98 protein-coding genes and 2 pseudogenes (2 of these 100 cut by a window edge) are annotated in these 114823 nt (G+C 65.3%); 77 read left to right on the forward strand and 23 right to left on the reverse strand.

From position 1 onward, the window contains the following. On the forward strand, window positions 1-1427 hold the 3' portion of the coding sequence (locus tag RIdsm_RS03745; RefSeq protein ID WP_057818997.1) for a sensor histidine kinase. 478 nt of this gene lie to the left of the window's left edge; the window shows 1427 of its 1905 coding nt (coding positions 479-1905); the start codon falls outside the window, past its left edge; its stop codon occupies window positions 1425-1427. 46 nt (window positions 1428-1473) lie between these two features. Here the strand turns inward: RIdsm_RS03745 and gabT are convergent, their stop codons facing one another. Next, window positions 1474-2898 carry a 4-aminobutyrate--2-oxoglutarate transaminase gene (gabT, locus tag RIdsm_RS03750; protein WP_082647471.1) on the reverse strand — a complete coding sequence of 475 codons (1425 nt, stop codon included), beginning with the start codon at window positions 2896-2898 and terminating at the stop codon, window positions 1474-1476. Window positions 2899-3076: 178 nt separating this feature from the next. Between gabT and RIdsm_RS03755 the strand changes: the two genes are divergently transcribed. The 8 genes from RIdsm_RS03755 to RIdsm_RS03790 all read left to right on the forward strand — a co-directional run bounded on the left by RIdsm_RS03755 (window position 3077) and on the right by RIdsm_RS03790 (window position 14392). Then, complete coding sequence (locus RIdsm_RS03755; protein ID WP_057818914.1) at window positions 3077-3646, forward strand: cupin domain-containing protein; 570 nt, start codon at window positions 3077-3079, stop codon at window positions 3644-3646. 149 nt (window positions 3647-3795) lie between these two features. Continuing rightward, window positions 3796-4758, forward strand: coding sequence for a TAXI family TRAP transporter solute-binding subunit (locus RIdsm_RS03760; RefSeq protein ID WP_057818916.1), 963 nt, complete (start codon window positions 3796-3798; stop codon window positions 4756-4758). Between the two features lie 109 nt (window positions 4759-4867). Continuing rightward, the gene (locus tag RIdsm_RS03765) at window positions 4868-7627 is read left to right on the forward strand and encodes a TRAP transporter permease (RefSeq protein WP_057818918.1); all 2760 of its coding nucleotides are present in this window, start codon (window positions 4868-4870) and stop codon (window positions 7625-7627) included. A 15-nt stretch (window positions 7628-7642) separates the two neighbouring features. Continuing rightward, window positions 7643-8068 (forward strand): universal stress protein, encoded by a 426-nt coding sequence (locus RIdsm_RS03770; protein WP_057818920.1) that lies wholly within the window; start codon window positions 7643-7645, stop codon window positions 8066-8068. 86 nt (window positions 8069-8154) lie between these two features. Next, a complete protein-coding gene (locus RIdsm_RS03775; protein ID WP_057818923.1) occupies window positions 8155-9123 on the forward strand; it encodes a carbon-nitrogen hydrolase family protein in 969 nt (322 codons plus the stop codon). 39 nt (window positions 9124-9162) lie between these two features. Next, on the forward strand, window positions 9163-11916 hold the full coding sequence (locus RIdsm_RS03780) for an aminotransferase class I/II-fold pyridoxal phosphate-dependent enzyme (RefSeq protein ID WP_057818925.1): 2754 nt from the start codon (window positions 9163-9165) through the stop codon (window positions 11914-11916). 16 nt (window positions 11917-11932) lie between these two features. Then, window positions 11933-13384: a biotin carboxylase gene (locus RIdsm_RS03785; protein ID WP_057818927.1), complete on the forward strand. Its 1452-nt coding sequence runs from the start codon at window positions 11933-11935 to the stop codon at window positions 13382-13384. Window positions 13385-13390: 6 nt separating this feature from the next. Continuing rightward, the gene (locus RIdsm_RS03790) at window positions 13391-14392 is read left to right on the forward strand and encodes a C45 family autoproteolytic acyltransferase/hydrolase (RefSeq protein ID WP_177228437.1); all 1002 of its coding nucleotides are present in this window, start codon (window positions 13391-13393) and stop codon (window positions 14390-14392) included. Between the two features lie 3 nt (window positions 14393-14395). Here RIdsm_RS03790 and RIdsm_RS03795 read toward each other — a convergent pair whose 3' ends face one another. Both RIdsm_RS03795 and RIdsm_RS03800 read right to left on the reverse strand, forming a co-directional pair. Beyond that, the gene (locus RIdsm_RS03795) at window positions 14396-17470 is read right to left on the reverse strand and encodes an efflux RND transporter permease subunit (RefSeq protein ID WP_057818929.1); all 3075 of its coding nucleotides are present in this window, start codon (window positions 17468-17470) and stop codon (window positions 14396-14398) included. After that, window positions 17467-18576: an efflux RND transporter periplasmic adaptor subunit gene (locus tag RIdsm_RS03800; RefSeq protein ID WP_057818931.1), complete on the reverse strand. Its 1110-nt coding sequence runs from the start codon at window positions 18574-18576 to the stop codon at window positions 17467-17469. The genes RIdsm_RS03795 and RIdsm_RS03800 overlap by 4 nt, the downstream gene beginning before the upstream one ends. Window positions 18577-18820: 244 nt before the next feature. Between RIdsm_RS03800 and RIdsm_RS03805 the strand changes: the two genes are divergently transcribed. Beyond that, window positions 18821-20218 carry a hypothetical protein gene (locus RIdsm_RS03805; protein WP_057818933.1) on the forward strand — a complete coding sequence of 466 codons (1398 nt, stop codon included), beginning with the start codon at window positions 18821-18823 and terminating at the stop codon, window positions 20216-20218. A 3-nt stretch (window positions 20219-20221) separates the two neighbouring features. On the opposite strand, the gene RIdsm_RS03810 is transcribed toward RIdsm_RS03805, so the two are convergent. Together RIdsm_RS03810 and RIdsm_RS03815 are read right to left on the reverse strand one after the other, a co-directional pair. Then, entirely contained in the window at window positions 20222-21898 is a 1677-nt protein-coding gene (locus RIdsm_RS03810; protein WP_057818934.1) for an acyl-CoA dehydrogenase family protein, read from the reverse strand. Window positions 21899-21903: 5 nt separating this feature from the next. Then, complete coding sequence (locus RIdsm_RS03815) at window positions 21904-23436, reverse strand: 4-hydroxyphenylacetate 3-hydroxylase family protein (RefSeq protein WP_057818937.1); 1533 nt, start codon at window positions 23434-23436, stop codon at window positions 21904-21906. Window positions 23437-23537: 101 nt separating this feature from the next. Between RIdsm_RS03815 and RIdsm_RS03820 the strand changes: the two genes are divergently transcribed. The 14 genes from RIdsm_RS03820 (at window position 23538) to RIdsm_RS03885 (ending at window position 36786) form a co-directional block, all read left to right on the forward strand. Further along, window positions 23538-24161, forward strand: a complete 624-nt coding sequence (locus tag RIdsm_RS03820) for a TetR/AcrR family transcriptional regulator (protein WP_057818938.1) — start codon at window positions 23538-23540, stop codon at window positions 24159-24161. 193 nt (window positions 24162-24354) lie between these two features. Continuing rightward, a complete protein-coding gene (locus RIdsm_RS03825) occupies window positions 24355-25665 on the forward strand; it encodes an NAD(P)/FAD-dependent oxidoreductase (protein WP_160325873.1) in 1311 nt (436 codons plus the stop codon). Between the two features lie 47 nt (window positions 25666-25712). Next, complete coding sequence (gene argE, locus RIdsm_RS03830; protein ID WP_057818942.1) at window positions 25713-26873, forward strand: acetylornithine deacetylase; 1161 nt, start codon at window positions 25713-25715, stop codon at window positions 26871-26873. Window positions 26874-27153: 280 nt separating this feature from the next. After that, a complete protein-coding gene (locus RIdsm_RS03835) occupies window positions 27154-28056 on the forward strand; it encodes an SDR family NAD(P)-dependent oxidoreductase (RefSeq protein ID WP_057818944.1) in 903 nt (300 codons plus the stop codon). Next, the gene (locus RIdsm_RS03840) at window positions 28053-28844 is read left to right on the forward strand and encodes a MaoC/PaaZ C-terminal domain-containing protein (protein WP_057818946.1); all 792 of its coding nucleotides are present in this window, start codon (window positions 28053-28055) and stop codon (window positions 28842-28844) included. Before RIdsm_RS03835 ends, RIdsm_RS03840 begins: the two co-directional genes overlap by 4 nt. After that, entirely contained in the window at window positions 28841-30436 is a 1596-nt protein-coding gene (locus RIdsm_RS03845; RefSeq protein ID WP_057818948.1) for a class I adenylate-forming enzyme family protein, read from the forward strand. The genes RIdsm_RS03840 and RIdsm_RS03845 overlap by 4 nt, the downstream gene beginning before the upstream one ends. After that, window positions 30433-31794, forward strand: a complete 1362-nt coding sequence (locus RIdsm_RS03850) for an amidohydrolase family protein (RefSeq protein ID WP_057818950.1) — start codon at window positions 30433-30435, stop codon at window positions 31792-31794. Before RIdsm_RS03845 ends, RIdsm_RS03850 begins: the two co-directional genes overlap by 4 nt. Further along, on the forward strand, window positions 31791-32924 hold the full coding sequence (locus RIdsm_RS03855) for an ABC transporter ATP-binding protein (RefSeq protein ID WP_057818952.1): 1134 nt from the start codon (window positions 31791-31793) through the stop codon (window positions 32922-32924). The genes RIdsm_RS03850 and RIdsm_RS03855 overlap by 4 nt, the downstream gene beginning before the upstream one ends. Then, window positions 32921-33940: an ABC transporter substrate-binding protein gene (locus RIdsm_RS03860; RefSeq protein WP_082647473.1), complete on the forward strand. Its 1020-nt coding sequence runs from the start codon at window positions 32921-32923 to the stop codon at window positions 33938-33940. Before RIdsm_RS03855 ends, RIdsm_RS03860 begins: the two co-directional genes overlap by 4 nt. Continuing rightward, window positions 33918-34820: an ABC transporter permease gene (locus RIdsm_RS03865; RefSeq protein WP_074940477.1), complete on the forward strand. Its 903-nt coding sequence runs from the start codon at window positions 33918-33920 to the stop codon at window positions 34818-34820. The genes RIdsm_RS03860 and RIdsm_RS03865 overlap by 23 nt, the downstream gene beginning before the upstream one ends. Next, window positions 34817-35590: an ABC transporter permease gene (locus RIdsm_RS03870; RefSeq protein ID WP_057818958.1), complete on the forward strand. Its 774-nt coding sequence runs from the start codon at window positions 34817-34819 to the stop codon at window positions 35588-35590. The genes RIdsm_RS03865 and RIdsm_RS03870 overlap by 4 nt, the downstream gene beginning before the upstream one ends. Continuing rightward, window positions 35587-35979, forward strand: coding sequence for an FAS1-like dehydratase domain-containing protein (locus RIdsm_RS03875; protein ID WP_057818959.1), 393 nt, complete (start codon window positions 35587-35589; stop codon window positions 35977-35979). The genes RIdsm_RS03870 and RIdsm_RS03875 overlap by 4 nt, the downstream gene beginning before the upstream one ends. Continuing rightward, window positions 35976-36341, forward strand: coding sequence for a MaoC/PaaZ C-terminal domain-containing protein (locus RIdsm_RS03880; protein ID WP_057818960.1), 366 nt, complete (start codon window positions 35976-35978; stop codon window positions 36339-36341). Before RIdsm_RS03875 ends, RIdsm_RS03880 begins: the two co-directional genes overlap by 4 nt. Next, window positions 36334-36786: a GNAT family N-acetyltransferase gene (locus RIdsm_RS03885; RefSeq protein WP_057818961.1), complete on the forward strand. Its 453-nt coding sequence runs from the start codon at window positions 36334-36336 to the stop codon at window positions 36784-36786. Before RIdsm_RS03880 ends, RIdsm_RS03885 begins: the two co-directional genes overlap by 8 nt. A 7-nt stretch (window positions 36787-36793) precedes the next feature. On the opposite strand, the gene RIdsm_RS03890 is transcribed toward RIdsm_RS03885, so the two are convergent. Next, window positions 36794-37516, reverse strand: coding sequence for a TetR/AcrR family transcriptional regulator (locus RIdsm_RS03890; RefSeq protein WP_057818963.1), 723 nt, complete (start codon window positions 37514-37516; stop codon window positions 36794-36796). Between the two features lie 106 nt (window positions 37517-37622). Here RIdsm_RS03890 and RIdsm_RS03895 point away from each other — a divergent pair, with 106 nt between their 5' ends. From RIdsm_RS03895 to RIdsm_RS03905, 3 genes are read left to right on the forward strand one after another with little or no spacing between them, the layout of a single operon-like run. Next, a complete protein-coding gene (locus RIdsm_RS03895; protein ID WP_057818964.1) occupies window positions 37623-38786 on the forward strand; it encodes an acetyl-CoA acetyltransferase in 1164 nt (387 codons plus the stop codon). Beyond that, window positions 38779-39183, forward strand: coding sequence for a Zn-ribbon domain-containing OB-fold protein (locus tag RIdsm_RS03900; RefSeq protein WP_057818966.1), 405 nt, complete (start codon window positions 38779-38781; stop codon window positions 39181-39183). Before RIdsm_RS03895 ends, RIdsm_RS03900 begins: the two co-directional genes overlap by 8 nt. 51 nt (window positions 39184-39234) lie before the next feature. After that, a complete protein-coding gene (locus RIdsm_RS03905) occupies window positions 39235-40269 on the forward strand; it encodes a Glu/Leu/Phe/Val family dehydrogenase (protein WP_057818968.1) in 1035 nt (344 codons plus the stop codon). On the opposite strand, the gene RIdsm_RS03910 is transcribed toward RIdsm_RS03905, so the two are convergent. The 4 genes from RIdsm_RS03910 to RIdsm_RS03925 form a co-directional block, all read right to left on the reverse strand. Then, window positions 40266-41888, reverse strand: coding sequence for an ABC transporter ATP-binding protein (locus RIdsm_RS03910; RefSeq protein WP_057818970.1), 1623 nt, complete (start codon window positions 41886-41888; stop codon window positions 40266-40268). The genes RIdsm_RS03905 and RIdsm_RS03910 overlap by 4 nt on opposite strands. Window positions 41889-41891: 3 nt before the next feature. Then, window positions 41892-42731 carry an ABC transporter permease gene (locus RIdsm_RS03915; protein ID WP_177228436.1) on the reverse strand — a complete coding sequence of 280 codons (840 nt, stop codon included), beginning with the start codon at window positions 42729-42731 and terminating at the stop codon, window positions 41892-41894. Window positions 42732-42741: 10 nt separating this feature from the next. Continuing rightward, a complete protein-coding gene (locus RIdsm_RS03920) occupies window positions 42742-43707 on the reverse strand; it encodes an ABC transporter permease (protein ID WP_057818972.1) in 966 nt (321 codons plus the stop codon). A gap of 81 nt (window positions 43708-43788) precedes the next feature. After that, window positions 43789-45333 (reverse strand): ABC transporter substrate-binding protein, encoded by a 1545-nt coding sequence (locus tag RIdsm_RS03925; protein WP_057818974.1) that lies wholly within the window; start codon window positions 45331-45333, stop codon window positions 43789-43791. A gap of 246 nt (window positions 45334-45579) precedes the next feature. Here RIdsm_RS03925 and RIdsm_RS03930 point away from each other — a divergent pair, with 246 nt between their 5' ends. The 7 genes and pseudogenes from RIdsm_RS03930 to RIdsm_RS03965 all read left to right on the forward strand — a co-directional run bounded on the left by RIdsm_RS03930 (window position 45580) and on the right by RIdsm_RS03965 (window position 56931). Beyond that, window positions 45580-46296 carry a GntR family transcriptional regulator gene (locus RIdsm_RS03930; RefSeq protein ID WP_057818976.1) on the forward strand — a complete coding sequence of 239 codons (717 nt, stop codon included), beginning with the start codon at window positions 45580-45582 and terminating at the stop codon, window positions 46294-46296. 527 nt (window positions 46297-46823) lie between these two features. Next, complete coding sequence (locus RIdsm_RS03935) at window positions 46824-48515, forward strand: glycine/sarcosine N-methyltransferase (RefSeq protein WP_057818978.1); 1692 nt, start codon at window positions 46824-46826, stop codon at window positions 48513-48515. Between the two features lie 78 nt (window positions 48516-48593). Then, window positions 48594-49466 (forward strand): methylenetetrahydrofolate reductase [NAD(P)H], encoded by an 873-nt coding sequence (gene metF / locus RIdsm_RS03940; protein WP_057818980.1) that lies wholly within the window; start codon window positions 48594-48596, stop codon window positions 49464-49466. A 15-nt stretch (window positions 49467-49481) separates the two neighbouring features. Beyond that, a pseudogene (gene metH / locus RIdsm_RS03950) lies at window positions 49482-53218 on the forward strand (methionine synthase). A 67-nt stretch (window positions 53219-53285) separates the two neighbouring features. Continuing rightward, complete coding sequence (gene metK, locus RIdsm_RS03955) at window positions 53286-54476, forward strand: methionine adenosyltransferase (protein WP_057818985.1); 1191 nt, start codon at window positions 53286-53288, stop codon at window positions 54474-54476. Between the two features lie 34 nt (window positions 54477-54510). Continuing rightward, a complete protein-coding gene (ahcY, locus tag RIdsm_RS03960; RefSeq protein WP_151175214.1) occupies window positions 54511-55926 on the forward strand; it encodes an adenosylhomocysteinase in 1416 nt (471 codons plus the stop codon). Window positions 55927-55938: 12 nt separating this feature from the next. Next, the gene (locus RIdsm_RS03965; RefSeq protein ID WP_057820677.1) at window positions 55939-56931 is read left to right on the forward strand and encodes an adenosine kinase; all 993 of its coding nucleotides are present in this window, start codon (window positions 55939-55941) and stop codon (window positions 56929-56931) included. 142 nt (window positions 56932-57073) lie between these two features. Here the strand turns inward: RIdsm_RS03965 and RIdsm_RS03970 are convergent, their stop codons facing one another. The 4 genes from RIdsm_RS03970 to dctP (RIdsm_RS03985) all read right to left on the reverse strand — a co-directional run bounded on the left by RIdsm_RS03970 (window position 57074) and on the right by dctP (RIdsm_RS03985) (window position 62161). Then, the gene (locus RIdsm_RS03970; RefSeq protein ID WP_057820675.1) at window positions 57074-58960 is read right to left on the reverse strand and encodes a patatin-like phospholipase family protein; all 1887 of its coding nucleotides are present in this window, start codon (window positions 58958-58960) and stop codon (window positions 57074-57076) included. Window positions 58961-59092: 132 nt separating this feature from the next. After that, window positions 59093-60436, reverse strand: a complete 1344-nt coding sequence (locus RIdsm_RS03975; protein ID WP_057820673.1) for a TRAP transporter large permease — start codon at window positions 60434-60436, stop codon at window positions 59093-59095. A 4-nt stretch (window positions 60437-60440) separates the two neighbouring features. Next, a complete protein-coding gene (locus RIdsm_RS03980) occupies window positions 60441-60983 on the reverse strand; it encodes a TRAP transporter small permease (RefSeq protein WP_082647531.1) in 543 nt (180 codons plus the stop codon). A gap of 101 nt (window positions 60984-61084) precedes the next feature. Then, the gene (gene dctP, locus RIdsm_RS03985; protein WP_057820669.1) at window positions 61085-62161 is read right to left on the reverse strand and encodes a TRAP transporter substrate-binding protein DctP; all 1077 of its coding nucleotides are present in this window, start codon (window positions 62159-62161) and stop codon (window positions 61085-61087) included. A 112-nt stretch (window positions 62162-62273) separates the two neighbouring features. Here dctP (RIdsm_RS03985) and RIdsm_RS03990 point away from each other — a divergent pair, with 112 nt between their 5' ends. From RIdsm_RS03990 to RIdsm_RS04040, 11 genes are all read left to right on the forward strand, one after another. Then, window positions 62274-63068: an IclR family transcriptional regulator gene (locus RIdsm_RS03990; protein ID WP_057820667.1), complete on the forward strand. Its 795-nt coding sequence runs from the start codon at window positions 62274-62276 to the stop codon at window positions 63066-63068. 91 nt (window positions 63069-63159) lie between these two features. Then, window positions 63160-64443: a 3-isopropylmalate dehydratase large subunit gene (locus RIdsm_RS03995; protein WP_057820665.1), complete on the forward strand. Its 1284-nt coding sequence runs from the start codon at window positions 63160-63162 to the stop codon at window positions 64441-64443. Then, a complete protein-coding gene (locus tag RIdsm_RS04000; protein WP_057820663.1) occupies window positions 64440-64955 on the forward strand; it encodes a 3-isopropylmalate dehydratase small subunit in 516 nt (171 codons plus the stop codon). The genes RIdsm_RS03995 and RIdsm_RS04000 overlap by 4 nt, the downstream gene beginning before the upstream one ends. Window positions 64956-64957: 2 nt before the next feature. Further along, window positions 64958-65854 (forward strand): isocitrate lyase/PEP mutase family protein, encoded by an 897-nt coding sequence (locus RIdsm_RS04005; RefSeq protein ID WP_057820661.1) that lies wholly within the window; start codon window positions 64958-64960, stop codon window positions 65852-65854. Window positions 65855-66174: 320 nt separating this feature from the next. After that, window positions 66175-67482, forward strand: a complete 1308-nt coding sequence (locus RIdsm_RS04010) for an NtaA/DmoA family FMN-dependent monooxygenase (RefSeq protein ID WP_057820659.1) — start codon at window positions 66175-66177, stop codon at window positions 67480-67482. A gap of 63 nt (window positions 67483-67545) precedes the next feature. After that, window positions 67546-68562 carry a TRAP transporter substrate-binding protein gene (locus RIdsm_RS04015; RefSeq protein ID WP_082647530.1) on the forward strand — a complete coding sequence of 339 codons (1017 nt, stop codon included), beginning with the start codon at window positions 67546-67548 and terminating at the stop codon, window positions 68560-68562. A 19-nt stretch (window positions 68563-68581) separates the two neighbouring features. Beyond that, on the forward strand, window positions 68582-69079 hold the full coding sequence (locus tag RIdsm_RS04020) for a TRAP transporter small permease (protein ID WP_082647529.1): 498 nt from the start codon (window positions 68582-68584) through the stop codon (window positions 69077-69079). After that, complete coding sequence (locus tag RIdsm_RS04025) at window positions 69076-70362, forward strand: TRAP transporter large permease (RefSeq protein WP_057820654.1); 1287 nt, start codon at window positions 69076-69078, stop codon at window positions 70360-70362. The genes RIdsm_RS04020 and RIdsm_RS04025 overlap by 4 nt, the downstream gene beginning before the upstream one ends. A gap of 39 nt (window positions 70363-70401) precedes the next feature. Then, window positions 70402-71355 carry a flavin reductase gene (locus RIdsm_RS04030; RefSeq protein WP_057820650.1) on the forward strand — a complete coding sequence of 318 codons (954 nt, stop codon included), beginning with the start codon at window positions 70402-70404 and terminating at the stop codon, window positions 71353-71355. A gap of 3 nt (window positions 71356-71358) precedes the next feature. Continuing rightward, entirely contained in the window at window positions 71359-72993 is a 1635-nt protein-coding gene (locus RIdsm_RS04035) for a GMC family oxidoreductase (protein ID WP_057820648.1), read from the forward strand. Further along, entirely contained in the window at window positions 72990-73997 is a 1008-nt protein-coding gene (locus tag RIdsm_RS04040) for an amidohydrolase family protein (RefSeq protein ID WP_057820645.1), read from the forward strand. The genes RIdsm_RS04035 and RIdsm_RS04040 overlap by 4 nt, the downstream gene beginning before the upstream one ends. 5 nt (window positions 73998-74002) lie before the next feature. Here RIdsm_RS04040 and RIdsm_RS04045 read toward each other — a convergent pair whose 3' ends face one another. Next, window positions 74003-74497 (reverse strand): flavin reductase family protein, encoded by a 495-nt coding sequence (locus RIdsm_RS04045; RefSeq protein ID WP_057820643.1) that lies wholly within the window; start codon window positions 74495-74497, stop codon window positions 74003-74005. A 169-nt stretch (window positions 74498-74666) separates the two neighbouring features. Between RIdsm_RS04045 and RIdsm_RS04050 the strand changes: the two genes are divergently transcribed. Beyond that, entirely contained in the window at window positions 74667-75338 is a 672-nt protein-coding gene (locus tag RIdsm_RS04050; protein WP_057820641.1) for a GntR family transcriptional regulator, read from the forward strand. A 137-nt stretch (window positions 75339-75475) separates the two neighbouring features. Further along, a pseudogene (gene ribB, locus RIdsm_RS04055) lies at window positions 75476-76123 on the forward strand (3,4-dihydroxy-2-butanone-4-phosphate synthase); the annotation flags it as partial. Between the two features lie 35 nt (window positions 76124-76158). On the opposite strand, the gene RIdsm_RS04060 reads toward ribB, so the two are convergent. Then, complete coding sequence (locus RIdsm_RS04060; RefSeq protein ID WP_057820637.1) at window positions 76159-76638, reverse strand: Lrp/AsnC family transcriptional regulator; 480 nt, start codon at window positions 76636-76638, stop codon at window positions 76159-76161. A 127-nt stretch (window positions 76639-76765) separates the two neighbouring features. Between RIdsm_RS04060 and RIdsm_RS04065 the strand changes: the two genes are divergently transcribed. The 14 genes from RIdsm_RS04065 (at window position 76766) to RIdsm_RS04130 (ending at window position 91508) form a co-directional block, all read left to right on the forward strand. Then, window positions 76766-76990, forward strand: a complete 225-nt coding sequence (locus tag RIdsm_RS04065; RefSeq protein ID WP_057820635.1) for a hypothetical protein — start codon at window positions 76766-76768, stop codon at window positions 76988-76990. Beyond that, a complete protein-coding gene (locus RIdsm_RS04070) occupies window positions 76987-78219 on the forward strand; it encodes a 3-methyl-2-oxobutanoate dehydrogenase (2-methylpropanoyl-transferring) subunit alpha (protein WP_057820633.1) in 1233 nt (410 codons plus the stop codon). The genes RIdsm_RS04065 and RIdsm_RS04070 overlap by 4 nt, the downstream gene beginning before the upstream one ends. A gap of 2 nt (window positions 78220-78221) precedes the next feature. Beyond that, window positions 78222-79235 (forward strand): alpha-ketoacid dehydrogenase subunit beta, encoded by a 1014-nt coding sequence (locus RIdsm_RS04075; protein WP_057820631.1) that lies wholly within the window; start codon window positions 78222-78224, stop codon window positions 79233-79235. Window positions 79236-79238: 3 nt separating this feature from the next. Beyond that, on the forward strand, window positions 79239-80534 hold the full coding sequence (locus RIdsm_RS04080; RefSeq protein WP_057820629.1) for a dihydrolipoamide acetyltransferase family protein: 1296 nt from the start codon (window positions 79239-79241) through the stop codon (window positions 80532-80534). Then, the gene (gene lpdA / locus RIdsm_RS04085) at window positions 80527-81906 is read left to right on the forward strand and encodes a dihydrolipoyl dehydrogenase (RefSeq protein ID WP_057820627.1); all 1380 of its coding nucleotides are present in this window, start codon (window positions 80527-80529) and stop codon (window positions 81904-81906) included. The genes RIdsm_RS04080 and lpdA overlap by 8 nt, the downstream gene beginning before the upstream one ends. A 92-nt stretch (window positions 81907-81998) precedes the next feature. Then, window positions 81999-82667 (forward strand): GntR family transcriptional regulator, encoded by a 669-nt coding sequence (locus RIdsm_RS04090; protein WP_057820624.1) that lies wholly within the window; start codon window positions 81999-82001, stop codon window positions 82665-82667. A 164-nt stretch (window positions 82668-82831) separates the two neighbouring features. Then, window positions 82832-83563, forward strand: a complete 732-nt coding sequence (locus RIdsm_RS04095) for a 4-carboxy-4-hydroxy-2-oxoadipate aldolase/oxaloacetate decarboxylase (RefSeq protein ID WP_074940471.1) — start codon at window positions 82832-82834, stop codon at window positions 83561-83563. A gap of 330 nt (window positions 83564-83893) precedes the next feature. Next, complete coding sequence (locus tag RIdsm_RS04100) at window positions 83894-84502, forward strand: TRAP transporter small permease subunit (RefSeq protein WP_143100506.1); 609 nt, start codon at window positions 83894-83896, stop codon at window positions 84500-84502. After that, window positions 84499-85809, forward strand: a complete 1311-nt coding sequence (locus RIdsm_RS04105; RefSeq protein ID WP_057820620.1) for a TRAP transporter large permease — start codon at window positions 84499-84501, stop codon at window positions 85807-85809. Before RIdsm_RS04100 ends, RIdsm_RS04105 begins: the two co-directional genes overlap by 4 nt. Before the next feature lie 50 nt (window positions 85810-85859). Then, entirely contained in the window at window positions 85860-86879 is a 1020-nt protein-coding gene (locus RIdsm_RS04110) for a TRAP transporter substrate-binding protein (RefSeq protein WP_082647528.1), read from the forward strand. A gap of 152 nt (window positions 86880-87031) precedes the next feature. Beyond that, the gene (locus tag RIdsm_RS04115; protein WP_236553389.1) at window positions 87032-88246 is read left to right on the forward strand and encodes an alpha-hydroxy acid oxidase; all 1215 of its coding nucleotides are present in this window, start codon (window positions 87032-87034) and stop codon (window positions 88244-88246) included. A gap of 30 nt (window positions 88247-88276) precedes the next feature. Next, on the forward strand, window positions 88277-89584 hold the full coding sequence (locus RIdsm_RS04120; protein WP_057820613.1) for an NtaA/DmoA family FMN-dependent monooxygenase: 1308 nt from the start codon (window positions 88277-88279) through the stop codon (window positions 89582-89584). 6 nt (window positions 89585-89590) lie between these two features. Beyond that, on the forward strand, window positions 89591-90433 hold the full coding sequence (locus RIdsm_RS04125) for an amidohydrolase family protein (RefSeq protein ID WP_057820611.1): 843 nt from the start codon (window positions 89591-89593) through the stop codon (window positions 90431-90433). 118 nt (window positions 90434-90551) lie between these two features. After that, a complete protein-coding gene (locus tag RIdsm_RS04130; protein WP_057820609.1) occupies window positions 90552-91508 on the forward strand; it encodes a LysR family transcriptional regulator in 957 nt (318 codons plus the stop codon). A gap of 14 nt (window positions 91509-91522) precedes the next feature. Here RIdsm_RS04130 and RIdsm_RS04135 read toward each other — a convergent pair whose 3' ends face one another. Continuing rightward, the gene (locus RIdsm_RS04135) at window positions 91523-92242 is read right to left on the reverse strand and encodes a GntR family transcriptional regulator (protein WP_082647527.1); all 720 of its coding nucleotides are present in this window, start codon (window positions 92240-92242) and stop codon (window positions 91523-91525) included. Between the two features lie 129 nt (window positions 92243-92371). Between RIdsm_RS04135 and dctP (RIdsm_RS04140) the strand changes: the two genes are divergently transcribed. The 8 genes from dctP (RIdsm_RS04140) (at window position 92372) to RIdsm_RS04170 (ending at window position 100342) form a co-directional block, all read left to right on the forward strand. Further along, window positions 92372-93397, forward strand: a complete 1026-nt coding sequence (dctP, locus tag RIdsm_RS04140) for a TRAP transporter substrate-binding protein DctP (RefSeq protein ID WP_057820607.1) — start codon at window positions 92372-92374, stop codon at window positions 93395-93397. Between the two features lie 67 nt (window positions 93398-93464). Next, window positions 93465-93986 (forward strand): TRAP transporter small permease subunit, encoded by a 522-nt coding sequence (locus tag RIdsm_RS04145; RefSeq protein WP_057820604.1) that lies wholly within the window; start codon window positions 93465-93467, stop codon window positions 93984-93986. Then, window positions 93976-95292: a TRAP transporter large permease gene (locus RIdsm_RS04150; protein WP_057820602.1), complete on the forward strand. Its 1317-nt coding sequence runs from the start codon at window positions 93976-93978 to the stop codon at window positions 95290-95292. The genes RIdsm_RS04145 and RIdsm_RS04150 overlap by 11 nt, the downstream gene beginning before the upstream one ends. A gap of 13 nt (window positions 95293-95305) precedes the next feature. Then, complete coding sequence (locus RIdsm_RS30020) at window positions 95306-95476, forward strand: hypothetical protein (protein ID WP_177228435.1); 171 nt, start codon at window positions 95306-95308, stop codon at window positions 95474-95476. Between the two features lie 4 nt (window positions 95477-95480). After that, window positions 95481-97214, forward strand: a complete 1734-nt coding sequence (gene araD, locus RIdsm_RS04155; protein ID WP_057820601.1) for an L-arabinonate dehydratase — start codon at window positions 95481-95483, stop codon at window positions 97212-97214. Window positions 97215-97226: 12 nt separating this feature from the next. Continuing rightward, window positions 97227-97952, forward strand: coding sequence for a ribonuclease activity regulator RraA (locus tag RIdsm_RS04160; protein WP_057820599.1), 726 nt, complete (start codon window positions 97227-97229; stop codon window positions 97950-97952). Window positions 97953-98003: 51 nt separating this feature from the next. Then, window positions 98004-99518, forward strand: coding sequence for an aldehyde dehydrogenase (NADP(+)) (locus tag RIdsm_RS04165; protein WP_057820597.1), 1515 nt, complete (start codon window positions 98004-98006; stop codon window positions 99516-99518). 137 nt (window positions 99519-99655) lie between these two features. Next, window positions 99656-100342 carry a GntR family transcriptional regulator gene (locus RIdsm_RS04170; RefSeq protein WP_057820683.1) on the forward strand — a complete coding sequence of 229 codons (687 nt, stop codon included), beginning with the start codon at window positions 99656-99658 and terminating at the stop codon, window positions 100340-100342. A 4-nt stretch (window positions 100343-100346) separates the two neighbouring features. On the opposite strand, the gene RIdsm_RS04175 is transcribed toward RIdsm_RS04170, so the two are convergent. The 6 genes from RIdsm_RS04175 to RIdsm_RS04200 all read right to left on the reverse strand — a co-directional run bounded on the left by RIdsm_RS04175 (window position 100347) and on the right by RIdsm_RS04200 (window position 106538). Next, on the reverse strand, window positions 100347-100787 hold the full coding sequence (locus RIdsm_RS04175; protein ID WP_057820595.1) for a type II 3-dehydroquinate dehydratase: 441 nt from the start codon (window positions 100785-100787) through the stop codon (window positions 100347-100349). A 15-nt stretch (window positions 100788-100802) separates the two neighbouring features. Beyond that, window positions 100803-102098, reverse strand: a complete 1296-nt coding sequence (locus RIdsm_RS04180) for a TRAP transporter large permease (RefSeq protein ID WP_057820593.1) — start codon at window positions 102096-102098, stop codon at window positions 100803-100805. Next, window positions 102095-102619 carry a TRAP transporter small permease gene (locus RIdsm_RS04185; RefSeq protein WP_057820591.1) on the reverse strand — a complete coding sequence of 175 codons (525 nt, stop codon included), beginning with the start codon at window positions 102617-102619 and terminating at the stop codon, window positions 102095-102097. The genes RIdsm_RS04180 and RIdsm_RS04185 overlap by 4 nt, the downstream gene beginning before the upstream one ends. 72 nt (window positions 102620-102691) lie before the next feature. Continuing rightward, a complete protein-coding gene (gene dctP, locus RIdsm_RS04190; RefSeq protein ID WP_057820589.1) occupies window positions 102692-103684 on the reverse strand; it encodes a TRAP transporter substrate-binding protein DctP in 993 nt (330 codons plus the stop codon). 77 nt (window positions 103685-103761) lie between these two features. After that, entirely contained in the window at window positions 103762-105657 is a 1896-nt protein-coding gene (locus RIdsm_RS04195) for a bifunctional sugar phosphate isomerase/epimerase/4-hydroxyphenylpyruvate dioxygenase family protein (protein ID WP_057820587.1), read from the reverse strand. Continuing rightward, window positions 105654-106538 (reverse strand): shikimate dehydrogenase, encoded by an 885-nt coding sequence (locus tag RIdsm_RS04200; RefSeq protein WP_057820584.1) that lies wholly within the window; start codon window positions 106536-106538, stop codon window positions 105654-105656. Before RIdsm_RS04200 ends, RIdsm_RS04195 begins: the two co-directional genes overlap by 4 nt. A gap of 126 nt (window positions 106539-106664) precedes the next feature. Between RIdsm_RS04200 and RIdsm_RS04205 the strand changes: the two genes are divergently transcribed. From RIdsm_RS04205 to RIdsm_RS04240, 8 genes are all read left to right on the forward strand, one after another. Then, window positions 106665-107375, forward strand: a complete 711-nt coding sequence (locus RIdsm_RS04205; RefSeq protein WP_057820582.1) for a TetR/AcrR family transcriptional regulator — start codon at window positions 106665-106667, stop codon at window positions 107373-107375. 215 nt (window positions 107376-107590) lie between these two features. Further along, window positions 107591-108574 (forward strand): SMP-30/gluconolactonase/LRE family protein, encoded by a 984-nt coding sequence (locus RIdsm_RS04210; RefSeq protein ID WP_057820580.1) that lies wholly within the window; start codon window positions 107591-107593, stop codon window positions 108572-108574. Beyond that, window positions 108574-109101 carry a TRAP transporter small permease subunit gene (locus tag RIdsm_RS04215; protein ID WP_160325896.1) on the forward strand — a complete coding sequence of 176 codons (528 nt, stop codon included), beginning with the start codon at window positions 108574-108576 and terminating at the stop codon, window positions 109099-109101. Before RIdsm_RS04210 ends, RIdsm_RS04215 begins: the two co-directional genes overlap by 1 nt. Next, window positions 109102-110412, forward strand: a complete 1311-nt coding sequence (locus RIdsm_RS04220; RefSeq protein ID WP_057820575.1) for a TRAP transporter large permease — start codon at window positions 109102-109104, stop codon at window positions 110410-110412. It begins immediately after the preceding gene. A 42-nt stretch (window positions 110413-110454) separates the two neighbouring features. Next, window positions 110455-111498, forward strand: coding sequence for a TRAP transporter substrate-binding protein (locus tag RIdsm_RS04225; protein WP_057820573.1), 1044 nt, complete (start codon window positions 110455-110457; stop codon window positions 111496-111498). A gap of 263 nt (window positions 111499-111761) precedes the next feature. Beyond that, complete coding sequence (locus tag RIdsm_RS04230; protein WP_057820571.1) at window positions 111762-112664, forward strand: HpcH/HpaI aldolase/citrate lyase family protein; 903 nt, start codon at window positions 111762-111764, stop codon at window positions 112662-112664. A 130-nt stretch (window positions 112665-112794) separates the two neighbouring features. Continuing rightward, a complete protein-coding gene (locus RIdsm_RS04235) occupies window positions 112795-113631 on the forward strand; it encodes an alpha/beta fold hydrolase (protein ID WP_057820569.1) in 837 nt (278 codons plus the stop codon). 19 nt (window positions 113632-113650) lie between these two features. Continuing rightward, on the forward strand, window positions 113651-114823 hold the 5' portion of the coding sequence (locus RIdsm_RS04240; protein ID WP_057820567.1) for a flavin-containing monooxygenase. The gene runs 324 nt beyond the window's last position; 1173 of the gene's 1497 nt are visible here — the first part of the coding sequence; it begins with the start codon at window positions 113651-113653; its stop codon lies off the right edge, out of view.

Raw genomic sequence — 114823 nt, forward strand, 5'->3', positions numbered from 1 at the left:
CGATCCGGCGGGACGGGCATGGGGGTGTTCTGGTCGGGGGGATCCTTCTGAACCGGAACTTGCAGTTCATCGATACGATCAATGCGCTGGTTTACCTGAACGCCGTCACCGGGGGCGAGCGGCAGGGGACGGCGACGCTGTTCCTCGACGATGTGCGGGTATCGACGAATGTGCGCCTGTTCGAGGATGTGCGGGCGCTGGGCACGAGGGTGTCGGCGGTGGTGCGGGAGGCGGTGCTGGACGAGGGGCGGACCTGGCTGAACCGGGCCTTCGTGGTGAATGACTGGTATATTTCCGGCTACCTGCCGCTGCGCGACAGTTTCGGGGAGGCGGTGGGGATGTTGTATGTGGGTTTCCTCGAGGCGCCGTTCACGGCGGCCAAGCGGGAAGCGGTGATGGTGATCTTTGCGGCCTTTGCCGGGGTTCTGTTGATGTCGGTGCCGTTGTTCCTGTGGATGGCGAAGGGGATCTTTGCGCCGCTGGAGAAGATGAACCAGACGATGCGGCGCGTGGGCGAGGGGGATCTGAACGCAAGGAACGGGGTGACCGGGTCGAAGGACGAGATCGGGCAGGTGGCGGGGCATCTGGATGACCTGCTGGACGAGTTGCAGGACAGGGACGCGAAGCTGCGGGCCTGGGCCGATGAGCTGGAGCAGAGGGTCGAGGAGCGGACGGCGGAGCTTCGGGATGCGAATGCCAAGCTGGAGGATACCTGGCAGCAGCTGGTGATGAGCGAGAAGCTGGCCTCGATCGGGGAGATTACCGCAGGCGTCGCGCATGAGATCAACAACCCGGTGGCGGTGATCCAGGGCAATCTCGACGTGATGCGGGAGAGTTTGGGTGACGAGGCGGCCTCGGTCGAGGTGGAGCTGGACCTGATCGACCGGCAGGTGGCGCGGATCAATTCGATCGTCGGCAAGCTGTTGCAGTTCGCCCGGCCGCACGAGTTTTCCGGGGCGGAGGAGGCGGTGGATTTGCGGCCGCTGGTGAAGGATTGCCTGGTGCTGGTGGAGCATGTGCTGTCGAAGGCGGAGATTGCGGTCGAGAGCGACTTGCAGGATGTGCCGGTGGTCAGGATCGAGGCGGGGGAGATGCAGCAGGTTGTGGTGAACCTGCTGGTCAATGCCTCGCAGGCGATGAAGGCGGCGGGGACGATCCGGCTTTTGTTGCGGGCGGAGGTGCGTGACGGGGTCGAGGGGGCGTTGCTGTCGGTGCGCGATACCGGGCCGGGGGTGCCGGATGACCTGATCGACAAGATGTTCGACCCGTTCTTCACGACGAAACAGGCGGAGGGGACGGGGCTTGGCCTGTCGATTTCGCAGACGCTGATTCAGCGGGCCGGGGGGCGGATCACCTATCGGAACCTTGACGAGGGCGGCGCGGAGTTCTGTGTCTGGCTGCCCTCGGCGGAGGCGCGGAACGGATAACGGCGGGGCTTTTGGCCCCGCCGTTTCGATTGGTTCTAGCGGTGGCTTACTCTGCCGCGACGGCGGTGGATTCGGCGGCGATGGCGTCGGCGACGGCGGCCTCGAAGATGGCCATGCCTTCCTCGATGATGGCATCCGAGGCGGTGAGCGGCACCATGATGCGGACCGCGTTGCCATGCATGCCGCAGCCCAGAAGGATCAGGCCGCGGGCGAGCGCATGGCTGATGACCGACTTGGTGAAGGCGGCATCGGGCGTGGCGGTGTCGAAATCTGTGACGAACTCGACGGCCAGCATCGCGCCGAGGCCGCGGATATCCCACATCCGGTAGGGCGCGACGCGGGCGCCGATATCGGCGAAGCGGGCGCGGAGGGTCTCGCCAAGCGCGGTGGAGCGGGCGAGGAGGCCTTCGGATTCGATGGCTTCGATGGCGGCGAGGGCCGCGGCGCAGGCCACGGGGTTGCCGCCATAGGTGCCGCCCAGGCCGCCGGGGGCGAGCGCATCCATCACCTCGGCCCGGCCGACGACGCCGGCGATCGGGTAGCCGCCGGCCATGCTTTTGGCGACGGTGATGAGGTCGGGGGCGACGCCGGAATGTTCGACCGCGAACCATGTGCCGGTGCGGCCGAAGCCCGCCTGGATCTCATCGGAGATGAGCAGGATGCCGTGCTTGTCGCAGATGGCGCGGAGGGCCTGCCAGAGCTCGGTCGGCACCGGGTGGTAGCCGCCCTCGCCGAGCACCGGCTCGAGGATGATGGCGGCGACGCGGTCGGGCTGGGCGTCGGTGAGGAAGAGCATTTCCAGCGCGCGGATCGAATCCTGCACGGTGATGTCGTCACGGACCGACGGGAAAGGCACGCGGAAGATGTCGGTGGGGAAGGGGCCCACGTCTTTCTTGTAGGGGTTCACCTTGCCGGTGAGGCCGAGGGTGAGGAGCGTGCGGCCGTGGTAGCCCGCCGAGAAGGCGATGACGCCGGGGCGGCCGGTGGCGGCGCGGGCGATCTTGACGGCGTTCTCGACCGCCTCGGCGCCGGTGGTGACCAGCAGGGATTTCTTGGCGAAATCACCGGGGGCCAGCTCGTTCAGCTTTTCCGAGAGGGCGATATAGGGCTCGTAGGGGACGACCTGGAAGGAGGTGTGGGTGAACCGGTCTTCCTGGGCCTTGGCGGCCTCGACCACTTTCGGGTGGCGGTGGCCGGTGTTCAGCACGGCGATGCCGCCGGCGAAGTCGATGTAGCGGTTGCCCTCGATATCCCAGAGCTCGGCATTCTCGGCGCGGTCGGCGAAGATCGGGGCGGCGGAGGCGACGCCGCGGGCGACAGCGGCTTCGCGGCGGGCCCAGAGGGCGGCGTTGGTTTGCGCGGGCGCCGATTCGGTGACGGGCTCGGGCGCGGCGGCCTGTTTTCTCCGCGTGCCGGTGGCGACGCCGGTGATGGTCTTCGATCGTGCGGGGGATTTCTTTCTGGGGGGCATGGGTCTCTCCTGCCGTGTGCAAAGTGCTTAAAATAGTTATTGGCTGTTTAATATTTTTGTCAACTCTGTTTGTGATGGCTGATTTTATTGGTGTTTAAGTGCCTGTTTTTCTTGCTTGACCGGTCGGCGGCTTTCTGCGTCAAATATTCTTATCAAGGTTCAAGTGGGGTTTCCGGGCATGGATATCGGCGGCAGGTTGCGGGCGGTGAGAGAGTCGCAGGGCATGTCGCAGCGCGATCTTGCGGGCCGGGCCGGGCTGACCAGCGCGGCGGTGTCGCTGATCGAGCAGAACAAGTCGAGCCCCTCGGTGGCGTCGCTCAAGCGGCTGCTGGATGCGGTGCCGATGACCATGTCGGAGTTCTTCACCGAGGTCGAGGACGCGGGCGAGCCGAAGTATTTCTATTCGGAGGACGAGTTCATCGAGCTGTCGCCGCAGGAGCTGGGCCTTGGCGGGGCGGCGGCGCGGGTGTCGCTGCGCCAGCTGGGCGATGCGTCGCGGCATTCGCTGCAGGTTCTGCACGAGACCTATCCGCCCGGGTCGGACACCGGGCCGGACATGCTGGCCCATAACGGGGAAGAGGCGGGAGTCGTCATTTCCGGGATCATCGAGGTGACCGTCGCGGACCAGGTGAGAGTGCTGAATCCGGGGGATGGCTACCTGTTCGACAGCCGTCTTCCGCACCGATTTCGCAATATCGGGCAGGGGCCCTGTATTGTCGTAAGTGCTTGTACGCCCCCGAGTTTCTGACGCCCGGCGGTTGTGCGCGAACAAGCCGACCGTAAGGTCAGGCAGAAATAAAGTTGAACGTTAACAAAGGAGTGTTAACGTAAATTAAAAAAAGAGGTTTTCGCCAGGCAAGAACAATCGGCGAACTGAAGTGCAACCAGGGAGTAAGCATGAATATGTTCATCAAAACAGCCACAGCCGCGATTCTGGCGCTGTCGGCAACGGCCGTCACGGCGCAGGAGAAATTCATAACCATCGGCACGGGCGGTCAGACCGGCGTGTATTACGTGGTCGGCCAGTCGATCTGCCGGCTCGTCAACCGTGGCACGGGCGATCATGGCCTGAAGTGCACCGCGCCCTCGACGGGCGGATCGATTGCCAACATCAACGCCATCAAGGCCGGTGACATGGACATGGGCGTGGCCCAGTCGGACTGGCAGTTCCACGCCTATAACGGCTCGTCGCAGTTCGAGGGCGACCAGTTCGAGGACCTGCGCGCCGTCTTCTCGGTGCATGGTGAGCCGTTCAACGTGGTGGCACGGGCCGACAGCGGCATCGAGACCTTCACCGACCTGAAGGGCAAGCGCGTCAACATCGGCAACCCCGGCTCGGGCCAGCGCGCGACGATGGACGTGGTGATGGACGCGATGGGCTGGACCGTGGATGACTTCGCGCTGACCTCGGAGCTGAAATCGGCGGAACAGTCGGCCGCCCTGGGCGACAACAACGTCGACGCGATCATCTTCACCGTCGGTCACCCGGCGGGCTCGATCCAGGAAGCGACGACCACGGTCGACGCCAAGGTCATCCCGGTCGACACGCCGGAGATTGCCACGCTGGTGGAGGAAAACCCCTATTACGCATGGGCGACCGTTCCGGGCGGCATGTACAAGGGCAATGACGAGGACGTCAAAACCTTCGGCGTGAAGGCGACCTTCGTGACGTCGGCCTCGGTGGGTGAAGATGTCGTCTACGAGGTGGTGAAAGCCGTCTTCGAGAACTTCGACCGTTTCAAGGGGCTGCACCCGGCCTTCGAGAACCTGACCGAGGAAGAGATGATCTCGGGCGGTCTTTCGGCGCCGCTGCATGCCGGTGCGGAGAAGTACTACAAGGAACGCGGCTGGATCGAATGATCCCGGTATCGTGACGAGATTTCCGTGGCCCCCGGCTTGAGCGGGGGGCCACGGCCCGGCGGCCCGAACAACAAAAAACACGGGGCCGAAGCGCGAACAGGGGGTCGAAATGAGTGACGATAAGCAATTCGAGTCGGCAGCGGTTGAGAACGCCGCGTCCGGCAAAGGGGGCCTGAGCCAGCAGGAGCTGGACGAGCTGGTCGCCTCGACGGACACGGGCGGGCGCAGCCCGGCGGGCCCTGTCGGAACCTTCCTTCTGCTCGTGGCGCTGGCGTGGTCGCTGTTTCAGCTCTGGGTCGCCTCGCCCCTGCCGTTCATCTTCAATTTCGGCGTGTTCAACCAGGCCGACACGCGGGCCTTCCACCTGGGCTTCGCGCTGTTCCTGGCGTATCTCGCCTATCCCTCGCAGCGCACGCCGGCGCAGCTGGGGCTTGCGTTGGCGGTGCCGGCGCTGTTGACGGTTTTCTTCATGGTGGGGGCCAAGGACGGCACGGCTGTCTGGTGGATCCCGCTGATCGGGCTGGGTTTGATCGCGGCGATCTTGCTGGGCTCGCCCAAGGACCGGATCCCGCCCTGGGAATGGGCGCTGGCGATCCTGGGGGCCGGGGCCGCGCTTTATGTCTTCGTCTACAGTGACGAGATCGCCACGCGCGTGGGCGCGCCGATCACGCAGGATTACGTGGTGGCCGTTCTGGGCCTGCTGGTCTTGCTGGAAGCGACGCGGCGGGCGCTGGGGCCGGCGCTGATGATCGTGGCGACGGTGTTCCTGGCCTATACGTTCCTCGGGCCGTACATGCCGGGGATCATCGCGCACAAGGGCAACTCGCTGTCGGAGGTGGTGAACCACCAGTGGATCACGACCGAGGGCGTTTTCGGCATCGCGCTGGGGGTGTCGGCGTCGTTCGTGTTCCTCTTCGTGCTGTTCGGTTCGCTGCTGGATAAGGCCGGCGCGGGCAATTATTTCATCCAGGTGGCGTTCAGCCTGATGGGTCACATGCGGGGCGGGCCGGCCAAGGCGGCGGTGGTGTCCTCGGCGATGACGGGACTGATTTCGGGGTCGTCGATCGCGAACGTGGTGACCACGGGCACGTTTACCATTCCGCTGATGAAGAAGGTGGGCTTTTCGTCCGAGAAGGCGGGGGCGGTCGAGGTGGCCAGTTCCGTCAATGGGCAGATCATGCCGCCGGTGATGGGGGCCGCCGCGTTCCTGATGGTGGAATACGTGGGCATCCCGTATTTCGACGTGGTCAAGCACGCGTTTCTGCCGGCTGTGATCAGCTATATCGCGCTGGTCTACATCGTGCACCTGGAGGCGATGAAGGCGAACATGCAGGGGCTGCCGCGGGCGGTCGAGCCCAAGCCGCTGGTGGCGTGGCTGATTTCGCTGGCCTTCACCATCGCGGCGATCTGCGCGATTTCCTTCGCGGTCTATTACCTGATGGGCTGGATCCGGCCGGCGTTTCCGAATGCTGCCGGGTATATCGTTTTCGCGATGCTGACGGTGGCCTATGTCGGGCTGCTTTACGTGGCCTCGAAACAGCCGCCGCTGAAGCTGGAAGACCCCAATGAGCCGGTGACGCAGTTGCCGAAGCCGGGGCCGACGGTGAAGGCCGGGCTGCATTACATCCTGCCGGTCGTGGTGCTGGTCTGGGCGCTGATGGTGGACCGCAAGTCGCCGGGCCTGTCGGCCTTCTGGGCGGCGAGTTTCATGATCTTCATCCTGGTGACGCAACGGCCGATCATGGCGATGATGCGCAGTGCCGGGGACATCGCGACGGAGTTCCGGGCCGGGTTTGTCGACCTGCTGGAAGGGCTGGTGGCCGGGGCGCGCAACATGATCGGCATCGGCATCGCGACGGCGACGGCCGGTATCATCGTGGGCGCGGTCAGCCAGACGGGCGTCGGCTCGGCGCTGGCGGACGTGGTCGAGGTGCTGTCGGGCGGGAATATCCTGGCGATCCTGGTGCTGACGGCGATCCTGTCGCTGATCCTCGGGATGGGGCTGCCGACGACGGCGAACTATATCGTGGTGTCGGCGCTGCTGGCGCCGGTGATCGTGACGCTGGGCCAGCAGAACGGGCTGATCGTGCCGCTGATCGCGGTGCACCTGTTCGTGTTCTACTTCGGCATCATGGCGGACGTGACGCCGCCCGTGGGGCTTGCCTCGTTCGCGGCGGCGGCCGTTTCCGGCGGTGACCCGATCCGGACCGGGGTTGTGGCGTTCTTCTACAGCCTCAGGACCGCGGCGCTGCCGTTCCTGTTCATCTTCAACACCGAGTTGTTGCTGATCGAGGTGAACTGGGCGCAGGGGATCTTCGTCTTCGTGGTCTCTACGGTGGCGATGCTGCTGTTCGCGGCGGCGACGCAGGGCTGGTTCCTGGCGCGCAACCGGATCTACGAGACGGTGATGCTGTTGCTGGTGGCCTTCACGCTGTTCCGGCCCGGTTTCTGGATGGACATGGTGGCGCCGCCCTTCGAGGATGTGCCGCCGGCCGAGATCGAACAGGCCTTTGCCGATGCGCAGGTGGGGCAGGATATCCGGATGACGGTCAACGGCATGAATGCCGTGGGCGACCCGGTGACCTTTACCGCGCTGGTGCCGGTGCTGGAGGGCGAGACAGGGGCCGACCGGGTTCTGGCGGCAGGGATCGAGTACCTGAACAACGACGGCACGATCATCATCGACAACGTGACCTTCGACAGCCCCGCGCAGCAAGCCGGGCTCGACTGGGATCAGGAGATCGTCGAGGTGAAATCGCCGGCGCCGCAGCCGTCGAAATACCTGATGTTCATTCCGGCGGCGCTTCTGCTGGCGCTGGTGGTGTTCCTGCAGCGCCGGCGGCGGACGCCGGAAGCTGCAACAGCCTGAAGAAAGGTCTGTCCCATGTTCGACAACATCCTGCTGCCCATCGACCTGACGCATCCCGAATCGTGGGAGAAGGCCCTGCCGCTTGCCGCCAAGATGTGCGGCGAGGGCGGGACGCTGCATATCCTGGGGATCGTCCACGAGCTTGGCTCGCCTTTGGTGGCGTCGTACCTGCCGCGCGACTTCGAGGAGAAGATGCTGCAGGACATGAAGGCCGAGCTCGATGCCTTCGTGTCGGAAAAGGTGCCGGCGGGCACCAAGGCGGTGGCCCATGTGGGCCACGGCCACGTGCCGGAGAAGATCCTTGCGGCCGCCAATGACGTGTCGGCCGACATGATCGTGATGGCCTCGCACCCGCCGGATGAACTTCGGACCTTCCTTGTCGGATCGAACGCAGATAAAGTGGTGCGCCACGCCAGCCGCCCGGTGCTGGTGGTGCGTTGATGCGTTTTGGCCCGAACACAGGATTGCCGGCTTCCGGCCCGGTGGGGGGCACCGGGCCCGATATACGAACAGGAGCAAATCCGTAGATGACCCCCTTTGCGATTGCCGGCGTCCAGATGCATGTCGCCGCGCTTCATTCCAACGTCGATGCGATGCGGCACAGGCTCGAGATCCTGATGGCGCAGTTCCCGTGGACCCAGATGGTGCTGTTTTCCGAGCTGGCGCCGTTCGGACCGCTCGACAAATACGCCCAGCCTTTCCCGAACGAGGCGCTGGAGACCTTCCAGGAGGATGCCCGGCGGCACGGCATCTGGCTTATACCCGGGTCGATGTTCGAGCGCACCGAGGACGGGCGCATTCTGAACACCTCGGTCGTGATCAACCCCGAGGGGGAGATCGTGGCGCGCTATTCGAAGATGTTCCCGTTCCGGCCCTATGAGCAGGGGATTTCCGCCGGAACCGAGTTCTGCGTGTTCGACGTGCCCGAGGTTGGGCGGTTCGGGTTGTCGATCTGCTATGACATCTGGTTCCCCGAGACGACGCGGCAGCTGACAAGCCAGGGGGTCGAGGTGCTGTTGCATCCGGTTCTGACCGGCACGGCGGACCGCGATGCGGAGCTTTCCATCGCGCGGGCCACGGCGGCGCAGTTCCAGTGCTATGTCTTCGACGTCAACGGCCTTGCCGCGGGCGGCGTGGGCCGGTCGCTGGTGGTGGACCCCTCGGCGCTGGTGCTGCACCAGTCGGCGGGGCAGGAGGACATGTTCCCCATCGAGGTCGATCTCGACCTGGTGCGGCGTCAGCGCGAGACCGGGCTGAAGGGCCTGGGCCAGGTGCTCAAGAGTTTCCGGGACCGCGAGGTCGATTTCAGCGTTTACGACCGCGAGAGTGGGACCGATGCGTTCCTGAAGACGCTCGGACCGCTGGAGACACCGAAGCAGGGGTCGTCGCGCGGTCTGAGCGCCGCCGATCCGCGGACGGCGTTGGGGTATGTCGAACAGCCCGAGCTACCCCCGAAGAACTTTTCGGTTTTTCACGGCAAGACGGGGTCTGACTGAGGCGCCGGCCGGCGCCAGCCCCATTGAAAGGAGGCCGCCATGAATGTGCACTCAGGTGAAGGTGACCTGCCCTCGATTCGCGAATACTACAGCGCCACCCAGTTACGGGCAGACCGCTGGAGCGCGCTGCGAGAGGCGGCGGAGGGGTTGCACAGGCATGGCGCCGAGGGGCGGCAGGGCAAGAAGCTGCTGAAACAGGCCGAGGCGCTGTTCGATGCGCTGGAGCCGATCGAGAAATACTGGGCGTTTCCCGGCGCCCACGCGTTCGACCACCTGCGCAAGATGCTGGATCATGGCAATGCCGAAGACCTGTCGGTGTCGGTGCGGCGGATTGCGCGGGCGCTGACCTCGGGGGCGTATCGGCGGCGGTCGATCCCGCTGTCGTCGGACGAGATCGACAACGAGGATTACGAGGACGAAGCCTCGCTCGGCCCCGAGGCGCGGGCGCTGGGGCGGCCGTATTTCGAGATCCTGATCGTCGATGACGTGAACGAGCACCAGGAGCGGTTCCTGCGCCACAGCCTTCAGCGGATGCGGCGGCCGGAAGACCCGTTCATCTACGAGCCCGTGGTGGTGCCGTCGCTGGAAGACGCGCTGATGGGGATTCTGTTCAACCACAACGTTCAGGCGGTGGTGGTGCGGCCGGGGCTTTCGCTCAAGTCGAAGAACGATCTGCCGGTGCTGAACCAGTATCTGACGCGGGTGGCGGCGGATGAGGATGTGGATGATCTGGAGCCGCATGCCTATGGGCCCGAGACCTGTCGGCTGATCGCGAAGATCCGGCCGGAGCTGGATGCCTACCTGGTGACCGATCGGTCGGCCGAGGATATCGCGGGGATGGACCTGGGGCTGTGCCGGCGGGTGTTCTATAACCAGGAGGATTTCCTGGAGCTGCACCTGAATATCCTGCGGGGCGTGAACCGGCGCTACAAGACGCCGTTCTTCACCGCGCTGAAGGAGTATTCGCGCCAGCCCACGGGCGTGTTCCACGCCATGCCGATCAGCCGGGGCAAGTCGATCAGCCGGTCGCACTGGATCCAGGACATGGGGGCGTTTTACGGCTCGAACATCTTCCTGGCGGAGACGTCAGCCACCAGCGGCGGGCTCGACAGCCTGCTGGAGCCGCGCGGGCCGATCAAGGAAGCGCAGGACATGGCGGCAAGGGCCTTTGGCGCGAAGCACACGTTCTTTGCGACGAACGGCACGTCGACCTGCAACAAGATCGTCGTGCAGTCGGTCGTGAGGCCGGGCGATATCGTTCTGGTCGACCGCGACTGTCACAAGTCGCACCATTACGGCATGGTGCTGGCCGGCGCCAACGTGGTCTACATGGACAGCTACCCGCTGCATGAATACTCGATGTACGGGGCGGTGCCGCTGAAGGAGATCAAGCATCACCTGCTGACGTTGAAGGCCGCCGGGAAGCTGGACCGGGTGCGGATGGTTCTGCTGACCAACTGTACGTTTGACGGGGTGGTCTACAACGTGCGGCGGGTGATGGAGGAATGCCTTGCCATCAAGAAGGACCTGATCTTCCTTTGGGACGAGGCGTGGTTCGGGTTCGCGCGGTTCGGGCCGACCTATCGGCAGCGCACGGCGATGGATGTGGCCAACACGCTGCGGGAAACCCTGCGGGCGCCCGAGACGGCGGAAGCCTGGGAGGCGCAGCAGGAGGAGCTGAAGGGCAAGGGCGACGACGCGTGGCTCGAGACGCGGCTGGTGCCGCCGCCCGATGCAAGGGTCAGGGCCTATGCGACGCAATCGACGCACAAGACGCTGACGTCACTCAGGCAGGGGTCGATGATTCACGTCAACGACCAGGACTTCAAGGGCGAGGTGGAGCAGGCGTTTCACGAAGCCTACATGACGCATACCTCGACCTCGCCCAACTACCAGATCATCGCCTCGCTCGATGTGGGCCGGCGGCAGGTGGAGCTGGAAGGGTTCGAGTTCGTGCAGCGGCAGGTGGAAAGCGCCATGGCGATCCGCCGGGCGGTGCGCACGCACCCGGTTCTGAAGAAGTATTTCAAGGTCTTGTCGCTGAGTGACATCGTGCCCGCCGAGTTCCGGCAGAGCGGGCAGGAATCCTATTACGACCCCGAGCAGGGCTGGATCGACAAGTGGGCGATGTGGGGGCAGGACGAGTTCGTGCTGGACCCGACACGGATCACGCTGGCGGTGGGCGGCACCGGCTGGGACGGGGATACGTTCAAGACCGAGATCCTGATGAACAAGTTCGGGATCCAGATCAACAAGACCTCGCGCAACACCGTGCTGTTCATGACAAATATCGGCACGACGCGGTCGTCGGTGGCCTACCTCATCGAGGTGCTGGTGGAGATCGCCAACGATCTCGACGAGCTGCTCGACGATGCCTCGAAGATGGAGAGGCGGTCGTTCGAGAACCGGGTGGCGGCGCTGGTGGAGCATGTGCCGCCGCTGCCGGATTTCAGCCGGTTCCACGATTCGTTTCGGTCGAGCAAGGACACGCCCGAGGGGGATATCCGCACGGCGTTCTTCCTCGCCTATGACGAGGACAATTGCGACTATCTCGACCTTGACGACAAACTGATGGACCGGCTGGAGAAGGGCGAGGAGCTGGTGTCGGCCAGTTTCATCATTCCCTATCCGCCGGGCTTTCCGATCCTGGTGCCGGGGCAGGTGATCAGCCCCGAGATCATGTCGTTCATGCGCGCGCTCGATGTCAGTGAAATTCATGGGTTCCGGGCCGATCTTGGCCTGCGGGTGTTTACCAAGGACGCGCTGAAGAATTTGAAAAAGAAGAAATCCTAAGGGAGGATAACGTCAGATGCCCAAGAAGACGCTGAAGAACATCTCGGAGATCCGCCGGTATTTCCACACCAACACCGACCCGATCTATTTCGTCTCGGCCACCAACTTCAACCTGCTGGGGCTGGATGAATGGGTGAAGAATTTCAAGTACATATGTTACATGGACTGTTTCGACGGGCGGCATCCGAACGTGCTTTGCCCTTCCGAGATTCCGCATGAAGAGTTCCAGTCGATCGAGGACATCAACAACTACCTGCTGCAGCACAAGGAGGTGGTCGACTACGTCAAGGCGCGGGGCGGCAAGCCGAAATTCGTGTTCCTGATGTTCGACGAGCGGACCGAGGCGCTGGCCAAGCAGCTGGGCGGTGAGGTCTGGTTCCCGAAGGCGAAGCTTCGGTCGAACATGGACAACAAGATCGAGACGGTGCGCGTGGGCAACAAGGCGGGCGTGCCGTCGGTGCCCAACACGCTGTCGAAGGTGGAAAGCTACGACCAGCTGAAGGAGCTTTGCAAGAAGGCCGACCTTGGCAACGACCTGGTGCTGCAATCGGCCTTTGGCGATTCCGGGCACACGACGTTCTTCATCAAGTCCGAGGCCGATTTCCGCAAGCACGAGCACGAGATCGTGGGCCAGGGCGAGATCAAGGTGATGAAGCGGATCGATTGCCGGGGCTCGGCGATCGAGGCCTGCGCGACGTCGGAGGGCACGATCGTGGGCCCGTTGATGACCGAGCTGGTGGGCTTCAAGGAGCTGACGCCCTATCGTGGCGGCTGGTGCGGGAACGAGATCTTCTCGACCGCGTTTTCGCCGAAGCAGCGCCAGCAGGCGCGGGAGCTGACCTTCAAGTTCGGCGAGCAGCTTCGGAAGGAAGGCTATCGCGGGTATTTCGAGCTGGATTTCCTGATCGACAAGAAGAGCAACGATATCTGGCTGGGCGAGCTGAACCCGCGGATCACCGGTGCGTCGTCGATGACCAACCACGCGGCCTTTGCCCATGCGGATGCGCCATTGTTCCTGTTCCACCTGCTGGAGTTCTCGAAGAAGCCCTTCAAGCTGGACGTGGACGAGCTGAACGCGCGCTGGGCCGATCCGGACATGATCGACAGCTGGTCGCAGATGGTGATCAAGCATACCGAGGATTCGGTGGATATCATCACCGAGGCGCCGCAATCGGGCATCTACCGGATGCAGTCGGACGGCACGGTGGTGTTCGACCGGTTCGACTATCACCGCCGGGCGGTCGAGAGCGAGGACGAGGCGTTCTTCCTGCGGATCTCGAACGCGGGGGATTACCGCTACGAGGGGGCCGACCTTGGCATTCTCGTGACGCGCGGGCGGTCGATGACGAAGAGCTTCCAGCTGACGCAGAAGTCGAAGAACTGGATCGACGGGATCAAGAAGGCGTTCCGGGCAAGGCCGCTTCCCTCGGCGCAGGCCTTTGAGGACCCGGCGTTCAAGATTATGTAGCATGTCATGTCCCTGACCTTCCGCGCGATTGCCGAAAACGAGCCTGGGCCGAAATGGTCCGGGCTTTTCGCCGAGTATGGCCCGGCCTACCTGAAATGGTGGGCGCGGGAGGGGCTTTCGGGGCGGCCGACCTACCTGGAATGCCGCAGCGCGCTGGAAACGCATATGCCGGAACTGGTGCCGGTGTATGACAAGCTGGTCGATCTGGCGGGCGGCGGCGACATGGCGGCGCGGTTCCTGAGCTTCTATTGCCCGCCGCGGTATTTGTCGGGGTGCAGCCAGGCGATCTGGTCGGGGGGCGAGCCGCTTCTGGTCAGGAATTACGATTACAGTCAGCTGGCGTTCGACGCGGTGGTCATGAAGACGCGGTGGCTGGGGCGCGACGTGATCGGCATGTCGGACGGGATGTTCGGTGTTGTCGACGGGATGAATGATGCCGGTCTTGCCGTGTCGCTGACATTCGGTGGGCGGCGGGCGGCGGGCGTGGGGTTCGGTGTGCCGCTGATCCTGCGGTACATCCTCGAGACCTGCACGACGGCGAAGGAGGCCGGCAAGGTGCTGGAGCGCGTACCGTGCCATATGAGCTACAACGTGACGGTGCTTGACCGGAGCCATGATTTCCTGACCGCGTACCTTGCGCCGGACCGGGCGCCGGTGCTGTCTCATGCGGCGGTGGCGACGAACCACCAGGAGCAGGTGGAGTGGAAGAGCCACGCCCGGCTGACCGCGACGGTGGAGCGGGAAAGGTTCCTGTTGCAGCGGCTGACGCTGCACCCCGAGACGCAGGAGAAGTTCATCAAGGCGTTTCTGAAACCGCCGCTTTATTCGACGGCGTTCGATCACGGGTTCGGAACGCTTTACACGGCCTCCTACCTGCCAAGGCTGGGGGAGATGAGCGTGCGGTGGCCGGGGACGTGCTGGAAGAAGTCGTTCGCGGTGTTCGAGGAAGACAGCATGACGATCAGCTACCCGGCGCAGCTGGCCTATTCGGCGCGGCCGCAGGGGTAGGGTTCATTCGGCGGCGCGGAGTTCCTCGTCCAGCGCCTGTGCGGAGGAGGCGCGCGAGCGGGTGGTGCTGCTGACCAGCGCGTAGGCCGCGGGGGTCAGGAAGAGCGTGAAGACCGCCGCCATGCCGAGCCCGCCCACGATGACCCAGCCGATGGAGGCGCGCGCCTCGGCCCCCGGGCCGGTGCCGAGGATGAGGGGCAGGCCGGACATCACGGTACAGATCAGCGTCATGGCGATGGGCCGCAGGCGGGCCAGGGCGGCCTCGTAGGCGGCGTCGGGGACGGAGCGGCCCTGGTCGCGGAGCTGGTTGGCGAATTCCACGAGAAGGATGCCGTTCTTGGCCATCACGCCGATCAGCATGAGCACGCCGATCTGGCTGTAGATGTTGATGGTCGTGCCGGTCAGCAGCATGGCGTAGATCGCGGCGCAGACGCCGAAGGGGACGGTTGTCATGACGACCAGCGCGCTGGTGAGGCTTTCGAACTGCGCAAGCAGCACGAGGAAGACCACGAGAAGCGCGATGATGTAGGTGGCGGTGAGAGCCGAGGAGGTTTCGTCGAGCGAGGCGGCTTCACCGAGGAAGATGAGGCCGATGCCGTCGGGCAGGCGCTCTTGCGAGAGGGCGCGGACGTCGTCGATGACCTCGCGCAGGGTGACCTCGGGGGCGACGGAGGCGTCGATCTCGATGGCGCGGCGCTGGGCGTGGCGGTCGAGCTCGGCGGCGACGCCTTCCTCGGTGAGCGTCACGATCTGGTTGAGGGGGACGAGATCGCCCGTGTCGGCGCGGACATAGAGGTTCATGAGATCGGCCGGGTCGCGCACCGCGCCGGCGGCGGATTGCAGGAGGATCGGCACGGCCTCGTCGTCGATGGTGAGCTCGGAAATCTCGTCTTCGTCGATCAGGGCGCGGAGGGTGCCGGAGAGGGTGGAGATGGGCACGCGCAGATCGGAGGCGCGGTCTCGGTCGACGCTGATGCTGAGTTGCGGCTGGGTGGCCTGGTACTGGACGCGGATGCCGGAGACGCCGGTGACCTCTTCGAGGTCGCGGGCGAAGCTGTCGGCGGCGGCGGCGATGTCGGGGTAGTTGGGGCCGGTGAGCGCGATGCTGAGCCCGCCGCCCGAGCCGCCGCGCAGGCCGAGGCTGTTGCCGCTGCGGATGCGGGGTTCGGCGCCGGGGAGGTTTTCGAGGTCTTCGCGGAGGGCGGCCTCGATATCGGCCTGGCTGGTGGTGCGTTCAGACCACGGGACGAGGCGGACGCCGATGCTGCCGCGGTTGAGGTCGTAGCGGCCGGTGATCGAATAGAGGCCCTCGGCGACGCCGCTTTCCACATAGGGGCGCAGCATGTCTTCGACCTTCACGACCTGGCGGTCGGTGTAGTCGAGCCCGGCGCCGTCGGGGCCCTGGACCCAGACCGAGACCATGCCGCGATCTTCGGGGGGTACGAGTTCCTCGCCCAGCTCGCCGTAGAAGAGGGCCGCGCCGCCTGCGAGCATGCCGGCGCCGACGATGGTGACGAGGGGCGCGCGGATCATCGGGCCGATGAGGGCGGCGTAGAGCGAGGAGAGGCGTTTGCCGAGGCCGGTGAAGAGCCCGCCGGTGCGGCCGAGGCTGTCGGAGAGGGAGGCCAGCATCGGGCACATGGTGAGTGCCACGAAGGTGGAGATGATGACGGTGATGGCGAGGGCAAAGCCGAATTCGGTGAAGAGGCGGCCGGCGTCGCTGGGCAGGAAGGAGATCGGGACGAAGACGGCGACCAGCGTCAGGGTGGTGGCGATGACGGCGAAGAAGACCTGCCCCGCGCCGAGTACGGCGGCGGCCTTCGGCCCCATGCCTTCCTGTCTTCGGCGCTGGATGTTTTCGGTGACGACGATGGCGTCGTCGACGACGAGGCCGGTGGCGAGGACGAGGGCGAGGAGGGTGATGAGGTTGATCGAAAAGCCCATCAGCCAGATGCCCGCGACGGAGCCGACGAGGGCGATGGGGATGGCGATGGCGGGGATGAGCGTGGCGCTGAAGCGGCCGAAGAAGACCCAGATCACCGCGATGACGATGCAGAAGGCGGCGGCGAGGGTTTTCAGCACCTCGGCGATGGCGCCGCGGATGAAGACGGCGTCGTCGCTGGTGACCTGGAAGCCGAGGTCGGGGAAGCGGGTTTCGAGCCTGTCGATGGCGCGGTTGACCTCGTCGGAGATGCGGACGGTGTTGGATTGCGCCTGCCGGACAATGCCGAGGCTGATGACGAGGCGGCCGTCGAGGCGGGCGACGCTGGAGGGGGTGGCGAGTCCGAAATAGACATCGGCCACGTCGCCGAGGCGGACCTGGTCGCGCAGCATCAGGTCTTCGATCCGGTGCGGGTCGGCGACGGTGGCGTCGGCGCGCACCAGCACCTCGAGCGGGCCGGAGGCGAAGCTGCCCACCGGCACGTCGAACTGGGCCGAGCGGAGGGTGTCGGCCACCTCGCCGATGGAGAGGCCGAAGGCGGCGAGGCGGTCGGGCTTCACCTCGACGCGGAGGACGCGCTGGCGATCGCCGAAAAGCACCACCTCGGCCACGCCGTCGACGGCGGTGAACTCGGTCGCGATGGCGTCTTCGACCAACTGCGTGAGCTCGTCGATGGAGCGTTCGTTGCTCCAGACGGTGACGTCGAGCACGGGGTCGGCGTCTTCCTCGGACTTGACGACGAAGAGATCCTCGACCCCGTCGGGGAGGCGGTTTTCGACCCGGCTGACGGCTTCGCGCACGTCGTTGGAGGCGTTGGCGAGGTCGCGGGAGGGGCTGAATTCCACGCGCATCCGGAAATTGCCCTCTTCCGAGGAGGTGCGGACGGATTCGACCCCGGCGACGCGGGCCACCGCGCCCTCGACCAGCGAGGCGACTTCGGCATCCATGGTGGTGGGGGAGGCGCCGGGATAGTTGGCGCGGACCGAGACGATGGGGCGGTCGACATCCGGAAGCTCGCGTACCTCGATGCCCCAGAGCGCGCCGATGCCGGCGATCATGATGAGAAGGCTCATGACCGCCGCGAGGTAGGGGCGGCGGACGCTGATGTCGGAGAGGCCCCGGCCGCCGGGGCTCATGAGCTGCCATCCGTGGCGGTGTTGAGGACGTTGACGGCGACGCCAGCGCGCAGGCGCTGGGAGCCTTCGACGACGATATGGTCGCCTTCGGAGATCGGGCCGTCGACGATGACCAGCCCCTCGCGGCGGCGGACGAGGCGGACGGTGACCTGTTCGGCCTGCCCATCGGAGACGCGCCAGACGTTGAGCTCGCCGCGGGAGAACTGCAGGGCGAGCTCGGGCACGGCCGGGTAGGTCTTGCCGGGCAGTTCGAGGCGCAGGGCGAAGGAGGCGCCGGGGCGAAGGGTGTCGGCGGCATTGTCGATGGCGGCGCGGATGCGGGCTGTGCGGGTCGAGACGTCGACGCGGCTGTCGATGGCGGTGATTTCGGCGTCGAAGGTCTGGCCCTCGGCGGCCGGTGTGGTGGCGGTGGCGCTCTGGCCGATCTCGATGCGGCCGAGCAGGGCCTCGGGCAGGTCGAACTCGACGAGGATGCGGCTGCGGTCGTCGAAGCTGGAGACGGTTTCATCGGCCACGATGCGGTCGCCGGTTTCCACCGAGGCAAGGCCGGTGACGCCATCGAAGGGGGCGCGGAGCGTGCGGTCGGCGAGGTCGGCGCGGGCCTGGTCGAGCGCGATGCGGGCGACCTTGAAATCGGTCTGGGCCTGTTCGAAACGGGCGGTGGCGGCGGCGCCGGTGTCTTGCAGGGCCTGGTAGCGGTCACGTTCGGAGGTGGCGCGTTCGAGGCGGGCCTCGGCGAGGTCGACCGCGAGGTGCTCGTCGGTGTCGTCGAGCTGCATCAGCGTGTCGCCGGCGGTGAACTTGGCGCCGGGGGCGATGTCGAGCGCGGTGACCTCGCCCGCCGAGGGGGCGCGCAGGGTGACGGAGCGCAGGGCGAAGCCGGTGCCGATGGCGGAGAAGGCGAGATCGTCCTGCACCTGCCGGACATCGGCGACGATGACGGGGGTGCCTTCGCCTTGTGCGCTGGCGTCGGCCTGGCGTTGCCCGGTGGCGGAGGTGCTGGCCCAGAGTTCCTGCAGGTCGGTCCGGTAGTGCCACGCGAGCGCCGCCCCGCCGACCAGGACGGCGGAGACGAGAGCTTGCTTCCAGAAGGCGGTTTTCTCCAAGGCTGTTTCCCGTGCGCGAGACGTTTCGATGGGACCTAGCCCAAAATGCCGCCCGGTCACGTATTCGGCTGGCCGGGCCTGTCCAGCCTAGCACAGGCGGCGCGATTGCCCGAATGACAGCGGCGTGATGTGCTGCAAATGCCCATAAAACCGGCAGTTTCCGCCTGTGGCGCGTCAGGCCCTTGGCGGCACCGGGCGGGAGGATTAAAGCGGGGGTGCCTATGTTGCGACCCTCCGGAGCCCGATGACCCCATCCCAGTTCATAGACCGTGCTGCCGCCGTCCTGCTGATCGTTCTGACGGCGCTGTTCGCGTTGCGGGAGTGGGGTGCCGGAGAGCCCGGGCCGGTGATCGAGGGGCTCGTGATTGTCATCCTGGTGCTGCTGGCGGTGAATGTCCGGCTGACGCGCAAGGCGTTCGTCGTGGTGGGGCTGGTGCTGACGGCCTGGGTGGCGCTGTCGGCGGATGACTGGCTGTCGCTGGCGCGGCAGGGGCTGGAGAAGGCGGCCTTCGTGGCGGCGTTCTTCGTGGCACTCTCGACATTGCGGAACGCGGCGGAAAGCTCTCCGGCGCTGCGCAAGGGCGGGGCGTTCCTGGCGGCGCAGCCGCCGGGGCGGCGCTATGCGGCGCTGACGGTGGGCGGGCATCTTTTTGCGCTGCTGATCAATTACGGGTCGATCTCGCTTCTGGGCAGCCTGGCGTCGAACGCGGCCCGGTCGGAAGGCGACCCGGTGATCCGGGGGCACCGGACCCGACGGATGCTTCTGGCGATCCAGCGGGGGTTCATCGCGTCGCTGACCTGGTCGCCGCTGGCCTTCGCGATGGCGATCACCATTGCGCTGGTGCCGGGGGCGACCTGGGCGAGCGCGGTTCTGCCCGGGCTTGGCTCGGCGGTGATCATCACGATGACGGGCTGGGCGATGGACACGATTTTCAAGCCGCGGTTGCGCGGCAACCGGCCGCCGCCGCGCAAGCCGGAGGGCTCGTGGAGCCTGATGATGCCGCTGCTTTTCCTGCTGGTGCTGCTGGCGGTGGCGGTGTCGGCGGCACATTTCCTGACCGGTATTCGGGTGGTCGGGGTGGTGATGGTGATCGTGCCGGTGATTGCCGTGGCCTGGGCCGTGATCCAGCGGATCGGGCTGGGCCGGGAGGGCACGCTGCGCGGGCGGGTGCGGGGGTATGTCACCGGGGAGTTGCCGGGCTATCGGGGCGAGATCGTGCTGCTGATGATGGCGGGGTATATCGGCACGGTGGGCGCGCCGGTGCTGCAGCCGCTTCTGGCGTCGCTGGGCTTCGCGCCGGAGAGCCTGCCGACATGGGTGGTGCTGACGATCCTTGTCTGGATCGTGCCCATCCTCGGGCAGTTCGGGATGAACCCGATCCTGGCGGTGACGCTGATTTCGCCGATGTTCCCGAGCCCCGAGGCGCTGGGCATTCCGCCCGGCGCGATGGTCGCCGCCATCACCGCCGGCTGGGCGATGAGCGGGGCGACCTCGCCCTTTACCGCGACGACGCTGCTGATCGGGTCGTTCGGCGGGGTCAGCGCAACCCATGTGGGGCTGCGCTGGAACGGCGGGTATTTCCTTGTGGCGACGTCGATTTTGACGCTTTGGGTGCTGGCTTACGCGTTTGTCCTGAGCTGAGGGTCAGGCCGAGATCATGGCGCGATCCATGATGGTTTTCGCCGTGGCCTGCGTGACGGGCTGCGCGAGCGTGCCGAAATGGGAGCCCCATGCGCCGGGCATGCCGGGGGTTCGGGTGGCGAGGAAGGTCTCGGCCACCTCCGGCGTGCTGGCGCGGAGGAGTTCGGCGCCTTGCAGGAGGCGGGCGACGGCTTCGGTCATCGGGCGGGCGTAGAATTCTTCTTCCATCGCGGCGCCGATCAGCGCGTCGGTGTGGCGGATCATGGCGTCGAAGCGGTCGTCGTCACCTTTCAGCGGGGATACCTCGTCATGCAGGGCGTCGATGGTGGCGGGGTCTTTCAGCATGGCGCGGCGGACGTCCATGCACATCATGTTGGCGGTGCCTTCCCAGATCGAGTTGAGCGGCGCCTCGCGGTAGAGGCGGGCCATCGGGTTTTCCTCGATGAAGCCGTTGCCGCCGTGGCATTGCAGGGCCTCGTTGGCGATGGCGGGCACGCGGGAGCAGTTGAAATACTTGGCCGCCGGGGTGGCGACGCGGGCGAGGAGGCGGTCGTGCTCGTCCTCGGCCAGCCGGTCGGTCGCCTTGGCGACGCGGAGCGCCATGAGGGTGCAGGCCTCGGTCTCGACCGCCATGTCGGCCAGCACGCTGGTCATCATCGGGCGGTCGGCGATGGAGGTGCCGAAGGCGGTGCGGGTGGAGGTGTGGGTCATGGCGAGCGTCAGCATCTGGCGCATGAGCCCGGCGGAGCCGATGGCGAAGTCGAGCCGGGTGAGGTGGGAGTGGGAGAGGATCTCGCGGATGCCCTTGCCTTCCTCGCCCACGCGGATGGCGAGGGTGCCGTTGTATTCCACCTCGGAGGAGGCGTTGGAGCGGTTGCCGGCCTTGTCCTTGAGACGCTGGATGTTGAAGCGGTTGTAGCTGCCGTCGGGCAGGGTGCGGGGCAGGAAGAAGCAGGTGACGCCGCCATCGACCTTGGCCAGCGTGAAGAAGCCGTCGGATTGGGGGACGGAGCAGAACCATTTATGCCCGGTCAGTTCGTACCAGTGGGCGGGTTTGCCGTGGTAATCCTCGGTATGGAGGAAGCGGGCCGTGGTCTGGGTTTCCCGCAGGTCGGAGCCGCCCTGTTTTTCCGTCATGCCGTAGCCGATGACGACGGAGGGTTTGTCGGCGACTTCGCGGCGGCTGAACTCGTATTCGGTGCCCTTGACCTTTTCGGCCCAGATGCCCAGGGCCGGCTCGGCCTCGAACCCGGCATAGGAGGCGTAGGCCATGCCGGTGGGGCAGCCGGTGCCCTGTTCGACCTGGTTCCAGACATAGGACAGGACGGCGCGGGCGTAATGGCCGTTCTTCTGGTTGGTGCGCCATGTGAGGTTGGGCACCTCGTGCTTCCACGCCAGCGACATGAGGTCGTGCCAGCTTTGGTGAAACTCGACCCAGTCGATGCGGTTGCCGAAGCGGTCGTGGGTCTTCAGCTCGGGCGAATGGCGGTTGGCGAGGTGGGCCAGCTCCTGCACGTGTTCGTCGCCGGCCATGGCGCCGAGGGCGGCGCATTTGTCGGCGGCCCAGGGGGCTTCGCGGGCGATGGCCTCGCGCAGGACGGTGTCGCCGGTGAAGGCGTTGAAGCCGGTGGCCGGGCGGGCCTGGTTGCGGACTTCGTGGGTGGTGAAGGTGTCGGGCATGGGGGTTATTCCGCGGCTTCGGTGTTGGAGATTTTCTCGGGCGGCTGGCAGCCGGTGGCGCAGCAACGGCCGGGCTGGCGGGAGACCTTGCGGCCTTCGGCCAGAACGCCGCGGTCCATCAGGTCGGAGACGAGCTCCTGCCGTTCGGCGACGGGGTAATTGCGCCAGATCTCGCGCTTCATGGCTTCGGGCGAGCCGCCGCCGTGGAGCGAGATGACCGAGTACCAGTTGCCCTGGTTGGAGACGGTGAGGTCTTCGATCATGCGGGAGATTTCCATCCGGCGCTCGGCGGGGATGTCGGGGCGGCCGCCGAGCACGGCGGTGAGGTCGGCGCGGGTTTCGGGGTTGTGATCCTCGTCCGGCCCCGGCAGCGCCACGATCAGGCCGCCGGAGACGTAGTGGGCGACGCGGTGCATGTCGTAGATCTTGGTGGCGAGCAGCAGCTTGCCGATGTTGGAAAAGACGGCGTCGGGCATGACCGAGCCGGCCGGGTCGGCCTCGCAATAGACGGAGGCGGCGACGCCGCAGGCGTAGAAGCTTTCGGTGATGGTGATCAGGTCGACCATGGCGTCGCGGATATGGGCGTGGCGGTCGACGTCGAGGCCGTTGGCGTCGACCATCATGGCGCCGGCGCCGATCAGGAGGTCGCCGAAGCCCGCGCGGGCGCCGATGCAGGAATGGCGGTGGTGGGTGGCGTAGGAGGTGGTGAGGAAGCCGCCCTCGGTCGTCTCACCGGCGAGGAAGACTCGGTCATGCGGCACGAAGACGTCGTCGAAGATCACCACGCCGGTGGACTGGCCGTAGCGGGCGGAGAATTTCGCCGCCGCTTCACCGGGGCGGCCTGCGGGTTTGGCGACGATGGTCACGCCCTCTGCATCGACGGGGACGGCGCAGCAGACGGCATAATCGGCGTCTTCCGCCGTGTGGGTGCGGCAGGGCATGACGAGGAATTCGTGCATGTAGGGCGCGCCGGTGACGATGGCCTTGGTGCCGCGGATGACGATGCCGTCGGCGCGGCGTTCCTTGATGTGGACATAGACATCGGGGTTGGCTTGTTGGCCGGGTCGCTTGGAGCGGTCGCCCTTGGCGTCGGTCATGGCGACGCCGAGGGTGAGGTCGCGGTCCTGCACGTCATGGAGGTAGGCCATGAAGCGTTGCGCATAGTCGGTGCCGTGGGTGGCATCGGTGCGGTGGGTGGCCTGGTAGATGCCGTTGAGGGCGTCGTGGCTGAGGTAGCGCTGGGCGCAGCCGGAGACCTTGCAGACGAGGCGGACGGCTTCGAGCTTTTGCAGGAGGTCGTCGCTGCTCTCGTTGATGTGGAGCATGCGGTTGACGGTTTTGCCGCTGCTCGACTGGGTGGCGGTCAGCAGGCGTTCGGATTCGGGCCGGTGGGCGAAATCGTAGGTGACGCCGACGCCGTTGATGCCGGGGTCTAGGCGGGGCTCGTCGGCGACGCTGTCGATGCGGTCGCCGTCGATGAAGACGCGGGGGGAATAGGCGCGAAGGGATTCGCGGTAGTCTTGCGCGGTCATCAGCATTGGTTTTCCTCCCTTGGGTGCCGGGGCGTGAGAGCCTGGGTTGCGGCGAAAATTAAACACTGTTAGATTTTACGTCAAGTGTTCGAATTGGAGGATGCCCGGTGGACGATCGGAAGGTGGCGCGGCAGAGACGGCTGGCGGAGAGCAAGCGGCAGCATATTCTCGATGCCGCGCGGGAGGCATTTGCCGAGGACGGGCTGGAGAAGGCGAGCCTGCGGGCGATTGCCACGAAGGCGGGGTATACGCCGGCGGCGCTGTACTTTCACTTTCCGTCGAAGGAGGCGATTTACGCAGAGTTGCTGCGCAGTTCGCTTTTGTCGCTCGGGGAGAGTGTCGCGGCGGAGGTGACAGGGGCCGAGACCGCCGAGGCGCGGTTTCGCGCGGCCGGGATGGGGTTTTTTCGGTATTACGCGAAGAACCCCAGCGAGCTGGATTTGGGGTTCTACCTGTTCCGGGGCGGCATGAAGCCCGCGGGGCTGGACCGGGAGACCGACAAGGAGCTGAACGCGGCGCTGGAGGCGGCGTTGAGGCCGCTGGCCAAGGCGGCAAGGGATATGGGGGCCGGTGCGGAGGAGGCGGAGCTGTCGATGGTGAATATCTTCGCCCATGCGACGGGCCTGCTTTTGCTGCTGCACACGGGCCGAATCAGGATGTTCGGCGCGTCGGCGGAGGCGCTGATGCAGCAATATGTCGACCAGCAGGTCGAGGTGCTGCGGGGCGGCTAGGTCTGGTCATGCATTAGGCATTCGGGCGCTTTCAAGGGGAGCGGACGGGATGCGTTCGTCTTTTATATTGGATATGACGTCAGTTTCATTTAATCTGCGGTGAAGCTTACCCCCGCTGGCGGGGAAGGGATTCGCGCGGTCGGCCCTTCGCATGCCGGCGCGGGCAGGCGGGAAGGTTGGAGCGCTGTCGCAGATGTCATTCAAGGCCGAACCGTATTGGTGGGAAGATCGGGGCTGGAACCGGGAGGCTCTGGTGGCCCGAGAGGTTCCGGAGAGCTGCGATGCGGTGGTTGTCGGCGCGGGGATCACCGGGGTGATGGCGGCGTGGCGCATGGCGCAGGCAGGTCTGTCTGTGGTCGTGCTGGAACAGGGCATGCTGGGGCAGGGGGCCAGCAGCCGGAACAACGGGATGGTGGTGCCCTACCTGAAGCCATCGCCGCATGAGCTGGAGAAGAGGTTCGGGCCAGAGGGGGCGGTGCCGTATCTGAACGGGGGCGAGACGGCCTTTCATTTCGTGCGCGACCTGATCCGGGACAGGGGGCTGGATTGCGATCTCGAGGATAACGAGCGTTTCGTCATCGCGAACCGGCCGGGGGATATGGCGCATCTGGTCGAGCTGGCCGAGGCGTATAATGCGCGGAGCGACGAGGTGACGTGGACGGCGCTGTCGTCGGACGAGGTTTTGGAGCAGACGGAGGTTGCGGGGTCGGAGGGCGGTGTTCTGGTGCGCGGGACCTATTGCCTTCATCCGGGGAAATACCATGCGCGGCTGGTCGAGTTGGCGCATGCGGCGGGTGTGCGGTTCGTGGAGAAAGCGGAGGTCACGGAGATCGGGGCGGAAGGCAAATCCGTGTCGGTCAGGGGCCGGGCAGCGCCGATCCGGGCGGGGCGGGTCGTGGTGGCGACGAACGGCTATACCGGCGGGTTTGCCGGGTGGCTGCGGCGGCGGATCATTCCGGTGCGGGCCTACATGGCCTGTTCCGAGCCGGTGGCGCCCGAGGTCATGGCACGGCTTTTCCCGCCGGCGCGGTCGGTGACGGTTGCCAAACGGAACCTGTTCTGGATGCGAACCTCGCCCGACGGCACGCGGGTGATGTTCGGCGGCCGGGCCGGGGCATGCCGGGGCGGGTTGATGCGGAAGGCGGAAGACCTGAAGGCGGACGTGGTCGCGGCCTATCCGGAGCTGAAGGACATGGGCGTGTCGCATTGCTGGGAGGGGGTGCTGGGCTTCAGCTTTGGCCAGTTGCCGCATGTGGGCACGATGAACGGGGTGCATTACGCTGCCGGGTTCAGCGGGGTCGGGCTGACCTTCGGGTCGTGGCTGGGCGATCAGCTTGGGCGGCTGGCGGCGGGCGAAGAGGTGACGGCGGGGCCGTTCCTGAGTTCGGCGTTCGAGACGCGGCCCTATTATTTCGGGCAGCCGTGGTTCCTGCCGCTGGTGATCGCGAAGATGAACGCGGCCGACAGGCTTGATGCCTGGCGGCAGGGGCGGGGCAAGGGATAGGGCCCTGCCGGGCCGTGACGTTCAGGAAAGCCGGGGCATTGGGGACCATGCACAAGACAGATACGCTGAACCTGCTGCGCGACCTCGTCGCCTTTGACACGGTGTCGGAGCGCTCGAACATGGCGCTGATCGGGTACGTGCGCGACTACCTTTCCGCGCATTCGGTCGAGAGCCACGTGATTGCCAACGAGGCGGGCACCAAGGCCAATCTCTTTGCGACGATCGGGCCGAAGCAGGACGGGGGCGTCGCGCTGAGCGGGCATACCGACGTGGTGCCGGTCGAGGGGCAGGACTGGTCGAGCGACCCGTTCGGGGCGGTCGAGCGGGATGGCCGGATCTATGGGCGCGGAACCTGTGACATGAAGGGGTTCATCGCGGCCGCGCTGGCATTGGTGGCGAAGGTCGATGCCGGCCGGCTGAAGCGCCCGCTTCATCTTGCGTTCAGCTATGACGAGGAGGTCGGCTGCACCGGGGTGGTGCCGATGGTCGAGGCGATCGGGCGGGACCTGCCGATGCCGGAGATCGTGATCGTGGGGGAGCCGACGATGATGTCGGTGGTGCATGCGCACAAGGGGTTCGGCGCCTACGAGACGACGATTCACGGGAAGGCGGCGCATTCGTCGCTGCCCGATGCCGGGGTCAGCGCGACGCTGATCGCCGGGAAGCTGATGCAGGCGCTTCAGGCGATCCTGGCCGAGCGGGCCGCCCTGACGCCGCATCATTCGCCGTTCATTCCGCCGCATTCGACCTTCAATGTCGGCAGGTTGTCGGGGGGCGAGGCGGTCAACATCATTCCCGGCAAATGCCGGATGGAATGGGAGTACCGCGCGATCAGCAACGAGGATGCCGCGGCGATTCCGGCGGCGTTCGCGAAGGCGGCAGAGGCGATCGAGGCGCGGGAGCGGGAACGGTTTCCGGGGGTGAGGATCGAGACGGTGAGGTTGGCGGGGGTGCCGCCCTTCGTGCCGCAAGCGGACTCGGATGCGGAGGCGCTGCTCAAGCGGTTGCTGGGCACGAACGAGGCCGGTGCGGTGTCGTTCGGAACCGAGGCGGGCGTGTTTCAGCAGGGGGGCATGTCGGTCGTGATCTGCGGGCCTGGGGACATTGCGCAGGCTCACCAGGCCGACGAATTCGTGGAAGTTTCGCAGCTCAAGGCCTGCGAGGCGTTGCTGGACCGGCTGGCGGAGTGGCTGTGCCAGGACGCCTGACCATGACGGGCCGGCGATGCGGGTGTCGGCGTTCGGAGCGCTGTTCCGGGCTGTCGCGGGCGGGGTGTGCCGGGCGGGGGATTTCGTCTCATTTCAGCCAGTTTTTTAACCGATCAAGGGCCTTGACTTTTTTATGACGTCAGTTTCATAATTTGAGTCATGACGGGTGTTCGATACGAGATTTGCCAGGGCCCGCGGACGGAGCATGGCGATACGGTGTCCGGCAGCGGAAGGGGGAAGCGCCCCTTGGCGGATGCAGGGCAAAACGGGGAGACAAGACATGAGCAATGAACAGACCCCCTCGCGTGTCGCGATCGTTACGGGCGCGGGTCGAGGGCTGGGCCGGGCCTATGCAATGGCGCTTGCACAGGATGGCGTGGCCGTCGTGGTGAACGACCTTGGCGGGGCGCTGGACGGCAGCGGCAAGGATTCGGGCCCCGCCGCCGAGGTGGTGGCCGAGATCGAGGCGGCCGGCGGGCAGGCCGTGGCCAGCCATCACGACGTGGCCGACTGGGACGAGGCGGGTGGGATGGTGGCGCTGGCGGTCGAGACGTTCGGGCGGCTCGACGTGCTGGTCAACAATGCCGGTATCCTGCGCGACAAGATGTTCGCCAACATGAGCCAGGAGGATTGGGACGCCGTGGTGCGCGTGCACCTCAAGGGTCACGCGGCGCCGGCGCACCATGCCATGGCACATTGGCGGGCGGAAGTGAAGGCGGGCCGCGAGGTTGCGGCCTCGGTCGTCAGCACGACGTCGCTGGCGGGGATGCTGGGGAATTTCGGGCAGGCGAACTATGCCTCGGCCAAGATGGCCGTGGTGGGGCTGTCGCATACGCTGGCGCGGGAAGGGGAGCGCTATGGCATCCGCTCGAACGCGGTATCGCCGTCGGCGCGGACGCGGATCGAGGAGAATCTCGGCAATGGCGAGGGCGCGACCTATGACGTGTTCAACCCGGCGAACGTGGCGCCGCTGATCTGCTGGCTGGCAAGGGCGGATTGCCCGGCGACGGGGCAGGTGTTTCATGCCTACGGCCGGCGCATCGAGGTGCTGAACCCGACGGCGATTGCCGTTGACCTGCAATCCGACGAGGATTGGACGGTCGACAGCGTCGGAGAGGCGCTGGCCGACCGGCTGCCGCGGCGGGCGGAGATCACCGATTTCGTGCCGGAGTTCAACAGATGACCCATTTGGCGGTGCCGCGCATATCGGAGCCCTTTCGCGTGTCGACGGCGCGGATGCAGGGGTTTGCGGGCGTGTTCGCAGGCGGGGCGGAATACAACCCGGTCTTCGCCCATGTGCCGGCGATGCAGTCGATGGTCGAGGCGACGCAGGCGGCGTCGGACCGGCCGGGCATTCATGCCGAACATGATTTCGTCTTTCACCGGCCGATGGCGGCCGGGCAGACGCTGGTGACCGAGACGCGGGTGACCGGGGCGGTGTGCATCAGGCCGGGGCTGTTGTGCCGGGTGGTGTCGGTGACGCGGGCGGGCGGAGAGGTGGTGACGACGCAGGTGACGAGCGTGCTTAAGCGGGGCGTCGCGACGTTGCCCGAGGGGTTGAACGCCGACGATGTGCCGGAGCGGCCGGAGATGGAGGATTTCGCGCCCGCTTCAGAGGCGACATTCCGGATTGGGCCTGCCGACGTGGCGGCCTATGCCGAGGCCGCGCGGGATTATGCGCCCTATACGCTGGATGCCGAGGCGGCGCAGGCGATGGGGTTTCCGGGGCCGGTGCTGCACGGGATGGGCACGCTGGGCTATGCCGCGCAGGCGGTGATCGCCGCGTTTGCCGGGGGCGACGGCACGCGGATCAGCAAGCTTGGCGTGCGGTTTGCGCGGCCCCTGGTGGTGGCCGGGGATGTGGACCTGACGGTCGTGATGGAGCGGCGGGGCGATGTCGTGCTGTTCGAGGCGCGGACGGCGGGCGGCGACGTGGTGGCCAACCGGGGTTACGCGGAGGTGGCGGCATGACGGGGCTGATCTCTCATGGCGAGGTGCCGCCGGCGAAATCGGCGGTACCGGAGGACTCGATCATCGCGCTGATGCTGCGCGGGTGTCGCGAGGATCCGTTCCGGCCGCTGGTGATCGTCGAGGACGGGCCGCGCTTTACGCGGAAGGCATTCGAGGACCGGGTCGCGGCATTCGCCGGGCACCTGGCGGACAAGGTGAAGCCGCATGACCGGGTGGTGGTGATGCTGGACAACCGGCTGGAATACCTTGTCGCCTTTTTCGCCATTCTTGCCTGTCGCGGGACGCTGGTGTCGATTTCACCCGATGCCAAGGCGCATGATGCGGGGCATATCCTGCGGGATGCCGAGCCGGTGCTGGTGATTGCGGGGGCGGCGCAGGCGGAGGTTCTGAAAGGTGTCGATGGGCCCGTGCCGGAGGTGCTGGTGGTCGGCGAGCCGGAGCCGGACGGGCTGGTGCCATATGACGCGGCGCCGCTGGATCTGGGCAAGGTCGCGGGTGAGCGCGAGGATATCGCGGCGATCTACTACACCTCGGGCAGCACCGGGGCGCCGAAAGGGTGCATGTTGCACAATGGCTGGTGGCTGAACGTGGTCGATACCGACCTGCGGCTGTTCCCGCGCGGCTGGCAGGACCGGCAGCTGTGCTGTCTGCCGTTCTACTATGCCGATCCAACGATTCAGCTTCTGACCTCGCTGGCGTCGCGGGGCACGATGATCGCGATGCGGCGGTTTTCGGTGTCGCGGTTCTGGGACGTGGTGCGGACGCATGATGCGACCGAGATCCTGTCGATCGCGTCGATCCCGGCGTTGCTGTTGACGGGAGAGCGGAGTGAGGCGGAGCGGGATCACCGCATCCGGTTGGCGATTCACGCAGGGCTGCCGCCGGATATTCACGCCGAGCTGCTGGAGCGTTACGGGTTCGACTGGCTGAACCAGTACGGGCAGACCGAGGGTGGGCTGATTTCCCGTGTGCCGATGGAGGGGTCGGAGCGGTTTACCGGGACCGGCACGATGGGGGTGGAGCCGCCGGGGGTGCAGGTGAAGGTGCTGAACGAGGCGGGCGAAGAGGTGCCCGTTGGCGAGGCGGGCGAGGCCGCGGTGTTTTCCGAGGATGTGTTCCGGGGCTATCTTGGCCGGCCGGAGGCCACCGCCGAGACCATCCGCGACGGCTGGGTGCATACCGGTGACCTGGTGCGGCGGGATGCGAAGGGGCTTTTGTATTTCGTCGGTCGCAAGAAGGAGATCGTGCGCCGGTCGGGCGAGAATATCTCGGGGGCCGAGGTGGAAGCGGTTTTGTCGTCGCATCCGAGGATTGTCGAGGCGGCCGTGATCCCGGTGCCGGACAAGCTGCGGGGGGAAGAAGTGAAGGCCATCCTGTCGGTCAAGGGTGGCGGCGGGCGCGAGGCATTGCCGCCGGACGAGGTGCTGGCGTGGTGCCGCGAGCGGCTGGCCGGGTTCAAGGTGCCAAGGTACCTGGCCTGGCAGGAGGGGGAGTTTCCCCGCCTGCCGTCGATGAAGATCGACCGGCAGGCGCTGCGGCGGGCGCATGATTTCGACGATCCCGGTTTGTGGGACAGGGAGGCAGGCAAATGACGGCTCCCGAGGGATGTGACCTGTTGATCCGGAATGCGACGGTGGTGACGGGCGAGACGGTCTTGCATGACGGTTGGGTTGCGGTGCGCGGTGACCGGATCGTTGGCGTGGGCTCTGGCGAGGCCGCGGCATGGCAGGCCGAGCGGGTGATCGATGGCGAGGGGGGCTTGCTGCACCCCGGCTACGTCGACGGGCATTATCATCTGGGGCTGCATCTGTTGCGGGGGATCCTGCCGGATGTGCCCGATGACCAGCCGATCGGCCCGTTCGGGCGGTGGCTGAGTGCGCTGACGCCGGAGGATGAACTGGTTTCGGCAAGGACGGCGGCGGCCGAGGCGGCGCTGGCCGGGTTCACCGGCATCGTCGAGGCGGGAAGCGCGTTCGATACGGATGCCATGGCCGAGGGCGTGACGGGCGTTGGGCTTCGGGTGACGCTGGCCGCGCCGATGATCTGGGACAGGCCGGGGCCGGAGCCGCTGACGGGCAAGATCGACCGGGCGCCTTGTGACAGCGATCATGCCTTGCGCCACCTGGGCGACGAGCTGCACCGCAATGCCGAAGACGGGCTGGCGCGGGGGCATGTGGCGTATTACGGCACCGGGAGTTCCAGCGAAGAGGTCATGGCCGAGGCTGCACGGCTGGCGCGCGAGGCGGGCGTGCCGATGCATGCGCATCAGAATTTCACGCCAGCGGATGCGGCGGCGGAGAAGGAGCGCTATGGGCGCGATGCTATCGTGCACATGGCCGAGGCCGGGCTGATCGGGCCGGAGACGGTGTTCACACACATGAACGTGCTGAGCGATGCCGAGGTCGAGGCGGTTGTCGAGACCGGCATGGCGCTTGTCTGGCATCCGGCGAACGCGGCCTATTACGGGATATTGGCGCAGGCGCGGTCGCGGTTTCCGGAGCTGGCGCGGCGGGGCGTGGATATCGGGTTCGGCACGGATGTGGCGAAGACATGGGGCTTTGGCGACCTCGGCTTTGCGGCCTTTTTGACCATGCGGGCGGCGGGCGAGGACGTGTCGCCCGAAACGCTTCTGAAGATCTTCACCACGGGCGGGGCGCGGGCGATGGGCCTGTCCGATACCGGTCGGATCGCGGTGGGCCAGCGGGCGGATATCGTGCTGCGCCGGGCCGACCTGCCCGAAGCGATGCCGGAAGGTGACCCCCTGAAACACCTGACCTTGACCCTGAGGACCAAGGGTGTGCGGCATTCCTTCTGTGCGGGGCGCCAGATTGTCGAGGATGGCGCGCTTGTGCGGGCCGACGTGAAAGAGATCGGCGCGGCGGCGCGGGCCACGGCCCGGGGACTGGCCGAGCGGGCCGACCTGAAGCTGCCCGAAAGGGCCGCGCCATGACGGAGGTTGTCTTCGAGAACGTCACCAAGACCTATGGCGCGGTCAGGGCGGTCGACGGGCTGTCGATCCGGCTGGAGGACGGGTCGTTTACCACGATCCTCGGGCCGTCGGGGTCGGGCAAGACGACGATGCTGTCGCTGATTTCGGGGATCGCGTCGCTGAGCGCGGGGCGGATCATTCTGGGCGGGCGCGACATCACCAATGTGCGCGCCGCCGACCGGCGGATCGGGCTGGTGTTCCAGAGCTATGCGCTGTTTCCGCATATGACGGTGTTCGACAACGTGGCCTATCCGCTCAAGCTGCGGCGGATGGCGAAGGCCGAGATCAGGCGGCGCGTCGACGAGGCGCTGGCGCTGGTGCGGTTGGAGGCCTATGCGGGCCGCAAACCGAAGGCCCTGTCGGGCGGCCAGCAGCAGCGGGTCGCGATTGCACGGGCCGTGGTGTTCGAGCCGGCGCTGCTGTTGCTGGACGAGCCTTTGTCGGCGCTCGATCGGAACCTGCGCGAGGAGGTGCGGGTCGAGCTGCGGGAGATCCAGCGGAAACTGGGGATCACCACGATCATGGTGACCCATGACCAGGAAGAGGCGATGTCGCTGTCGGACCGGGTGGTTCTTTTGCGGGAGGGCCGGGTCGAGCAGGTGGGGACACCGGCCGAGCTTTATCATCAGCCGATGTCGCGTTTCACGGCGGAGTTCCTTGGCACGGCCGGGTTTCTCGAGGGGCACTGGCGCGACGGCGCCATCGAGACGGATGGCGGCTGCCGGTTTCCCGCCCCGGAGCCCCCAATCCGGCCGGACGGCAAGGTCACCGCGCTGTTGCGCGCCGATGCCGTGCGGCTGGTGCCGGAGGGCGAGGGGCATCCGGCGGTTGTCACCGACGTGGAATTCCTGGGCGAGATCGTGCGGTATTCGGTCGAGCTCGTGAACGGGCCCCGGCTGTTCGCGAACGGCCCGGGGACCGAGACGGCCCATGCCATCGGCGACCGGATCGGCGCCGCGTGGGACCCGGCGAGATTGCATTACCTCGACATGCCGGTCGAAAGCCGGCCCCGAGAAGAAAGGCCCGAGGCAGGGCGGGCGCATAATGAACCCATATCCCTGCCGCTTACCACAGAGAGGACCGCAAAATGAGAAAACTGCATGCAATCGCAACCGCGACGGCCATGTTGGCGCTGTGCACGTCCGGCGCGGCCACGGCCCAGGAAAAGGTGCTCAGGGTGATGAACTCTGGCGGCTCGTATGGTGACAGTATCGAGGAATGTGTGAACAAGCCCCTGATGGAGCAGGCGGGCATCAAGGTGGTGCAGGAAAGCCCGGGCGGCTTTGCCAAGCTTCAGGCGCAGGGCCGGTCCGGCGTGATCGCCAACACCACGACAGATGCCTCGACCGGAGAGTTGCTGCGCATGGTGGCGGCCGACCTGGTCGAGCCGATCGACTGGGAGAAGCTTGACCCGCTGCCGATGTTCGACGAGGCGAAGGCCGAGTATGGCTTTGGCGCGTCGTTCTATTCCACCATCATGGCCTGGGATGCCGAGAAGGAGGAGCCGGCGGACTGGGTCGCTTTCTTCGACACCGAGGCGAACCCGGGGATGCGGGCGCTGCCCGACTATCCGGATTTCGTTCTGCCCTTTGCCGCGCTGGGCGGTGGCCAGTCGATCGAGAGCATTTCCGAGGGTGTCGACCTCGACCTGGCTTTCGAGACGCTGAACCGGGTGAAGGACGATGTCGTCTGGTGGCAGTCAGGGGCGCAACCGCCGCAGCTTCTGCAGGATGGCGAGGCGGATTACGCGATCGCGTGGTCGGGCCGCGTGATGGGCCAGGAGGGCGTTGACCACAGCTTCAAGGACGGGATGCTTGATATCTCGTGGTGGGTGATCGCCAAGGGTATCACCGACGAGGAGCGGGAGATGCTGTACGCGTGGCTCAAGCTGCAGACCGATGCGAATGTGCAGAAATGCCTGATCGAGTTCCTGCCCTATCCGGGGCCGAGCCCGGACCTTGCCGACCTGGTGAGCGAGGAGCAGGCGAAGACCTTCCCGACCTATTCCGCCAACAAGGATGTGCAGTGGCTGGTTCCGGGTCAGTGGTGGTTCGACAATGCCGATGAAGTTGAGCGTCGCTGGAATGAATTCAAGCTCAGCCTCTGAGACCACCCGGGGCGGATCGGTGGGCCCGGGCGGGGCAACCCGCCCGGCCAGGGCCGGCGGCCGGCGCCTGCCGCAGATCCTGTGGCTGGCGCTGCCGGGGCTTTTGCTGGTCGTCGTGGTGTTCGACCTGCCGCTTCTGAACACGATGCGGTGGAGCCTTGGCGACCCCAACGACCCGCCGACCCTGAGGTTCTATAGCGAGTTCGCGCAGTCATCGGTTTACGGTGCGGTCATCCTGCGGACGCTGGTGCTGTCGGCGAAGGTGGCCGCGCTGACCGCGCTGATCGGCTATCCGCTGGCCTATTGGGCGTCGGGCCTGTCGAAGCGCCGACAGATCGCGGTGATCGGCCTTGTGGTCATGACTTTCTGGGTGTCGATCCTGGTGCGGACCTATGCGTGGATCGTGGTGCTGGGGACGAACGGGATCGTCAACAACGCCTTTGCCGATCTTGGGCTTACGTCGGAGCCCATTTCCTTTCTTTACAACGAGATAAGCATCATCATCGGGATGGTGAACGTCCTGATGCCGTTTTTCATCCTGCCGGTGTTTTCGGCCATGGTCGGGATCGACAAGCAACTCGTGGAGGTGGCCGAGACGCTGGGCGCCTCGCGGTTGCGGGCGTTCTGGACGGTGTTCTTTCCGCTGTCGCTGCCGGCTGTCATCGCGTCTAGCATATTGATCTTCATCCTGTCGCTGGGGTTCTACATCACGCCCGCGATCCTGGGGGGCGGGCGCGTCGTGCTGGTGGCGAACATGATGGACCTGCTGATCAACCGGTTTGCCAACTGGGAGATTGCGGCGGTGATCGCGGTGGTGCTGATGATCACGACGCTGGCGCTGTACGCGGTCTACCAGGTGATGCGGGAGCGGGCGCAATGAGGGTGTTCGTCGTCACCGCCGCGCTGGGCGCGCTGATCTTCCTGGGGCTGCCGGTACTGATCGTGGTGCCGATGTCGTTCTCGGGAGCCGAAACGCTGGCCTTTCCGCCGCCAAGCTGGTCGCTGCAATGGTATGAAAGCCTGTTTGCCAGCCCGATCTGGATCGAGGCCGGGCGCAATTCGCTCATGCTGGCGGGGGCGTCGTCTTCCATCGCCCTGATCATCGGCACGCTGGGAGCCTATGCCATCGTGCGGGGCCGGTTTCGGGGAACGCGGCTGTTCGAGGCGAACCTGATCGCGCCGATGGTGGTGCCGCAGATCATCACCGCCGTGGCGCTTTACATCGCCTTTGCGCGGGCCGGGATTCTTGGCACGTTCGGCGGGCTGATCCTTGGGCACGTGGTGCTGGTGACGCCTTATATCGTGCTGGTGATGATGATGGCGATCCGGTCCTTCGACGAGCGGGTGGAGCAGGTGGCGGTGACGCTTGGGGCCTCGCGGCGGCAGGTGCTGACCGGGATCGTGCTGCCGAACGTGGTGCCGTCGGCGTTGGCCGCGTGGATATTCGCCTTCGTGCTGAGTTTCGACGAGGTGGTCGTGACGCTTTTCATTTCCGGCACGCATCTTACGATCCCGAAGCGCATGTTTAACGAGTTGCTTATCCAGGTGAACCCGACGATCACGGCGGTGGCGACGCTGCTGATCCTGTTCAACATCCTTGCGCTGCTGCTTCTGGTGGCTGTGACGGGTGGGAAGAAGTTCACGCCATGAAGGTCGGTGACGTGCTGGACCGCTGGGAGGGCGTGGCCGAGCCCGGCAAGGTGGCCGAGTTCGAACGGGCCGTGCACCGGCCGGAGAAAAGCGATGTGCTGCCGCCGACCTTCCTGGTGGTGCTGGGGGCGTCGTTCGTCGAGCGGCTGGTGACCGAGATCCTGCCGGTGGACCGGACCCGCGTCGTGCATGGCGAGCAATCCTATCAGTGGCTGGCCGAGGTGCGGGCGGGCGCGCGGCTTCAGGCCGAGGCGGTGCTGGCGGACATGTCGGAGAAGGCGGGGCGCAACGGGACGCTGCGGTTTTTCACGGTCGAGATCACGTGGAGCAGCGAGGGCCGGCCGGTTTGCCGCGACCGTTCCGTTGTCATTGAACGGGTGCCGGAATGAGCCATGAACCGATCACCTGGGGGCCCCTGCGGCTTGAGGATTTCGTGCGGTATGCGGGGGCGTCGGGCGATTTCAACCCGCTGCATTACGACCGCGATCATGCGCAGGGCGCGGGCATGCCGGACGTCATTGCGCAGGGGATGTTCTCGATGGGGCTTTTGGCCAGCAGTCTTGAGACGTGGTTCGGCACGGGCCGGGTTTCGGAGCTGTCGGTGCGGTTCAGGGCGCCGGCCTTCGTGGGCGACAGCCTTGTCGCGCGGGTCGAAGAGGCGGGGGATGGCCGCGTGTCGGTGACGCTCAAGCGGGATGATACAGAGATCGTGAGTGGACGAGCCGTGATAGGGGCGAAACGGGATGGATGATGTGACCGTACGGCCGGCCGAGGCCGGGGATGAGGGCGCTTTCCTCGAAATGTGGGAAGAATTCACCGCGACCGACAGTGACGAGCCGGGTGACCGCACGATGGGCGCCGCCAACTGGCAGCGGGCGGGGGAGGGGGTGCTTTCGCTTCTGGTTGCAGAGGTGGAGGGCCGTGTCGTGGGGTTCACGCTTTACAACGAACTGCCCTTCACGTGGAGCAAGAAGCCGATCTGCTACCTGCAGGACCTGGGCGTAAGGGAAGAGATGCGCGGGCGCAGGATCGGGCAGGCGATGATCGAGGCGCTGGCGGAGATCGGCAGGGAAAAGGGCTGGTACCGGATCTTCTGGATGACGCAGGGCCACAACAGCTCGGCCCAGAGACTGTATGACCGGATCGCCGAGCGGAAGGATTACATCCGCTACGACATGATCGTGTCGGACGCGTGACGGGCGTTCAGGTGCCGGCCATTTCCGACGGGGTAGGGTCGCGGGCGTGAATGGCGCGGAACCAGAGTTGGGTCAGCATTTTCGCCAGCTTCTCGGGGTCGCTTTCATCGGTCTTCACGGGGAAGGCCTGAGTGACCACCGCGTTGTAGATGTAGCTGAAGACCATCTGTTCGAGCGCCAGCGCCATGCGCAGCGCATCTTCGGGCGAGAGATCCTCGGGCGAGCGGCGGCGGATCGAGCGGGCGAGGCGGTTCAGCCATTCCTGATGCAGGGGTTCCCAGACCGCGCGGAAGGCCGGTTCGAGCGATTGCAGCTGGACGTGGCTGCGCATGAGGCCGGGGTTGGCGCCGTAGGCTTTGACGAAGAACAGGTTGGTCTCATAGACCGCCTGCCAGTCGCCCAGCCCGTTCGAGGCGCGGCGGGCCTCGTCGTAGAGATGGGTGACGAAATCCATGGCGATGCCGACGGAGATGTCTTCCTTGTCGGTGAAGTAGATGTAGAACGTGCCGAGCGAGACCCCGGCCAGCTTGCAGATATCGGCGACCTTGAGATCCTGATACCCGGATTTTTCCAGCGCCTCGGCGGCCGCGATCCGGAGGCGCAGGCGTGTACGCTCTCCTTTGCGCATCGAGGGGCTCGATTTGAGCTCGCTGCGCAGGGTGTCGGCATAGGCCCTGACCTTTACGCCGCGCTGCGGGTTCGGGGGGGATGCCGGGGACTGATCCGTCATTGTCATGGATTTACATTAGCAGAGGCTTTCGGCGGCAACAAACCTCTCTTGCACAAAATTGATAATGACGTCATGTTTGTTTTGACTCGTTTTTGTGAGGTCCTGAATGGAACGTTTTGATCCTCATCGCACGCCTGTCTATGTCGCGGGCGTCGCGGAAACACCGCTTGGCAAGGTGCCTGACCAGTCGGAGTTCTCGATGGCGGCGCTTGCCTCTGTCGAGGCGCTGGCGGAGGCGGGCCTGACGCTGAAGGACGTGGATGCCCTGTTTACCAATTACATGGGCGAGGAAGGTGCTGTTCAGGTGGGGGAGTACCTCGGGATCCGGCCGCGGATCGCCGAGAGTTCGGACATGGGCGGCGCGTCGTTCGAGTTCTTCGTGCATCACGCGATGCTGGCGCTGGCGGCCGGGCGGTGCGACGTGGCGCTGATCACCTATGCCTCGCGCCAGCGCAGCCGCCGCAACCGGCCCAAGGCGGTGACGGCGGGCGACGGCTCTCTCTCGGGGCAGTTCGAGGCGCCCTATGGCATCCATTTCCCGCTGGGGCATTACGCGCTGTCGGCGGCGCGGTTCCTGCACGAGACGGGCAACACGCCCGAGCATATGGCCGAGGTCGCGGTGACGGCGCGGACATGGGCGGCGATGAATCCCAAGGCGTGGGCGCGAGACCCGCTGAGCCTTGACGAGGCGATGGCCTCGGCCCCGATCGCCGACCCGTTGCGCAAGGCGGATTGCTGTCTGGTGACCGATGGCGGGGGCGCGATCGTTCTGACAAGGGGAGACCGGGCGAAGGATGCGGCGAAGACGCCGATCCGGGTGATCGGGGCGGGGGAAAGCACGGCGCAGTGGCGGGTGGCGGAATGTGCCGACCTGTCGGTGACGCCGGGCCGGGCCTCGGGGCGGGATGCGTTTGGCATGGCGGGGATCGGGCCCGGCGATGTCGACGTGTTTCAGCCTTACGACAACTTCACCCATGCGGTGTTGATGTATCTCGAGGATCTTGGCTTTTGCGGGCGGGGGGAGGCCGGTGAGATGGTCGCCTCGGGCGCGTTGAAGCCGGGCGGGTCGTTGCCCTCGATGACCTCGGGCGGAGGGTTGTCCTATTGCCACCCCGGCGCGCTGGGCATTCTGCTGATCGTCGAGGCCGTGCGGCAGTTGCGCGGCGAGGCCGGCGAGCGGCAGGTGCCGGACGCAAAGATCGGTGTCGCCCATGGAACGGGGGGCCTCGCGTTCTCCACAGCTTCGACGGTGGTGCTTGCACATGACTGATTATCCGCTTTCCGACCGGGGCCTGGCCGACCCGACGACCGAGGCGTTCTGGGCTGCTTGCGAAGAGCGCCGCCTGACGGTTCAGGCCTGCGGGGCCTGCGGGCATCGGCAGATGTATCCGCGGGCGATGTGCCTTGACTGCGGGGCGACAGATGCGCTGTCGATGGAAGAGGTTTCGGGGCGCGGGGTGATCTATTCCGTGACCACCATTCGCATTCCGGTGACCGAGGAGCTTGCGCCGCCCTACCTTCTGGCGCTTGTCGATCTGGAGGAGGGGCCGCGGCTGTTGACCAATGTGCTGGGCGAGAGCGCCGGAATTGGTGATGCCGTCACGCTGGACTGGCGCGAGCGGGCCGAGGCGCCGCCTGTGCCGGTGTTTCGCCGCGTCGACGACTGAGGGGCGCCGGGCGTCGATAATATCCTGACCTAGACCAGAGGAGCCGTTCCCATGCTCACCGATCTGCCCGATTTCGATGACCACGAGGCCGTGGTTTTCCTGAGCGACAAGGCGTCGGGCCTGCGGGCCATTATCGCGATGCACGACACCACCCTTGGCCCGGCGCATGGCGGCACGCGCGCCTGGGCCTACGAGAGCGAGGCGGATGCGGTGACGGACGTTCTCCGGCTGAGCCAGGGGATGACGTTCAAGAATGCCGTGGCTGGCCTGCCGCTGGGCGGGGGCAAGTCGGTGATCCTGTTGAAGCCGGGAGAGCGGCCGTCGGTGGAGATGCTGCATGCCTTCGGGCGGGCGGTAGACCGGTTGAACGGGCGATACCTGCCGGCCGAGGATGTGGGGATTGGCCCGGCGATGGTGCGTGAGATCGCCTCGGTCACCCCGCATGTTCTTGGCGTGGGGGCCGGCGAGGACGACGCGGCTGACCCGTCGCCGGTGACGTCGCTCGGGATATTCTGCGCGATCGAGGAGATGCTGGCGCGGGAGACGGGGAGCCGCGATTTCGCCGGCAAGCGGGTGGCGGTGCAGGGGTTGGGCGGTGTCGGCGGCAACCTTGCACGGCTGCTGCATGAGGCGGGGGCGTCGCTGGTCGTGGCGGATATGTCGGACGAGCGGTGCCGTGAGTTTCAACAGGCCTGTGGCGCCGAGGTGGTGGCGCCGGAGCGCATCCATGGCGTCGAGGCCGATGTGTTTGCGCCCTGTGCTCTCGGGGCGGTGCTGAACGCCCGGACCATTCCGGAGCTTGGCGCCGGGATCATCTGCGGCGGGGCCAACAACCAGTTGGCCGATCTGGCGGCGGGGCGGGCTGTGGCCGAGGCCGGGATCGCCTATGCGCCGGATTTCGTTGCGAATTCTGGCGGGGTGATGTGGACGAGCGCACCGATCACCGGGCTCGACCGGGAAGAGGTCGAGAAGAAGGTGCGGGGCATCGGCGCGACGCTGAGCCGGATATTGGACGACGTTCAACCCGGCGAAACCCCGCAGGAGGCGGCGATCCGCTATGCCCGCGCCGTTATCGACGCGGCTTAGCCTGCCTTGGCGCTGCCGATCTGCCAGTCGGTGCCGGGCACGGCGGCGAGCAGGCTGCGGGTGTAGTCTTTCTGCGGCTTGAGGAAGACCTCGGACACAGGGCCGATCTCGACAAGCTGGCCCTTCTGCATCACCGCCACGCGGTCGCAGAGCTGGGCCGCGACGCGCATGTCGTGGGTGATGAACATGAGCGACAGGTGCAGGCGGGTCTGCAGGTCGCGCAGCAGTTCGAGAACCTGCGCCTGGATCGAGACGTCGAGAGCGGAGACGGCCTCGTCGGCTATGATCAGGTCGGGGTCCATCGCGAGCGCGCGGGCGATGCCGATGCGCTGGCGCTGGCCGCCGGAAAACTCGTGCGGGTAGCGGTCGGCGGCGCCGGCGTCGAGTTCGACGATTTCCAGCAGTTCGCGGGCGCGGGCGTGGGCCTTTTCCTTCGCCACGCCCTGCACGATGGGCCCTTCGGAGAGGGCGTGCAGGATCTTCTTGCGCGGGTTGAGCGAGGCGTAGGGATCCTGGAAGATCATCTGGACGCGGCGGCGGGCCGAGCGGAGTTCCTCGGTCGTGAGCGAATTCATGTCCTTGCCGTCGAGGATGATCTCGCCGCTGTCGGCCTCGACCAGCCGGACGATGGCGCGGCCGACGGTGGATTTGCCCGAGCCGGATTCGCCGACGATTCCCAGCACCTCGCCCTTGGCGATGGTGAAGGAGATATTGTCGATCGCCGTCACGCTGCGCTTGGGTTTGAAGAGGCCGCCGGAGGTGACGAAGGTCTTGCAAAGATTGCGCACCTCGAGCACGGGCTGCTCGGTGATGGGCGTGGGTTCGGGGACGTGGTCGGAGGGGATCGCCTCGAGCAGGGCCTTTGTGTAGCTGTGCTGCGGGTTTTCGAGCACCTCTTTCGCGGGCCCCTGTTCGACAATCTCGCCGTAGCGCATGACGATCACCCGGTCGGCGATTTCCGCGACGACGCCGAAATCGTGGGTGATGAACATCACAGCCATGCCGTGTTTCGACTGGATCGACTTGATGAGGTCGAGGATCTGGGCCTGCGTGGTGACGTCGAGCGCGGTTGTGGGCTCGTCGGCGATGAGGATCGCGGGGTCGAGGGCGAGGGCCATGGCGATCATCGCGCGTTGGCGCTGGCCGCCGGAAAGCTGGAAGGGATAGGCGCGGATGATCTTTTCGGGGTCGGGGAGGCCGACCTCGCGGATGAGGGCCAGTGCCTTTTCGCGGCGTTCGGAAGTGCTGTGAAGGTTGTGGGCCTCGAACACCTCGGCGATCTGGTCGCCGATCCGCATCAGCGGGTTGAGCGCCGTCATCGGCTCCTGGAAGATCATGCCGATGCGGGCGCCGCGCAGCTTGCGGCGTTCGTTGTCGGGCAGGGCGAGCAGGTCACGGCCCTCGAATTCGGCGGAGCCTTTGGCGACCTCGACCTGGTCGGGCAGGAGGCCCATGAGTGCGTTGGCGGTCATCGACTTGCCGGAGCCGGATTCGCCCACGACGCAGAGGATTTCGCCGGAGTTCAGGTCGAAGTCGATATTCTGGACGGCATAGTCGCGGTCGGCGCCCCGGGGGAGCGAGATCGCAAGGTCGCGGATGGCGAGAACGGGGGTGGTCATGTCTTAGCGCCCCTTCCGTGCCAGCCGGGGGTTCAGGGCGTCGTTGAGCCCCTCGCCGATGAGGTTGAGCGACAGCACCGTCAGGAGGATTGCGACGCCGGGAATGAAGCTGAGCCACCATGCGGTGCGGATCACGGTGCGGGCGGCGCCGATCATGTAGCCCCAGCTCATGATGTTGGGGTCGCCGAGGCCGAGGAAGGAGAGCGAGCTTTCCAGCAGGATGGCGGTGGCGACCATGAGCGAGGCCATGACGATGATCGGCGACATAGCGTTGGGCAGCACGTGGCCGAAGAGGATGCGGATGTTCGACAGGCCGGCCAGTCGCGCGGCATCGACGAATTCGCGTTTTCGCAAGGAGAGCACCTCGGCCCGGACAAGGCGGGCGACGGGGGGCCAGCTGACGATGGCGATGGCCAGCGTGATGGTGGGGAGCGTCGGTTCCATGATCGCGACGAGGACGATGGCGAGCGCGAAGTTGGGGATGGTCTGGAAGAACTCGGTAAAGCGCATGGCGCCGTCATCCACCAGCCCGCCGTAGAAACCCGCGAAGGCGCCGAGCGGCACGCCGATCAGAAGCGCGACGAGGGTCGAGACCAGCCCGACGATGAGCGAGACGCGCGCGCCGTGCACCAGCCCCGCCGCCACGTCGCGGCCGAGCGTGTCGGTGCCGAGTATCACGCCATCGGTGGAGAAGGGCGGCAGGAAGGGCCGCTGCACCATTTTCCACGGGCTGTCAGGGTAGATGAGCGGCGCGAAGACCGCGAGCAGGATCACGATGGTCAGGATGATCATCCCGAAGAGCGCGCCGCGATTGCGGGAAAACCGTTTGAGGAAGTCGATCATGGCTGGCTCCTCATATCCGCGGGTCGATCAGCCGATAGACAATATCGGTGATGATGTTGAAGGCGATGACCATGGCCGCCGAGACGAGGAACACGCCGAGAAGGGTGTTGTAGTCGCGGGCGGTGAGGCTTTCGAACATGAGCCGGCCGATGCCGGGCCATGCGAAGACCGTTTCGGTCAGGACCGCGCCGCCGACGAGCTGGCCCGCCTGAAGGCCGGCGAGCGTGACGACTGGCAGCAGCGCGTTGCGCAGGATGTGGCGGCGGCGGATCGTGCCTTCGCCCAGGCCCTTGGCGCGGGCGGTCTTGACGAAATCCATCTGGCTGACTTCTAGCACGGAAGAACGGGTCATGCGCAGGTAGACGGCCATGAAGAAGAGGCCCAGCGTGAGGGCGGGCAGGAACAGGTGCTTGAGCCGGTCGAGCACCATGTCAAGGCCGGTGTAGCCGGCGCCGACGGTCTCATACCCGAAGGCGGGGAACCAGCCCAGCTTGACCGAAAAGAGAACCACGGCCATCAGCGCCACCCAGAAGAGCGGCGTGGCGTAGAAGAGAAGCGCCATCGAGGTAATCGCGGTGTCGCCCATCTTGCCCTGACGCGCGGCGGCGGCGAGGCCGAAGGCGATGCCGAGCAGCAGCGACATGCAGAAGGCGGTGAGGGTCAGCAGCAGGGTCGCGGGCAGGCGGTCGAGGATCAGGTCGAGGACCGGCATCTGCTGGCGGTAGGAATAGCCGAGGTCGAGCTGGAGGACGCCCGAGACGTAGTTCCAGAACTGCACGTAGAGGGGCTGATCGAGGCCGAACTGTTCACGCAGTTGCTGGATGAACTGTTCGTCGGCGGCGCCCGCTTCGCCCGCCATCACCATGGCCGGGTCGCCGGGGGCGGCGTGGATCAGGAAGAAATTGAGGATGACGATCAGCAGGAGCGTGATCGCCGCCTTGGCAAGGCGCCCGAATATGGCGGCGGCAAGTGTCATGAGATCAGGCTACCCGGTTTGAGATGGTGGCCGAAAGCGGCCGGCCCACGAGATATGGGGCCGGCCGCGATCTTGTCGGAGTTATTGCTCGATCCACGCGTCGCGCAGGCCGTCATTGACGCCGATCGCGGTGGTCACGAGGTCCTTGACGTTGCAGCGGTAGATCGTCGGGAACTCGATTTCGAGAAGCCATGCCACGGGCACGTCGTCGACGAGCTGCTTCTGGATCTCGGTGTAGATTTCCTGACGCTCTTCGGCGCTGGCCGCGACGGCGGCCTCGGCGAACATCTCGTCGACTTCCGGGTTCTCGTAGCCGGCGACGTTGTTCCACGGGCTGCCCTTGGCGATGTTCGAGGATAGGTAGCTGCGGGCCACGCCAAGCGCCGGGTCACCGTATTGGTAGAGGTAGGTGAAGGCGATGTCGAAGTCCCATTCGGCCTGTTTCTGGTTCCAGCCGGCCACGTCCGTTGCGACCATCTCGACGCTGATGCCCACCTCTTCGAGGTTCTGCTTCATCGCCTCGGCCCAGCGTTGCCAGGTTTCGCCGTAGGGCAGGGGCAGGATGCGGACGGTTTCGCCGTCATAGCCCATTTCCTCGAGCAGTTCCTTGGCCTTGTCGGGGTTGTGGTCGTACATGATCGTGTCGTCGGTGTAGAAGTTGGTCTTGGACGACACGGGGCTGGTGGCGACGGTGCCGAAGCCGTTCCAGATCACGTCTTTCACGAAGTTGCGGTCCATCGCGTACATGACGGCCTTGCGGAACAGCTTGTCGGAGGTCGGGCCCTCGCGGTTGTTCATCCACGCCATCGCGTGCGGGGCGAAGTATTCCCAGCCGTTGCCGGTCGAGCAGACGCCTTCCATCTCGGTCAGGCGCTTCACGTCCCAGTTCTCGATCGAGCCGCCGGGGAGGACGTCGACCTCGCCGTTTTCGAAGGCCACGGCGCGCGAAGCGGCGTCGGGGATGACGCGGTAGTAGACCTCATCCAGGTAGGGCTTGCCGTCGAGGTAGTAGTCCTCGTTCTTCACGAGGTGGATGTAGCTGCCCTTTTCCCACTCCTCGAACTTGAACGGGCCGGTGCCGATGGGCGTGTTGTTCGCCGGGTTGTTGGCGAAATCGGTGCCTTCGTAGATGTGCTTGGGCACGATCGGCATGGTGCCGACCTCGAAGACGCCCATGAATGGCCCGAACGGGTTCTTCAGCTTGAAGACCACGGTGGTGTCGTCGGGCGCGGTGACCGACTCGACATGTTCGAGGCTGACGCGCAGGCGGGCATGGGTTTCACGCAGGAAGGTATCGACGGAGAAGACCACGTCTTCGGCGGTGAAGGGTTCGCCGTCGTGCCATGTCACGCCGTCGTGCAGCGTGAATGTGTAGGTCAGGCCGTCTTCCGAGGCTTCCCACGACTTGGCCAGCGAGGGCTGCGGGTTGAGATCGGTGTCGTAGCGCAGAAGGCTTTCGTAGATGTCGCCGGCCACAAGCTGCGTGGGGCCGTTCTGTACGAGCCCGAGCATCAGGCTGGGCGGTTCGGGCTGTACGACGATGTCGAGACGTCCCCCCGCGTCCTGCGCGGCGGCTGGCATGGCCAGCCCGAGGCTCAGGATCGACGCTGTGAGTAATTTCTTCATCTGTGGCTCCCTGATTGGTTTTCGCAGGTGCCGGTCCTCCGGCCAATGCAATGCATTTCAGGCTTGCGCCGGCCCCCGCCTTGTTTGTCCTAGCGCGCCATGCCGGTTGGCCCGGTCTGCGGCGCAGGTGTCATGTTGTCGGGCGGCGTGAGATCACCGCCCGATACCTCTTTAATTCACCGGCTGGGTTGCGCCGAGTCAACCCAAATTGTCGACAACCGACAATCGCGCCGTTATTCAGGGGCCATGTCGTCGAAGTCCGAACCCCTGTTTCAGCCCCTTGCGCGCGACGCGCTGTCGCAGCGGATTGCCCGGATGCTGACAGATGCGATCGTGTCGGGAAAGCTCAAGCCGGGGGAGCGGGTGGCGGAATCCGTCATAGCCCGTGAATTCGGCGTCAGCCGCGCGCCGGTGCGCGAGGCCGCGCGGCTGCTGGAAAGCGCGGGGCTGCTGGTGTCGCATGCCAACCGGGGGTTCTTTGTCAGGACGATCGATGCCGAGGATCTCGATTCGCTTTACGAACTGCGTTTGTGCATCGAACGAGAGGCCGCCGGTCGGGTGGTGCGGGAGGGCAAGGTCGAGGCGATCATCGACCGGCTGCGCGACCAGATCGAGGACATGGTCGGCATGTCCGAGGAAAACCAGCTGATCCTGCAGATCGGGGTCGATCTGCAGTTTCACCGGCTGATCGTGGAAAGCAGCGGCAACAAGCGGTTCCTGGCGGTGTTCGACAAGCTGGCCTGGGAAATCCAGGCCTGCACGGCAATGATCGAGACCGTGTTCGACGAGCCGGGCCTTGTGGCACGCAATCATTACCTCATCATCGATGCGCTGCTGTCGGGGGACGAGGCCGAGGCGCGGGCGGCGATGGAGTATCATATCGGTGTGGCGCGCGAGACGGTGGTCGGCCGGTTTCGCACGCTCGAGGCCGAGGAGGCCCAGACGGGCGGGCCGAAGGCGTAGCCCGGCGCGACATGGCCCGGGTGGTTCGGTGCGATACGAGGCGAACCTTGCGGAAAGTCACATTGCCTGACCTGCTTTTCGATACGACACAAAGCAAATCAGTTTGGAAATTATACAACTAAAAGTAGATTGATTTAAGTTTATAGTTCGGAAAAAGTGTAGTCCGGATGCGGTTGCACAAATTTTCGCCCGATGGATTATTGGGCAAAGAGAATGGTTTGTGCGCCAAAGTACCAATCTTCATCAAAAAGTCGCATACAAACCTTGAACCGTCGCAGCTTGCCAACGATAACCATAGGCACAGTGAGTCGGGATAGAAAAAGCTTCGACGGTAAAAGCATCCCGACCCCGTGGCATGGAGCACTGAAGCGTGCCGCGACGATCCGATATGCTTCGCAATCTATGAGAGGTGCGAGGCGAAAACAATGACCATGACGGCGACGCTTCCGTACTCCGCACCGCGGACGGCGGGAGGGTGAACAGTGCCCGCATGCGGGCCGCCGTCATCACACAGCGGAGAGAAAGACATGACCAGCGACCTCGCCGGCAATGCCGAACTTACCATGACCCAGCAAGCCTATAGCAGGGATCCGCTGGAGGACCGTGAGACGGGGCATTACCGCAAGGAATACGTCACGCCCTTCGTGGACAAATGGGATGAGCTGATCGACTGGGACGGCCGTGCCGAGAGCGAAGGCCAGTTCTTCATCGATATCCTCAAGGCCCGTGGCAAGGAGCGTGTGCTCGACGTCGCCTGTGGCACCGGGTTTCACTCGGTCCGGCTGACCGAGGCGGGCTTCGACGTGACCGCGTCGGACGGCAACGCCGCGATGGTTGCCAAGGCGTTCGAGAACGGGCAGGCGCGTGGTCTGATCCTGAAGACCTCGCAGGCCGACTGGCGCTGGCTCAACCGTGACATTCACGGCAAGTACGACGCGATCATCTGTCTCGGCAATTCGTTCACCCACCTGCACGAGGAACAGGACCGCCGCCGCGCGCTGGCAGAGTTCTATGCCGCGCTGAAACATGACGGCGTGCTGATCCTCGATCAGCGGAACTATGACGAGATGCTCGACCACGGCTTTTCGAGCAAGCACAAGTATTACTATTGTGGCGATGACGTCAGCGCCGAGCCCGAGCATATCGACGAAGGCCTGTGCCGGATGCGCTATGACTTTCCCGACGGGGCGTCCTACACGCTGAACCTGTGCCCGATCCGCAAGGATTACATGCGCCGGCTGTTCCGCGAAGCCGGGTTCGAGCGGGTGCGCACCTATGGCGACTTTCAGGATACCTATGCCGAGGATGAGCCCGACTTCTTTATCCATGTCGTCGAGAAGTCGGCCGAACATGTGGCCCGCTGGGGCGGCAATGGTGCCGATGGGCAGGCCGATATCCGGGATGTCGCGGAAACCTACTATGACAGCGATGATGCCGATACCTTCTACTCGACCATCTGGGGCGGCGAGGACCTGCATATCGGGCGTTACTCGACCACCAAGAACATCCGCGAAGCCAGCGACCTGACCATCGAGGGCATGATCGACGCGCTGCCCGACCTGAAATCGGGGTCGCGGGTTCTGGATCTTGGTGCCGGCTATGGCGGGGCGATGCGCACCGTCGTGAAGAAGACCGGCTGCGAGGCCGTCTGCCTGAACATTTCCGAGACGCAGAACGAGTATAACCTCGGCAAGGTCCGCGCCGCGCGGCTGGCCGACAAGATCGGTATCCGGCATGGCGTGTTCGAGGATGTGCCCGAGGCCGACGAGAGTGTCGACGTGGTGTGGAGCCAGGATGCCTTCCTGCATTCCGACCAGCGCGACCAGGTTTTGGCCGAGGCGTTCCGGGTGCTCAAGCCGGGCGGTCACCTGATCTTTACCGACCCGATGCAGGCCGATGACGTGCCGGATGGCGTGCTTCAGCCCGTCTATGACCGGCTGCAACTGAACAGCCTGGGCTCGCCCGCCTTCTATCGCAAGACCGCCGAGGCGCTTGGTTTCGAGACGGTCCAGCAGGAGGATGCGGTTGCCGACCTGCGGGCGCATTACGCCCGGGTCCGCGAGGAGCTTCTGGCGCATTACAACGAGCTGCGCGAGAAAGGCTGCTCGGCCGAGTATCTCGACAAGATGGCCGTGGGCCTCGAGAACTGGGTCAAGGCGGCGGATGACGGCCACCTGGCCTGGGGCATCCAGCAATTCCGCAAACCCGTGCGGCACTGAACCGACCGTGGCGGGGGTGCTTCGGCATCCCCGCCATATTCCTCTGATCCCGACCACCGAGATGGAGATAACCCGCGCATGACAGGTATGTCCGACGATCTGTCGATTTCCTTTGAACTTTTCCCGCCCAAGACCGACGCCGGCATCACCCGCCTGGGTGACACCGTGAGCCAGCTGAGCGCCGCCGACCCGACCTATTTCTCGGTCACCTACGGCGCCGGTGGCACGACCCGTGACACGACGGCACGCGTGGTCGAGATGGTCGCCGGGCAGACCGGCCGGCCCGTGGCGCATCATTTCACCTGTGTCGGCGCCAGCCGGGCCGAGATCGACCGCCAGGCCGAGGGGTTCTGGGAGAACGGCATTCGGAAGATCGTCGCCCTGCGCGGCGACCTGCCAGAGGGCGAGACGGTGCCGGACGATGGCTATCATGACGCCGCCGAACTGGTTGCGGCCCTGCGGAAGGTTGGCGATTTCGACATTTCCGTTGCGGCTTATCCCGAGGTGCATCCCGAAGCGAAGGATGCCGGGGCCGATCTCGACCATCTCAAGCGCAAGATCGACAACGGGGCCGCGCGGGCGATCACGCAGTATGCCTTCGACACCGACACCGTGCTGCGTTTCATCGACCGGGCCCGGGCGGCCGGCATTGACGCGCCAATTGTACCGGGCATTATGCCTGTGGCGAATTTCGGCGGCCTCAAGCGATTTTCAGAGGGCTGCGGCGCAACGATTCCCGATTGGCTCGGCCAGATGTTCGACGGGCTGGACGATGCGCCCGACACCCGCGCGATGGTGGCAACCGGCGTTGCTGCCGAGCAATGCCGCCGACTGATCGAAGAGGGCGTGACGGAGTTCCACTTCTACACGCTCAACCAGCCCAAGGTGACCCTGGCCGTTTGCCGGACATTGGGGCTGACACCAGATATACCGGCGGAAGATGCCGCTTGAAGGATTGAAACACGCATGACCAACACCAATGACATAACCGCCGCCGCCGAGGACAGGATCCTTGTCCTCGACGGGGCGATGGGCACGATGATCCAGCAGGAAAAGCCCGACGAGGCGACGTATCGCGGTGAGCGGTTCAAGGATCATCCCAGCGATGTGGGCGGCAACAACGAGCTTCTGTCGCTGACGCAGCCCGACATGATCCGGAAGATCCACGAGGATTTCCTGAACGCGGGCGCCGATATCCTTTGTACGAACACCTTTGGCGCCAACGCGATCAGCCAGGCCGATTACGGGATGACCGACCTGGTGAAGGAGATGAATGTCGAATCCGTGCGACTGGCGCGCGAGGCCGCCGACGCGGTCGCCACGCCCGAGCGGCCCCGCTTCGTGGCGGGCGGTATCGGGCCGACGAACCAGACCGCCAGCATCAGCCCCGACGTGAACGACCCCGGCTACCGGGGGGTGACCTTCGACGATCTTGCCGAGGCCTATGGCGAGGCGGCGCGGGCGCTGATCGAGGCGGGCGCAGACGTGCTGCTGATCGAGACGATCTTCGACACGCTCAACGCCAAGGCCGCACTCTTTGCCATCGACAGCCTGTCTGACGAGGGGCTGACCATTCCGCCGCTGATGATTTCCGGCACCATCACCGACCGATCGGGGCGCACGCTGACCGGCCAAACGCCCGAGGCGTTCTGGGTGTCGATGAGCCACGCGCGGCCGTTTTCCATCGGCCTCAACTGTGCGCTGGGGGCGGGCGAGATGCGCCAGCACGTGCGCACCCTGTCGGAGGTCGCGGATACGCGCATCAGCGCCTACCCCAATGCCGGCCTGCCCAACGAGATGGGCGGCTATGACGAAACGCCCGAGGAAACCGCCGAGCACCTGGGCGAATGGGCCGATTCCGGCCTCGTCAACATCGTCGGCGGCTGCTGTGGCACCACGCCCGACCATATTCGCGCCATTGCGCAGGCGGTCGAGGGCAAGAGCCCGCGCAAGATACCGCAGAAGGTGCGCAGGATGCGCCTGAGCGGGCTGGAGATGTTCGAAACCCAGGGCGCGGACACCAAGGAGGGCGCGGCATGAGCACAGGCGTTTCCAGCTTCATCAATATCGGCGAGCGGACCAATGTGACGGGCTCTGCCAAGTTCAAGAACCTGATCATGGATGGCGACTACGCCGCCGGGCTCGACGTGGCCCGCCAGCAGGTCGAGAACGGCGCGCAGATCATCGACGTGAACATGGACGAGGGTCTGCTCGACTCGGAAGAGGCGATGAAGACCTTCCTCAACCTCATCGCGTCCGAGCCGGATATCAGCCGCGTGCCGGTGATGATCGACAGCTCGAAATTCGAGGTGATCGAGGCCGGGTTGAAATGCGTGCAGGGCCGGGCCGTGGTCAACTCCATCTCGCTCAAGGAAGGCGAGGAGGCGTTCCTGGAACAGGCCCGCACGGTGCGCCGCTATGGCGCTGCCGTGGTGGTCATGGCCTTCGACGAGAACGGCCAGGCCGAGACCGCGCAGCATAAGTTCGAGATCTGCAAACGCTCCTACGACCTGCTTGTCGAGAACGCCGGGTTCGAGCCGTGGGACATCATTTTCGACCCGAACATCTTTGCCGTGGCGACGGGGATCGAAGAGCATAACGATTATGCCAAGGCGTTCTTCGAAGCGACCCGCCTGATCAAGGAGGCGATGCCGGATGTGCATGTCTCGGGGGGGCTCTCGAACGTGTCGTTCAGCTTCCGTGGCAACAATGCCGTGCGCGAGGCGATGCACTCGGCTTTCCTGTATCACGCCATTCCGCTGGGTCTCGACATGGCGATCGTCAATGCCGGTCAGATCACGGTTTACGACGACATCCCCGAGGAGTTGCGCGAGCGGGTCGAGGACGTGCTTCTCAACCGCCGCGACGACGCGACCGAGCGGCTGCTGGAGATTGCCGACAAGTACAAGGGCTCGGGCGAGGCGTCGAAGAAGGAAGACCCGAAATGGCGCGAGCAGGCCGTCGAGAAGCGGCTCGAGCACGCGCTGGTGCACGGCATCACCGATTACGTGATCGACGACACCGAGGAATGCCGCCAGCGGGCGGAAAAGCCGCTCGACGTGATCGAGGGCCCGCTGATGGACGGCATGAACGTGGTCGGCGACCTGTTCGGCGCGGGCAAGATGTTCCTGCCGCAGGTGGTGAAGTCGGCCCGGGTGATGAAGGCCGCCGTGGCCCACTTGTTGCCGTTCATGGAAGAGGAAAAGCGCCTGTCGGGCGATACCTCGGCCAAGGGCAAGGTGGTGATGGCGACCGTGAAGGGCGATGTTCACGATATCGGCAAGAATATCGTCGGCGTCGTGTTGCAGTGCAACAATTACGACGTGGTCGACCTTGGCGTGATGGTGCCGACCGAGGATATCCTTGCCGCCGCGAAGAAGGAGAAGGCCGATATCATCGGGCTGTCCGGGCTGATCACGCCGTCACTTGACCGGATGGTCGACGTGGCCGCCGAGATGAAGCGTCAGGGGCTCGACCTGCCGCTGCTGATCGGCGGGGCGACCACATCGAAGAAGCACACGGCGTTGAAGATCGCGCCGGAGTATGAACATGGCGTGATCCATGTCGATGACGCCTCGAAGGCCGTTGGTGTGGTGTCGCGGCTTCTGTCGAAGACGGCGCGGCCGGAGTACCTGGCGGGGATTTCCGAAGAGCAGGAGACCCTGCGCGAGGGCATGAGCGGGCAGGGCGACCGGCCCACTGCCCCGCTGGCCGAGGCGCGGCAGGCGAAGTTCGATGGCGGGTGGGAGGATTACACCCCGCCCGCGCCACAGACGCCGGGGCTGACGGTGATCGACGACATGGGCATCGCCAAGCTGCGCGAGTTCATCGACTGGACGCCGTTCTTCAACACGTGGGAGATGAAGGGCAAGTTCCCGAAGATCTTCGAGGATCCGGACAAGGGGCCCGCGGCGCGCGAGCTTTACGACAACGCGCAGAAGATGCTGGATCGGATCGAGAAGGAAGACTGGTTCAGCCCGCGTGGGGTTGTCGGGCTCTGGCCGGCCAATGCGCAGGGCGACGATATCGTGGTCTGGTCTGATGAAAGCCGCAAGACCGTGGCGTCGCGCATGCCGCAACTGCGCCAGCAGCGCAGCAAGTCGAACGGCAAGCCGCAGATGTGCCTTGCCGATTTCGTGGCGCCCGAGGGCACCGAGGACTGGGTGGGCGGGTTCACCGTCACTGCCGGGCCGGAGGTGCACGAGATCGCCGAGCGGCTGAAGAAAGAGGGCAACGATTACGACGCCATCATGGTGCAGGCGCTGGGCGACCGGATCGCCGAGGCCTTTGCCGAGGCGCTGCATGCCCGCGTGCGCCGCAGCCTCTGGGGCTATGCCTCTGACGAGGCGCTCGACAACGAGGCGCTGATCCGGGAGCAGTATCGCGGCATCCGGCCGGCGCCGGGCTATCCGGCCTGCCCGGACCACACCGAGAAGCGCACGCTGTTCGACCTGCTCGACGCGCCGGAGCATACCGGCGTCACGCTGACCGAAAGCTGCGCGATGTGGCCGGCCTCGGCCGTGTCGGGGCTGTATTTCGCGCACCCCGAGGCTGCCTATTTCGGGATCGGCCGGATCGGCCCCGACCAGGTGGCGGATTATGCCGAGCGCAAGGGCATGAAGATTGCCGAGGTGGAGGCGTGGCTGCAACCCAGCCTGTCCTACACGCCCGACAAGTCGTCGGCGGATCGCAAGATCGCCTGACCCCCTGCAAAAATTCAGTTTTTGCCAAAAGCGACCCAACCCCACGAAAGTGGAGAAAGGACCAATTATGAGCGACAAGTCATGGCTATTCACCAGCGAGTCGGTGTCCGAGGGGCACCCCGACAAGGTCTGTGACCGGATCTCGGACGCGGTGCTGGATGCCTATCTCGCCGCTGACCCGCAATCGCGCGTTGCCTGCGAAACGCTGGCCACGACCGACCACGTGACCATCGCCGGCGAGGTGCGCGGCCCGGAGAACGTGCTCAAGGATGTCGAACAGATCGCCCGCGATGCGATCAAGGACATCGGCTACGAGCAGCACGGCTTTTCGTGGAAGGACGCCGAGATCGTCTGCCGCCTGCACGCCCAATCGGCCGATATCGCCATGGGCGTCGACGAAGGCGACAAGGGCGAGGAAGGTGCCGGCGACCAGGGCATCATGTTCGGTTACGCCTGCAACGAGACCGAAGAGCTGATGCCGGCACCGATCCAGTTCGCGCACAAGATCCTGCGCACGATGGCCGAGGACCGGAAATCCGGCAAGCAGCCGAATTTCGGGCCTGATGCCAAGAGCCAGGTGACGCTCAAGTACCAGAACGGCAAGCCCGTTGGTATCGACACCGTGGTGGTTTCCACCCAGCATGCGGAAGGCCTGAGCCAGGACGACGTGCGCAAGCTGGTGGAGCCTTACATCACCGACTGTTTCAAGGCCGAGGGCTGGAACCTGCCCTCGCAGGACAAGATCATCGTCAACCCGACGGGCAACTTCGTGATCGGCGGCCCGGATGGCGACGCGGGCCTGACCGGCCGCAAGATCATCGTCGACACCTATGGCGGGGCCGCACCGCATGGTGGCGGGGCGTTCTCGGGCAAGGACCCGACGAAGGTCGACCGTTCGGCGGCCTATATCTCGCGCTACATGGCGAAGAACGTCGTGGCCGCCGGGCTGGCCGAGAAATGCCAGATTCAGCTGGCCTATGCGATCGGCGTGCCGGAGCCGGTGGCGCTTTACGTCGATACGCTGGGCACTGGCCGAGTCGATGAGACCCGCCTCGCCGCGACACTGCGAGAGATGGTGCGCCTGACGCCGCGCGGCATTCGCGATCACCTCGATCTGCTCAAGCCGATTTACGCCCGCACCGCGGCCTATGGCCATTTCGGGCGCGTGCCGGCCGAGGATGGCGGGTTCAGCTGGGAACGCACAGACCTTGCCAACGAGCTGGCCCGCACCTTCGGCGCCTCTGCCGCGGCCGAGTGAGACGGAACAGGACAGAAAAGAAAGGATACGGGACATGAACAAGCCGGAAAGCTTTACACCCGAAGACAGCGCGATCCGCGACATCAACCTCGCCGGCTTTGGCCGGCGGGAGCTGGACATCGCCGAGACGGAAATGCCGGGGCTGATGGCCCTGCGCGAGGAGTACGGGACTGACAAGCCGCTCAAGGGGGCACGCATCGCGGGCTCGCTGCACATGACGATCCAGACCGCCTGCCTGATCGAGACGCTGGTGGCGCTCGGGGCTGACGTACGCTGGGCGAGCTGCAACATTTTTTCCACGCAGGACCACGCAGCCGCCGTGATCGCGGAAGGCGGGACGCCCGTCTTTGCTGTCAAAGGCGAGACGCTCGAGGAGTATTGGGAGTATTGCGACCAGATCTTCCAGTTCGAGGAAGGCGGCGCCAACTTGATCTTGGATGATGGCGGCGATGCGACGCTGTACATCCTGATGGGGGCGCGTGTCGAAGAGGGCGAGACCGACCTGATCGAGAACCCGCAGAGCGAGGAAGAGGAATTCCTGTTCGCGCAGATCAAGAAGCGGATGAAGGAAAGCCCCGGCTGGTTCGTCAAGCAGCGGCACATGATCAAGGGTGTCTCCGAGGAGACCACCACCGGCGTGCACCGTCTCTACAAGATGATGGAGAAGGGCCACCTGCCGTTCCCGGCGATCAACGTGAACGACTCTGTCACCAAGTCGAAATTCGACAACAAGTATGGCTGCAAGGAAAGCCTTGTCGACGGCATCCGCCGCGCGACCGACACGATGATGGCCGGCAAGGTCGCGGTCGTGTGCGGGTATGGCGACGTGGGCAAGGGCTCGGCCGCCTCGCTGTCGGGCGCCGGTGCGCGTGTGAAGGTGACGGAAGTCGACCCGATCTGTGCCCTGCAGGCGGCGATGGACGGCTACGAGGTTGTCACGCTGGAAGACGTGGTGAACTCGGCCGATATTTTCATCACCACGACCGGCAACAAGGACGTGATCCGCATCGAGCATATGCGCGAGATGAAGGACATGGCGATCGTCGGCAATATCGGCCACTTCGACAACGAGATCCAGGTGGCGAGCCTGAAGAACCACAAATGGACCAACATCAAGGACCAGGTGGACATGATCGAGATGCCTTCGGGCGCGCGGATCATCCTTCTGTCGGAAGGCCGCCTGCTGAACCTCGGCAACGCCACCGGTCACCCGAGCTTCGTGATGTCGGCCTCCTTCACCAACCAGGTTCTGGCGCAGATCGAGCTTTGGACGAAGGGCGACCAGTATGACAACAACGTCTACATCCTGCCCAAGCATCTCGACGAAAAGGTCGCGCGCCTGCATCTCGAGCGGATCGGCGTCAAGCTGAGCGAGCTTCGGGAGGATCAGGCCGATTACATCGGCGTGCCCAAGGACGGTCCCTACAAGCCGGAACATTACAGGTATTGAGGGATGGCTGACATGAGCAAGGAGACGCCCCATATCGTGGGGCTCGGCAATGCGATTGTCGACGTGGTCGCGGCGGTGGACACCGCCGTGATCGACCGCCACGACCTGAGCCCGGGCGGCATGCATCTTGTCGATGCCAGTGCCGCGCAGGCGCTTTTCGAAGAGGTCGGCCCTGGGGTGCGCCAATCGGGAGGGTCGGTTGCCAATTCCATCGCCCACTTGGCGGAAACCGGGGTGAAAGGCACCTATCTCGGCAAGGTCGCCAATGACGACCTGGGCCAGACCTTCCGGCAGGAAATGGAAGGTCTCGGCATCGCCGCACCGGTGACCGAGGCGGCGGATGGCGATACCGGCACCGGCCGCTGCGTCGTGCTGGTGACGCCCGATGGCGAGCGTACCATGAGCACCTATCTCGGTGCGGCGACGACGATGGCGCCGTCCGACCTGGCCGAGGCCATGCCCGATGGGGTCGATATCCTGTTTATCGAAGGCTACCTGTGGGATGCGCCGCAAGGGGCGGCCGTGATCGAGGATGCGGCCCAGAGGGCCAAGGCGGCCGGGGCGCGTATTGCGCTTACCCCGTCGGATGCCGGATGCGTCGAACGCAATCAGAACGTCATGTGGAATTTCATCACCCGGCATGTCGATATCCTTGTGGGGAACCTGTCGGAAATCGGCCAGCTGGCCGGAACCGATGACCCGGAAAGCGCAATCGGCTGGGCCATGGGCATTGTGCCGGTGGTTGCGGTCACCCTGCACGACTCGGGGTCGCTGGTGGCGGATGGAACCGGCGTTCACCGCATTCCCGCGGCACCGGTGGCAAAGGTCGTGGATACGACCGGCGCGGGCGATGCGTATGCCAGCGGGTTTCTCGGCGCTTTGGCGCGTGGCGAGGCGGTCGACGAGGCCGGGCGGCGCGGCGCCGAAATGGCGGCGACGGTACTGACCCATTACGGCGCCCGTAACGGTGCGGCGGCGCAGGCGATTTCACTGCCGGCTGCGTAAGGATTGTCAGGCCCTGCGGTACCGCGGGGCCTGACCTGTTACACGCTTTCTCTGAAAACCTGCGTGGCCATGCGGTGGCCGGACGCACCTTCCCCGCAAGTGCCGGGTCGTGCCCGCGTCCGAGACGGCTGCAACACGTCCGTCACCCCGTTTTGCGGGGTGCCCGGGCGGTGTTATGCGCCGCGCCGCTGCTGAGCTCTGCCGCTATGGCACGCAGGCGCGCGTCCGGTCCGGTTCCGCGCCGCGGCTCTTCGGAGGCGGGGTGGGATTCCAGCTTCTCGCTCATCACCTTGTAGCTTCGGTCGAACAGCGCGCGTCCCTTTGTCCAGTCGAGGAAACCCATCTTGGGCAGCGGCGGCATGGTGAGGATGACGTCATCGCGCGGCTCGACATGGGCCATCAGGCGTTCGGAATTGACGACCATCGTACGCGAGAGCACCGAGAATATTCCGGGGAAGCGCACGCGTTTTCCGCCGGGCAGAAGCATCCGCCGCAGCGCGCCGCCGCGTCCGGGGAGAGTTTCGTAAGGGGTCCGCACCCGCCAGTCGGGCGCGCGGGTTATGTTCATCACGAGGTTCGGCCCCGGCTTCAGATCGCGCATCGGCCCGAGCGGGGCGTTGTCGATCAACCCGCCGTCGATCATCACCTCGCCATCCGGCATCACCATCGGCGGGAACAGGGCCGGAATGGCGGTCGACGCCCGGATCGCCCGCCAGAGCGGCCCTTCGCGCAGAACCGTGATGTCGTTGCGGGTCAGGCTGGTTGCCACGGCGAAGAAGGGCAGGGGCAGGTCTTCGGCGTTGAGCGAGCGGGTCACCCGCCGGAGTTCCCGGTCGAAATGCTGGTGATCGATCACCGACCAGACCGGAGCCGTGTACCGTTTCATCGCGCCGCTTTTCAGAAAGAGCTCGTCGACGATATCCATGACTTCAGCGGGGGCGAGCCCCATGGCATAGCCGCCCGCCATGGCCGAGCCCATGCTGGAGCCGCCCACCATGTCGAACGCGTAGCCATGCTCGTTGAGCGCCTTGAGCATGCCGAGATGCGCGGTGCCGAAGGCGGCGCCGCCGCAGAAGACCAGCCCGGTCGCCGTGCCGGTCAGGAACCGCGCCAGCCGCTCGAAATCCGCGGTCGCGTCAAGCGCCACGTGGTGATGCTGGCCGATTGGCCGTTCGGCCAGCCAGGCGGCCGTTCCCAAGATCGGCGTCGACGCCTGGTCTCGCAGCAGGACAAGATGGATGTTCTGGCGGATCAGGCCACGCAACAGGCGGGTCTGAAGTGGCGCCGGCGGTTGTGGCTCGGCCGAGAGAGGCGCGACGAGAGCGATCGAATCAGCGCTCTGGCTGGCGATCTCGGCCCAGTCCGGCTGCGCCTCGGTGTCGGGGATGAGCAGGACCACGGTGCTTGCCGTGGCCTCGGCTTCGGAGATGCGCGACCGCATCTGGCTGGCGTCCTCGTTCGCCTCGGGGCTGAGAACGCGGACCGGTCCCCCCGAAAGGGCCGCGGTGCGGATGAGTTTGGCTACGAAGTCTTCGGGCAGGCGGGCGCCTGTCACGGGCAGCACGGCAAGGATGCGGGGGGCACGAAGCTCGACATGCGGGCGTGCGGGGTTGCCTGCGACGACCCGTGCCGCCAATGCCCGGATGATCGCTTCTCCCAACGCCGGCTTGTCTGCTGCAACCGCGTCATAATCCGACCGGGTCAGCGCAAGCACCGTTGACGCGCGGGCGGCGGTGACGGTTGCGGTGCGGGCGCCCCCGGCGAAAAAGGCGATCTCGCCGACGGGCTCACCCGCGTCGAGTTCCGCGATCGGGGTGTCGCCCAGCGTGACGGTGAACCGCCCCTGCAGCACGAAAAAGAGCGTGTCCGCCGCCTCGCCCTCGGCCACGAGGACATCGCCGCGGGTAACCTCCTGCGTGGTGCCGACGCTGGCCAGCCGGTCGAGGACGTCGTCCTGCAATCCGGCCAGGAATGGAACGGAAGACAGCCGCTTGCGCAGCGCGTCGGGGGTGTAATGGGGCTTATTCATGCAACTCGCCATCCTCACGGTATTTGAAAAAACTGTTTGCGCCCGCCGAAGCGGGCGCAGAATCTGTATCTGTCTCGAATGTCCCCGATCATGGCCGTCAAATCAACACGGCCTGATCGGGTGGGCGTTCCATTACATCAGTATGCCGGGCAGCCAGAGCGAAATGGCCGGTATGCCCGCGATCAGCGCCAGCACCACCACTTCGGCGATGAGGAACAGCGAGATACCTGCGAAGATCGATTCAAGCCGCACCGAATTGCCCAGGATCGACTTGATGACGAAGACGTTGAGCCCGATTGGTGGCGTCACCAGCCCGATCTCGAGCAGCTTGATGACAAGCACCCCGAACCAGATCAGCGACAGGTCGTAGCCGCCGACGATCGGGATGGTCAGCGGCAGGGTCAGAAGGATGATGCCGATCGGGTCGAGGAACATGCCGAGGATCAGGTAGAACAGAACGATCAGCAGCAGCACCGTGATCATCGAGACGTCCGATGCGGAGATCCAGTCGCCAATGGCGCCCGAGAGGCCGGTGAGCGCGATGAAGCTCACATAGATTTTCCCGGCCACGGCGATGGCGAAGATCATCGACGACTGGAAGACACTCTCCCGCAGGGCGGCGACGATGCGTTTGAAATCGAGCCGTCCCAGGACAAGCCCCAGCACCATGGCCGAGATGGCGCCGACACCTGCGGCCTCGGACGGGGTGAAGAAGCCGGCGTAGATGCCGCCGATCACCACGACGAACAGGGCCACGATCGACCAGCAGTTCGCAAGGCTCTGCCAACGGTCGCGGGCGGTGATGGTTTCCTCGGGGCGGGGCGCCGCGGAGGGTTTGATCTTCGCCCAGAGGAAGATCACCAGCATGTAGGCCAGGAGCGACAGGATGCCGGGCACGATGGCGGCCATGAACAGCCGCGCGATGGATTGCTCGGCGAAGACGCCATAGAGGATGAACAGGATCGACGGTGGAATGAGCGAGCCCAGCGTGCCCCCGATCGCGACCGAGCCGGTGGCGAGGGGCTTGGAGTAGCCGAATTTCAGCATCTCGGGAATCGCGATCCGCCCCATCGCCGCCGCGCAGGCAACCGAGGAGCCGGTGATGGCCGAAAAGCCGCCACAGCCGACGACCGAGGCCATCGCCACGCCGCCCGGCAGTTTTGCCAGCCAGAGCCGTGCCGCGCGGTAGACATCGGTGGTGAAACCCGCCTCGTAGGCGAGGTGGCCCATCAGCACGAAGAGCGGCACCGTGGCGAGGCTGTAGCTTTTGAGAAAGTCATAGGGCCCGTTGGCGATCAGCGACAGGGTCGGCCGCCATGCGTATTGCGGCATGAACTCGGCCCCGGGGCGCCATGAGAAGATGATGAACACGCCAACCGAGGCGGAAATGCCAAGCGCTGCGGCGATGGGCACGCGGATGGCCAGAAGAAGGATGGTGATGCCGAGCGCAACCAGCCCGACCATAAGGGGATCCATGGGGTCAGACCTCTTCGTTCGGGTGGGAAGGGGGAATGTCGTCCTCGCCGGTCAGCATGGTGCGAACCCCGTCGACCATGCTCAGGATGAGGCGGGCGACGAACAGCAGGATTGCGGCGCCGAACACGGCCTTCATCGGCCAGGTCGGGATCTGGAGCACCCCGTCGTAATAGGCGTCCTTGGTGATCTCGCCGGGCATCCGCCCCACGACCATGACACCGATGCCGCCGAAGAAGACGGCCATTGCCACCGCACCCAGAACCCGCAGCGCACCCAGGACGCGAGGGCCCAGCCAGTCGGTCGTCACGGTCACGGTGATATGCCCGCGCATCCGTTCGACATAAGCCAGCGGCAGGACGATCACGGCCACGTTCAGCAGGCCGACCATCAGAAGGTCATCCGGAATGGGCCGGAGAAAGAGATGCTTGCCGAGGATGGAGGTGACGATGATCAGGCCCATCGTCAACAAAACGATCCCGGCAAGGATCATGGCGAGGTTCTCGAGTAGGGTCTGCGCCTTGCGGACACCCGAGCCTAGGGAAGTCATGGATGCGACACCTTGAGTTGGGCAGTTGGGTTAGAGTTGGAAAAACGCCGGGCACCCGCATGATCGCGTGCCCGGCGCTATGTGCCGTTAGCGAGTGCGGATCACTCCCAGGGATAGCCGTTGTCTTCGACTTCCTGACGGTACTTCTCGGTAAGCGCAAGCCACTCCTGCGAGATGGTCTCGCCGTCGAGGCCCTTGTTGTTCGCCTTCTCGACCCAGTTGACGTTGTCCTTCAGGGCTTCTTCGATCAGCGCCTGGCGCATCTCTTCGGGCGCGTCGATCATTTCGACCTTCTTGCCGTCGATACCTTCGGCCAGCTTGGCCTTGGTGTTGATGCGCGAGTTGGCCATGATTTCGGCCATGTTAAGCGTGAAGTCACGGCCCAGTTCCTCGACGATTTCCTGATGCTCGGGCGACAGGCTTTCGAAGGTCTGCTTGTTCATGATGATCCCGAAGCCCAGGGTCTGGCCGAGCGCGGTTTCGGTCATGTAGTCGGCGACTTCGTACTGCTTGTAGCCGTTGACCACGTAATAATAGGTGGTCGAGCCGTCGACGGACCCGTTCGACAGGGCCTCGTACACCTTCGGCTGCGACATCGACACCGTCGCGGCGCCATAGGCTTCCAGCGCGGGCACGTGCGCGCCCGTGGTCCGGATTGTCAGGCCCTCGAGATCGTCGAGGCTGCGCACCGGCGTGTCGCGGGTCAGAAGCTGGGTCGGCCCGGTGGTGTAGTTGCCGAAATACTTGACGTTGAAGTCTTCCGCCTCTTTCAGGGCGTCGGGATGCGTGGTCATCAGCTCGTAGGCCGCCATCATCCCGGCGTATTCGTCGGCGATCTCGCCGGTGTCGACGACTTCGTAGACGACCAGCTCGCCCGGGGCATAGACCGGCACGATCGAGCCCATGTCGGCCACACCGTCGGAAATCGCCTGCGCCGCGCCGGCCGCGCCGACAAGGGCGCCGCCCCAGATGATGTCGAGGCCAAGCTCGCCATCCGTGCGCTTGCGCAGTTCTTCGTCGAGCCAGACAATGCCGCCTGCGCGGGCGCCGGCGTTCGGGCCGAACTCTGCGAAGCGCAGCTCGCGGGTCTGGGCCTCGGCGGCCGTCGACAGGGCCGCGGTCACCAGACCTGCCGTTACGATTGCGGGGACGACGAGCCCCCTGAACATATGTTTCATAGATATTCCTCCCTATTCAGGCCGATGCCGGCCAGTCGTGCCGAATATCGCACGAGACGATTGCGTTATGTCAACAGTCAATTTATATTTCATCAGGTGAAAGGGGGATATTATGGCAGATGACGCGGTAAAGTTGCGAGGCCAGCAGGGGGCGACCCTTCCGCGGGTGCGCTCGATCTCCCGTGCGGTTGCGATTCTCCGGGCGTTCTCGCAGGCGCACCCCCATAGGGCGTTGAATGAAATCGTGCGCGAAACAGGGCTTGATGCCGGCACGACCCGGCGCATTCTCGTGACCCTGAGGGATGAAGGGCTGGTGTTCCAGGATCCCTCGACCGGCCTTTACAGCGCGTCCGCCGGCTTGCTGGAACTCGCCCGGGCCGTTCCCGAATCACTTACGCTGATCAACCTCGTCGACGATCGCCTTCACCAGCTTGCGAAGGACACGCAGACGACCATCTACCTTTCCACTGTCGATCGTGACGTTGCGCTTTGCCAAGCTTGCCACAATGGCGGACAGGCCATCGAGGTGCGCTGGTGGGCGGTTGGCGAGATTCGCACTTTCGACCGAGGCACCGGGCCCCGGGTGCTGCTTGCCCACCTGCCCGAAGCGGAGCGGGAGCGCATTCTTTCGGGGCCTCTGAAGCTTGACCCGGGTGAGGAAAAAGCCCTGCGCGCGGAGATCGCGCGGGCGCGTGAAAAGGGCTTCATCGTCAAGCATGACGAAATCGTCGAGGGGATATCCGCGATGGCTGTGCCGTTGCTGGATGATCATGGTCGGTTGCTCGGGGCGATCTCTTCCGGCGGGCTGACGCCGAACTACGTGGGGGCCGCTCAGGTGGACCATCTCGAGAAAATGCAGACGGCCGTCGCGGATATGCGCAACGCCGTCCGTGGTCTGGCGATCTGACGTTTCACCTGATGAAATTAGCGTTGTTGGTTGACTTGTTCGCCAAGAAGGCTCACGATCGGGAAAACCCAATCCGAAGGGAGGTCGGAGCATGGGCTTCACCATAGCCGAAAAGATCCTCGCCCGCGTGTCGGGCAAAACCGAAGTGCGGGCCGGCGATGACCTGCTCGCAAAACCGGATTTCGTGATCGCTTACGATTTTCCGGGCTACACCGACGTGATCTTCCGCCAGATGGAGGAAGAGTTCGGCATCGAGAAGGTCGCCGAACCCGACCGGTACGCGCTGTTCATCGACCACATGGTCCCGACCGCCACGGCGGCCGAGGAAGACCTGCACGAGGGCACGCGCAGCTGGGGCAAGAAGAACAACGTGCCGGTCTACGAGCGCAAGGGCATCGGCCACCAGGTCGCGGCCGAGCTGGGCTACGCCACGCCCGGTGCCTTCGTGGTGCATTTCGACGGGCACATCTCGCAGCTTGGCACCTTCGGCACGCTGGCCATCGGCGTGCGGCGTCACCTGCTCGAGGCGTTCGTGAAGGAGCGAATCAAGTTCCAGGTGCCTGAAACCGTGCGGATCGACATCACGGGCGAGTTGCAGATGGGCGTGACCTCGCGCGACGTGTTCCACCATATCGTGCGTGTGCTGGGCCCGCGGGCCTGCCGCGGTATGGTGATGGAAATCGGCGGCCCGGCAATCGAGGCCATGTCGCTCGAAGCGCGGCAGACGATCAACTGCCTTGCGATGTTCACCGGCGCCATCACCGCGATCAACAACCCGGACGAAAAGGCGCTGGCCTATATCCGGGAACGCCAGAGGCTCGATATCGAGCCGCTCTTCTCGGACCCTGACGCGACCTACCACGCGCGCCACGAGATCGACATCACCAATCTCGAACCGGTTGCCGTGATCCCGCCGAGCCCCGCCAATACCCACGACCTCAGCGAGGTCGCAGGCACCGAGGTGCAGGTCGGCTATCTCGGTTCCTGCGCGTCTGGCCGGGTCGAAGACCTTGCGCTGGCCGCCGACGTGCTGGAAGGCCGCCGGATCAAGGATGGGTTCCAGCTTTACGTCATCCCGACCAGCCAGGAGATCATGGAGGAGGCGGCCTCGAAGGGGATCCTCAATCGCCTGATCAACGCGGGCGCGTTTATCAGCTCGTCCTCCTGTGATTATTGCTTCGGCCGGATGGGCGCGATGCGAGAAGGGCAGAAGGCGGTTTCGACCGGTACGCTCAACGTGCGCGGCCGGATGGGTTCGCCCGATAGCGACATCTACATCGTCAACGCGGCCGCCGTTGCGGCCTCGGCCATCGAGGGCAAGATCGCCGATCCGCGCCCCTATCTGACCGCGGCCAAGGAAAAGGTGCCGTCATGACCCTGCCCAATCTCAAGGGCCGCGTGGCCTGGATCTTCGAAGACGAGGATTTCGACGTCGACCAGATCGTCGGCGTGAAGAACATCAAGATCAAGGACCCCGACGAGCTGGCCAAGCTGTGCATGGCTGCCGAAGAGCCCGACTTTGCCGAAAAGGTGCAGCCGGGCGACCTGCTCGTGGGCAACCACAATTTCGGCTACGGCCACCCGCACTACCCGCCGATGATCGGCATGCGGAAGCTGGGGATCGGCGGCGTGATCGGCGAAAGCTTCTCGCCCGGCTACTGGCGCGGCGAGATCGCGATGGGCTTTCCGCAGGTGATCTGCCCCGGCATCATCGGCGCCGTCAGCCGTTGGGACGAAATCGAGGTCGACTGGGCCGCAGGCGTTCTGCGCAACCTGACGGCCGGAACGGAACTGCCCATTGAACCGCTCAGCGAGGGCGACCGCGACATGCTCGCGGCCGGCGGCATCGTCGGCTACCTGCATGCACGTGAAGGCGAGGAGGCCTGACAATGATCGAAGATAATGTGAAACGTGATTTCGCGGCAAAGGCGCGGGCGGGCGAGACCCAGTTCGTGGCCGGCTGTTTCGACGCCATGTCGGCGATGCTGGCGGAGAAGGCCGGAGCGCCGGCAGTGATGACCTCGGGCTTCGCGCTCTCGGCCACCAATTTCGGCTTCCCGGATGTCGAGCTGTATACCATGACCGAGAACCTCGGCGTGGTCCGCAACGTGGCCAATGCCGTCTCGATCCCGGTCATTGCCGATGCCGACACCGGCTATGGCAACGCGATCAACGTCATGCGCACCGTGCGTGAGTTCGAACATGCGGGCGTTGCCGCGATGATCTTCGAAGATCAGCTGGCGCCCAAGCGTTGCCCTGCCGTGGCAAACCAGGTGGAAATTCTGCCGGCGCACGAGCAGGCGGGCAAGATCCGCGCCGCCGTATCGGCCCGCAGGAATCCAGACACGCTGATCATCGCCCGTACCGACGCGCCCACCGTGTCGGGCGCGATCGAGCGTGCGAAGCTTTACGTCGAGGCCGGCGCCGACCTCGTTCAGCCGATCAGCAAGACGTTCACCGATCTCGACAGCCTGAAACAGCTGCGCGAGGCGGCTGGCGTGCCGCTTTCCCTGCAGATCCTCGGCTGGCTGGAAAAGGACATCACCGCCGACCAGATCCGCGAGATCGCCGGGCTGGCGACCTATCCGCTGGTGGGCCTGATGTCCGCCGCGCAGGCGATGCAGGACAATTACGCCAAGCTGATGAAAGACCTCGATACCGGCGCGTTGCCGCATCCGGTCATGAGCATGGGCGATTTCAAGGATTTCATCGGGTTCGAAGAGATCGAGAACCAGCAGGAGAAATTCCTGTTGATGGATATCCGGGCGACCAGCGCCGCCGAATAGGCGAGGAAGCGGCCGGCCCGGGCCAAGGTTGAATGTATCAGCAGAAAGTCCTGCCCGATCGGGCAGGGCTTTTTCTTTTGTGGCTGTGACTGAAATCAATTTTTTGGAAAAACTAGTATACAAGCTGGAATACCAGTTGTAGCCTGCCCATGGAATCGCCGCAAAGCCGTGCCTTGACCAGGGCCGGAACAAGACGGCGAACGCGCGAAGACCGAACTGGGAGGAAAGACCTTTGCCCCATTGGCTGGCAAGAAATCGTCATGCGCCCGCGTGTCCTTCGATGCGCGGCGCGGGTCGCGGCAACTGCGAGGCGCGGGACCATGTCTGAGATGCATCTCGTCCACATGTTCTTTCACTCGCCCATCACCCACACGGCCCTGAGCTGGGCCAGCGAGGAAGACGGGCATCTCGCCGGAATGGGCGATTATGGCTACTGGCAGGATATCGCCCGCACGCTGGAGCGCGGTTGTTTTGACGCCGCGTTTTTTGCCGACACCCCCGCCGCCTCGGACCAGTACAAGGGCGGGCCGGAGACGCCGCTGAAATACGGTGTTGTCTGGCCGACGCATGACCCGATGCCGCTGGCCGCGGTCATGACCGCCGCCACCAAACACCTTGGTGTGGGCGTGACCCTGTCGATCACCGGCAACTCGCCCTATCTGGCGTACCGCAGGCTATCGACGCTCGACTATCTCAGCGGCGGGAGGATCGGTTGGAACGTGGTCACCGGGCACATGCAGGCCGAGCACAAGGCCGTGGGGCAGCAACTCGTGCCGCATGCCGAGCGCTACGATGCCGCCGACGAGTTCATGGAGGTCTGCTACAAGCTGTGGGACAGTTTCGGCGAGGGCGCGCTGCCGATGGACAAGGCGGCGGGCATCCTTGCCGATCCCGACAAGATCGAAAAGGTACGCCACGAGGGCAAGTATTTCCGCTGCGAGGCCGTCTCGCCGACCTTGCCATCGCCGCAGGGCCGGCCTGTCATCTTCCAGGCCGGGTCGTCCGGCCGCGGCATGGAATTCGCCGTCAAACATGCCGAGGCGATCTTTGCGATCCAGCCGCATCTCAAGGCGATGACGGCTTTCCGCGAGCGGTTCGACGCCGCGGCTACCAAGGCCGGCCGCGACCCGATCGGCATCCTTTTCGGCCTGCAATACGTTCTGGGCAGCACCGAGGAGGAAGCCCACCGCCGCCTCGAGGCGCTGCGCGAGCGCGTTCCGCTCGACGCCGGGCTGAGCCGGCTTTCCGCACCGCTTGGTATCGATTGCAGCACGCTCGACCCGGATCAGCCGTTGGAGGAGGTCCCGACACAGGCGTCGCAGGGGATGGCGCAGGCGCTGAGCCAGATCGGCAGTGACACCGGCAAGAAGATCACCGTGCGCGAGGCCGCGATCCAGATGGGCCTTTCGGTGGGCCTGCCGCAGGTCATCGGTTCGCCCGAGCAGGTTGCCGACGAGATCGAACGCCACTGGCGCGAAAGCGGCGCCTTCGGTTTCAATCTCAGCGCGCCGACCAAGCCGGGCATGATCGAGGAATTCGTCGATCACGTCGTGCCGATCCTGCAGGACAGGGGCCTCGTGCGCCGTGATTACTCGGGGAATACGCTGCGCGACAACCTCGGTTTCTGAAACGACCGGGCGCGCCGCCCGGAAAACTCTGATAGCAAACGGCGCAAGACTGGGAGGAATAAAATGAAAACTCTACACATGATGGCCGCCGGGGCCGCCCTGCTTGTGCAGGCCTCCGGGGCGTATGCCGCGGATTACAACTGGCGGTATGTCGGCGTGATCAATGCCGCGCATGACTATGCCAAGATCATGATCGAAGGCTTCGAGCGGGTCGAGGAACGCACCGACGGGGCGCTGCATATCGAATACGTCTCCTATGGCGAAACGCCTTACAAGGCGACGGATTCGCTGACCCTCATCCGCGATGGCCTTGTCGAGATGACCGAGTGGATTCCGGCCTACAACGCCTCGACCTATCCGCTTCTGGCAGGGCCGGAGCTGCCCTTCGTGATGGCCGAGCTCGAAGATGCCGCCGGCTTCCAGGAGGCGACGCTCAAGGCATGGAGCACGCCGACGATCAGCGAGTACAAGCAGAGCATCATCGACGAGCACGGCGCCGTCAGCCTGTCGACCCAGTTCTATGACCCGATCAACATCTGGTTCACCGACGAGGTGACCGGCATCGAGGGCATGAAGGGCAAGAAGGTGCGCGCGTTTTCACCGGTACAGGCCGATTTCCTGACCTCCGCCGGCGCGTCGCCGGTCAATATCGCAGCGGCCGAGGCCTATACCGGGCTGCAGCGCGGTGTGATCGACGGGGTGATTACAGGCGCCGGCGCGGTGGTCAGCTTCAAGTGGAACGAGGTGCTGACCTCGGGCTTCACCACCAACCTGACGCTTCTGTCCTTCGACATGGTCGCGGCCGAGGCCAAACTGAACGAGCTTCCCGATGAGGTGCGCGCGGTACTGGTCGAGGAGATGGGGAATGTCGAGGCCGAGATCCGCGAGCTCATGCCCAAGGCGTATGAACAGAAGATCGCCGAGCTGAAGGAAGAGGGCCTGACGATCACCAACCCGTCGCCCGAGCTTTACGGGGAATTCCACCGCATCGCGGTCGAGGACGTCTTCCCGGCCTGGGCCGAGCAGGCGGGCCCGCAGGCCGAGGAGATTCTCTCCGATTTCGGCATCGAGCTGAACTGAGCCGGGACCGGACGCGCCGATGGAGACCGGAAAGGCCAGATGGCACGAGCGTGCAGGGGTGTTCGCCTCTGCCGCTCTGCTGATCGTACTGTTCGGGCTGCTGTTGACCGACGTGATCCTGCGGTGGCTGCATGTCGAGTTCTACTGGGGCAGCGAGGGCGGTGGGCTGCTGATGGCGTGGATGATCTTCCTTGCCCTGCCGATGGTGATGCGCACGCGCGGGCATATCGCGACCGATTTCGTTGTGGCGCACTTGCCTGACGGGGTGAAAGCCATGCTCCGCATGGCGGGGCACGTGCTGATGATTGCCTATCTTGCGTGCCTGGTCTGGTACTGCGCCGATCTTGCCCATTCCAACTGGCAAGGCGGCGCACGCTTCCAGGGCATTCTGCGCCTGCCAATGTATCTTGTTCAAAGCGGGATCCTGGTAGGGCTGCTGCTGATGCTGCTCAGTGAGATCCTGATCCTTTACGAAGAAGCCCGCGCTTTTGGCCGGACAGGAGGCGACGCAACATGACAGTCATGGTGCTCATGGGGCTGACGGTTGTCGCGCTCCTCGCTTTCGGCTTTCCCGTGGCCCTCGTGCTTGGGGCGACCGGGGTGTTCTGGACGTGGGCGTATGACCCCAACTACATGTCGGGTATCGCCCACACCGTGTTCAACACGGCCAGCGGTGAGACCCTGATCGCCATCCCGCTCTTCGTGCTGATGGGCCAGATCGTCCAGCAATCTCGCGTGGCCGAGCGGTTCTACGAAACCGTCGCCCGCTGGCTGCGGTTTCTGCCCGGGGGACTGCTGCACGCCAACATATCCGTCAGCGCCGTCTTCTCGGCGGTCAGCGGGTCAAGCATGGCAACGGCCGCGACCGTGGCCTCGGCGGCGCTCAACAGCCTTGAACGCCTCAAGTACGACCGGCGGATGTCGACCGGCACGCTGGCCGCGGGCGGCACGCTCGGCATCCTGATCCCGCCCAGCATCCCGCTCATTGTCTACGGTTCGCTGGCCGAGGAATCGATCGGCAGCCTCTTCATCGCCGCGCTTCTGCCGGCCGTTCTGATGGTGTCGCTCTTTCACGCCTATATCTTCATCCGGGCGCTGCTGAACCCGTCGCTGGCGCCGCGGGTTCATGGATCGGAGATGACGAAGGTCAGCATGGCGGAGGGCCTCAACAGCGTTCTGCCTGTGCTGGCCATCATTCTCGTCGTCCTCGGCGGCATCTATGCCGGCTGGACCACCAGCACCGAGGCGGCCGCGCTGGGCTCGTTCATGTCGCTGCTGGCGGCGGCATGGCAGCGGGCGGTGTCGCTGCAGATGCTGCGCCGGGTACTGACCGAGACGGTGATGCTGAGCGGGATGATCCTGTTCATCGTGATCGGCGCGCAGGTGTTTTCCTTCGCGGTTTACACCTGGGGCATCAATATCGAGATCGGGCGTTTCGTGGCTGACCTCGCCTTTCCGCCGCTGGCGATTTTCGGGGTGATCGTGCTGGTCTATCTCGTGCTGGGCATGTTCGTCGATGCGCTGTCGCTCATGCTGATGACGCTGGCGGTGGTACATCCGATCGTCACCAACCTTGGCTATGACCCGATCTGGTTCGGCATCGTGCTGGTGCTCTTGCTCGAGGTCGGGCTGATTACGCCGCCGGTCGGCATCAACCTTTTCACCATCAAGGCCGTGCGAAATGACATCCCCTTAAGCGACGTCGCCTTCGGGGCGCTGCCCTTTGTCGTGATCGTCCTGCTGACCGTGGCGCTGCTGGTGGCCTTCCCGCAGATCGTGCTGTGGCTGCCCTTCCGCTGAGGGCGCTGACCCCAACCCACCCTTTTCAGGGAGACCCAGATGACCAAGCCTGTCGAAGAAGGACACCCAAGCGACGACCTGAGCGGGTTTCGCCGAAGCCTGGGGGAGTTTGCCACCGGCGTCACGGTGATCACCACCTGCGTCGATGGCGTGTGCTACGGCATGACCTCGAACTCCTTCGCGTCCGTCTCGCTTGAACCGCCGCTCGTGCTCTGGTCGGTGAAATACGAAAGCCAGAGCTTCCCGGCCTTCCGCGATTGCAGCCATTTCGCGGTCAACGTGCTGGCCGATGACCAGGTGGACCTGTCGCAGAATTTTGCCCGCTCCGGCCCGGACAAGTTCGATGGTCTGGCCTACCGTGACGGGGCGGGCAAATGCCCGGTGCTCGCCGGTATCGCCGCGAGCTTCGAATGCAGCCTTTCCGAGATACACCCCGGCGGCGATCACCTGATCCTAGTCGGTCAGGTGGAGCGATACGCGCGCTATGACCGGCAGCCGCTGCTGTTTGCCAAGGGGCGTTATGCCATCGCCGCCGATCACCCGGAAACCCGTGTCGCCACCGATGCGGCCCCCGCCGCGACGGAGGTGCCGGAAGCGCCCACGCTTGCGCAGCTTCTGGGGCGGGCCTATGGCACCGTCGCCCACCGTCTCGAACAAAGCCGGAAGACCGCGGGCCTCGGGCTGACGCTGATGCAGGCGAGGCTTCTCAAGACGGTTCAGACTTATCCCGACAGCACGCTGCAAGACCTGCTTCCCGAGATATTCCTCGATTTCAACGCCAGCCAGAACATCCTTGAATCGCTCGAGGCATTGGACCTGCTGGCGATCGACGAGGCCGGCCGGGTGCGCCTGACAGAGGCCGGCGAAGACCGGATCAACGCGGTGGTCGAGCATACCCGGACCAACGAGCAGGACCTCTTCAAGGGCGTGCCGAAGGAAGACCTGGCGGCGATGCAGCGGGTGCTCGAGCGGGTCGTCGGAAACAGGGGCTAGGTCATGAGTGGCGCGGCATACGACTATATCGTCGTGGGCGCCGGGGCCACCGGCAGCGTCGTCGCGGCGCGCCTTTCGGAAGGCGGCACGGCCAGCGTGCTGCTGATCGAGGCGGGCGGCCGCGATATCAACCCGGTACTGCGGGTGCCGGGGCTTGGCTTCGCGGCCGGCACACTTGCCCGCTACAACTGGAATTTCCTGACCGAGCCGGTGCCGGCGCTGAATGACCGCCGGCTCACCTTCCTTCAGGGCCGCGTGATGGGCGGGTCGGGCAGCATGAACGGCATGGTCTACAGCCGTGGCCATTCCGATGAATACGACGCCTGGGCCGCGATGGGCTGCGACGGCTGGTCTTTCGATGAGGTGAAACCGTTCTTCCTCAAGTCCGAAACCAATGCCCGGGGCGCGGGCGCGTGGCACGGTGCCGACGGGCCCATGAACCTGCGCCCCGCACGGCCGGATCTGCCGATCTGCGACGCCTTTCTCGAGGCGGCTGGCGCCGAGGGCTTGCCCGTGGTCGACGACCTCAACGCCAACCAGCCCGAAGGCCTCGGAATCTACGATCTCAATGTTCGCAACGGTCGGCGGCACAGCGCCGCGCGTGCCTTTCTCGGCCCGGCGCGCGGCCGGGCGAACCTGACCATCCTGCGCAACACGCAGGTGACCGGCGTCGTCATCGAAAAAGGCAGGGCCGCCGGCGTGCGCGCGAGACGGAAGGGCAGGGCGGTGACCTATTCGGCCTCGCGCGAGGTGGTGCTCTGTGGCGGCGCCATCATGAGCCCTGCGCTGCTCATGCACTCGGGCATCGGACCGGCAGACGACCTTCGCGCGCTTGGCATCGAGGTGAAAGTCGACGCGCCGGCTGTGGGGGAAAATCTGCAGAACCACCCGTGCTATCGCCCGCAATATGCCTGTTCACACCCGGTGACGGCCCGAAGCCATGCGACCGCGGGCGGCGCGATGCGCGCCGGGTGGCAGTACCTTACCCGGTCAACCGGCCCGCTGGCGGAAAGCTTCGCCTCGGTCGGGGGCTTCTTCAAGAGCGACCCGACGCTTGAAAAGGCCGATATGCAGGTCGTCTTCCTGTCGGCGCTGCCGCCCTCCGGCGGCAAGGGCGTTTTCGACCTGCTTCCGCGAGAACACGGCTTTGGCCTGACGATCTACCAGGGTACGCCCCACAGCCGCGGCCGGGTTTCGCTTCGCTCTGCCGACCCGTTGGTGCAGCCGCGCATCGACACCGGTTATTTCACCGATCCCCGCGATATCGAGGTGCTGGCCGCAGGCGTCCAACGCATGCGCGACGTCATGAAACAGCCCGCCATCGCCCGCTTTATCAGCCGCGAGATCGCGCCAGGCCCCGCGGTGCAGACCCGTGCCGAGCTGATCGAGGAGATCCGCCGCAACGCCGGGACCTCCTATCACCAGAGCGGCACCTGCGCGATGGGGGCCGACAACCGCGCAGTGCTCGACTCTGCGCTTCGGGTGCGCGGCGTCGACGGTCTTCGGGTCGCGGATACTTCGGTCATGCCCCGCATGCCCAACGCCGCGCTGCATGCCCCGGCCCTGATGATCGGCGAGAAGGCGGCCGCGATGATCCTGGAAGGCGCGACGCCCCGGGCAGAGAGGAAGACTGCATGACCGACACGACGACCACGGCCCGCGAGACGGCCATCGAGCCCGAGATGCCGATCATCGACGCCCACCATCACCTGATCGACCGTCCCGGGCGTCGCTACCTCTTCGACGAATACCTCGCCGACGTCTCGGCCGGGCACAACATTCGCGCAACCGTTTACATCGAAAGCCAGGCCATGTGCCGGGCCGATGGCCCCGAGGCTCTGAGGCCCGTGGGTGAAACCGAGTTCGTCGTCGGCATCGCGGCGATGAGCGAAAGTGGAAATTACGGCCCCTGCCGGGTCAACGCCGGTATCGTTGGCCACGCCGATCTGGCACTGGGCGACGCTGTCGCGGAAACACTAGACGCTCACATCGTTGCCGGCGGTGGGCGGTTTCGCGGGATCCGGCAGGTCGCCCTGTCGCATCCCAGCCCCGAACCTTTCCGTTACGTGCTCAACCCGCCGCCGAAGGACCTGCTCCACTCCGACAGGTTCCGGGAAGGGTTTGCCCAGCTCGGCCCGCGCGGCCTCAGCTTCGAGGCGACGGTGTTCCATACCCAGTTGAGTGACATCGCGGCCCTTGCCGATGCCTTTCCCGAAACGGTGATCGTCCTCGATCATCTCGGCTTCGCCATCGCGATGGGGCTGTCGCAAAGCGAGCGTCACGCCGTCTTCGCGGACTGGTCGCAGGCCCTGCGAGAACTCGCGCGCCGACCCAATGTGATGGCCAAGATCGGCGGCTTCGGCCTGCCGTTCTGGGGCTTCGGTTTCGACCAGAACGAGATCAAGCCGGACAGCGACACGCTCCTCCGCGCATGGAGCCCCTATATCGAAACCGGGATCGACGCGTTCGGGCTCGACCGCTGCATGATGGAAAGCAACTTCCCGGTCGATGCGATGAGCTGTGACTACGTCACGCTCTGGAACGCCCTCAAGAAGGCCACGCGCGCCCTTGGCGCCGAGGACCGCCACAAGCTCTTCTTCGAAAACGCGGCGCGGATCTACAGGCTGGACGTCGCCGGATGACCCGGTCAGAGATCCCGGTAGCCGCCCTGATGGGCGAGGGTCACGCCATCCCCGTTGGTCCGAACCCCTTCGACACGACCGATCAGAATAACCGCGCCTTCATCCTCGACGGTCTTCTCCAGTCGGCAATCGAATACCGCCGCTGCGGTCTCCAGCGCCGGGGCCCCGGTCGTGAAACTGCCCCACCTGCCTGCGGCAAACCGCTCCGCCATCTCGGCGCCGCCGCCGAACAGGCGTGCCATCTCGTCCGCTCCCGCGGGCAGAAGGTTGACCGCGAAATGCTCCGCTGCCCGGATTACAGGCAGGGCAGAAGTGTTCTTGCCCGCCGAGACCAACACCGTCGGCGGCTCGGCCGAAACATGTGCGAAGGAAAGCCCGAGAAACCCGACAGGGCCGGCGTCATGGATTGCCGTGATCACTGTGGCCCCAACCGGCCGCGCCCCGACGGTGCGCCAGAAAGCGCCTTGCGTAATGACCGCTCCGGTTGCTTCGAACCCCATGTCTCCCCCTCATCTGCGCGCCGTCACCCAGACGCGGTGACCGCCGAAAGCTTACATGTATTCCGCTGGAATACAAGATTTGCGCATGCGGCCCCCGGCCTTCGCTTGGCCCAAATCTCGGGGCGTGATATAGCCTCGGAAACCCGATCCCAACCAATTGGACACCCGAGTGGCGCAAAGCTTCGCTTCCCCTGCCGAGGACGGCAGCGACATGGATAAACAATCGCGAGACACCTACTCGATCATCCGCGAAAGGATCCTGACGCTCGACCTGCCGCCTGGCTCTCTTCTGTCGGAAAACTCGCTAGGTGCATCGCTCGGCCTGAGCCGAACGCCGATCCGCGAGGCGATCAAGCGGCTCGAGCGGGAAGACCTTGTCGCCATTCTCCCGCGTCGCGGCATCGTCGTGACCGAGGTTGATCTGAAAAGCCAGCTCGACCTATTGGAGTTCCGCCGTGGCATCGAGATCCGCCTGATCCGCCGCGGAGCAGAACGGGCCAGCCCCGCTCAACGCAGCCGGATCGGTGAAATCGCCGCGCTGGCCGAAGCCTGTGCCGCCTCGGGGGACCTGTCGCAGTACATCGCGCATGACACCGAGTTCGATGCCATCATTGAACAGGCCGCAGACAACCGCTTTCTCACGAATGCGATGAAGCCGGTCCACGCCCTTGTGCGCCGGTTCTGGCATACCCAGCGTGGCCGATCGGCGCTGCCGGAAGCACTTGACCAGCATGCCCGCGTTATCCGGGCCGCCGCAGATGGTGCGCCCGAGCGGGTCGAGGCGGAACTCTCGGCGCTCTACGATCAGAATGAACAGTATATTCTCGGTCTGATGACCTGAGCCGTGACGGAGAAGGGTGTACTGCACCGGGCCCCTTCTTGACTGGTGACCGATCAATCTAGTATACCAGTAGAATACATGATTTTGGGCGACACGTTTCCTCGCCCCGGAACGACAGGAAAGGCAGGCCCATGAACATGCTGCGGACGATCCCCACCGCATCCTACCCGAACGCCCGTGAGGCGGAAAACAACGTCATCGTTGGCCCCTCCGAGATCATCGCCGAAGCCGCCGCGGGCCGGATATTCATCCTCGTCGATGACGAAGACCGTGAAAACGAGGGGGACCTTGTCATTCCCGCCGACGCGGCCGACTCCGCGGCCATCACCTTCATGGCGCGCCAGGGCTGCGGCCTGATCTGTCTGGCCATGTCGGGCGAGATGGTCGACAGGCTCGACCTTCCGCCGATGCCCCGAAAGGGAAGTTCGCGCCACGACACCGCCTTCACCGTTTCGATCGAGGCGCGTGACGGCATCACAACCGGCATCTCCGCGAGCGACCGGGCGCGCACTGTCGCTGCCGCGATTGCGCCCGATGCCACCTCCGAAGACATCGTTTCACCCGGCCACGTCTTTCCCCTGCGTGCGCACGATGGTGGGGTGAGGGCGCGCGCCGGACATACCGAAGCTTCGGTCGAGGTGGCGCGCCTTGCGGGTCGCCGTCCGGCCAGCGTGATCTGCGAAATCATGAACCCCGACGGCACCATGGCGCGGCTTGATGACCTCGTGGCATTTGCCCGCACTCATGACTTGAAGATCGGTCGGATCTGCGACCTCATCACCTATCTCGACGCACCCGCCGTTCGGTCCGCCTGACCGCGTCATTCCTCGTCGGGCAGGTAGGCCTGAACGTTCTTCAGACTGCGCAGAACGAAGCTCGACCGCGAATGCCGGATCCCCGGCACCTTGTAGAGCTTCTTGCGTAGAAACTCTTCGTAGCCCCGCGTCCCGTTCACCGCGACCTTGATCAGGTAGTCGTATTCGCCCGTGGTCAGGTGAACCTCCAGCACCTCGTGGAGCTTTTCCATCTCCCGCCCGAAGACTTCGAGCGTCTGGTCGTCATGCCGGTCGAGCACCACTTCGATCAGCACGATCTCTGGTGCCCCGAGGCTCTCCTGGTTGAGCATCGCCCGGTAGCCGGAAATGATGCCATTGTCTTCCAGCCGCTTCACCCGCTGCCAGCAGGGGCTGGCCGAGAGGCCCACGATCTGCGCCAGCCGCGCGTTTGATACGCGCCCGTCAGCGGCCAGCGTCCGCAGGATTCGACGATCGATATCATCAATTTGAACGCTCTGGGGCACTGCAGAAACTCTTTTCTTTAAAGTCTCACAAATAGAAATAATCTTTCTGAATTCTTTTGTACACCAGTAGAGTTCAAAAGCACCTTTTTCCGCTCCCGCTCTAGCCTTCCCGCAGGAGGTGGCCGGAATGGAAGCCAGATTTTACTGCTGCGACCCGCTCAACACCGTCAGCCGTGTCATGGACACGGCGCGTCGCATGGGGCTCGGATTTTCCACCATGAGCTTCGACCGGACGGAGGACAGCCTCTACGTCTTCGACATCGTGCTCAGCGACCCGCCCGAACATCTGGCGCGGAACTTCATCGACAGGATTGCGAACTTTGTCGACCTCGAGCCGGGGCAGGGCGCATGACCGAGGAACGCACCCCCCGCCTGCATGTGCCGGAACCGGCCATCCGCCCCGGCGACCAGCCCGATTTCTCCCATGTCCGCGTGCCCCGCGCGGGCGAGGTACGGCGGCCCGAGCCGGATGAAAGCCCAGAGGAACTGCGCGATCTCGCCTTCACCATCATCCGCGTCCTGAACCGGGATGGCGAGGCGGTCGGCCCCTGGGCCGGTTCCCTTGACGACGACGCGATCCGCGATGGGCTGCGCCACATGATGATGCTGCGCGCCTACGACGCCCGGATGCTCAAGGCCCAGCGGCAGGGCAAATCCTCTTTCTACATGCAGCACCTGGGCGAAGAGGCGATTTCCTGCGCCTTCCAGAAGGCGCTGCGCCCCGGCGACATGAACTTTCCCACCTACCGGCAGGCCGGGTTGCTGATCGCGGCGGGCTATCCGCTGACCAAGATGATGTGCCAGGTCTACTCGAACGACGGCGACCCGGTGCGTGGCCGGCAGCTTCCGGTTTTTTACAGCTCGCGCGAGCACGGGTTCTTCTCGATCTCCGGCAACCTTGCCACGCAATACGTGCAGGCCGTCGGCTGGGCCATGGCCGCCGCGATCAAGGGCGAGAACAGCCTCGCCGCCGGCTGGATCGGCGACGGCTCGACCGCGGAAAGCGATTTCCACGGCGCGCTGGTCTTCGCCTCGACCTACAAGCCGCCGGTCATCCTCAACATCGTCAACAACCAGTGGGCCATTTCCACCTTCCAGGGAATCGCCCGCGGCGGCGCCGGCACCTTCGCCGCCCGCGGCCACGGCTTCGGCATCCCGGCGCTCCGGGTCGACGGCAACGATTACCTCGCCGTCCATGCCGCCGCCGCCTGGGCCGCCGAACGTGCCCGCCGCGACCTCGGGCCGACGATGATCGAATACGTCACCTACCGCGCCGGCGGGCATTCCACCTCCGATGATCCGGCGGCCTACCGGCCCAAGGAGGAGGGCAGCGCCTGGCCGCTGGGCGATCCGATCCTGCGGCTGAAGGCGCACCTGATCCAGAAAGGCCTCTGGTCCGAGGAACGCCATGCCCAGGCCGAGGCCGAGATCATGGACGAGGTTGTCGCCGCCCAGAAGGAGGCCGAGGCGATAGGTACGCTGCATTCCGGCCGCCGTCCCAGCCCGCGCGACATGTTCGAGGACGTCTTTGCCGAGATGCCCCCGCACCTCATCCGCCAGCGTCACGAAGTGGGGTACTGACCATGGCGCGCATGTCGATGATCGAGGCCATCCGCAACGCCCACGAGGTGGCGATGGAGGCCGACGAGAATGTCGTCGTGATGGGCGAGGACGTCGGCTATTTCGGCGGCGTCTTCCGCTGCACCGCCGGGCTGCAGAAGCGCTTCGGGGTCGAGCGCTGCTTCGACACCCCGATCAGCGAGCTCGGCATCGTCGGCACCGCCATCGGCATGGCGGCCTACGGGCTCAAGCCCGTGGTCGAGATTCAGTTCGCCGATTACATGTACCCCGCCTATGACCAGCTCGTCTCGGAAGCCGCCCGCCTGCGCTATCGCTCGGCCGGCGAGTTTACCTGCCCGATGGTGGTGCGCATGCCCACGGGCGGCGGCATCTTCGGTGCCCAGACCCACAGCCAGAGCCCCGAGGCCCTCTTCACCCATGTCGCCGGGCTGAAAACCGTCGTGCCGTCGACCCCGGCCGACGCCAAGGGCCTGCTGCTCGCCGCCATCAACGACCCCGACCCGGTGATCTTCCTCGAACCCAAGCGCCTGTACAACGGGCCGTTCGACGGCCATTTCGACCGCCCCTCGCGCTCGTGGAGCAAGGACGAGATGGGCGAGGTCGAGCCGGGCAATTACATCGTCCCGCTCGGGCAGGCGAAAACCGTCCGCGACGGCAGTGCCGCGACGCTGGTGACCTATGGCACGATGGTCCATGTCGCGCTGGCCGCGGTCGAGGAAAGCGGCGCCGATATCGAGGTGATCGACCTGCGCACCCTGCTGCCGCTCGACCTCGACACCGTCGCCGCCTCGGTGAACCGCACCGGCCGCTGCATTGTCTTGCACGAGGCGACACTCACCTCGGGCTACGGTGCCGAGCTTGCCGCGCTGATCCAGTCGGAATGCTTCTACGCGCTCGAGGCGCCGATCCTGCGCGTGGCCGGGTGGGACACGCCCTATCCGCATGCGCAGGAATGGGATTACTTCCCGGGCCCCGAACGGGTGAAACGTGCCATTGCCACGGTGCTGGAGGGGTAGGCCATGACCGAACAGAGCTTCAAACTCCCCGATATCGGCGAGGGCATCACCGAGGCCGAGCTGAGCGAATGGCTGGTCAAGGTCGGTGACGAGGTCCGAGAGGACGACCCGATCTGCGAGGTGACGACCGACAAGGCCACAGTGGAGATCCCTGCGGCGGCGACCGGACGGGTGACATGGGTCGGCGGCGAGGCGGGTGACGTTCTGGCCGTGGGCAGCGAACTGATCCGCATCGAAACGGATGGTGACGTCGCGCCGTCCGAGGAAAGCGAAGACCCCGCGCCGGAACCGGCCCCGAAGCCGGAATCGGAGCCGGAGCCCGAAACGCCCGCCAAGCCGGCGAAACAGCCCGAACCGCCCGCCAAGCCCGCCCGCCGCGCGCAGGCGCCCGCCTCGGCCACCATGGCCCGCAACGCTGCCGGCCGTCCGCTCGCCGCCCCCTCCGTCCGCGGCCGCGCGCTCGAGATGGGCATCGACCTGCGTCAGTTGCGCGGCACCGGCCCGGCCGGCCGTATCCTGCATGAAGACCTCGACGCCTACGCTGAAAGCGGCGGCGCGGCCGCGCCCGGCTCCGGCCTGCGCCGCCGCGACACCACCGAGGAGGTCCGGATCACCGGCGTCCGCCGCAAGATCTCGGAACGGATGTCGCTGGCCAAGGCACGCATCCCGCATTTCTCGATCATCGAGGAAGTCGAGGTCGATGCGCTGGAAGACCTGCGCGCCAGCCTCAACGCCCGTTTCGCCGACAAACGCGGCAAGCTCACCCTGCTGCCCTTCGTGATCCGCGCCCTGTCCGAGGCCGTGCTCGACCACCCTGAAATCAACGCCCATTTCGATGACGAGGCCAGCGTCGTCACCCGCCACGCCGCCCTGCATTGCGGCATCGCCACCCAGACCGACACCGGCCTGATGGTCCCCGTGCTGCAACACGCCGAGGCGATGGACCTGTGGGAGGCCGCCCGCGACGTCCGCCGCCTGTCCGACTCCGCGCGCGAGCGCCGGATCTCGCCGGAAAACCTTTCCGGGTCCACGATTACGATCACCTCGCTGGGCCCGCTCGGTGCGCTGGCGACGACACCGATCATCAACCACCCCGAGGTGGCCATCGTCGGCATCAACAAGATCGCCGTCCGCCCCGTCTGGGACGGCCACGCCTTCCAGCCCCGGCGCGTCATGAACCTCTCCTGCAGCTTCGATCACCGCGTGGTCGACGGGTGGGTGGCCGCGGAATTCGTGGCCAAGCTGAAGGCGCTTCTGGAAACCCCGGCAATGCTATGGATGGAGTGGCGCGATGACTGAGATGACCTGTGACCTGCTCGTCATCGGCGGCGGTCCCGGCGGCTATGTTTGTGCTTCGCGCGCGGCACGGCAGGGGCTCGATACCGTGCTGGTGGAAGGCCGCCGCGTCGGCGGCACCTGCCTCAACGTGGGCTGCATCCCGTCGAAGGCGCTGATCCACGCGGCCGACCTTTACCACACCGCCACGCTTCAGGCGGGCGAGGGGCTTTGTGGCGTCACCGTCGCGACGCCGCACCTCGACTACGGGCAGACGCTGGATTGGTCCGGCTCCGTCGTCGACAAGCTGTGCTCGGGCGTGACCGGCCTTCTTGGCAACAGCGGCGTGAAGACCCTGACCGGCTGGGCGCATTTCCGCGATGGCAAGACCGTCGAGGTCGACAGCGAGACCGGCCCCGTCACGATCCGCGCCGCAAAGGTGGTGATCGCCACCGGGTCGCAGCCGGTAGAGCTGCCGGGCCTGCCCTTCGGGCCGCATACGCTCGATTCCACCGCCGCGCTCGCCCTGGCCGACCTGCCCGCGCGGCTGGCGGTCGTCGGTGCCGGTTACATCGGGCTCGAACTGGGCACCGCCTTCGCCAAGCTGGGCTGCAAGGTGACCATCGTCGAGGCCGCCGACCGCATCCTGCCGCAATATGACGATAAGCTGACCCGCCCCGTCCGGCGCCGCCTCGAAGAGCTCGGGATTACTTTGAAGCTCGAAACCAGGGTGAAAGGCTGGGCGCAGGAGGGGCAGGAACTGACTCTTTCCGGCCCCGAGGGCGAAGAAACCCTTGCCGCCGACAAGGCCCTCGTCACCGTGGGCCGCGCGCCGAACCTCGACGGGCTGAGCATCGACGAACTCCGCCTGCGACACGACGGCCCCTTCCTCGAAATCGACGACCAGTGCCGCACCTCGATGCGCGGGGTCTACGCCATTGGCGACGTCACGCCGGGGCCGATGCTGGCGCACCGCGCGATGGCGCAGGGTGAGATGGTGGCCGACCTGCTTGCCGGGCACACGAAACGCTGGGACAAGACCTGTATTCCCGCGATCTGTTTCACCGACCCCGAAATCGTGACCGCCGGCCTGCTTCCGTCCGAGGCGCCGGAGGCCGAAACGGGCACCTTTCAGTTCCGCGCCAACGGCCGCGCCCTCACGCTTGGCGATACCGAGGGGTTCATCCGCATACTTGCCCGCCCGTCCGATCATGTCGTCCTTGGCATTCAGGCCACGGGGCCGGGCGTGTCGGAACTGGCCGCCGCCTTCGCCATCGCGATCGAATCCGGTCTGAGGGCGGAGGATATCGCGGCCACGATCCACGCCCATCCGACCCTTGGCGAAGCCCTGCAGGAGGCCGCGCTTGGGCTCACCTCCATGGCCAATCACGGCTGACGACATGCCGCAGCGGGTCGCCCCGGCCCTGCTTTCAATCTTCCGCACCAGTGGTATACAGGCAGCCGGAACAAGGCGAAGGCAGAAGGCCAATGGCGCGACAAATCCCAAAAACACAGGATGCCGGCGAGCTCGACCCGCTGGCGGCCACAGCCTATACGACGATCCTTGACCGTATCGTACGCCTCGACCTGCCGCCGGGAAGCCTGATCTCGGAAAATTCTCTCGGCCGGGAAATGGGCCTCAGTCGCACCCCCGTGCGAGAAGCGCTGAAGCGGCTCGAACGGGAATACCTCGTCTCGATCATGCCCCGCCGCGGGATCATCGTGACCGAGGTCGACCTGCGCAGCCAGATCCAGCTTCTGGAAATGCGCCGCGGCATCGAGATGCGCCTGCTCCTTCGGGGAACCGAGCGCGCAAGCGACGGCCAGCGGGCCGAGATGAAGCGGCTGGCCTCCGAGATGGAAGCGGCGGCAGAGGCAAACGACCTCAAAAGCTATGTCCGCCACGACGCCGAGTTCGATGCCATCGTCGAAGAGGCCTGTGGCAACCGCTTCCTGACCCAGGCGATGTGGCCGGTGCATGCGCTGATCCGGCGTTACTGGCATACGCAGGTCGGCACCGCCGGGCTGCGCGAGGCGCTTGACCTGCACGTGCGCGTGGTCCGTGCCGCCGCAGACGGGGATACCGATGCCGTGCGCCAGCGGCTCACCGAGCTCTGCGACCGCACGGAAACCTACATTCTCGACCAGATGCGATAACCTGCGCGCTCCGTGGCACCGGAAAGGCCCGCGCTTGCGTAACCGCTGCGTTGCACGCTTGACCTGCGTTTTCGCAAACATGTATTCTACTGAAATACAAGACGCGAAGCGCATTGGCGGCCACGCTGTTGACGACCCGGCTGCCGACACAGGGAGGAGTGAACATGAATGAGATGAAACCGGTCGCCTATACCCGGATTCCAAGGATCGATAAGTCGCTGATCGAACGGGCCAGCCAGAATTCGGTGGCTGACCTGCACGAAGGGCTTGGCGCCATCGCCGGGCGGCGTTGCCTGCTGTCCACCGCCATGCGCCCCGTCTGGCCCGGCGCCGGCACATGTGGCCAAGCCATCACCTGCTACAACTACCCCGGCGACAACCTGCTTCTGCACATCGCCGCCAAGCTGGCCGAGCCGGGCGATGTCATCGTCGCCACCAATGGCGGTAGTGCCCAAGGCGCGCTCTGGGGTGACATGATCACCTATTATGCACAACGGAAGGGCATCGCCGGCGCCGTTGTCGATGGCGCGGTTCGCGATACCGGCCGCGTGCGGGAGATGGGGTTTCCTGTCTTCTCGACGGCCATCTCCGTGTCGCACCCCGAAAAGCGTGGGCCGGGCTCGGCCAACGTGCCGGTCGTGGTCGCCGGCGTGACTGTGAACCCGGGCGATCTGATCGTCGCCGATGACGATGGCGTTCTCGCGATTCCGCCCGAACTGGTCGAAACCGCCGTGGCAAATGCCGAGGCTCGTGCGGCGAAGGAATCGGGTTTCCGCGACAAGCTCGACGAGGGTGCCACGATGTACGATCTGCTCGGTCTCGAGCGCGATGTCGCGGCCTGCGGGCTCACCGAAATCGAAGGGACCTGGAGAGGCGCTGTACCCCCCGACGCCTGATCCTCTATCCTGAGACGGCCGCAGGCCCGCGCTGGGCCTTGCGCCTCCGTGTTCCAAGGTCCAGAGCTTTGATTTAAAGCTGTTTTCCTGGAGGCGATGCCGTGCGGCCTGTGGTCTTTTCCATCAGAAAAACCGATCAAAATCATCACATCAATGATCATTAAAATGATCGGTTGGTATGCTAGAAAACCTTTCAGCCAAAGTCATCTTTGGCCGCGGCAGGGAGGAATGTCGCACGAATTTCTGCACCAGGCCGAAGACAGCCGGGCAGGGCAACGGAGGAGCGGATCGCGCCGAACGCGGCGGTCCGGTTGACCAAAGAGGAACGGCGTGACGGCAAAGACGGTTCCAGAGGATAGCCGGGGGGCAAAGACCTCCGGCCTGCAAAGGATACGCGAGGTCGCTGCCACGGCCGACAGGGGGCTTCGGCATCTGGAGACCGTGGCGATGGTGATCTCGGCCCTGTCGATTGTCGTCATCACGGTGATCGTCTGCGCCGAGGTCTTCCTGCGCACGGCAGTGGGGGTGTCGACGCTGATCTCGGCGGAATACGCGGGCTACCTGCTGGCCGCCAATGTCTATCTCGGCCTCGCATGGACCTTCCGGAACGGCGGTTTCATCCGGGTCGAGCTGATCCATAGCCAGTTCCGCGGCCGCGCCGCCGCGCTGATCAACCTGCTGATCACCGTGATCGCCACGGCCACGCTGCTTGTCTACACGTGGTACATCATCGGCTTCGTCGTGCAGAATTACCGCAGCGGCGCGACCTCGATCTTCATCACCCGCACCGTGCTCTGGGTGCCGCAACTGGTCATGCCGATCGGGTCGGTCCTGCTGACCTGCAGCATGATCTCGGCCCTCGTGCGCGCCGCGGCGGCGCTCTTCGCGCCGGGCCTTGTGGGGCAGGAAACCGAGGACCAAACGGAGGACTGGCTATGACCTGGGTTGCCTTTTCCGTCTTCATCATCACGCTTCTGTTCATCCTGCTGGCCTCCGGTGTCTGGATCGCCATCGCGCTGATGACGACGGGCATGTCGGGTCTCTACCTTGCCGGCGGGGCCAAGACCCTGCTGTCGTTGGGCTCGATCAGCTGGAACTCGATCAACTCCTTCACGCTCAGCCCGGTGCCACTTTTCATCGTGATGGGCGCAATCATCCTGCGCTGCGGCGTGGCGCAACGCTTCTACGCCGCGTTGGCCATCTGGCTTCGGTTCCTGCCGGGCGGGCTCTTGCAGTCGAACATCGTCTCCTGCTCGGTCTTCGCGGCCGCCTGCGGCTCCAGCGTGGCGACAGCCGGCACCATCGGCACGGTCACCATCCCGGAACTGAAGGCACGCGGCTATGACGACCGGCTGATCTTCGGCTCGCTCGCGGCCGGCGGCACGTTGGGCATCCTGATCCCGCCCAGCATCATCATGATCATCTACTGCTCGATCGTCGAGGTGTCGGTCGCCAAGCTGTTCATCGCCGGCGTCGTACCGGGGCTGGTGTTGGCGGTTGCCTTCATGGGCTATATTGGCCTGCGCTGCCTGCTCAATCCTTCCCTCGCCCCTGCGCATAGCGAAACGGTCACCCTGGGCGAAAAGCTCCGCTCGCTCGGGGATATCCTACCGCTCTTCGGGCTGATCTTTTTCGTCATGGGCTCGATCTACCTCGGCTGGGCCACGGCGACGGAGGCCGCCGCCATCGGGGTGCTGGCCTCGGTGATCATCGCCGCCCTTTATCGCGGCCTGAGCTGGGAGAACGTGAAGGAAGCCCACCTCTCGGCGGTCCGCACCACCTGCATGGTGCTGGTGATCGTCGTCGCCGCACAGGTGTTTTCCTACGCCCTGGTCTATTCCGGCGTCAGCCGCTCGTTGACCGGCTGGGTCATCGGCCTCGACCTGCCGGTTTTCGTGCTCTTCCTCGCTATCGTCGTGCTCTACATCTTCCTCGGCTGCCTGATCGACGGCGCCTCGATGATGCTGCTGACGCTGCCGGTGCTTTTCCCGATCATCAACGCCGCCGGGTTCGACCTGATCTGGTTCGGCGTCATGGTCGTGGTGCTGATCGAGATCGGCATGATCACCCCGCCGATCGGCCTCAACCTCTTCGTCCTGCACGGCATAGGGCAGGGCACGCCCTATACCGACGTGGCGCGCGGTGCGCTGCCTTACGTCTGCCTGATGCTCGGCTTCCTGCTTCTGATGTGGTTCGTGCCGGGCCTCGCGCTCTGGCTGCCGGACCAGATGACCGTGGCGCGATGACACCGCGCCGCACCGAATAACGAGAAACATGTCAACTAGGGAGGAAAGACATGAAGGATTTTGGACTTAGCAGGCGCTCGCTCCTGCGTGGAATGGGGGCCGCCGGGGTCGTGACGGCCGCGGCCGGCACCCGCGCCTTTGCAGCCCCGATGAAATGGGATTTCACCATATACTACGGTCCCGGCCACTCGCTCACCAACCTCTACATCGCGCTCACCGACGACATTCGCGAGCGCACCAATGGCGAGCTCGACATCACCGTGCGCACCGCCGGCGAGATGCCCTTCCGCGCGACCGAGGCCGTGCCGGTACTGGGCCAGGGGCAGGTCGAAATGGCGCTGGCCTACCAAGGCTTCATCGCCGGCACGACCAAGGTTGCCGCCATCCCCGGCCTGCCGTTCCTGATGCGCAACGCGGGCGAGGCGGAAACCGCCATGGAGGCGCTGATCCCCCATATCAACAAGAAGCTCAACTCGCAGGGCTGCCACATGCTGCTCTGGTCCGGCCAGAACTGGCCGCAGAACGCCTATGGCCGCGGCGAGCCGCTGACCAAGCTGGAAGACTTCAAGGGCATGAATGCCCGCGGCTCCAGCCCCGAACAGGGGGATATCATCCGCAAATACGGCGGCGCCGCGGTCACCCTGACTACCGCGGAGGTCCCCGAAGCCATGCATCGCGGCGTCGTCGATGCGGTCTTCACCGGCGCGGCCAACATCACCGGCTCGGGCTGGACCGAGTTCCTCGACTGGGGCTATTTCTGCGACCCCCATACCGGGATCGAGTACATCCTCATCAACCAGGACCTTTACACCGGCCTGCCCGACGACATGCGGGCAGCGGTCGATGCGGCCGTCTCGGAAAACCAGGCCGAATTCGCGGCCGCCCGCAAGAAGGCCAACGACGATGCCGAGGCGGAGATGCGCGAGGTCATGACCATCGTCGATGCCGACCCGGAAGACGTGAAGCGCTACGAAAGCGAATGGGCCGGCTACTGGGACGACTGGGCCAGCGACGGCGGGCCCGAGGTCGAGGCCGCGGTGGCTGACGTCCGCGAGGCGCTCGGGAAGTAACCTGCAATCCCGCTCCGGTGCGTTCTGCCGGGGCGGGCCACCTCCCGACCTGCCGGGAGAATCGATGAACAATATCAATTCTTTGCGCGATCCCGTCAGGCCCGTATCTGGCATGATGGACGCGCCGGCACTTCCCTATTGCCGCTGAAAGGATGGCGACACGACCGATGCGAATCGACAAGGCGATCAACATTCACGATGTCCGCGACTGCGCGCGCCGCTACCTGCCGCGCATCGCCTTTGACTTCATCGATGGCGGCGTCGACGGCGAGGCGGCACTCGCGCGGAACCGCGCGGCCTTCGACCGCTGGAAACTTCTGCCGCGCTACCTTGTCGATGTGTCGGACCGCAGCCAGACCGTCACCCTGTTCGGCCACGAGTATTCCAGCCCCTTCGGCGTCTCGCCCATGGGCATCGCCGGCTTCTTCCGGCCGGGTGCCGACCTGATGCTGGCCCGCGCCGCGGCGAAGTTCGACCTGCCCTACCTCATGTCCAGCGCAAGCTGCGACTCGATCGAGGCGGCGATGGATGCCGCGCCGAAAACCACCTGGTTCCAGATCTACGGCACCCGCAACCCCGAGATCACCGCCGATCTCATCCGCCGCGCCCGTGCGCTCGATGTCCGCGTGCTGATCCTGACGATCGACACGCCGGTCATGGCCAAGCGGGAACGCAACCTCCGCAATGGGTTCACCCGCCCGATGAAGATGACCCCGGGCGTGATCCTGCAGGGCCTCAGCCGCCCGGCCTGGACGATGCGCTACCTGCAAAGCAGCGGTATCCCGATGATGGAGAACTGGCGCCCCTACGCGGGCGAAAACGCCAATGCCGGCACGGTGGCCGATCTCTACGGCACCGAAACGCCCGCCCCCGAACAGACCTGGGAGGTGCTGAAGTCGGTCCGCAAGGCCTGGCCCGGCCCGCTGGTCGTGAAGGGCGTGATGCACCCCGACGATGCCCGCCGCTGCCGCGACCTCGGTGCCGACGGCCTGATCGTGTCGAACCACGGCGGCCGACAGCTCGATTCCGCACCCGGCTCCCTCGACATGCTGCCGCTCGTGGCCGACGCGGTGGGCGACGGGATGGAACTGCTGATCGACAGTGGCTTTCGCCGCGGCTCCGACATCGCCAAGGCGCTCTGCCTCGGCGCCAAGGCCACGCTCTTCGGCCGCCCGGCCATGTTCGGCGTGGCGGCAGGAGGGCAGGCGGGGGCCGAGAAGGTCTTCGACATCTACCGGCAGGAGCTCAGCCTCGTCATGGGCATGATGGGCTGGACAGACCTCTCCGCCGCCGGCCGCGAAAGCCTCTTCGACCTCGCCAACCCGCCGGGCTTCACAACTCCTGCGCGCTCGCGTGCCGCGGAATGATCGTCATTAACTGGAAAGGTGACCAACCCCATGAGTGAGCAAATGCACCTGATCGGCTTCTACATGCACAGCCCGATCAACCACAGCGCCATGAGCTGGACCGATCCGGAAGACGGCCGGCTCGACGGGATGGCATCGTTCGATCACTGGAAGAAGCTCGCCCGCACCCTCGAACGCGGCTGTTTCGACGCGGCCTTCTTCGCCGACACCCCCGGCGGCTACGACTGGTACCGCGACAGCCTCGACGACTATGTCCGCTACGGCGTCTGCTGGCCCAGCCACGACCCGATGGCGCTTATGGGTGTCATGCTGGCCGAAACCGAGCACCTGGGCCTCGCCCTCACGCTCTCCACCTCCGGCAGCCATCCCTATACCACGGTTCGCCGCCTCTCGACGCTCGACTACATGAGCGGCGGGCGTGTCGGTTGGAACATCGTCTCGGGCCACCTCCGGGCCGAACACCGCGCGCTGGGCGCCGAGCAGCTTCAGCATGACGAGCGCTATGACCACGCCGACGAATACATGGATGTCTGCTATGCGCTCTGGAACGGCATCAAGCCCGGCGCGATCCTGGCCGACCGCGAAAGGGGCCTGTATGCCGACCCCGAAAAGATCGACGTGATCGATTTCCAGGGTGACTATTTCCGCTGTCGTGGCGTGCCCCCCGTTCTGCCCTCGGCACAGGGCCGCCCGGTGCTGTTCCAGGCGGGATCATCGGGCCGCGGTCAGAAATTCGCCCTGAAGCATGCCGACGTGGTCTTCGCCATCCAGCCGCAGGCCGCGGCCATGACGAAGTTCGTCAAGAAACTGGGCGAGACCGCCGAAACCGAGGGCCGCAAGGATACGCCCAAGGTCACCTTCGGCCTTCAATGCATCCTCGGCGGAACCGAGGAAGAGGCGAAAGCCCATCAGAAAGAGATAGCCGACCGCATCCCCATCGACGCTGCCCTCAACCGCATGTCCGGCACGATGGGCGTCGATTTCAGCCGGCTGGAACTCGATTCCCGCCTCGCCGACAACACCACCGAGGCCTCGCAGGGCATGCTGATGGCGCTCGCCAACATGGCCGGCGACGGCAACGCCACGGTGCGCGATGCCGCCCGCCTCTTCGGAGCCTCCACCGGCATGCCGCAGGTCGTGGGCACACCCGAACAGGTCGCCGACGAGCTCGAACATCTTTGGCGCAGCAGCGGCTGCCACGGGTTCAACCTCACCCCCACGACCAGCAACAGCAGCGTCGAGGAGTTTGTCGACGAGGTCGTGCCGCTCCTGCAGAAAAAGGGCATCTACCGGACGGAATACACCGGCAAGACCTTCGCCGAGAACGTGATGGCCTGATCGCCCATGGCCGACACTCGCGCAACCCGCCCGAATATCGCCGTGCCCCCCGGCGCCTGCGACACCCACATGCACTTCTACGACGATAGCTACCCGGCCTCGCCCAAGGCATGGCTCTTCCCGCCGAATTTCCTGCCGGAAGACTACCGCGCCATTCAGGAAAAGGTGGGGCTCGCGCGCATGGTCGTGGTCCAGCCCGTCACCTACGGGTTCGACAACCGCTGCATCCTCGACGCCATCGCCCGGATCGGCGACAGCGCCCGGGCCGTCGTCACCGTGCCCACCGACATATCCGATGCAGACCTCGACACGCTCTGGCATCAGAACGCGCGCGGCCTGCGCTATCACCAGATGGCCGGCAGCATGACCGAATGGTCCGACTTGCCGCTCATGGCCGATCGCATCAAGGGCACCGGCTGGCATCTTCAGGTTCAGCTCGACGGGTTGGAACTGCCGCAATACGAACCCCTCATCGCCGATCTGCCCTGCACGGTGGTGATCGATCACATGGGCCGCTACTCCGACTGCATCGCCCCCGACCACCCGGCGCATCAGGCGCTCTTGCGCCTCGCCGCGCAACCGAATGTCTGGGTCAAGCTCTCGGGTGCCTACCACATCTCGAAGTCCGGCAAGCCCGACTATGCAGACGTCGCCCCACTCGCCCGCTCGCTCATCGAGCAGGGCACCGACCGGCTGCTCTGGGGCTCCGACTGGCCGCACCCGACGGAGACCGAGGACAGCATGCCCGACGATGGCCGCCTCCTCGACCTTCTGGCCGACTGGGGCCTCACCGAGGCCCAGCGCGAGGCGGTGCTGGTCACCAACCCGGCCCGGCTCTACGGTTTCTGAGCCACTGCAGTGCGCCAACCATCAGGTCGATCGATGCCTGACGCAGCTTTTTCTTTTGGCAAACCGATGATCTGGTATACTAGCTGTCGTCGGCAGCCCATGCCGAGGGAGGACGGACATGCTGAACCGGGTCACCATAGACCAGCTGCACATGCTGGCCGCTGTCGCGGAGTGCGGCAGCTTTTCCGCAGCCGCACGAAGACTGAACCGCGTGCAGTCGGCGGTCAGCCAATCGATCCAGTCCCTCGAGGACGCGCTCGAGGTAAAGCTCTTCGACAGAAGCCACAAACTCCCCCGCCTGACCGACGCGGGCGAAGCGATCCTGATCGACGCCCGCCGCGTCATCGGCGGGGTCGACGCCCTGCGCGCCCGCGCCCGCAGCATCGCCACGGTGGCCGAGCCCGAGATCACCCTTGCCATCGAACAGGTCTTCCCCAACGAAGTGCTGATCGGCGCGCTCAAAGCCTTTCACGAGGAGTACCCTTCCGTCTCCGTCACCCTTTACGGCGAGGGGCTCGGCGCCCCTGAACAATCCCTGCACGAGGGCAATGCCGGTCTCGCCATCTATTCCCCGGCGCGCGACGGCATGCCGGGCGTGCAGATGGAGTTCTTCGGCAACGTCCCGATTTCCTTCGTCGCCAGCGCCCGCCACCCGCTGGCGCGTATCGGTGGGCCGATCTCGCAGGCCCAGCTCGATGAGCATGTCCAACTTACCCTCACCGACCGCACCCGCCGTTTCCGCGGCGTCGTCATGAGCGAGCGCACGTGGAGCTTCATCGATCAGTTCAACCGCCTCGACTTCGTGCTGAACGGCTTCGGCTGGTGCGTGATGCCCACGCATCTGGCCTGGCCGCATATCGAAAACGGTGATCTGTGCGAGCTCAAGATCGCGATCCACCGCGGCAAGCCCCTGCGCTTTCCTCTCTACACCGCCCACAAGGCGGATCAGCCGCCGGGCCCGGCGGCCACATGGCTGCTGGGCGAGCTTCGGTCACGCTTTGCCGACTGGATCGCTGCCCGCTCCGCCTGGCAGGGCACGGGCGAGGGGATTCAGGTGCGCGTCACGGCGACCTGACGCCGACACCCGCTTCAGAAATATTCCGGGTATTTCTCGGTGATCTTCGGCACCTGTGCCAACGTGCCCGACAGGTGTTCTCGCACCACCGCCTCGACCCCCGGCAGATCGCCGGCCTCGATGGCCGCGAGGATACGCTCGTGGCACGACAGGATCGAGGTCGATTTCCCCGGATCGGGCAGGTTCAGCTTGCGCAGACGGTCGATATGGCCCGACCGCGCCGTCACGATCTTCCACAAGTTCGCGACACCGGCCGCCTCGTACAGTGCGGCGTGATATTCCCGATCCAGCCGCCCGAATTCGTCAAGATCGCCCGAGGAGAGCGCTGCCCGCTGCAACGACAGGCAGGTCCGCGCCCGCCCGATCAGCCCGGAGGCCTGCGCCTGCGCCAGCCGCCGGGTCACCTCCAGCTCGATCGACAGGCGCAGGAACTGCGTCTCCTGCGCATGGGCCACATCGATCTTCGACACCAGCGTCTTCGATTGCGGATAGATAATCAGCAGACCTTCCTCTTCCAGCCGCATCATCGCGTCGCGCACCGGCGTCTGGCTGACCCCGTAGTAATTGGCGATTTCTGATCGCGACAGGAACTCCCCGGGCGTGAATTCCAGTGCAACGATTCGCTCGCGCAGCGCATCGTGGATCTGCGCGCTGGCCGAGCCGCGCTTGATCGGCCGTCCGGGCGGGGCAGGGGCGGCGGCATTTTTCGCAGGTAGCTCAGGCGTTTCGGTCATGCTCTTCCGTTAAGCCTCTTATTTTGCGTCGCTGGCAACATAAGCATCACTTGCCAACAATACACTAATATATTAGTACATCAATCAGCCGCGGGGGGAGGCCCCCGGTTATTTCCAGGGAGGACCAAGATGACCTTTTCCAGAACAGCCACGCTTGCCGCATCCGTTTCCGTGCTGGCCGGGCTGGCCCATGCCGACACACTCAACATCCAGACCTCGTTCAACGCGGGCGACTTCTCGACCAAGTACATCACCGAAGAATGGCTGCCGAAGATCGAGGAAATGACCGACGGCCGCGTTTCCATCGTGCTGACGCCCAACGGCTCGGTCGTGCCCGCCCGCGACACGCCCGAAGCCGTGGCCGCCGGCGCGCTCGACGGCGATTTCACCTCCGTCAACTACTTCTCCGGCCAGGAACCCGCCTTCGCCCTCCTGGGCGACCTGATCTCGGGCTACGACACGCCCCAGCAGATGATCGGCTTCTGCGAGGAAGGTCCGGGCGAAGAGATGATGCAGAAAGCCTCCGACGCCATCACCGGCGGCGAGGTCAAGGTCGTGGCCTGCGGGCCCTATTCGCGTGAAGCGCTTGTCGCCCGCGAACCCATCCGCACCTTCGAAGACCTCGAAGGCAAGAAGATCCGCTCGCCCGAGGGCCTTGCCGCCGCCGTCTTCCAGGCCGCCGGCGCCTCGCCTGTCGCGATCCCCTTCTCGGAGGTTTTCGGCGCGCTCGAAAAAGGCATCGTCGATGCCGCCGACGCCTCGGCCTACGTGAACAACGACGCCACCGGCCTGCACGACGTGGCGCCGTACCCGCTCTACCCCGGCATCCACTCCATGCCCGCCATGCAGTTCACCGTGAACCGCGAGGTCTGGGAAGGGCTGGAAGAGCAGGACCAGGAAGCGCTGCGCACCTGGTGGTACGAGGCGATGCACGCCATGGCCGACGAGGTCACCAAGCTCGACAAGGAACTGGCCGAGCGTGACGATGCCTCCGACGATATCGAGGTGATCGACTGGGCCCAGGAAGACCGCGACCAGCTCCGCGAAGTCGCGCGGAAGGAATGGGAAGCCTATGCCGAGAAATCCGATCTCGCCAAGGAAGCGCTTGATGCGCACCTCTCCTACATGACCGAAATCGGTCTCTTCAAAGAGTAATCTCCGCTCTTGTCCGGGGACGGCCCTGCCTGCCCCCGGTCCCTTCCAAGCCAATGGGAGAGACCCCATGAAACGCCTGCTCGCGGGCTATGCCGAGGTGATGGACCGCTTCAGCGTCTTCATCGGCCATGCCTGCTCGACCCTCTTTTTCACCTGTATCGCGGTCTCGGCGCTCGAAGTCGTGCTGCGCTACGGGTTCGACAGCCCGACCGTCTGGTCGACCGAACTGGCCATGACGCTCTGCGCCACGGTCTGGGTGCTGTCGGTGGGCTACGTCACCCAGCGCAACCGCCACATCTCGATCACCATGATGGAACTGCTGGTGAGCCCGCGGGTCTGGCATTACTTCCGCCTCGTCCAGATGCTGATCGCCTTCGGCGCGATCCTCGTGCTCGGCATGGCGCTCTGGGGGCCGGCGGTCAAGGTGCTCGGCCGGACCGAACATTCCGGCACCGCCTTCAACTCGCCCCAGCCCACCTACCTCAAGGTGCTGATCGTCGTGGGCTGCGGTCTCTACCTCGCACAATTGCTGGCCAACATCATCCGTTGGTTCCACAACACCGAAAGGGACGTGACCGGTGGGCATTGAACTGATCACACTCCTGATTGTCGTCGCACTACTTGGCCTGATGGCCGTGGGGGTGCCGCTGGGCATCACCACGCTGACCGTCTCGCTGGTCACGGCGATCCTTTACTTCGGCGAACGCGCCGGGTTCTTCATCGTCGCCGCCAACGTGGGCGAGGTGCTGCACAAGTACGAGCTTATCGCGGTCCCGTTCTTCGTCTTCATGGCCAACGTGCTCGAACGATCCGGCATCGCCAAGTCGCTCTTCGACTCGATGGCCATCGCCGGCGGCCGCTTCCGCGGCTCGGTCGGCGTGCAGACCTGCATCGTGGCCGTCCTGCTGGCCGCCATGTCGGGCATCATGGGCGGCGAGATCGTCATGCTGGGCCTGATCGCGCTGCCGCAGATGCTGCGGCTGGGCTATGACAAGAAACTCTCCATCGGCATCATCTGCGCCGCCGGCGCCCTTGCCACGCTCATTCCGCCGTCAGTCGTGCTCATCGTCTACGGGCTCGCGGCACAGGTCTCGATCACCAAGCTCTTCGCGGCCTCCGCCGTGCCGGGCCTCATGCTGGCGACGCTCTACATCACCTATATCCTGGTGCGCGTGCGGCTGAAGCCCGAGATGGCCCCGATCTACGACATCCCCGAAACCGGGCTGCCCTTCTTCCAGCGGCTCAAGTTCCTCAAGGGCATCATCCTGCCCGGCCTGCTGATCGCTACGGTGCTGGGCGTGATCTACTCGGGTATCGCCACGGTCACCGAGGCCGCCGCCATCGGCGCCGTGGGCGCACTGGTCGTGGCCGGCGTCCGGAAAGAGCTCAACTGGACCATGGCGCGCGACGCCATGCGCCAGACGGTGCTGACCGTGGGCTCGATTATCTGGCTGGTGCTGGGCGCGGTCTCGCTGATCGGGATCTACAACCGCATCGGCGGGGGCGACTTCCTGCGCGGCGTGCTGACCGGGCTCGACATGGCCCCGATCATGATCGTGCTGGTGATGATGCTGATCGTCATGGTGCTCGGCACCTTCCTCGAATGGATCGCGATCATCTTCATCACCGTCCCGATCTTCGCGCCGGTGGTGGTCGATCTCGGCTTCGACCCGGTCTGGTTCGGCGTGCTCTTCGCCATGAACATCCAGATCTACTACCTGTCGCCGCCCTTCGGTCCCGCCTGCTTCTTCCTGAAATCCGTCGCGCCAAAGGGCGTCGAGCTTCAGGACATATTCGTCGCCGTGCTGCCCTTCATCGCGCTTCAGGCCCTTGGCCTTGCCGCAGTTCTTTTCCTGCCGGACATCGCGATGTGGCTGCCCAACATGCTTGATTGAGGAGGACCGTCCAATGTCACAGGACGAAGACCACGATCTGACCCGCCAGGACGAAGACATCGACGCGGCCCACTTCGCCGCCGAAGAGATGCGCGACGCCCACGATTTCGGCAACTGGCCCGAGCTGATCGGGCTGGCCGTCGCGGCCGCCGTGATCTGGTACAGCTTCAGCTTCACAGGGTGATCCGATGACCAAGAAAGACCCCAAGACCCTGCGCTCGGCCCGCTGGTTCGCCCCCGACGACCTGCGCAGCTTCGGCCACCGCTCGCGAATGATGCAGCTGGGCTATGGCGAGGAAGACTTCCGCGACCGCCCGGTGATCGGCGTGCTGAACACATGGTCCGAGCTCAACACCTGCCATTCCCACTTCCGCGAACGGGTGAAAGACGTCAAACGCGGCATCACCCAGGCGGGCGGCTTCGGCGTCGAGATGCCGTCGCTATCGGTCGACGAAAGCTTCACCAAGCCAAGTTCGATGCTCTACCGCAACATGCTGGCGATGGAGACGGAAGAGATGATCCGCTCGCATCCGCTTGACGGCGTGGTGCTGATGGGCGGCTGCGACAAGACCACGCCGGGGCTGGTGATGGGGGCGATTTCGGCAGGCGTGCCGATGATCTACCTGCCCGCCGGGCCGATGCTGCGCGGCAACTACGCCGGCAAGATCCTCGGCTCCGGTTCCGACGCCTGGAAATACTGGGACGAACGCCGCGCCGGCAACATCTCGGATGAGGAATGGCTGGGCGTGCAGGGCGGCATCGCGCGCTCGGCCGGCACCTGCATGACCATGGGCACCGCATCGACCATGACCGCCATCGCCGACGCCATGGGCCTCACCCTTCCCGGCGCCTCGTCGATCCCGGCGGTCGACAGTGGGCACCAGCGCATGTCGGCGGCCTGCGGGCGGCGCATCGTCGACATGGTATGGGAAGACCTCACCCCCGACCGCATCATAACCGACGCGGCCTGCCGCAATGCCGCCATCGTCGCCATGGCCACCGGCTGCTCGACCAACGCGGTCGTCCACCTCATCGCCATGGCTCGCCGCGCCGGTGTGAACATGCAGCTCGAAGACCTCGACGGGCTGGGCCGCACCACGCCGCTCATCGCCAATGTCCGTCCCTCGGGCAAGGACTACCTGATGGAGGATTTCTACTACGCCGGCGGCCTCCGCGCGCTGATGAAACAGATCGAGGAGATGCTGGATACCTCGGCCCTCACCGTCACCGGCAAGTCGATGGGCGAGAACCTCGAAGGCGCCGAGGTCTATAATGACGACGTGATCCGCCCGCTCTCGAATCCGGTCTACCACGAGGGCTCGCTGGCGGTCCTCAAGGGCAATCTCTGCCCCTCTGGTGCCGTCATCAAACCGGCGGCCTGTGACCCGAAATTCTACAACCACGAAGGCCCCGCGCTGGTCTTCGACAGCTACCCCGAGATGAAGAAGGCCGTCGATGACGAAACCCTCGACATCACCCCCGATCACGTCATGGTCCTGCGCAACGCCGGGCCGCAGGGCGGGCCGGGCTTCCCCGAATGGGGCATGTTGCCCATTCCCAAGGCGCTGATCAAGCAGGGCCACCGCGACATGCTGCGCATCTCCGATGCCCGCATGTCCGGCACCTCCTACGGCGCCTGCGTCCTGCACGTTTCGCCCGAGGCCCATGTCGGCGGGCCGCTGGCGCTTCTGAAAACCGGCGACACCGTGCGCCTCGACCTGGCAAATCGCCGCCTCGACATGCTGGTCGACGAAGCGGAACTGGACGCACGCCGCAAGGCCCTCACGCCCCCCGAACCCCGGTTCGAACGCGGCTACGGCTGGATGTTCCTGCAACACGTCACCCAAGCCGACCAGGGCTGCGACTTCGACTTCCTGCAATCCGATTTCGGCCGCACCGCCGGCGAACCCGACATCTTCTGAAGGACCGACCCAATGACCGAACATACGCTCTCCGACGACACCCGCGCCAAGCTGAAAAAGGTCTCGACCGCCTCGATCGCCACCGCCCTCTTCAAGCGCGGCCTGCGCAACCAGTTCATCCAGGGCGTCACGCCGGTGAGCCCCAAGGACGAGAACATGGTCGGCCCCGCCTTCACCTTGCGCTACATACCCGCCCGCGAAGACCGCAACCCGATCACCGTCTTCCGCAACTCCGACCACCCCCAGCGCGTCGCGGTCGAAAACTGCCCCGAGGGCCACGTGCTGGTGATGGACGCCCGCAAGGACGCCCGCGCCGCCACCGCCGGCTCGATCCTCGTCACCCGCCTGGCCAAGCGCGGGGCGGCGGGCATCGTCTCCGACGGCGGCTTCCGCGACGCCCACGGCATTGGCGAACTGGCCATGCCGGCCTATTGCGCCAAACCCTCGGCCCCCACCAACCTGACCCTGCACGAGGCGCTCGACATCAACGTGCCCATCGCCTGCGGCGACGCGGCCGTCTTCCCCAGTGACGTGCTGGTGGGCGACCGCGACGGCGTCATAGTCATCCCCGCCCATCTCGCCGACGAGATCGCCGAGGAATGCACGGGGATGGAAACTTTCGAGGATTTCGTGTTGGAAGAGGTCGAGGGTGGCGCGCCGATCATCGGGCTCTACCCTTGCACAAAGGACGAGAACCAGCAGAAATTCGACGCGTGGCGCAAGAAGACCGGCCGCTAACGGCCCGCGCCGCGCCGCAACAACCCACCGAATAACCCCAAAGGACACCGCATGACCTTCAAACCGCATGGCAAGCACCTGATCGCCGGCGAGTGGATCGCCACGGATGCCACCTTCACCTCCGAGCCCGCCAGCGGCGAGGCGCACAGCTTCTCGGTGGGCAACCCGACCCTTGTCGATCAGGCGGCGGAAGCCGCCGAAGCGGCCTTCACGACCTACGGTTACACCACCCGGGAAGAACGCGCCGCCTTCCTCGACACCATCGCCGACGAGATCGAGGCGCGCGGCGAGGAGATCACCGAGATCGGCACCTCCGAATCCGGCCTGCCAGAGGCCCGCCTGCAAGGCGAGCGCGGCCGCACCACCGGCCAACTCCGCCTCTTCGCCGAGCATATCCGCAAGGGCGACTACCTCGACCGCCGCCATGACGAGGCGCTGCCCGACCGCGCCCCCGCGCCGCGCCCCGATCTGCGGATGATGCAGCGCCCCATCGGCCCGGTCGCCGTCTTCGGCGCGTCGAACTTCCCGCTCGCCTTCTCCACCGCCGGGGGCGACACCGCCGCCGCGCTGGCCGCCGGCTGCCCGGTCGTGGTCAAGGGCCACGGCGCCCATCCCGGCACCGGCGAGATCGTGGCCGAGGCCATCCACGCCGCCATCGGCAAGTGCAACATGCCCAAGGGCACCTTCAGCCTCGTGCAGGGCGGCAACCGGCAGGTCGGACAGGCCCTCGTGCAGCATCCGCTGATCAAGGCGGTGGGCTTCACCGGCTCCCTCGCGGGTGGCCGCGCCCTCTTCGACCTCTGCGCCCAACGCCCCGAGCCCATCCCGTTCTTCGGCGAGCTGGGCTCGGTCAACCCGATGTTCCTGCTGCCCGAGGCCGTCGCCGCCCGAGGCGCCTCCATCGGCGAAGGCTGGGCCGGCTCGCTCACCATGGGCGCGGGCCAGTTCTGCACCAACCCCGGCATCGCCATCGTCGTCGACGGCCCCGAGGCCGACGCCTTCACCGACGCCGCGAAAGAGACCCTCGCCGCCACCGGCCCGCAAGTCATGCTGACCGACGGTATCGCCAAGGCTTATCGTGACGGCCGCGACCGCGTCGCCGCCTCGAAAGGCGTGCAGGAGGTGCTCACCTCCACCTGCGACCGGCGCAACGCCACGCCCTATCTCTACGAGACCGACGGCCAGACCTGGCTGGAAAACGAGGCGCTCGGCGAAGAGGTCTTCGGCCCCCTCGGCCTGATCGTGCGCGTCGCCGACATGGACCAGATGAAACAGGTCGCCAGCAGCCTGCGCGGCCAGCTCACCTGCACGCTCCACATGGATGACGGCGACGCCGGCGCGGCGCGCGAGCTGCTGCCCATCCTCGAACGCAAGGCCGGCCGGCTTCTCGCCAACGGCTTCCCCACCGGCGTCGAGGTGTGCGACAGCATGGTGCATGGCGGCCCTTACCCGGCCTCGACCAATTTCGGCGCCACCAGCGTCGGCACGCTGTCGATCCGCCGTTTCCTGCGGCCGGTTTGCTACCAGAACCTCCCCGAGACGGTGCTTCCCGCAGACCTCGTCTGAGGCAAGAAACAAACGAGCAGCCAGGAAGCCGGGGGCGCCATGCCTCCGGCTTTTTCACGCCCAAGCCCGCCCGAGGTGGACAGCCCGCCCGCCACATCGGATACTGACAGGCCAGGGCGCAAACCAACATGGGCTTCATGGAAGACATCCGCTTCAATACCGAGCCACGAGAGGGCGACACGATCGGCGAATACGCCTATCGCCGCATCCGCTCGCATATCGTCAACGGTCAACTCAAGCCCGACGAGAAGCTCAAGCTCGACCATCTCAAGCAGGTCTACGGCGCCAGCGTCACGACCCTGCGCGAAATCCTCAACCGGCTGGCGGTCGAGGAACTGGTCACCGCAGAAGGCCAGCGCGGTTTCCGCGTCGCCACGGTCAGCGATGCCGAGCTCAACGATCTCGCCGAGCTGCGCACCCTTCTCGAATCCCACGCCCTGCGCCAGTCGATCCGCCTTGGGGATCTCGACTGGGAAGCGGCCGTCGTCGCGGCCCATTACAAGCTTTCGGTGCTCGAGAAGCAGCTGATGGAAAGCGGCGAACGCTCCGTCGAGCAATGGGTCGCCTGCGACTGGGGGTTTCACAATGCCACCATCTCGGCCTGCCGCCAGCCGGTGCTGATGCGCACCTACGCCTCGGTCTTCGACCGCTTCGCGCGCTACCACATGCTGGCCCTGAACTTCCGTGGCGAGGGCGTGTTCCGCGACCATGCCGCCCTGCGCGACCTCGTCATCGAACGCCGCGCCGACGAGGCGGTCGAGCTGCTCACCCGCCACATTCAAAGCGGGGTCGAGCACATCAAGTCCTGCGGCGGCTTCGGCTGAGCCCTCAGCCCCTCGCCAGCTCCGCCAGCTTGCGCACCGCGAACTCGTAGCCCCTGATCCCGAACCCCTCGATCTTGGCCGTCGCCGCCTTCGAGACATAGGACAGGTGCCGGAACTCGTCGCGCCGGAACAGCGGCGAAATATGCACCTCGATGATCGGCCCCTCGAAGATCAGCAGGCTGTCGAGAATGGCGATCGAGGTCGAGGTGAACCCCGCCGGGTTGATCAGGATTCCGGCCCGCGTCCCGCGCGCCTCCTTGATCCATTTCATGATCTCCGCCTCGCTGTCGCTCTGCCGGAAATCGATCTCCACGCCCTCGTCCTCCGCCGTCCGCCGGCACAGTGCCTCGACATCGTCAAGCGTGTCATGCCCATAGACCTCGGGCTGCCGCGTGCCCAGCATGTCAAGGTTGGGGCCGTTGATGATAAGGATGGTGTCGGTCATCTGGGTCTCCGTATGTCAGCCCTTGTAGCCGTAAAGCCGCGGCAGCCAGAGCACGAGGTCTTCAAGGAAGGTTATCAGCGCCAGCCCCCCGATCATGATCGCGAGAAAGGGCAGCAAATGCCGGATCGTCTCGCGGATCGGCGAGCGGGTGATCGAGCTGACCACGAACAGCAGCAACCCGTAGGGCGGCGTCGCCAGCCCGATCATCGTGTTCACCACCACGATCACCCCGAAATGCACCGGGTCCACCCCGAGTGCCACGGCGGTCGGCAGGAAGATCGGCACGATCACCAGCAGGATCGCGTTCGCCTCGAGCAGGCAGCCCAGCACCAGCAGCAGCGCGTTGACCATCAGCAGGAAGGTGATGCGCGTGAGTTCCGTATCGCCCAGGAAATCGCGGATGACATTCGGAACCTGCTCGATCGTCACGACATAGTTGAACGCCAGCGCGCCCGCGATCAGGAAGCCCACACCGGCGGTCGACTTGGCGCTTTGCCGCACCGTTTCATAGGCCTTCCGCAAAGACACCGAGCGGTAGAACACCGTCGACACGATGAAGGCATAAAGCGCGGCCAGCGCGGCGGCCTCGGTGGGCGTGGTCACGCCTCCGTAAATTCCCACCAGCAGGATCACCGGCATCAACAGCGCCGGCACGGCCCTGAGCGTGATGCCGGGCAGCTCCCGCATCGGCACCGGCTCTTCCACCGGGTAGTTGTGAATACGCGCCTGCCAGCTGTTCATGGCCATCAGCAGAACGCCCAGGATCAGCCCGGGCGCCACACCGCCAAGGAACAGGAACCCGATCGACGTATCCGACACCAGCGCGAACAGCACCATCGGGATCGACGGCGGAATGATCGGCCCGATGATTGCCGAGGCGGCGGTGATCGCCCCGGCATAGGAGCCCGGATATTTCCCGTCCTTCGTCATCAGGTTGATGATGATCCGGCCCATGCCCACCGCATCGGCAATGGCCGACCCGGACATGCCCGAGAAGATCAGCGAGGACACCACGTTCACATGCCCCAGGCCACCCCGGAACCGCCCCACAAGCGCCCGGCAGAAATCCAGCAGCTTGTCCGAAAGCGAGCCGACATTCATCAGGTCGGCGGCAAAAATGAACAGCGGAATCGCCAGCAGCACGTAAGACCCGTAAAGCCCGGTCAGCATCTGCTCGAAGGCTATCGACATGTCCTGCCCCTGCAACAGCAGGTAGAACACGGAACTTGCCAGCATCGCATGCCCGATCGGCAGCCCGACCAGCGCGGTGGCGATGATCATGGCGACGGTTACGCCGAATTCCCAGCTCATTCGACGCCATCCTTGCGGCTTGCCGCCTCGGCAGTGGTGGCGGGCGCATCCTGTCCCTTGGCCGCGGTCCAGAGAATCCAAAGGTACCGCAGGATCGACGCGACCGAAAAGATCAGAGCGATGGAATAGACCCAGTTGAACGGAATATCGAGGTAAGAGGTTTCCTGGATCTTCATGAAGGTCACGAAATCCCACAGCGCGGGCAGGGACCACATGTAGATCCCCACGAGGAAGACCGAAAAGATCATCCGGAACCAGCGCCGCACCTCAGGCCCGACGCTGCCATAGACGATATCGAAGCGGATCTCGTCAGCCTCGGTCGCCGATACGGACTGGCCCCACAGCAGGATCCACAGCCAGGCGATCACGCAGACCTCTACGGTCCAGCCCACGGGGCTGTCCATCACGTAGCGCATGAAGACCTGGATGATGAAACAGACGAACATCGCCGCCAGAAGGATGGCGGGCACGGCGTCGGCCAGCTGGCGCGCGTGTTTCAGAAGGCGGGAAGACGTGGTCAATTTCTGCACCCGGCGGCGCCGGGCCCGCGTATTACGCAGGTCCGGCGCCTTGGTTGGTTTGAGATGTGGCGCTTAGTCGGCCAGCGCGTTGATCGCGTCCAGCATACCATCCGGCCAGCTCGCAGCGAACTCGGATTCCAAGTATTTCTGCTGGGCATACTCGCGGAACGCATCCTGGTCCGGCTCATAGACCTTCAGCCCTTCATCCTTGAAGAACTGCACAAGCTCGGCCTCGCGGTCGAGGTGGCGCTGCGTGCTCTCGGCGATCGCCTCGTCCACCGCGGTCTGCAAGGTCTCCTGCTGCTCCGCCGAAAGCTCGTTCCACAGCTCGGCGCTGATCGCCAGAACGTCGAAGCCGATCAGGTGGCTGGTCAGAACGATCTGGCTCGTCACCTCGTAGAACTTCATGTTGTAGTCGTTGGGCAGCGGGTTGTCCTGCCCGTCGATCGCCCCGGTCTGCAGGGCCGTATACACCTCCGCATAAGCCAGCGGCGTCGGGTTCGCACCGATCGCCTCGCCCAGGAATTGCCAGGCGTCGCCGCCCGGCATCCGCATGGTGATCCCGTTCAGGTCTTCCGGCGTCTTCACCTCGATATCCGGCGCCAGGTTCACCTGCCGCGCGCCGAAATAGACCGGCGCCAGCACGTGAATGCCCGCTTCCTCGGCCATGTCGGTCAGTTGCTTGCCGACATCGCTGTCGAAGGTCGCGTCCAGATGCGCGGCATCGCTGAACAGGTAGGCCGAGGTCACGATCGACCATTCCGGGATCTGCTCGGCAATGGTCTGGGGCGCGATCAGCCCCATTTCGAGGTTACCGCGCTGGATGGCGGTCATCTCGGTGCCCTGCGCCACAAGCGTCGCGCCGTTGAACACCTGCATGTCGAACGTGTCCGACACCGACTCGGCGATCTTCGCGAATGCCTCGGCGCGGATGTCGTTATCCGACACGACCGAGGACAGACGTAGCGTGGGTTTCTCCTGCGCAAGGGCTGTGCCCGGCACGGCCAGTGCGGCCGTGGCGGAAAACGCGACCGCAAGTGCGGTGCGGCGGCTGAAGTTGGTCATTGGTTTCCTCCCTTCGTTGAAATCACCGGGGACCGGTGGGCTCGTAGTGCGTTTTATAGGACATTTTCAAAAATGTCCTACGTTTTCTGAATTGCTGGCATGCCTTTCGGCGGCTGCAACCGCTTCAGTGCGGCAATGCGGAACGGCGCGTTCGGCGCGCCGTATCCGGCGTATCCGCCGCGGCGCTCGACGATCTCGAAGAACATCTGCCCGGCGAATGGTTTCGAATAGAGCTGGAAGAACTCCCCCTGCTCATCCGCGTCGTAAAGGATGCTCGCGGCGCGCATCTTCTCCAGCATCTCCGGCGCAAGGTCGAACCGCGCCGCAAGGTCGTCGAAATAGTTGGGCGACAGCGGCAGCGCCTCGAACCCCTTGGCCTTCAGCGCCTCGGCGGTGGCAAAGATATCCTCCGTCGCCAGCGCCACGTGCTGGATCGTCGCCCCCAGCCCCTCGGCCAGGAACGAGCCAGCCAGCGTCTTGTGCGTCTCCGCCCCATTGAGCGTGATCCGCACCTCGCCGCCCGGCGCGGCAATCGCCCGGCTCCGGATCAGCCCGTCGGGGTCGACCACGTCGACCATCGGCGCCTTCTCCATGTCGAACAGCGTGGTCCAGAACAGCGACCATGACAGCATTTCGTCATAGCTCATCGTCTGCGCGATATGATCGACCCGTGTCAGCCCGGCCTCTGCCGCAGCCTCGCCCTCGGGCAGGAACTCAACGTCCCACACATCCGACAACGCGCCTTCGTCGATGAAATGCATCACGCTGCCGCCCAGCCCGCGAATGGCCGGGATGGGCATTTCCCCGGGCCCCAGCGGTTGCGAAAACGGCTTCGCCCCCAGCGCCTCGGCCCGGGTCACCGTATCGGCGGCCGAACTGACCGACAGCCCGATGTCACAGATCGTCGTGCCCCGCACGTTCCACGCATTGGCCGCATGGCCCGTCGTCTCGGCATTCAGGACGATCCGGATATCGCCCTGCTGCCACAGGGTCACCGCCTTCGACACATGCCGCCCGGTGCGGCGGAAACCGAGGCTCGACAACAGCCCCTCAAGCTTCTCCAGACCCTCGCCCTGCGCGGCGAACTCGATGAAGGCCGTATCCCGCACAGGCACCGGCGCGGGCAGGGCGGGCAGGTCCTGCACGCCCGCCTCCGGCTCTTGCCGCCGCACCTCGTCCATCAGCGAGATCAGCGACCGATATCCATCCCGCGCGATCGTCTCGGGGCTGCCGCCCCGGAACTGGTCGTTGAAAATCTCCAGGCTCACCGGCCCGGCATAGCCCGTCGCCATCACCGCCCGCATGAAATCCGTCACGGCAAGGTCGCCCTCTCCGGGCATGTTCCGGAAGTGCCGCGACCAGTAGAGCAGGTCCATGTCGATCAGCGGCGCATCGGCCAGTTGCACGAAAAAGATCTTGTCACCGGGGATCCGCCGGATGGTCTCGGGGTCGATCCCCCGGCCCAGCGTGTGAAAACTGTCGAGGATCAGGCCGACATTCGGATGATCCGCCCGCCGCACGATCTCCCACGCGTCGCGATGATCGTTCACATGCCGGCCCCAGGCCAGCGCCTCGTACCCCACGCGCAGGCCGCGCTTCGCCGCCAGCTCGCCGAGCGCAGCGAAATCCGCCGCCGCCCGGTCGATCCCGCCCAACGCCTCCGGATGTACCGACGAGCAGATCAGCATCAGCTCGCAGCCCAGCTCCTGCATCACGTCGAACTTCCGCTCCGCACGCTCGAACGCCTTGGCGCGCAGCGCCTTGGGCAACCCTTCGAAATCCCGGAACGGCTGGAACAGCATCACCTCCAGACCGCTCTCGCGAATACGGCGGCCCACCGCGGCGGGGCTGCGAATATCGGCGATGAAATCCTGCTCGAAAATCTCGATGCCCGTGAAACCGGCCGCGGCAATGGCCTCGATCTTCTCCTCGAGGTTGCCGGAAATGGAAACTGTTGCGATCCCCGTCTTCATGCGCGCTCCCCTTCGGGCGGCGCCAGCCGCTGAAACGTTTGCCGCATCCGGTCGGCATCCGCCGTGCGCCCGGTGAACAGCTCGAACGCCCGCACCGCCTGGAACACCGCCATGCCGGCCCCGCTCAGCACCCGGCACCCCCTGTCCCGCGCAACCTTCAGCAGCTCGGTCTCCAGGGGGAAATACACGATATCGGCCACCCAGTGCCGCGGCTCCAGCAGGGCAGGGGGAATCGGCGTGCCAGGCAGCTTTGCCATCCCCACCGGGGTTGCATTGACGATTCCGTCGGCAATCCGCACCGCTTCCGTCACGTCCTCAACCACCTCGGCCGGCCCGCCGACAGCCTCGGCCAGCGCCTCGGCCGCCCCGGGCCGCGTGTCCGCAATCATCAGCCGGCTCACCCCCAGGTCGGCAAGCGCAAACGCCAACGCCGCCCCGGCGCCACCGGCGCCCAGCAACAGCACCCGGTCCATCGGCGCATCCTTCAGCCCGCGCCGCACGCTTTCGGAGAACCCCCAGAAATCGGTGTTGTGCCCGAACCGCCCGCCGTCGCGGAACACGACCGTGTTCACCGCCCCGATCCGCCCGGCGGCGTCCGACACTTGGTCGAGATGCTCCATCACCGCCTGCTTGTAGGGGTAAGTCACGTTCAGCCCGGCAAACCCTTCCGCCTCGGCCCGCGACAATATCGCGGCAAGGTCATCCTCGGTCCCCGCATCGGTATCGAGCAGCTCATACGTGCAAGGCAGCCCGTGCGCCTCGGCCTCGGCCTCGTGCATCGCCGGCGTCCGCGACAGCTGGATACCACGGCCGACCAGGCCCAGCCGTACCATCGGCTGGTCTGTCTCCGCATGTCCGTCCTGTGACTGGTCAAGGTGCATCGGCGCGTGGACCTCCCCTTCCACGACTCTCCCGGGCAAAATGTTCCGAACGGTACATTTCGTCAAGCGAAAATGTACTGACTTGTCCATTTCCACTGTGCTAAGCCCATCGCGGGGAGGGACGGCATGGCAACGAAGACAGACGCAGAGCGCCGAAGCTGGCGGCAGAATCCCGAAGCGGTCCAGCGCGATATCCTCTCCGTGGCCCTCTCGGAATTCGCGGCCAAGGGCCTTTCCGGCGCCCGGGTCGAGACCATCGCGTCGCAGACCCAGACCTCGAAGCGGATGATCTACTACTATTTCGGCGACAAGCTCGGCCTTTACACCAAGGCCCTGGAAGCCGCCTACATGAAGGTGCGCGACGGCGAGGCGGCGCTCGATCTCGCCGACCTGCCCCCCGACGCGGCACTGGCCCGCCTCGTGGCCTTCACTTTCGATCACCACCGCGAGAATCCCGATTTCATCCGCATGGTGATGATCGAGAACATCCACAACGGCGAGAATCTCGCCGCCTCCAGGGTCATCCGCGACATGAACGTCGCGGCCATCGACAAGCTCGAGGACATCTGCCGCCGCGGGCAGGAGGCCGGCCTCTTCCGCGCCGATCTCGACCCCGTCGCGCTGCACTGGCAGATCAGCGCGGCGAGCTTCTTCAATGTCTCGAACCGCCCGACCTTCTCGGCCATCTTCGGGCCCGACCTCTTCGACGACACGTCCCAGGCGCGCCTGCGCGCGCAGGTCGTCGACAGCATTCTCGCCCTGGCGGCCCGGCCGTCGGCCCTCGACGGCATCCGCTCACGACTGGCCGGCGAGGAGGAGAGCCCGCGCAAAGCCTGACCGCTGATCTGGGTACCATCAAGGGCAGGGGGCCGGTGCATGCCGTCGGCAAAGGCCTTCGGTTTTCGGCTCTGAACGTCCCGCCGAAACCGCCGCCATAACGCGTCTCCGTGTTGCATTTTCCAGAACGCGCCTGTCCGGAATCGGCACTTCTTACAACTCAGACCCGGTGCTACCGTCTCCGGCAAGCGGTGCATCAGCGCCGGGGAGGAAACATGAACAGTGCGACGATCGGGCCGAATTGCCTTTCGGCCAGCGACTTCTCTTTTGCCATCGAAAACCTGCAACGCCCCGAATGCGTGCTGTGCGGCAGCTCCGGCGCCGTCTATGCCAGCGACCTGCGCAGCGGTGTTCTCAAGACCGCACCCGACGGCACGCAAACCCTCATCGGCGGCAATCCCGACGCCCCCGAGCGGTTCAAGCCCAACGGCTATGTCCTGAACCGCGACGGCTCGGTCATCTTCGCCAATCTCGGTGTCGATGGCGGCCTCTGGAAGATCGGCACCGACGGCGCGATCACCCCTTACCTGATGGAGGTCGACGGCGTCGCCATCCCCACGGTCAATTTCGTCTGGATGGACGACCTCGAACGCATCTGGTTCTGCGTCTCCTCCATGCGCCCGCGCGACATCCCCTTCTCCACGACCGAAGCAGACGGTTTCATCGGCCTGATCGACGCCAAGGGCGCCCGGATCGTCGCCGACGGCTTCATCTGGACGAACGAATGCCGCATCGACCCGCAGGGCAGCCGCTTCTACGTCAACGAGACTTTCGGCAAACGCACCACCGCCTTCGATCTCGACGCGAACGGCGATCTCAGCAACCGCCAAACCGTCGCTGAATACGGCGCCGGCACCTTCCCTGACGGACTGGCCTTTGACGAAGAGGGCGGCCTCTGGGTCGTCAGCGTGGTCACCAACCGCATTTTCCGCATCTCCCCCGAAGGCGACGTGGTCCTCCTGTTCGAAGATTTCGAACCCGACCACGTCGCCGAGGTGGAGCGCCGCCTCGCCGCGGGCGAGCTGCACTCCAGCTTCGTCTACGAGCCCCATTCCTCTGTCCTGCTCAATACCTCAAGCCTCGCCTTCGGGGGGCAGGACAGGAAAACCGTCTACCTGGGCTGCATCGCCGGCGACAGGATCGCCAGCTTCCGCAGCCCCGTGGCCGGCCACCCTCCCGTGCATTGGACATGGGCCTGATGCGACCCCCGTTCGCGGCTGGTTTGCGGGGCCTCTGCATGATTGCCGTGGCCAGCCTCGTCCTGCTCATCAATGCCGGCGTCCTGATGGCACTCTTCGGCGTGGGCTCGCTCATTCGCTTCGACGGCGAGGTCTTCCTGCTCGGCAAGGCCCTGTCACTCGCCACGATCACCGACCTGCAATGGCAGGTCTTCGCCCTTGTCCTGCTGGTCGCCCTCGGCCCGCTGGTGCTTCTCAACTGGCATGTCCGTGTCGACTTCCTGGCCGAAACCTTCTCTTCCAGGCCCCGCCGGATCACCGAAATCCTCGGCCACATCCTCTTCGGCCTGCCGTTCGCCGTCCTCTTCCTGCCCCCCGCCTGGAGCTTCTTCAAACGCTCGTGGCGCATCGACGAGGGCGGCGTCAGCGGCGGTGTGCAGGATATCTACGTCATCAAGTTCGTCCTCTTCGCGGGCTTCGCGCTCCTCGCGTTCTGCCTCGCCTTGCGCCTCCTGGCCGATGTCGTGGCGCTGCTGAAAGGCCAGTGAATGTCGGGCGACGCGCTTCCCCTGCTGATGGTCGGCCTGCTGGTGCTCGGCATCCTGTCCAGCTACCCGGTGGCGCTGGTCCTCGGTGGCACGGCGGTTCTCACGCTCCTGGTCTCCGACCTGCCCTCGGCCTTCACCAACCTGATGGTGGCCCGCGTCTACGGCTCGGTCCTCACCAATTGGCTCTTTCTCAGCATCCCGATGTTCATCTGCATGGGCCTCCTGCTCGAGGTCTCGGGCCTCGCCGAACGGGCGCTTGTCGATATCCAGCACGCGCTCGGCAACCGGCGCGGCGGGCTCGGCATCGCGGTCATCCTGATCGGCGCGCTGATGGCGGCCGCCACCGGCGTCGTCGGCGCCTCGGTTGTGATGCTGACCTTGCTCGCGCTCCCCGAGATGCAGAAACAGGGCTATAGCGGCCGCATGGCCAGCGGCGTCATCGCCGCCTCCGGAACCCTCGCCATCCTCATGCCGCCCTCGATCATGCTGATCATCCTGTCCGATCAGCTTGGCGTCGGCGTCGGCGACCTCTTCGCCGGCAGTATCGTGCCCGCCCTGATCCTCATAGGCCTCTACCTTGCCTACGTCCTCATCCGCGCCCACCTGCGCCCCGACGAGGCCCCCATGGCCCCCCGCAGCGGCGACGTCCGCCTCGGCCGCATCCTTCTGGGCATCGGCCCACTTCTCCTGCTGATCTTCTGCGTGCTCGGCTCGATCATCTTCGGCATCGCCTCCCCGACCGAGGCCAGCGGCGTCGGCGCCCTCGGCGCGGCGCTCCTCGTCGCCGCCAACGGCCGCCTGACCCTCGCCCGCTTCTCGCGCGTGGCCGTCCTGACCGTGCGCAACACCACCGCCGTCCTCTTCCTCGCCATCGGCGCCACATGCTTCAGCGCGGTCTTCCGCGGCGTCGGCGGCGAAGACATGATCGTCGCCTGGCTCGAGAACATGGATGTCGGCGCATGGGGCACCCTGATCATCCTGATGGTCGCCATGATCGTGATGGGCTTCTTCCTCGACTGGCTGGAAATCGTCCTGATCCTGCTGCCGATCTTCGGCCCGATCATCGCCGCGCTCGACTTCGGCAACGGGCTCTCGGGCAACGCCCTCATGGTCTGGTTCGCCATCATCGTCGCGGTGAACCTGCAAACTTCGTTCCTGACACCGCCCTTCGGCTTCTCGCTCTTCTACATGCGCAACGCCGCGCAGGGCGCGCTGACGAACCGGGAAACCTATGCCGGGGTCATGCCCTTTATCGGGCTGCAACTGCTGACCCTGCTGATCGTACTTCTCTGGCCCTCGATACTGATCTGAACCCAACCAACCCGGGCCAGCCAAAACGGGAGGAAGAACCAAATGAAACTCAAGTCTACCCTGGCAGCCTCGCTGACAGCCCTGACCGTCGCTGGCGGTGCCGCGCAGGCCGAGGAATTCGCCCTGCAAAGCGCCTTCCCCGATCTCGGCGTGCTCGGCACCTCCGTGAACCGCTTCGCCGACCGCACCCGCGACGTCAGCGGCGGCGAGCTCGATTTCCGCGTCTACGAGGCCGGCAAACTCGCCCCGCCGCTCGAAGTGCTCGACAGCGTCGGCCTCGGCGCCATCGACGCCGGGTGGAGCTATGCCGGCTACTGGGCCGGCAAGGCCCCGGCCGCGCCGCTCTTCGGCTCCATCCCCTTCGGCCCCGACCCGATGAAATTCGCGGCCTGGCTCTACGCCGGCGGCGGTCTGGAAATCTGGCGCGAGCTCTACGAGCCCTTCAACGTCGTCCCCACGCCCTGCGGCCTGCTCGTCTCCGAAGCCGGCGGCTGGTTCAACGAGCCGATCGAGACCGTTGAGGATTTCCAGGGCCTCAACTTCCGCATCGGGGGCCTCGGCGGCAAGGTGATGGAAAAGCTCGGCGCCGTCCCCTCCAGCCTGCCCGCGGGCGAGGTCTATGTCGCCCTCGAAACCGGCAAGCTCGACGGCACCGAGCTGGGCTACCCGGCGCTCGACGTCACCACCGGCTACCAGGACATCGTCGAGAACTACTACTTCCCCGGCTGGCACCAGCCCGGCGGCGGCATGGAACTTCTCATCAACAAGGACGTCTGGGACGGCATGACCGACGGCCAGCGCGCCACCATCGAAACCGTCTGCCAGTCGAACACCGCGTGGTCGCTATCGGTCGGCGCCATCCAGCAGGAAGAGGCGCTGCAGAAGATCAAGGATGCCGGCGTGAACATCCGCCGTTTCCCCGACGAGGTGCTCGCCGCGCTCCGCACGGCCACCGAGGAAGTGATCGCCGAGGAAAGCGAGAACGACGAAATGTTCCGCCGCGCCATCGAGTCGTACCAGAGCTTCAGCGCGACCTATGACAGCTATGTCGACCTGAACCGCATCGACGCGCCCGCCTCGGAATAACGCCTGTTCCGCCCCGGCGCACACGCGCCGGGGCGTCCTCCGGATAACTCCGGCAAATATCGGGATCCTGCCAGCTCTTGCGACATGGCTGTGTACGGATCATGACCTGACATCACGCGTCCAACACTCCGCCCATGTTTCCCTCCAGCCTTACAGCCAATCCGCGCGGCGGGCCATTTCCCTTCCCCGATTTCTCTCGATCCGGTTACAGTCGCCGCGACGGCCCTTGCGGCCGATGGCGGATTGGCAGCGAGCGGAAATTCATGCCCAACAGTTCGGATCAAGACAGAACAGGCATCTCCCCGCGTGTCCGGTCGTGGCTCTTCGTCCCCGGCGGCGACGACCCCTCCCTCGACGACGCCCCCCAAAGCGGCGCCGACGTCCTGATCCAGGAACTCGAAGACTCCACCCCGCCCGACCTCCGCCCCCACGCCCGACACCGCGCGGAACAGCTCTACGACACGTGGCGGGCCGCCGGCATGATGGCCACCGTCCGCATCAATCCGCTTGCGGCCGACGGCCTTGCCGACCTCACCGAGGTCATGAAGGGCCGGCCCGACGCCGTCCACCTGCCCAAGGTCCGCGACCCTGCCGACATCATCGATCTCGACGCCGAGATCACCAGGCTGGAAGCGGCCTACGGCATCGCCCCCGGCGCCACGAAGATCGTCCCCAATCTCGAAACCGCCCGCGGCATCATGCAGACCTTCGCGATCGCAACCTGCAGCCCCCGGGTCATCGCCCTCCTTTGCTCAACCGAAGACCTCGCGCTCGACCTCGGCGCCCCCCGCACGCAAGAGGGCCACGAACTCGCCTATTGCCGCCAGCGCATGCATGTCGAAACCACCGCCGCCGGCAAACTGTCGATCGATTGCCCCTACACCTTCTCCGACACCGAAGGGTGTCGCATCGACACGCTCTACGGCAGATCGCTCGGCTACAGCGCCAAGGCGGCGGTGTCCCCGCAGCACGCGCGGGTCGTCACCGACGTGATGACGCCGAGCGACCAGGAGATTGCAAAGGCCCGCGCAGTGATCGGCGCCTTTGAAGCCGCGCGGCAGCAGGGCTTGGACCGGGCCGAACTTGACGGGCACCTGGTCGAAGTTCCCAGCTATACCTCCGCGCTGCAGCTGATCGCGCGCGCCCGGTCGCTCGCCGTCATCTGAGCCAGCGCCCGAGGGCAGCGGATGCCCTGTTGACAAGGCCTGCGGATGAGGAATACGATAATGCTAAGTATACTCATCATATCCATTCAGATCGGTCGCCCCAAGAATCCCGCGGCCGGAGGAGGCAAGAATGGCATTCACCGAAAACGTCGTCGAAGGCGAAATCACCCATGACGGGATGACGATCCGCACCTATGATTCCGCGCCCCACAAGCGCGGCGAAGACACGATCGTGCTCCTGCACGGCACCAGCGGCTCGGCCGAAAGCACCTACTGGGCGCTGTTCCCGATGCTCGCCGACGGCCGCCGCGTCGTGGCGTTCGACTTCGTCGACGCCGAGGGCGCGACCACCGAACACTACGCCGCCCAGGCCCGCGCGGTCATCGCCGCGCTCTGCGACGGTCCGGTCCATCTCACCGGCTGTTCCTTTGGCGCGGTCATCGCCGCCCATGTCGCCGGCACGACCCCCGATATCCTGAAATCGCTCACCCTCATCGCCGGCTGGATCAAGACCGACATCCACCAGCAGCTGCGCTACGACGTCTGGTTCAAGCTGCACGAGGAAAAAAGCGCCGCCATGCCCGGCTTCATGGTCATGACCGCCTTCAGCCACGCCTTTATCACCATGCGCCTGCCGGCCGAGGTCGACGCGCTGGTCGCCAAGATCGGCGATGGCTCCGACCGTTACAGCAAGATGGTCTTCAACCGCACGGTCGACATCACCGAGGCCGTCTCGAATATCACCACCCCGACCCTCGTGATCGGCTGCACGCAGGATCAGATGGTTCCGATCTACCATTCCAAGCTGCTCTTCGGCGCGATCGAGAACGCCCGCTTCGCCGAGGTGCCCGCCGGCCACGCCGTGGCGCATGAACGGCCCTCGCACCTCCTTATGCTGATCCGCGATTTCATCGACGAACCCGAGCGCGATGCGCCGGGCACCGTCCACGCGCCGATCCATGCCTGATCCAAGAATCGGAGACACCATGAACATCCAGAACACCACCCCCAAGCCCCAGGTCGATGCCGAAACCCTCATCATCGGCACCGGCTTCTCCGGTCTCGGCCTCGCGGTGATCCTCGAACGCGAAGGCACCCGCGATTACCTCATGCTCGAACGCGGGCAGGACGTGGGCGGCACCTGGCGCGACAACCACTATCCGGGGGCCGGCTGCGATGTCTTCTCGCATCTCTACTCCTACTCCTTCCGCCCCAACCCGCACTGGAGCCGCACCTACTCGAAGCAGCCCGAAATCCTGAAATACCTGCAGGACACGGCGAAAGACGAAGGCGTCTATCCCAAGGTCCGTTTCGGCACCACCGTCACCCGCGCCGAATGGATCGAGGAAGACGGCCTCTGGCAGGTCGAGACCAACAACGGCACCTACCGCGCCCGCGCACTCGTGTCGGCCACCGGCCACCTCTCCGATCTCGCGATGCCCGATATCGAGGGTCTCGAAAGCTTCGGCGGCAAGATGATGCACTCCTCGCAATGGGATCACGACTACGACTACACCGGCAAGCGCGTCGGCATCATCGGCACCGGCGCCTCCTCGATCCAGATCGCCCCGGAAATCGCCCCCGACGTCTCGCACCTCACCGTCTTCCAGCGCACCGCGCCCTACATCGTCCCCCGCCGTGACGAGGCCTATTCCGAAGCCCAGAAGGGCATGTTCGAGCGCTTCCCCGAGATGCTGCAGGACTTCCGGAAAGAGCTCTTCTGGGGCAACGAAAGCCGCTTCCCCCAGCGCCTCCAGATCCCGGCCTTCCTCGCCCAGATCCAGGAAATGTCCCGCGGCCATCTCGAGGCACAGGTCGCCGACCCAGAGCTGCGCGAGAAACTGACGCCGCCCTATTCCGTTGGCTGCAAGCGCATCCTGATCTCGAACGAATACTACCCCGCCATCCAGCGCGAGAACGTGACGCTGGAAACCACCGGTATCGCGCGGATCGACGAAACCGGCGTCGTGCTCACCGATGGCAGCCATGTCGAGCTCGACATGCTGATCCTCGCCACCGGCTTCGAGGCGACCGAACTGCCCATCGCCGAGGTCATCTACGGCAAGACCGGCCGCCTGTCGGATCAGTGGGAAAACGGCGGCCAGGCCTTCGCCTGCACCTCCGTTCACGGCTATCCGAACTTCTTCATGATGCTCGGG

The sequence above is a fragment of the Roseovarius indicus genome, assembly GCF_008728195.1.
GTDB classification, from domain to species: Bacteria; Pseudomonadota; Alphaproteobacteria; order Rhodobacterales; family Rhodobacteraceae; genus Roseovarius; species Roseovarius indicus.

What these genes read in the sequence shown, in the direction of transcription:
- gabT (WP_082647471.1), bottom strand. Translation starts at nt 2,898, where the DNA reads ATGCCCCCCAGAAAGAAATCCCCCGCACGATCGAAGACCATCACCGGC.
- RIdsm_RS03755 (WP_057818914.1), top strand. Translation starts at nt 3,077, where the DNA reads ATGGATATCGGCGGCAGGTTGCGGGCGGTGAGAGAGTCGCAGGGCATG.
- RIdsm_RS03760 (WP_057818916.1), top strand. Translation starts at nt 3,796, where the DNA reads ATGAATATGTTCATCAAAACAGCCACAGCCGCGATTCTGGCGCTGTCG.
- RIdsm_RS03765 (WP_057818918.1), top strand. Translation starts at nt 4,868, where the DNA reads ATGAGTGACGATAAGCAATTCGAGTCGGCAGCGGTTGAGAACGCCGCG.
- RIdsm_RS03770 (WP_057818920.1), top strand. Translation starts at nt 7,643, where the DNA reads ATGTTCGACAACATCCTGCTGCCCATCGACCTGACGCATCCCGAATCG.
- RIdsm_RS03775 (WP_057818923.1), top strand. Translation starts at nt 8,155, where the DNA reads ATGACCCCCTTTGCGATTGCCGGCGTCCAGATGCATGTCGCCGCGCTT.
- RIdsm_RS03780 (WP_057818925.1), top strand. Translation starts at nt 9,163, where the DNA reads ATGAATGTGCACTCAGGTGAAGGTGACCTGCCCTCGATTCGCGAATAC.
- RIdsm_RS03785 (WP_057818927.1), top strand. Translation starts at nt 11,933, where the DNA reads ATGCCCAAGAAGACGCTGAAGAACATCTCGGAGATCCGCCGGTATTTC.
- RIdsm_RS03790 (WP_177228437.1), top strand. Translation starts at nt 13,391, where the DNA reads ATGTCCCTGACCTTCCGCGCGATTGCCGAAAACGAGCCTGGGCCGAAA.
- RIdsm_RS03795 (WP_057818929.1), bottom strand. Translation starts at nt 17,470, where the DNA reads ATGAGCCCCGGCGGCCGGGGCCTCTCCGACATCAGCGTCCGCCGCCCC.
- RIdsm_RS03805 (WP_057818933.1), top strand. Translation starts at nt 18,821, where the DNA reads ATGACCCCATCCCAGTTCATAGACCGTGCTGCCGCCGTCCTGCTGATC.
- RIdsm_RS03810 (WP_057818934.1), bottom strand. Translation starts at nt 21,898, where the DNA reads ATGCCCGACACCTTCACCACCCACGAAGTCCGCAACCAGGCCCGCCCG.
- RIdsm_RS03815 (WP_057818937.1), bottom strand. Translation starts at nt 23,436, where the DNA reads ATGCTGATGACCGCGCAAGACTACCGCGAATCCCTTCGCGCCTATTCC.
- RIdsm_RS03825 (WP_160325873.1), top strand. Translation starts at nt 24,355, where the DNA reads ATGTCATTCAAGGCCGAACCGTATTGGTGGGAAGATCGGGGCTGGAAC.
- argE (WP_057818942.1), top strand. Translation starts at nt 25,713, where the DNA reads ATGCACAAGACAGATACGCTGAACCTGCTGCGCGACCTCGTCGCCTTT.
- RIdsm_RS03835 (WP_057818944.1), top strand. Translation starts at nt 27,154, where the DNA reads ATGAGCAATGAACAGACCCCCTCGCGTGTCGCGATCGTTACGGGCGCG.
- RIdsm_RS03840 (WP_057818946.1), top strand. Translation starts at nt 28,053, where the DNA reads ATGACCCATTTGGCGGTGCCGCGCATATCGGAGCCCTTTCGCGTGTCG.
- RIdsm_RS03845 (WP_057818948.1), top strand. Translation starts at nt 28,841, where the DNA reads ATGACGGGGCTGATCTCTCATGGCGAGGTGCCGCCGGCGAAATCGGCG.
- RIdsm_RS03850 (WP_057818950.1), top strand. Translation starts at nt 30,433, where the DNA reads ATGACGGCTCCCGAGGGATGTGACCTGTTGATCCGGAATGCGACGGTG.
- RIdsm_RS03855 (WP_057818952.1), top strand. Translation starts at nt 31,791, where the DNA reads ATGACGGAGGTTGTCTTCGAGAACGTCACCAAGACCTATGGCGCGGTC.
- RIdsm_RS03860 (WP_082647473.1), top strand. Translation starts at nt 32,921, where the DNA reads ATGAGAAAACTGCATGCAATCGCAACCGCGACGGCCATGTTGGCGCTG.
- RIdsm_RS03865 (WP_074940477.1), top strand. Translation starts at nt 33,918, where the DNA reads ATGAATTCAAGCTCAGCCTCTGAGACCACCCGGGGCGGATCGGTGGGC.
- RIdsm_RS03870 (WP_057818958.1), top strand. Translation starts at nt 34,817, where the DNA reads ATGAGGGTGTTCGTCGTCACCGCCGCGCTGGGCGCGCTGATCTTCCTG.
- RIdsm_RS03875 (WP_057818959.1), top strand. Translation starts at nt 35,587, where the DNA reads ATGAAGGTCGGTGACGTGCTGGACCGCTGGGAGGGCGTGGCCGAGCCC.
- RIdsm_RS03880 (WP_057818960.1), top strand. Translation starts at nt 35,976, where the DNA reads ATGAGCCATGAACCGATCACCTGGGGGCCCCTGCGGCTTGAGGATTTC.
- RIdsm_RS03885 (WP_057818961.1), top strand. Translation starts at nt 36,334, where the DNA reads ATGGATGATGTGACCGTACGGCCGGCCGAGGCCGGGGATGAGGGCGCT.
- RIdsm_RS03890 (WP_057818963.1), bottom strand. Translation starts at nt 37,516, where the DNA reads ATGACGGATCAGTCCCCGGCATCCCCCCCGAACCCGCAGCGCGGCGTA.
- RIdsm_RS03895 (WP_057818964.1), top strand. Translation starts at nt 37,623, where the DNA reads ATGGAACGTTTTGATCCTCATCGCACGCCTGTCTATGTCGCGGGCGTC.
- RIdsm_RS03900 (WP_057818966.1), top strand. Translation starts at nt 38,779, where the DNA reads ATGACTGATTATCCGCTTTCCGACCGGGGCCTGGCCGACCCGACGACC.
- RIdsm_RS03905 (WP_057818968.1), top strand. Translation starts at nt 39,235, where the DNA reads ATGCTCACCGATCTGCCCGATTTCGATGACCACGAGGCCGTGGTTTTC.
- RIdsm_RS03910 (WP_057818970.1), bottom strand. Translation starts at nt 41,888, where the DNA reads ATGACCACCCCCGTTCTCGCCATCCGCGACCTTGCGATCTCGCTCCCC.
- RIdsm_RS03915 (WP_177228436.1), bottom strand. Translation starts at nt 42,731, where the DNA reads ATGATCGACTTCCTCAAACGGTTTTCCCGCAATCGCGGCGCGCTCTTC.
- RIdsm_RS03920 (WP_057818972.1), bottom strand. Translation starts at nt 43,707, where the DNA reads ATGACACTTGCCGCCGCCATATTCGGGCGCCTTGCCAAGGCGGCGATC.
- RIdsm_RS03925 (WP_057818974.1), bottom strand. Translation starts at nt 45,333, where the DNA reads ATGAAGAAATTACTCACAGCGTCGATCCTGAGCCTCGGGCTGGCCATG.
- RIdsm_RS03930 (WP_057818976.1), top strand. Translation starts at nt 45,580, where the DNA reads ATGTCGTCGAAGTCCGAACCCCTGTTTCAGCCCCTTGCGCGCGACGCG.
- RIdsm_RS03935 (WP_057818978.1), top strand. Translation starts at nt 46,824, where the DNA reads ATGACCAGCGACCTCGCCGGCAATGCCGAACTTACCATGACCCAGCAA.
- metF (WP_057818980.1), top strand. Translation starts at nt 48,594, where the DNA reads ATGACAGGTATGTCCGACGATCTGTCGATTTCCTTTGAACTTTTCCCG.
- metK (WP_057818985.1), top strand. Translation starts at nt 53,286, where the DNA reads ATGAGCGACAAGTCATGGCTATTCACCAGCGAGTCGGTGTCCGAGGGG.
- ahcY (WP_151175214.1), top strand. Translation starts at nt 54,511, where the DNA reads ATGAACAAGCCGGAAAGCTTTACACCCGAAGACAGCGCGATCCGCGAC.
- RIdsm_RS03965 (WP_057820677.1), top strand. Translation starts at nt 55,939, where the DNA reads ATGAGCAAGGAGACGCCCCATATCGTGGGGCTCGGCAATGCGATTGTC.
- RIdsm_RS03970 (WP_057820675.1), bottom strand. Translation starts at nt 58,960, where the DNA reads ATGAATAAGCCCCATTACACCCCCGACGCGCTGCGCAAGCGGCTGTCT.
- RIdsm_RS03975 (WP_057820673.1), bottom strand. Translation starts at nt 60,436, where the DNA reads ATGGATCCCCTTATGGTCGGGCTGGTTGCGCTCGGCATCACCATCCTT.
- RIdsm_RS03980 (WP_082647531.1), bottom strand. Translation starts at nt 60,983, where the DNA reads ATGACTTCCCTAGGCTCGGGTGTCCGCAAGGCGCAGACCCTACTCGAG.
- dctP (WP_057820669.1), bottom strand. Translation starts at nt 62,161, where the DNA reads ATGAAACATATGTTCAGGGGGCTCGTCGTCCCCGCAATCGTAACGGCA.
- RIdsm_RS03990 (WP_057820667.1), top strand. Translation starts at nt 62,274, where the DNA reads ATGGCAGATGACGCGGTAAAGTTGCGAGGCCAGCAGGGGGCGACCCTT.
- RIdsm_RS03995 (WP_057820665.1), top strand. Translation starts at nt 63,160, where the DNA reads ATGGGCTTCACCATAGCCGAAAAGATCCTCGCCCGCGTGTCGGGCAAA.
- RIdsm_RS04000 (WP_057820663.1), top strand. Translation starts at nt 64,440, where the DNA reads ATGACCCTGCCCAATCTCAAGGGCCGCGTGGCCTGGATCTTCGAAGAC.
- RIdsm_RS04005 (WP_057820661.1), top strand. Translation starts at nt 64,958, where the DNA reads ATGATCGAAGATAATGTGAAACGTGATTTCGCGGCAAAGGCGCGGGCG.
- RIdsm_RS04010 (WP_057820659.1), top strand. Translation starts at nt 66,175, where the DNA reads ATGTCTGAGATGCATCTCGTCCACATGTTCTTTCACTCGCCCATCACC.
- RIdsm_RS04015 (WP_082647530.1), top strand. Translation starts at nt 67,546, where the DNA reads ATGAAAACTCTACACATGATGGCCGCCGGGGCCGCCCTGCTTGTGCAG.
- RIdsm_RS04020 (WP_082647529.1), top strand. Translation starts at nt 68,582, where the DNA reads ATGGAGACCGGAAAGGCCAGATGGCACGAGCGTGCAGGGGTGTTCGCC.
- RIdsm_RS04025 (WP_057820654.1), top strand. Translation starts at nt 69,076, where the DNA reads ATGACAGTCATGGTGCTCATGGGGCTGACGGTTGTCGCGCTCCTCGCT.
- RIdsm_RS04030 (WP_057820650.1), top strand. Translation starts at nt 70,402, where the DNA reads ATGACCAAGCCTGTCGAAGAAGGACACCCAAGCGACGACCTGAGCGGG.
- RIdsm_RS04035 (WP_057820648.1), top strand. Translation starts at nt 71,359, where the DNA reads ATGAGTGGCGCGGCATACGACTATATCGTCGTGGGCGCCGGGGCCACC.
- RIdsm_RS04040 (WP_057820645.1), top strand. Translation starts at nt 72,990, where the DNA reads ATGACCGACACGACGACCACGGCCCGCGAGACGGCCATCGAGCCCGAG.
- RIdsm_RS04045 (WP_057820643.1), bottom strand. Translation starts at nt 74,497, where the DNA reads ATGGGGTTCGAAGCAACCGGAGCGGTCATTACGCAAGGCGCTTTCTGG.
- RIdsm_RS04065 (WP_057820635.1), top strand. Translation starts at nt 76,766, where the DNA reads ATGGAAGCCAGATTTTACTGCTGCGACCCGCTCAACACCGTCAGCCGT.
- RIdsm_RS04070 (WP_057820633.1), top strand. Translation starts at nt 76,987, where the DNA reads ATGACCGAGGAACGCACCCCCCGCCTGCATGTGCCGGAACCGGCCATC.
- RIdsm_RS04075 (WP_057820631.1), top strand. Translation starts at nt 78,222, where the DNA reads ATGGCGCGCATGTCGATGATCGAGGCCATCCGCAACGCCCACGAGGTG.
- RIdsm_RS04080 (WP_057820629.1), top strand. Translation starts at nt 79,239, where the DNA reads ATGACCGAACAGAGCTTCAAACTCCCCGATATCGGCGAGGGCATCACC.
- lpdA (WP_057820627.1), top strand. Translation starts at nt 80,527, where the DNA reads ATGACTGAGATGACCTGTGACCTGCTCGTCATCGGCGGCGGTCCCGGC.
- RIdsm_RS04090 (WP_057820624.1), top strand. Translation starts at nt 81,999, where the DNA reads ATGGCGCGACAAATCCCAAAAACACAGGATGCCGGCGAGCTCGACCCG.
- RIdsm_RS04095 (WP_074940471.1), top strand. Translation starts at nt 82,832, where the DNA reads ATGAATGAGATGAAACCGGTCGCCTATACCCGGATTCCAAGGATCGAT.
- RIdsm_RS04105 (WP_057820620.1), top strand. Translation starts at nt 84,499, where the DNA reads ATGACCTGGGTTGCCTTTTCCGTCTTCATCATCACGCTTCTGTTCATC.
- RIdsm_RS04110 (WP_082647528.1), top strand. Translation starts at nt 85,860, where the DNA reads ATGAAGGATTTTGGACTTAGCAGGCGCTCGCTCCTGCGTGGAATGGGG.
- RIdsm_RS04115 (WP_236553389.1), top strand. Translation starts at nt 87,032, where the DNA reads ATGGCGACACGACCGATGCGAATCGACAAGGCGATCAACATTCACGAT.
- RIdsm_RS04120 (WP_057820613.1), top strand. Translation starts at nt 88,277, where the DNA reads ATGAGTGAGCAAATGCACCTGATCGGCTTCTACATGCACAGCCCGATC.
- RIdsm_RS04125 (WP_057820611.1), top strand. Translation starts at nt 89,591, where the DNA reads ATGGCCGACACTCGCGCAACCCGCCCGAATATCGCCGTGCCCCCCGGC.
- RIdsm_RS04130 (WP_057820609.1), top strand. Translation starts at nt 90,552, where the DNA reads ATGCTGAACCGGGTCACCATAGACCAGCTGCACATGCTGGCCGCTGTC.
- RIdsm_RS04135 (WP_082647527.1), bottom strand. Translation starts at nt 92,242, where the DNA reads ATGACCGAAACGCCTGAGCTACCTGCGAAAAATGCCGCCGCCCCTGCC.
- dctP (WP_057820607.1), top strand. Translation starts at nt 92,372, where the DNA reads ATGACCTTTTCCAGAACAGCCACGCTTGCCGCATCCGTTTCCGTGCTG.
- RIdsm_RS04145 (WP_057820604.1), top strand. Translation starts at nt 93,465, where the DNA reads ATGAAACGCCTGCTCGCGGGCTATGCCGAGGTGATGGACCGCTTCAGC.
- RIdsm_RS30020 (WP_177228435.1), top strand. Translation starts at nt 95,306, where the DNA reads ATGTCACAGGACGAAGACCACGATCTGACCCGCCAGGACGAAGACATC.
- araD (WP_057820601.1), top strand. Translation starts at nt 95,481, where the DNA reads ATGACCAAGAAAGACCCCAAGACCCTGCGCTCGGCCCGCTGGTTCGCC.
- RIdsm_RS04160 (WP_057820599.1), top strand. Translation starts at nt 97,227, where the DNA reads ATGACCGAACATACGCTCTCCGACGACACCCGCGCCAAGCTGAAAAAG.
- RIdsm_RS04165 (WP_057820597.1), top strand. Translation starts at nt 98,004, where the DNA reads ATGACCTTCAAACCGCATGGCAAGCACCTGATCGCCGGCGAGTGGATC.
- RIdsm_RS04170 (WP_057820683.1), top strand. Translation starts at nt 99,656, where the DNA reads ATGGAAGACATCCGCTTCAATACCGAGCCACGAGAGGGCGACACGATC.
- RIdsm_RS04175 (WP_057820595.1), bottom strand. Translation starts at nt 100,787, where the DNA reads ATGACCGACACCATCCTTATCATCAACGGCCCCAACCTTGACATGCTG.
- RIdsm_RS04180 (WP_057820593.1), bottom strand. Translation starts at nt 102,098, where the DNA reads ATGAGCTGGGAATTCGGCGTAACCGTCGCCATGATCATCGCCACCGCG.
- dctP (WP_057820589.1), bottom strand. Translation starts at nt 103,684, where the DNA reads ATGACCAACTTCAGCCGCCGCACCGCACTTGCGGTCGCGTTTTCCGCC.
- RIdsm_RS04195 (WP_057820587.1), bottom strand. Translation starts at nt 105,657, where the DNA reads ATGAAGACGGGGATCGCAACAGTTTCCATTTCCGGCAACCTCGAGGAG.
- RIdsm_RS04200 (WP_057820584.1), bottom strand. Translation starts at nt 106,538, where the DNA reads ATGCACCTTGACCAGTCACAGGACGGACATGCGGAGACAGACCAGCCG.
- RIdsm_RS04205 (WP_057820582.1), top strand. Translation starts at nt 106,665, where the DNA reads ATGGCAACGAAGACAGACGCAGAGCGCCGAAGCTGGCGGCAGAATCCC.
- RIdsm_RS04210 (WP_057820580.1), top strand. Translation starts at nt 107,591, where the DNA reads ATGAACAGTGCGACGATCGGGCCGAATTGCCTTTCGGCCAGCGACTTC.
- RIdsm_RS04215 (WP_160325896.1), top strand. Translation starts at nt 108,574, where the DNA reads ATGCGACCCCCGTTCGCGGCTGGTTTGCGGGGCCTCTGCATGATTGCC.
- RIdsm_RS04220 (WP_057820575.1), top strand. Translation starts at nt 109,102, where the DNA reads ATGTCGGGCGACGCGCTTCCCCTGCTGATGGTCGGCCTGCTGGTGCTC.
- RIdsm_RS04225 (WP_057820573.1), top strand. Translation starts at nt 110,455, where the DNA reads ATGAAACTCAAGTCTACCCTGGCAGCCTCGCTGACAGCCCTGACCGTC.
- RIdsm_RS04230 (WP_057820571.1), top strand. Translation starts at nt 111,762, where the DNA reads ATGCCCAACAGTTCGGATCAAGACAGAACAGGCATCTCCCCGCGTGTC.
- RIdsm_RS04235 (WP_057820569.1), top strand. Translation starts at nt 112,795, where the DNA reads ATGGCATTCACCGAAAACGTCGTCGAAGGCGAAATCACCCATGACGGG.